The organism is Haloactinomyces albus, assembly GCF_031458135.1.
Lineage (GTDB): Bacteria > Actinomycetota > Actinomycetes > Mycobacteriales > Pseudonocardiaceae > Haloactinomyces > Haloactinomyces albus.
Window position 1 is genome coordinate 2467808 of the sequence record NZ_JAVDXW010000001.1, and the last position, 111559, is coordinate 2579366.

At 66.8% G+C, this 111559-nt stretch carries 121 protein-coding genes and 1 tRNA gene (1 of these 122 only partly in view); 41 read left to right on the forward strand and 81 right to left on the reverse strand.

What is annotated here, in order from left to right; translation table 11 throughout:
* The 3 genes from JOF55_RS11545 to JOF55_RS11555 all read right to left on the reverse strand — a co-directional run.
* Nucleotides 1–544 carry the start of a M20/M25/M40 family metallo-hydrolase gene (locus JOF55_RS11545; protein WP_374727460.1) on the reverse strand. 881 nt of this gene lie to the left of the window's left edge, so only the first 544 of its 1425 coding nucleotides appear in the window; the start codon lies at nucleotides 542–544; its stop codon lies beyond the left edge, outside the window.
* Entirely contained in the window at nucleotides 517–879 is a 363-nt protein-coding gene (locus tag JOF55_RS11550; RefSeq protein ID WP_310273414.1) for a hypothetical protein, read from the reverse strand. The genes JOF55_RS11545 and JOF55_RS11550 overlap by 28 nt, the downstream gene beginning before the upstream one ends.
* 188 nt (nucleotides 880–1067) lie before the next feature.
* On the reverse strand, nucleotides 1068–1784 hold the full coding sequence (locus tag JOF55_RS11555) for a GOLPH3/VPS74 family protein (RefSeq protein ID WP_310273416.1): 717 nt from the start codon (nucleotides 1782–1784) through the stop codon (nucleotides 1068–1070).
* A 372-nt stretch (nucleotides 1785–2156) separates the two neighbouring features.
* Between JOF55_RS11555 and pdhA the strand changes: the two genes are divergently transcribed.
* Genes pdhA through JOF55_RS11570 form a run of 3 tightly spaced genes read left to right on the forward strand, consistent with a single transcriptional unit; the run spans nucleotide 2157 to nucleotide 5959 of the window.
* On the forward strand, nucleotides 2157–3422 hold the full coding sequence (pdhA, locus tag JOF55_RS11560) for a pyruvate dehydrogenase (acetyl-transferring) E1 component subunit alpha (protein WP_374727269.1): 1266 nt from the start codon (nucleotides 2157–2159) through the stop codon (nucleotides 3420–3422).
* Nucleotides 3422–4441 (forward strand): alpha-ketoacid dehydrogenase subunit beta, encoded by a 1020-nt coding sequence (locus JOF55_RS11565; protein ID WP_310273419.1) that lies wholly within the window; start codon nucleotides 3422–3424, stop codon nucleotides 4439–4441. The genes pdhA and JOF55_RS11565 overlap by 1 nt, the downstream gene beginning before the upstream one ends.
* A 12-nt stretch (nucleotides 4442–4453) precedes the next feature.
* Nucleotides 4454–5959 (forward strand): dihydrolipoamide acetyltransferase family protein, encoded by a 1506-nt coding sequence (locus JOF55_RS11570; RefSeq protein WP_310273421.1) that lies wholly within the window; start codon nucleotides 4454–4456, stop codon nucleotides 5957–5959.
* A 148-nt stretch (nucleotides 5960–6107) separates the two neighbouring features.
* Here the strand turns inward: JOF55_RS11570 and JOF55_RS11575 are convergent, their stop codons facing one another.
* From JOF55_RS11575 to JOF55_RS11590, 4 genes are all read right to left on the reverse strand, one after another.
* Nucleotides 6108–6578, reverse strand: a complete 471-nt coding sequence (locus JOF55_RS11575; protein ID WP_310273423.1) for a pyridoxamine 5'-phosphate oxidase family protein — start codon at nucleotides 6576–6578, stop codon at nucleotides 6108–6110.
* Nucleotides 6579–6626: 48 nt separating this feature from the next.
* A complete protein-coding gene (locus JOF55_RS11580; RefSeq protein ID WP_310273425.1) occupies nucleotides 6627–6968 on the reverse strand; it encodes a hypothetical protein in 342 nt (113 codons plus the stop codon).
* A gap of 356 nt (nucleotides 6969–7324) precedes the next feature.
* Nucleotides 7325–8536: an acyl-CoA dehydrogenase family protein gene (locus JOF55_RS11585; protein WP_310273427.1), complete on the reverse strand. Its 1212-nt coding sequence runs from the start codon at nucleotides 8534–8536 to the stop codon at nucleotides 7325–7327.
* Between the two features lie 47 nt (nucleotides 8537–8583).
* Complete coding sequence (locus JOF55_RS11590; protein ID WP_310273429.1) at nucleotides 8584–9135, reverse strand: SCP2 sterol-binding domain-containing protein; 552 nt, start codon at nucleotides 9133–9135, stop codon at nucleotides 8584–8586.
* A gap of 190 nt (nucleotides 9136–9325) precedes the next feature.
* Between JOF55_RS11590 and JOF55_RS11595 the strand changes: the two genes are divergently transcribed.
* Together JOF55_RS11595 and JOF55_RS11600 are read left to right on the forward strand one after the other, a co-directional pair.
* Nucleotides 9326–9925, forward strand: a complete 600-nt coding sequence (locus JOF55_RS11595; protein WP_310273431.1) for a TetR/AcrR family transcriptional regulator — start codon at nucleotides 9326–9328, stop codon at nucleotides 9923–9925.
* A 111-nt stretch (nucleotides 9926–10036) separates the two neighbouring features.
* On the forward strand, nucleotides 10037–10672 hold the full coding sequence (locus tag JOF55_RS11600) for an MBL fold metallo-hydrolase (protein ID WP_310273433.1): 636 nt from the start codon (nucleotides 10037–10039) through the stop codon (nucleotides 10670–10672).
* Nucleotides 10673–10814: 142 nt separating this feature from the next.
* Here the strand turns inward: JOF55_RS11600 and JOF55_RS11605 are convergent, their stop codons facing one another.
* The 8 genes from JOF55_RS11605 to JOF55_RS11640 form a co-directional block, all read right to left on the reverse strand.
* Entirely contained in the window at nucleotides 10815–11708 is an 894-nt protein-coding gene (locus JOF55_RS11605; protein WP_310273435.1) for a phosphoribosylaminoimidazolesuccinocarboxamide synthase, read from the reverse strand.
* 60 nt (nucleotides 11709–11768) lie between these two features.
* Nucleotides 11769–13202 carry an adenylosuccinate lyase gene (gene purB, locus JOF55_RS11610; protein WP_310273437.1) on the reverse strand — a complete coding sequence of 478 codons (1434 nt, stop codon included), beginning with the start codon at nucleotides 13200–13202 and terminating at the stop codon, nucleotides 11769–11771.
* Nucleotides 13203–13284: 82 nt separating this feature from the next.
* Nucleotides 13285–14145 carry a hypothetical protein gene (locus JOF55_RS11615; RefSeq protein WP_310273439.1) on the reverse strand — a complete coding sequence of 287 codons (861 nt, stop codon included), beginning with the start codon at nucleotides 14143–14145 and terminating at the stop codon, nucleotides 13285–13287.
* Complete coding sequence (locus JOF55_RS11620) at nucleotides 14145–14687, reverse strand: RNA polymerase sigma factor (protein WP_310273441.1); 543 nt, start codon at nucleotides 14685–14687, stop codon at nucleotides 14145–14147. Before JOF55_RS11620 ends, JOF55_RS11615 begins: the two co-directional genes overlap by 1 nt.
* Before the next feature lie 111 nt (nucleotides 14688–14798).
* Nucleotides 14799–15377 carry a TetR/AcrR family transcriptional regulator gene (locus JOF55_RS11625; protein WP_310273443.1) on the reverse strand — a complete coding sequence of 193 codons (579 nt, stop codon included), beginning with the start codon at nucleotides 15375–15377 and terminating at the stop codon, nucleotides 14799–14801.
* 38 nt (nucleotides 15378–15415) lie between these two features.
* Nucleotides 15416–15739, reverse strand: coding sequence for a DMT family transporter (locus tag JOF55_RS11630; RefSeq protein WP_310273446.1), 324 nt, complete (start codon nucleotides 15737–15739; stop codon nucleotides 15416–15418).
* A gap of 258 nt (nucleotides 15740–15997) precedes the next feature.
* Nucleotides 15998–16717, reverse strand: coding sequence for a hypothetical protein (locus JOF55_RS11635; RefSeq protein WP_310273448.1), 720 nt, complete (start codon nucleotides 16715–16717; stop codon nucleotides 15998–16000).
* On the reverse strand, nucleotides 16714–17250 hold the full coding sequence (locus JOF55_RS11640; protein ID WP_310273450.1) for a SigE family RNA polymerase sigma factor: 537 nt from the start codon (nucleotides 17248–17250) through the stop codon (nucleotides 16714–16716). The genes JOF55_RS11635 and JOF55_RS11640 overlap by 4 nt, the downstream gene beginning before the upstream one ends.
* 167 nt (nucleotides 17251–17417) lie before the next feature.
* Between JOF55_RS11640 and JOF55_RS11645 the strand changes: the two genes are divergently transcribed.
* Complete coding sequence (locus JOF55_RS11645; protein ID WP_310278342.1) at nucleotides 17418–18422, forward strand: threonine aldolase family protein; 1005 nt, start codon at nucleotides 17418–17420, stop codon at nucleotides 18420–18422.
* A 31-nt stretch (nucleotides 18423–18453) separates the two neighbouring features.
* Here JOF55_RS11645 and purD read toward each other — a convergent pair whose 3' ends face one another.
* Both purD and JOF55_RS11655 read right to left on the reverse strand, forming a co-directional pair.
* Nucleotides 18454–19716: a phosphoribosylamine--glycine ligase gene (gene purD / locus JOF55_RS11650; protein WP_310273451.1), complete on the reverse strand. Its 1263-nt coding sequence runs from the start codon at nucleotides 19714–19716 to the stop codon at nucleotides 18454–18456.
* Nucleotides 19717–19887: 171 nt separating this feature from the next.
* On the reverse strand, nucleotides 19888–21174 hold the full coding sequence (locus tag JOF55_RS11655) for an adenylosuccinate synthase (protein ID WP_310273453.1): 1287 nt from the start codon (nucleotides 21172–21174) through the stop codon (nucleotides 19888–19890).
* Between the two features lie 173 nt (nucleotides 21175–21347).
* On the opposite strand from JOF55_RS11655, the gene JOF55_RS11660 reads away from it, so the two are divergent.
* Complete coding sequence (locus tag JOF55_RS11660; protein WP_310273455.1) at nucleotides 21348–22052, forward strand: hypothetical protein; 705 nt, start codon at nucleotides 21348–21350, stop codon at nucleotides 22050–22052.
* 47 nt (nucleotides 22053–22099) lie between these two features.
* Here JOF55_RS11660 and JOF55_RS11665 read toward each other — a convergent pair whose 3' ends face one another.
* The 4 genes from JOF55_RS11665 to JOF55_RS11680 all read right to left on the reverse strand — a co-directional run bounded on the left by JOF55_RS11665 (nucleotide 22100) and on the right by JOF55_RS11680 (nucleotide 25433).
* A complete protein-coding gene (locus tag JOF55_RS11665) occupies nucleotides 22100–23209 on the reverse strand; it encodes an FUSC family protein (protein ID WP_310273457.1) in 1110 nt (369 codons plus the stop codon).
* Between the two features lie 138 nt (nucleotides 23210–23347).
* The gene (locus JOF55_RS11670) at nucleotides 23348–23764 is read right to left on the reverse strand and encodes a DUF3151 domain-containing protein (RefSeq protein ID WP_310273459.1); all 417 of its coding nucleotides are present in this window, start codon (nucleotides 23762–23764) and stop codon (nucleotides 23348–23350) included.
* Nucleotides 23765–23827: 63 nt separating this feature from the next.
* On the reverse strand, nucleotides 23828–24862 hold the full coding sequence (gene fbaA / locus JOF55_RS11675; protein WP_310273461.1) for a class II fructose-bisphosphate aldolase: 1035 nt from the start codon (nucleotides 24860–24862) through the stop codon (nucleotides 23828–23830).
* 289 nt (nucleotides 24863–25151) lie between these two features.
* A complete protein-coding gene (locus tag JOF55_RS11680) occupies nucleotides 25152–25433 on the reverse strand; it encodes a YciI family protein (RefSeq protein ID WP_310273463.1) in 282 nt (93 codons plus the stop codon).
* A gap of 137 nt (nucleotides 25434–25570) precedes the next feature.
* Here JOF55_RS11680 and JOF55_RS11685 point away from each other — a divergent pair, with 137 nt between their 5' ends.
* Genes JOF55_RS11685 through JOF55_RS11695 form a run of 3 tightly spaced genes read left to right on the forward strand, consistent with a single transcriptional unit; the run spans nucleotide 25571 to nucleotide 27722 of the window.
* Nucleotides 25571–26149 carry a SigE family RNA polymerase sigma factor gene (locus tag JOF55_RS11685; RefSeq protein ID WP_310273465.1) on the forward strand — a complete coding sequence of 193 codons (579 nt, stop codon included), beginning with the start codon at nucleotides 25571–25573 and terminating at the stop codon, nucleotides 26147–26149.
* Between the two features lie 30 nt (nucleotides 26150–26179).
* Nucleotides 26180–27385 (forward strand): N-acetylglucosamine-6-phosphate deacetylase, encoded by a 1206-nt coding sequence (gene nagA, locus JOF55_RS11690; RefSeq protein WP_310273467.1) that lies wholly within the window; start codon nucleotides 26180–26182, stop codon nucleotides 27383–27385.
* A 55-nt stretch (nucleotides 27386–27440) separates the two neighbouring features.
* Nucleotides 27441–27722, forward strand: a complete 282-nt coding sequence (locus JOF55_RS11695; protein WP_310273469.1) for a hypothetical protein — start codon at nucleotides 27441–27443, stop codon at nucleotides 27720–27722.
* Between the two features lie 63 nt (nucleotides 27723–27785).
* On the opposite strand, the gene JOF55_RS11700 is transcribed toward JOF55_RS11695, so the two are convergent.
* From JOF55_RS11700 to JOF55_RS11720, 5 genes are all read right to left on the reverse strand, one after another.
* On the reverse strand, nucleotides 27786–28727 hold the full coding sequence (locus tag JOF55_RS11700; RefSeq protein WP_374727461.1) for a DUF368 domain-containing protein: 942 nt from the start codon (nucleotides 28725–28727) through the stop codon (nucleotides 27786–27788).
* Nucleotides 28728–28987: 260 nt separating this feature from the next.
* Complete coding sequence (locus JOF55_RS11705) at nucleotides 28988–29632, reverse strand: TrmH family RNA methyltransferase (RefSeq protein ID WP_310273472.1); 645 nt, start codon at nucleotides 29630–29632, stop codon at nucleotides 28988–28990.
* A gap of 8 nt (nucleotides 29633–29640) precedes the next feature.
* Entirely contained in the window at nucleotides 29641–30180 is a 540-nt protein-coding gene (gene pyrE / locus JOF55_RS11710; RefSeq protein WP_374727462.1) for an orotate phosphoribosyltransferase, read from the reverse strand.
* Between the two features lie 126 nt (nucleotides 30181–30306).
* Entirely contained in the window at nucleotides 30307–31524 is a 1218-nt protein-coding gene (locus JOF55_RS11715) for an MFS transporter (RefSeq protein WP_310273476.1), read from the reverse strand.
* A gap of 250 nt (nucleotides 31525–31774) precedes the next feature.
* Nucleotides 31775–32671, reverse strand: coding sequence for a sporulation protein (locus JOF55_RS11720; protein ID WP_310273478.1), 897 nt, complete (start codon nucleotides 32669–32671; stop codon nucleotides 31775–31777).
* A gap of 28 nt (nucleotides 32672–32699) precedes the next feature.
* Here JOF55_RS11720 and JOF55_RS11725 point away from each other — a divergent pair, with 28 nt between their 5' ends.
* On the forward strand, nucleotides 32700–33377 hold the full coding sequence (locus JOF55_RS11725; protein WP_310273480.1) for an HAD family hydrolase: 678 nt from the start codon (nucleotides 32700–32702) through the stop codon (nucleotides 33375–33377).
* A 170-nt stretch (nucleotides 33378–33547) separates the two neighbouring features.
* Here JOF55_RS11725 and JOF55_RS11730 read toward each other — a convergent pair whose 3' ends face one another.
* Complete coding sequence (locus tag JOF55_RS11730; protein WP_310273482.1) at nucleotides 33548–35446, reverse strand: hypothetical protein; 1899 nt, start codon at nucleotides 35444–35446, stop codon at nucleotides 33548–33550.
* A gap of 292 nt (nucleotides 35447–35738) precedes the next feature.
* Between JOF55_RS11730 and JOF55_RS11735 the strand changes: the two genes are divergently transcribed.
* Nucleotides 35739–36413, forward strand: a complete 675-nt coding sequence (locus JOF55_RS11735) for a formylglycine-generating enzyme family protein (RefSeq protein WP_310273484.1) — start codon at nucleotides 35739–35741, stop codon at nucleotides 36411–36413.
* A gap of 137 nt (nucleotides 36414–36550) precedes the next feature.
* Here JOF55_RS11735 and JOF55_RS11740 read toward each other — a convergent pair whose 3' ends face one another.
* From JOF55_RS11740 to JOF55_RS11765, 6 genes are all read right to left on the reverse strand, one after another.
* A complete protein-coding gene (locus JOF55_RS11740) occupies nucleotides 36551–40207 on the reverse strand; it encodes a replicative DNA helicase (RefSeq protein ID WP_310273486.1) in 3657 nt (1218 codons plus the stop codon).
* 549 nt (nucleotides 40208–40756) lie between these two features.
* On the reverse strand, nucleotides 40757–41209 hold the full coding sequence (gene rplI / locus JOF55_RS11745; protein ID WP_310273487.1) for a 50S ribosomal protein L9: 453 nt from the start codon (nucleotides 41207–41209) through the stop codon (nucleotides 40757–40759).
* Nucleotides 41210–41233: 24 nt separating this feature from the next.
* A complete protein-coding gene (gene rpsR / locus JOF55_RS11750; RefSeq protein ID WP_310273488.1) occupies nucleotides 41234–41473 on the reverse strand; it encodes a 30S ribosomal protein S18 in 240 nt (79 codons plus the stop codon).
* Nucleotides 41474–41530: 57 nt separating this feature from the next.
* Nucleotides 41531–41998: a single-stranded DNA-binding protein gene (locus JOF55_RS11755; RefSeq protein WP_310273489.1), complete on the reverse strand. Its 468-nt coding sequence runs from the start codon at nucleotides 41996–41998 to the stop codon at nucleotides 41531–41533.
* A gap of 78 nt (nucleotides 41999–42076) precedes the next feature.
* Nucleotides 42077–42430, reverse strand: coding sequence for a 30S ribosomal protein S6 (rpsF, locus tag JOF55_RS11760; protein WP_374727270.1), 354 nt, complete (start codon nucleotides 42428–42430; stop codon nucleotides 42077–42079).
* Nucleotides 42431–42558: 128 nt separating this feature from the next.
* Nucleotides 42559–43632, reverse strand: coding sequence for a hypothetical protein (locus JOF55_RS11765; protein WP_310273491.1), 1074 nt, complete (start codon nucleotides 43630–43632; stop codon nucleotides 42559–42561).
* A gap of 190 nt (nucleotides 43633–43822) precedes the next feature.
* Between JOF55_RS11765 and JOF55_RS11770 the strand changes: the two genes are divergently transcribed.
* Together JOF55_RS11770 and JOF55_RS11775 are read left to right on the forward strand one after the other, a co-directional pair.
* Nucleotides 43823–44593 carry a deoxyribonuclease IV gene (locus tag JOF55_RS11770; RefSeq protein ID WP_310273493.1) on the forward strand — a complete coding sequence of 257 codons (771 nt, stop codon included), beginning with the start codon at nucleotides 43823–43825 and terminating at the stop codon, nucleotides 44591–44593.
* A 104-nt stretch (nucleotides 44594–44697) separates the two neighbouring features.
* A complete protein-coding gene (locus JOF55_RS11775) occupies nucleotides 44698–46050 on the forward strand; it encodes a glycosyltransferase family 87 protein (protein WP_374727463.1) in 1353 nt (450 codons plus the stop codon).
* Between the two features lie 97 nt (nucleotides 46051–46147).
* On the opposite strand, the gene JOF55_RS11780 is transcribed toward JOF55_RS11775, so the two are convergent.
* The 4 genes from JOF55_RS11780 to JOF55_RS11795 all read right to left on the reverse strand — a co-directional run bounded on the left by JOF55_RS11780 (nucleotide 46148) and on the right by JOF55_RS11795 (nucleotide 52529).
* On the reverse strand, nucleotides 46148–46594 hold the full coding sequence (locus JOF55_RS11780; RefSeq protein WP_310273496.1) for a hypothetical protein: 447 nt from the start codon (nucleotides 46592–46594) through the stop codon (nucleotides 46148–46150).
* Nucleotides 46595–46651: 57 nt separating this feature from the next.
* The gene (locus JOF55_RS11785; protein WP_374727464.1) at nucleotides 46652–48196 is read right to left on the reverse strand and encodes a glycosyltransferase family 87 protein; all 1545 of its coding nucleotides are present in this window, start codon (nucleotides 48194–48196) and stop codon (nucleotides 46652–46654) included.
* Nucleotides 48197–48418: 222 nt separating this feature from the next.
* Complete coding sequence (locus tag JOF55_RS11790) at nucleotides 48419–50992, reverse strand: transglycosylase domain-containing protein (protein ID WP_310273499.1); 2574 nt, start codon at nucleotides 50990–50992, stop codon at nucleotides 48419–48421.
* A gap of 1126 nt (nucleotides 50993–52118) precedes the next feature.
* The gene (locus JOF55_RS11795; RefSeq protein WP_374727271.1) at nucleotides 52119–52529 is read right to left on the reverse strand and encodes a DUF5318 domain-containing protein; all 411 of its coding nucleotides are present in this window, start codon (nucleotides 52527–52529) and stop codon (nucleotides 52119–52121) included.
* A 221-nt stretch (nucleotides 52530–52750) separates the two neighbouring features.
* Between JOF55_RS11795 and JOF55_RS11800 the strand changes: the two genes are divergently transcribed.
* A complete protein-coding gene (locus JOF55_RS11800; protein WP_310273503.1) occupies nucleotides 52751–53338 on the forward strand; it encodes a PadR family transcriptional regulator in 588 nt (195 codons plus the stop codon).
* A 51-nt stretch (nucleotides 53339–53389) separates the two neighbouring features.
* The gene (locus tag JOF55_RS11805) at nucleotides 53390–54493 is read left to right on the forward strand and encodes an inositol-3-phosphate synthase (RefSeq protein WP_310273505.1); all 1104 of its coding nucleotides are present in this window, start codon (nucleotides 53390–53392) and stop codon (nucleotides 54491–54493) included.
* Nucleotides 54494–54604: 111 nt separating this feature from the next.
* Here JOF55_RS11805 and JOF55_RS11810 read toward each other — a convergent pair whose 3' ends face one another.
* Together JOF55_RS11810 and JOF55_RS11815 are read right to left on the reverse strand one after the other, a co-directional pair.
* On the reverse strand, nucleotides 54605–54808 hold the full coding sequence (locus tag JOF55_RS11810; RefSeq protein WP_310273507.1) for a cold-shock protein: 204 nt from the start codon (nucleotides 54806–54808) through the stop codon (nucleotides 54605–54607).
* Nucleotides 54809–55081: 273 nt separating this feature from the next.
* A complete protein-coding gene (locus JOF55_RS11815) occupies nucleotides 55082–55624 on the reverse strand; it encodes a DUF1360 domain-containing protein (protein WP_310273509.1) in 543 nt (180 codons plus the stop codon).
* Between the two features lie 393 nt (nucleotides 55625–56017).
* On the opposite strand from JOF55_RS11815, the gene JOF55_RS11820 reads away from it, so the two are divergent.
* Together JOF55_RS11820 and JOF55_RS11825 are read left to right on the forward strand one after the other, a co-directional pair.
* Nucleotides 56018–56287: a hypothetical protein gene (locus JOF55_RS11820; RefSeq protein WP_310273511.1), complete on the forward strand. Its 270-nt coding sequence runs from the start codon at nucleotides 56018–56020 to the stop codon at nucleotides 56285–56287.
* A gap of 10 nt (nucleotides 56288–56297) precedes the next feature.
* Entirely contained in the window at nucleotides 56298–56543 is a 246-nt protein-coding gene (locus tag JOF55_RS11825) for a hypothetical protein (RefSeq protein WP_310273513.1), read from the forward strand.
* A gap of 121 nt (nucleotides 56544–56664) precedes the next feature.
* Here JOF55_RS11825 and JOF55_RS11830 read toward each other — a convergent pair whose 3' ends face one another.
* The 3 genes from JOF55_RS11830 to JOF55_RS11840 form a co-directional block, all read right to left on the reverse strand.
* Nucleotides 56665–57708 (reverse strand): glucose 1-dehydrogenase, encoded by a 1044-nt coding sequence (locus JOF55_RS11830; protein WP_310273515.1) that lies wholly within the window; start codon nucleotides 57706–57708, stop codon nucleotides 56665–56667.
* Complete coding sequence (locus JOF55_RS11835; RefSeq protein WP_310273517.1) at nucleotides 57705–59582, reverse strand: glycoside hydrolase family 15 protein; 1878 nt, start codon at nucleotides 59580–59582, stop codon at nucleotides 57705–57707. The genes JOF55_RS11830 and JOF55_RS11835 overlap by 4 nt, the downstream gene beginning before the upstream one ends.
* 84 nt (nucleotides 59583–59666) lie before the next feature.
* Nucleotides 59667–60251: a type VII secretion system-associated protein gene (locus tag JOF55_RS11840; RefSeq protein WP_310273519.1), complete on the reverse strand. Its 585-nt coding sequence runs from the start codon at nucleotides 60249–60251 to the stop codon at nucleotides 59667–59669.
* Between the two features lie 191 nt (nucleotides 60252–60442).
* On the opposite strand from JOF55_RS11840, the gene JOF55_RS11845 reads away from it, so the two are divergent.
* From JOF55_RS11845 to purM, 5 genes are all read left to right on the forward strand, one after another.
* Nucleotides 60443–60853 carry a PRC-barrel domain-containing protein gene (locus JOF55_RS11845; RefSeq protein ID WP_310273521.1) on the forward strand — a complete coding sequence of 137 codons (411 nt, stop codon included), beginning with the start codon at nucleotides 60443–60445 and terminating at the stop codon, nucleotides 60851–60853.
* A gap of 314 nt (nucleotides 60854–61167) precedes the next feature.
* Entirely contained in the window at nucleotides 61168–61929 is a 762-nt protein-coding gene (locus tag JOF55_RS11850) for a helix-turn-helix transcriptional regulator (RefSeq protein ID WP_310273522.1), read from the forward strand.
* An 80-nt stretch (nucleotides 61930–62009) separates the two neighbouring features.
* Nucleotides 62010–62396, forward strand: a complete 387-nt coding sequence (locus JOF55_RS11855; RefSeq protein ID WP_310273524.1) for a sterol carrier family protein — start codon at nucleotides 62010–62012, stop codon at nucleotides 62394–62396.
* A gap of 162 nt (nucleotides 62397–62558) precedes the next feature.
* Nucleotides 62559–64151, forward strand: coding sequence for an amidophosphoribosyltransferase (gene purF, locus JOF55_RS11860; RefSeq protein WP_310273526.1), 1593 nt, complete (start codon nucleotides 62559–62561; stop codon nucleotides 64149–64151).
* Between the two features lie 147 nt (nucleotides 64152–64298).
* Nucleotides 64299–65423: a phosphoribosylformylglycinamidine cyclo-ligase gene (gene purM, locus JOF55_RS11865; RefSeq protein WP_310273528.1), complete on the forward strand. Its 1125-nt coding sequence runs from the start codon at nucleotides 64299–64301 to the stop codon at nucleotides 65421–65423.
* A gap of 278 nt (nucleotides 65424–65701) precedes the next feature.
* Here purM and JOF55_RS11870 read toward each other — a convergent pair whose 3' ends face one another.
* Nucleotides 65702–65884, reverse strand: a complete 183-nt coding sequence (locus JOF55_RS11870) for a DUF3073 domain-containing protein (protein ID WP_310273530.1) — start codon at nucleotides 65882–65884, stop codon at nucleotides 65702–65704.
* Between the two features lie 259 nt (nucleotides 65885–66143).
* Between JOF55_RS11870 and JOF55_RS11875 the strand changes: the two genes are divergently transcribed.
* On the forward strand, nucleotides 66144–67028 hold the full coding sequence (locus JOF55_RS11875) for a DUF8083 family protein (protein ID WP_374727465.1): 885 nt from the start codon (nucleotides 66144–66146) through the stop codon (nucleotides 67026–67028).
* A gap of 175 nt (nucleotides 67029–67203) precedes the next feature.
* Here JOF55_RS11875 and JOF55_RS11880 read toward each other — a convergent pair whose 3' ends face one another.
* The 5 genes from JOF55_RS11880 to JOF55_RS11900 form a co-directional block, all read right to left on the reverse strand.
* Complete coding sequence (locus JOF55_RS11880; protein WP_310273534.1) at nucleotides 67204–68214, reverse strand: asparaginase; 1011 nt, start codon at nucleotides 68212–68214, stop codon at nucleotides 67204–67206.
* Nucleotides 68211–68771: an RsiG family protein gene (locus tag JOF55_RS11885; protein ID WP_310273535.1), complete on the reverse strand. Its 561-nt coding sequence runs from the start codon at nucleotides 68769–68771 to the stop codon at nucleotides 68211–68213. The genes JOF55_RS11880 and JOF55_RS11885 overlap by 4 nt, the downstream gene beginning before the upstream one ends.
* 134 nt (nucleotides 68772–68905) lie before the next feature.
* A complete protein-coding gene (locus JOF55_RS11890) occupies nucleotides 68906–69697 on the reverse strand; it encodes a 3-keto-5-aminohexanoate cleavage protein (RefSeq protein WP_310273537.1) in 792 nt (263 codons plus the stop codon).
* A gap of 150 nt (nucleotides 69698–69847) precedes the next feature.
* Nucleotides 69848–70993 (reverse strand): CAF17-like 4Fe-4S cluster assembly/insertion protein YgfZ, encoded by a 1146-nt coding sequence (gene ygfZ, locus JOF55_RS11895; protein WP_310273539.1) that lies wholly within the window; start codon nucleotides 70991–70993, stop codon nucleotides 69848–69850.
* A complete protein-coding gene (locus JOF55_RS11900) occupies nucleotides 70990–71412 on the reverse strand; it encodes a Fur family transcriptional regulator (RefSeq protein ID WP_374727466.1) in 423 nt (140 codons plus the stop codon). Before JOF55_RS11900 ends, ygfZ begins: the two co-directional genes overlap by 4 nt.
* Nucleotides 71413–71634: 222 nt before the next feature.
* Between JOF55_RS11900 and JOF55_RS11905 the strand changes: the two genes are divergently transcribed.
* Nucleotides 71635–72483, forward strand: coding sequence for an aminodeoxychorismate lyase (locus JOF55_RS11905; protein WP_310273543.1), 849 nt, complete (start codon nucleotides 71635–71637; stop codon nucleotides 72481–72483).
* Between the two features lie 110 nt (nucleotides 72484–72593).
* Here the strand turns inward: JOF55_RS11905 and JOF55_RS11910 are convergent, their stop codons facing one another.
* The 7 genes from JOF55_RS11910 to JOF55_RS11935 form a co-directional block, all read right to left on the reverse strand.
* The gene (locus JOF55_RS11910; RefSeq protein WP_310273545.1) at nucleotides 72594–73247 is read right to left on the reverse strand and encodes a heme-binding beta-barrel domain-containing protein; all 654 of its coding nucleotides are present in this window, start codon (nucleotides 73245–73247) and stop codon (nucleotides 72594–72596) included.
* A 424-nt stretch (nucleotides 73248–73671) separates the two neighbouring features.
* Nucleotides 73672–73974, reverse strand: coding sequence for a DUF1416 domain-containing protein (locus tag JOF55_RS11915; RefSeq protein ID WP_310273547.1), 303 nt, complete (start codon nucleotides 73972–73974; stop codon nucleotides 73672–73674).
* Nucleotides 73975–73976: 2 nt separating this feature from the next.
* Nucleotides 73977–74825 (reverse strand): sulfurtransferase, encoded by an 849-nt coding sequence (locus tag JOF55_RS11920; RefSeq protein ID WP_310273549.1) that lies wholly within the window; start codon nucleotides 74823–74825, stop codon nucleotides 73977–73979.
* A 28-nt stretch (nucleotides 74826–74853) separates the two neighbouring features.
* Nucleotides 74854–75294: a DUF4395 domain-containing protein gene (locus JOF55_RS11925; RefSeq protein WP_310273551.1), complete on the reverse strand. Its 441-nt coding sequence runs from the start codon at nucleotides 75292–75294 to the stop codon at nucleotides 74854–74856.
* A 124-nt stretch (nucleotides 75295–75418) separates the two neighbouring features.
* Nucleotides 75419–75493: a putative leader peptide gene (locus tag JOF55_RS24460; RefSeq protein ID WP_374727467.1), complete on the reverse strand. Its 75-nt coding sequence runs from the start codon at nucleotides 75491–75493 to the stop codon at nucleotides 75419–75421.
* An 88-nt stretch (nucleotides 75494–75581) separates the two neighbouring features.
* The gene (locus JOF55_RS11930) at nucleotides 75582–76040 is read right to left on the reverse strand and encodes a TlpA family protein disulfide reductase (protein ID WP_310273553.1); all 459 of its coding nucleotides are present in this window, start codon (nucleotides 76038–76040) and stop codon (nucleotides 75582–75584) included.
* Nucleotides 76037–76900, reverse strand: a complete 864-nt coding sequence (locus tag JOF55_RS11935; RefSeq protein ID WP_310273555.1) for an LmeA family phospholipid-binding protein — start codon at nucleotides 76898–76900, stop codon at nucleotides 76037–76039. Before JOF55_RS11935 ends, JOF55_RS11930 begins: the two co-directional genes overlap by 4 nt.
* A 343-nt stretch (nucleotides 76901–77243) precedes the next feature.
* Here JOF55_RS11935 and JOF55_RS11940 point away from each other — a divergent pair, with 343 nt between their 5' ends.
* The 6 genes from JOF55_RS11940 (at nucleotide 77244) to pstB (ending at nucleotide 83256) form a co-directional block, all read left to right on the forward strand.
* Entirely contained in the window at nucleotides 77244–77999 is a 756-nt protein-coding gene (locus JOF55_RS11940; RefSeq protein ID WP_310273557.1) for a winged helix-turn-helix transcriptional regulator, read from the forward strand.
* 102 nt (nucleotides 78000–78101) lie between these two features.
* Nucleotides 78102–79043, forward strand: coding sequence for a mycothiol synthase (gene mshD / locus JOF55_RS11945; protein WP_374727468.1), 942 nt, complete (start codon nucleotides 78102–78104; stop codon nucleotides 79041–79043).
* A gap of 206 nt (nucleotides 79044–79249) precedes the next feature.
* Nucleotides 79250–80371 (forward strand): phosphate ABC transporter substrate-binding protein PstS, encoded by a 1122-nt coding sequence (pstS, locus tag JOF55_RS11950; protein WP_310273561.1) that lies wholly within the window; start codon nucleotides 79250–79252, stop codon nucleotides 80369–80371.
* A gap of 123 nt (nucleotides 80372–80494) precedes the next feature.
* Complete coding sequence (gene pstC, locus JOF55_RS11955; RefSeq protein WP_310273563.1) at nucleotides 80495–81556, forward strand: phosphate ABC transporter permease subunit PstC; 1062 nt, start codon at nucleotides 80495–80497, stop codon at nucleotides 81554–81556.
* Entirely contained in the window at nucleotides 81553–82467 is a 915-nt protein-coding gene (pstA, locus tag JOF55_RS11960) for a phosphate ABC transporter permease PstA (protein ID WP_310273566.1), read from the forward strand. Before pstC ends, pstA begins: the two co-directional genes overlap by 4 nt.
* Before the next feature lie 12 nt (nucleotides 82468–82479).
* The gene (pstB, locus tag JOF55_RS11965) at nucleotides 82480–83256 is read left to right on the forward strand and encodes a phosphate ABC transporter ATP-binding protein PstB (RefSeq protein WP_310273568.1); all 777 of its coding nucleotides are present in this window, start codon (nucleotides 82480–82482) and stop codon (nucleotides 83254–83256) included.
* Between the two features lie 106 nt (nucleotides 83257–83362).
* Here the strand turns inward: pstB and JOF55_RS11970 are convergent, their stop codons facing one another.
* The 7 genes from JOF55_RS11970 to JOF55_RS12000 all read right to left on the reverse strand — a co-directional run bounded on the left by JOF55_RS11970 (nucleotide 83363) and on the right by JOF55_RS12000 (nucleotide 92420).
* Nucleotides 83363–84220 (reverse strand): helix-turn-helix domain-containing protein, encoded by an 858-nt coding sequence (locus JOF55_RS11970; protein WP_310273570.1) that lies wholly within the window; start codon nucleotides 84218–84220, stop codon nucleotides 83363–83365.
* A 158-nt stretch (nucleotides 84221–84378) separates the two neighbouring features.
* Nucleotides 84379–85029: a phosphate signaling complex protein PhoU gene (gene phoU, locus JOF55_RS11975; RefSeq protein WP_310273572.1), complete on the reverse strand. Its 651-nt coding sequence runs from the start codon at nucleotides 85027–85029 to the stop codon at nucleotides 84379–84381.
* 96 nt (nucleotides 85030–85125) lie between these two features.
* Nucleotides 85126–88371 (reverse strand): LCP family protein, encoded by a 3246-nt coding sequence (locus JOF55_RS11980; RefSeq protein WP_310273574.1) that lies wholly within the window; start codon nucleotides 88369–88371, stop codon nucleotides 85126–85128.
* A gap of 249 nt (nucleotides 88372–88620) precedes the next feature.
* On the reverse strand, nucleotides 88621–89625 hold the full coding sequence (locus JOF55_RS11985) for a GGDEF domain-containing protein (RefSeq protein ID WP_310273577.1): 1005 nt from the start codon (nucleotides 89623–89625) through the stop codon (nucleotides 88621–88623).
* Nucleotides 89626–90050: 425 nt separating this feature from the next.
* Nucleotides 90051–90515, reverse strand: a complete 465-nt coding sequence (locus tag JOF55_RS11990; protein WP_310273579.1) for a hypothetical protein — start codon at nucleotides 90513–90515, stop codon at nucleotides 90051–90053.
* Nucleotides 90516–90526: 11 nt separating this feature from the next.
* Nucleotides 90527–91711, reverse strand: a complete 1185-nt coding sequence (dusB, locus tag JOF55_RS11995) for a tRNA dihydrouridine synthase DusB (RefSeq protein ID WP_310273581.1) — start codon at nucleotides 91709–91711, stop codon at nucleotides 90527–90529.
* A gap of 139 nt (nucleotides 91712–91850) precedes the next feature.
* Nucleotides 91851–92420, reverse strand: a complete 570-nt coding sequence (locus tag JOF55_RS12000) for a superoxide dismutase family protein (RefSeq protein WP_310273583.1) — start codon at nucleotides 92418–92420, stop codon at nucleotides 91851–91853.
* A 182-nt stretch (nucleotides 92421–92602) separates the two neighbouring features.
* Here JOF55_RS12000 and JOF55_RS12005 point away from each other — a divergent pair, with 182 nt between their 5' ends.
* Nucleotides 92603–93553, forward strand: a complete 951-nt coding sequence (locus JOF55_RS12005; RefSeq protein ID WP_310273586.1) for a DMT family transporter — start codon at nucleotides 92603–92605, stop codon at nucleotides 93551–93553.
* Between the two features lie 11 nt (nucleotides 93554–93564).
* A tRNA-Lys gene (locus JOF55_RS12010) sits at nucleotides 93565–93640 on the forward strand.
* Between the two features lie 147 nt (nucleotides 93641–93787).
* Here the strand turns inward: JOF55_RS12010 and JOF55_RS12015 are convergent.
* The 5 genes from JOF55_RS12015 to JOF55_RS12035 form a co-directional block, all read right to left on the reverse strand.
* The gene (locus tag JOF55_RS12015) at nucleotides 93788–93919 is read right to left on the reverse strand and encodes a hypothetical protein (protein WP_310273588.1); all 132 of its coding nucleotides are present in this window, start codon (nucleotides 93917–93919) and stop codon (nucleotides 93788–93790) included.
* Nucleotides 93920–94219: 300 nt separating this feature from the next.
* Nucleotides 94220–95101, reverse strand: coding sequence for a phosphotransferase family protein (locus JOF55_RS12020; RefSeq protein WP_310273590.1), 882 nt, complete (start codon nucleotides 95099–95101; stop codon nucleotides 94220–94222).
* A 13-nt stretch (nucleotides 95102–95114) separates the two neighbouring features.
* Entirely contained in the window at nucleotides 95115–95606 is a 492-nt protein-coding gene (locus JOF55_RS12025) for a glycine-rich domain-containing protein (protein ID WP_310273593.1), read from the reverse strand.
* Nucleotides 95607–95943: 337 nt separating this feature from the next.
* Nucleotides 95944–96123, reverse strand: a complete 180-nt coding sequence (locus JOF55_RS12030) for a hypothetical protein (RefSeq protein WP_310273596.1) — start codon at nucleotides 96121–96123, stop codon at nucleotides 95944–95946.
* Nucleotides 96124–96334: 211 nt separating this feature from the next.
* The gene (locus JOF55_RS12035) at nucleotides 96335–96523 is read right to left on the reverse strand and encodes a hypothetical protein (RefSeq protein WP_310273598.1); all 189 of its coding nucleotides are present in this window, start codon (nucleotides 96521–96523) and stop codon (nucleotides 96335–96337) included.
* A 165-nt stretch (nucleotides 96524–96688) separates the two neighbouring features.
* Here JOF55_RS12035 and JOF55_RS12040 point away from each other — a divergent pair, with 165 nt between their 5' ends.
* The 4 genes from JOF55_RS12040 to JOF55_RS12055 all read left to right on the forward strand — a co-directional run bounded on the left by JOF55_RS12040 (nucleotide 96689) and on the right by JOF55_RS12055 (nucleotide 98845).
* Nucleotides 96689–96895, forward strand: a complete 207-nt coding sequence (locus JOF55_RS12040; protein WP_310273600.1) for a hypothetical protein — start codon at nucleotides 96689–96691, stop codon at nucleotides 96893–96895.
* Nucleotides 96895–97425: a DUF6879 family protein gene (locus tag JOF55_RS12045; protein ID WP_310273602.1), complete on the forward strand. Its 531-nt coding sequence runs from the start codon at nucleotides 96895–96897 to the stop codon at nucleotides 97423–97425. Before JOF55_RS12040 ends, JOF55_RS12045 begins: the two co-directional genes overlap by 1 nt.
* Nucleotides 97426–97438: 13 nt before the next feature.
* Nucleotides 97439–98284 carry a helix-turn-helix domain-containing protein gene (locus JOF55_RS12050; protein WP_310273604.1) on the forward strand — a complete coding sequence of 282 codons (846 nt, stop codon included), beginning with the start codon at nucleotides 97439–97441 and terminating at the stop codon, nucleotides 98282–98284.
* Between the two features lie 390 nt (nucleotides 98285–98674).
* Entirely contained in the window at nucleotides 98675–98845 is a 171-nt protein-coding gene (locus JOF55_RS12055) for a hypothetical protein (RefSeq protein WP_310273606.1), read from the forward strand.
* Nucleotides 98846–99245: 400 nt separating this feature from the next.
* Here the strand turns inward: JOF55_RS12055 and JOF55_RS12060 are convergent, their stop codons facing one another.
* From JOF55_RS12060 to JOF55_RS12070, 3 genes are all read right to left on the reverse strand, one after another.
* Complete coding sequence (locus JOF55_RS12060) at nucleotides 99246–99503, reverse strand: hypothetical protein (RefSeq protein ID WP_310273608.1); 258 nt, start codon at nucleotides 99501–99503, stop codon at nucleotides 99246–99248.
* Nucleotides 99504–99739: 236 nt separating this feature from the next.
* Nucleotides 99740–99961, reverse strand: a complete 222-nt coding sequence (locus JOF55_RS12065) for a helix-turn-helix domain-containing protein (RefSeq protein ID WP_310273610.1) — start codon at nucleotides 99959–99961, stop codon at nucleotides 99740–99742.
* Nucleotides 99961–100476, reverse strand: a complete 516-nt coding sequence (locus tag JOF55_RS12070) for a DUF2975 domain-containing protein (protein WP_310273612.1) — start codon at nucleotides 100474–100476, stop codon at nucleotides 99961–99963. Before JOF55_RS12070 ends, JOF55_RS12065 begins: the two co-directional genes overlap by 1 nt.
* A gap of 156 nt (nucleotides 100477–100632) precedes the next feature.
* On the opposite strand from JOF55_RS12070, the gene JOF55_RS12075 reads away from it, so the two are divergent.
* Nucleotides 100633–101058, forward strand: a complete 426-nt coding sequence (locus JOF55_RS12075) for a pyridoxamine 5'-phosphate oxidase family protein (RefSeq protein WP_310273614.1) — start codon at nucleotides 100633–100635, stop codon at nucleotides 101056–101058.
* A gap of 114 nt (nucleotides 101059–101172) precedes the next feature.
* Here the strand turns inward: JOF55_RS12075 and JOF55_RS12080 are convergent, their stop codons facing one another.
* Entirely contained in the window at nucleotides 101173–102366 is a 1194-nt protein-coding gene (locus JOF55_RS12080) for a DUF418 domain-containing protein (protein ID WP_310273615.1), read from the reverse strand.
* Between the two features lie 135 nt (nucleotides 102367–102501).
* Here JOF55_RS12080 and JOF55_RS12085 point away from each other — a divergent pair, with 135 nt between their 5' ends.
* Complete coding sequence (locus tag JOF55_RS12085; protein ID WP_310273617.1) at nucleotides 102502–103674, forward strand: sensor histidine kinase; 1173 nt, start codon at nucleotides 102502–102504, stop codon at nucleotides 103672–103674.
* A complete protein-coding gene (locus JOF55_RS12090; protein ID WP_310273618.1) occupies nucleotides 103671–104330 on the forward strand; it encodes a response regulator in 660 nt (219 codons plus the stop codon). The genes JOF55_RS12085 and JOF55_RS12090 overlap by 4 nt, the downstream gene beginning before the upstream one ends.
* 231 nt (nucleotides 104331–104561) lie before the next feature.
* On the opposite strand, the gene JOF55_RS12095 is transcribed toward JOF55_RS12090, so the two are convergent.
* From JOF55_RS12095 to JOF55_RS12135, 9 genes are all read right to left on the reverse strand, one after another.
* Complete coding sequence (locus JOF55_RS12095) at nucleotides 104562–104747, reverse strand: hypothetical protein (protein ID WP_310273619.1); 186 nt, start codon at nucleotides 104745–104747, stop codon at nucleotides 104562–104564.
* A complete protein-coding gene (locus JOF55_RS12100) occupies nucleotides 104744–104971 on the reverse strand; it encodes a hypothetical protein (RefSeq protein WP_310273620.1) in 228 nt (75 codons plus the stop codon). Before JOF55_RS12100 ends, JOF55_RS12095 begins: the two co-directional genes overlap by 4 nt.
* Nucleotides 104968–105186 (reverse strand): hypothetical protein, encoded by a 219-nt coding sequence (locus tag JOF55_RS12105; protein WP_310273621.1) that lies wholly within the window; start codon nucleotides 105184–105186, stop codon nucleotides 104968–104970. The genes JOF55_RS12100 and JOF55_RS12105 overlap by 4 nt, the downstream gene beginning before the upstream one ends.
* A gap of 55 nt (nucleotides 105187–105241) precedes the next feature.
* On the reverse strand, nucleotides 105242–106459 hold the full coding sequence (locus JOF55_RS12110; protein WP_310273622.1) for a helix-turn-helix domain-containing protein: 1218 nt from the start codon (nucleotides 106457–106459) through the stop codon (nucleotides 105242–105244).
* Nucleotides 106460–106595: 136 nt separating this feature from the next.
* Nucleotides 106596–107102, reverse strand: a complete 507-nt coding sequence (locus JOF55_RS12115) for an SRPBCC family protein (RefSeq protein WP_310273623.1) — start codon at nucleotides 107100–107102, stop codon at nucleotides 106596–106598.
* Nucleotides 107103–107154: 52 nt separating this feature from the next.
* Nucleotides 107155–107688, reverse strand: coding sequence for a sugar O-acetyltransferase (locus JOF55_RS12120; RefSeq protein ID WP_374727469.1), 534 nt, complete (start codon nucleotides 107686–107688; stop codon nucleotides 107155–107157).
* Between the two features lie 94 nt (nucleotides 107689–107782).
* Complete coding sequence (locus JOF55_RS12125; RefSeq protein ID WP_310273625.1) at nucleotides 107783–108079, reverse strand: YiaA/YiaB family inner membrane protein; 297 nt, start codon at nucleotides 108077–108079, stop codon at nucleotides 107783–107785.
* A 102-nt stretch (nucleotides 108080–108181) separates the two neighbouring features.
* On the reverse strand, nucleotides 108182–109015 hold the full coding sequence (locus JOF55_RS12130) for an MBL fold metallo-hydrolase (protein ID WP_310273626.1): 834 nt from the start codon (nucleotides 109013–109015) through the stop codon (nucleotides 108182–108184).
* Nucleotides 109016–109090: 75 nt separating this feature from the next.
* Complete coding sequence (locus JOF55_RS12135) at nucleotides 109091–109495, reverse strand: VOC family protein (RefSeq protein ID WP_310273628.1); 405 nt, start codon at nucleotides 109493–109495, stop codon at nucleotides 109091–109093.
* A 152-nt stretch (nucleotides 109496–109647) separates the two neighbouring features.
* Between JOF55_RS12135 and JOF55_RS12140 the strand changes: the two genes are divergently transcribed.
* Nucleotides 109648–110373 (forward strand): VIT1/CCC1 transporter family protein, encoded by a 726-nt coding sequence (locus tag JOF55_RS12140; RefSeq protein ID WP_310273630.1) that lies wholly within the window; start codon nucleotides 109648–109650, stop codon nucleotides 110371–110373.
* Nucleotides 110374–110464: 91 nt separating this feature from the next.
* On the opposite strand, the gene JOF55_RS12145 is transcribed toward JOF55_RS12140, so the two are convergent.
* On the reverse strand, nucleotides 110465–111403 hold the full coding sequence (locus JOF55_RS12145) for an NADP-dependent oxidoreductase (RefSeq protein WP_310273632.1): 939 nt from the start codon (nucleotides 111401–111403) through the stop codon (nucleotides 110465–110467).
* Nucleotides 111404–111559: the final 156 nt, after the last annotated feature.

A 111559-nucleotide genomic window follows, 5' to 3' on the forward strand; every position in this document is an offset into this window, starting at 1 on the left:
CGAGATGATCCAGGTAAGTGGGCAGATCGGGACTGCCGGACTCCTCACCGGTCTCCAGCAGCACCACGCAGCGCGCGTGGGCACCGCCATGGGAACGGACCGCTTCCAGGGCGGTGATCGCCGCGTACCCGGCGTAGCCGTCATCGACCGCACCGCGCCCGTACAGGCGACCGTCCCGGATCACCGGAGTCCACGGGTCGAGTCCTTCGGACCAGCCACCGACCGGGGGCTGTTTGTCGAGGTGCCCGTACAGCAGCACGGTCTCGTCCGGTGCACCTGCACTCGCGGGGATATCGACCAGCAGCAGTGGTGTGCACCCCGGTAGGCGCATCACCTCGACGTCCGCTCCGGTGATGCCTCGTGTCGAGATCCACTGGCGGAGATGAGCGATGGCCGCGTCCAGATGCCCGCTTGCAGCCCAGTCGGCATCGAAAGCCGGGGACATCGCCGGGATCTCGACCAGCTCGCACAAGCTCGGCAGGACGGCGTCGTCCCACACTCGTTCCACGGTCTTGTTCACTGCTGCACGATCCACACCCACGATCGTATTCCCACGTTCCGGGACGGCGCGACGGAGGCGGTGGTCACGCAGGTGGAGCTTCCCCGGATGAGGTCAGCCCCATTCGCCGCACGGTTGAACCCCGCCGCCAGCAGGGCGGCCAGGAGCACGCCGAACACCAGCCCGAGCAGCGCGGAGAGCAAGGAGTGGATCACCATGCCGATCCAGACGGTCGCCTGGGATGGAGGCGGACCCTGTGCCAGCGTCGCGATGACCCTGAACGGTGCCAGCGCGGGTTTACCCGTCGTGGTCGCGAACCAGGAGTTCAATGCGGCGAACGCGACCCCGGCGAGGACCCCGGAAGCGAATCCCCGGCCCAACCAGGCTCCGATGCCACTGGATGCACTCCGTTGATGAGATACCGCGTCGGCTGACCTGCTTATACTGCTCCATCTCCAACCGGAACCGCTTTGTGAAGCCCCCGGGAAGTGAGCTCGTGTGTCCGGAGGAATAGGCCCAGTCCCGCGGAGACGCCCCCTTCCGCAGTACAGCGCAGGTGCAAGCCGGTTCAGCCGCCTCCACCGCCGTCGCCGCCACCGTCCCCACCCCCACCGCCACCGGCGCCTGCGGCAGCCGCTCCGGCGGCGATGGCAGCACCGGCCTCCGCGATGGCGGCCTCGACGGCACCGCCGAGGTGCTCGCCCTTGGCGATCGACTTCGCCATCCTGCGTTCGGTCCGGTCGAAGCCGAAGGCGTGCACGAGGTTGCTCGCGTGCACGAGAGCGATGAGCAGGGCGAGCCGGTTGTCGATCGGACGTTCGACCCGTAGCACCTGCCGAAGCTCGGAGATCAGGGAATCGCGCACCAGGTTGTCGGGCACGTGGCGGTCGTGCGGAATGAAGCCGAGGAACTTGTGCTCGTGCCGGGTGAGCAGCCCGTGCCCGGTGAGCCGGCGTCGGTGCTCCTTGAACGCCGAGGTTCGCCTGGACAGCCAGGAGGAGAGCTCGAGCGGCTTGCCCTGTGGCCCGGACTTTGTCACCAGGTGTTCCAACAGGGAATCCGTCCAGGAAACACCGGACGGCCTCGGGTCGAGAATGTGCAGCTTGACGCGCTTCCACTTGGTGCGCTCGGCCATGACGCGGTGTTGCAGCGCGAGCTCGCCGATCTCGGCGGCTGCCGTCGTGACACTCGGATTGGCGTTGAGGTGGTGGGAGCCGTTCCGTTTGTGCAGCAACAGCACGACCTCACCGGGGAGCGGAACCGCGCGCTGTGAGTACTCGTTCACGCAGCACAGTCTGCCTTCTCGGACTTCCGAGTGGGGCACTTTTCGACCTGGCGAAATCTTGCCAACCGATCATCGGTGGTACAACCGTCCCAGGGGCATCAGTCGGACCTCCATCCCTTGGATGACCTGGGATTTCGTCCCCTCGGAGAGCGGACTACGGTGATCGGGGACGGTGTTCGCACGCGGCCGGTGAGCGCCGATTCCTGTGTCAGGGCTCACGGAAGCGGAGGTTTTCATGCCAGGATGTCGGAGAGCGATCCAACCGCCCCGCCCTGATGTCCGAACGACTCACCAGGTTGATCGGGCACCGGACGGGGCTGCCGGGCCGTGCCGTCACAAGCGGCCGGACCGGTGCGAGACGAGGAGATCCACATGTCCGCCGAACACTGGACGCGACCGAGCCGACCGGAAGGGCAAGCTCAGAACGGAACCGCACCCGGTCACCCTGCCGCCACTTCGGCAGCACCCACGAGGGAACAGGTGATCGCCGGTTTGCGCGCGACGAGCGAGGGCGGGGCTGACCTTGTTCAGCTCCTCACACCAGAGGGTCAGCGGGTGTCGCACCCGAACTTCGACATCGACATCACCGACGAGCAGTTGCGCGGCATGTACCGCGACATGGTGCTGGTAAGGCGAGCCGACCGGGAAGGCAACGCACTACAGCGGCAGGGCCAGCTCGGCATCTGGGTACCGCTGCTCGGCCAGGAAGCCGCGCAGATCGGTGCGGGCCGGGCCATGCGACCGCAGGACATGGCTTTCCCCAGCTACCGCGAACACGGAGTGGCCTGGTGCCGCGGGGTGGACCCCACCGAACTCCTGGGTATCTTCCGAGGGACCGACCACGGCAGTTGGGACCCGAACACCACGGGCATGGGGCTCTACACCATCGTCATCGGCAACCAGTGCCTCAACGCCGCCGGCTACGCGATGGGCCAGCGCTTCGAGGGCCGGGTGGGCAATGCAGGCGGGGATGCCGCCGAGAACGAAGCCACCATCGCCTTCTTCGGCGACGGCGCCACCAGCCAGGGCGACGTGCACGAAGGGATGGTCTGGGGCGCGGTCTACGACGCCCCGGTGGTGTTTTTCTGCCAGAACAACCAGTGGGCGATCTCCGAGCCGACCGAGCGCCAGACGCGGGTTCCGCTCTACGAACGTGCCCGCGGCTACGGCTTTCCCGGTATCCGCGTCGACGGCAACGACGTACTGGCCAGTCTTGCGGTCACCCAATGGGCGCTCGACGAATGCCGCCACGGTAACGGCCCGGTGCTCATCGAGGCGTTCACCTATCGGATGGACGCCCACACCACCTCCGATGACGCGACCCGCTACCGTCTCGATGACGACATCGAGGCGTGGAAGCTCAAAGATCCGATCGAGCGGCTGCGTGTGCACCTGGTGCGCGAACAGCTCGCCGACCAGGAGTTCCTCGACGGTGTGGACGCCGAGGCCGACGAACTGGCCCAGCGCTTCCGCGACTTCTGCATCAACATGCCCGAGCCGCCGCCGGAACGGATGTTCTCCCAGGTCTATGCCCAGGAGAGTCCGGTCGTGGCCGCCCAACGAGACGACTACCTGCAGTACCTCGATGGCTTCGCCGACTCCGTAGCCGGCCACAACGCAGAGGGGAGCGTTCGCTGATGGCCGCGCCCACGATGGAAACCTCCACCGCCACGCCGACCCCGACGCAGACGATCACGATCGCCAAAGGCCTGAACATGGCCCTGCGCTCCGCGATGGAGCGTGACCCGAAGGTCATCATGATGGGTGAGGACGTCGGCAAGCTCGGCGGCGTGTTCCGCGTGACCGATGGTCTGCAGAAGGATTTCGGTGAGAATCGGGTGCTGGACACCCCGCTGGCCGAGTCCGGGATTATCGGCACCGCGATCGGCCTGGCCATGCGCGGTTTCCGGCCGGTGTGCGAGATCCAGTTCGACGGGTTCATCTTCCCCGGCTTCGACCAGATCGTCTCGCAGCTGTCGAAGATGCACTTCCGTAGCCAGGGCAAGGTGAAGCTGCCCGTGGTGATCCGGGTTCCCTTCGGCGGTGGCATCGGGGCGGTCGAACACCACTCGGAATCTCCCGAGTCACTGTTCGCGCACGTCAGCGGGTTGAAGGTGGTTTCATGCTCGAATCCTGTGGATGCCTACTGGATGCTGCAGCAGGCCATCGACAGTGACGATCCGGTGCTGTTTTTCGAGCCGAAGCGCCGGTACTGGGAAAAGGCGGAGCTGGATCCGACGGCCGAACCTGCCTCCTTGTTCACCTCCAAGGTGCAGCGTCCCGGGGCCGCGGCCACGCTGGTCACCTACGGCCCGATGGTGCGTACCTGTCTGGACGCGGCCAAGGCAGCCGAGGAGGAGGGCCGGGACCTGGAGGTCATCGACCTGCGGTCACTCTCCCCGCTGGATCTCGATCCGGTGTTCGACTCCGTACGTCGCACGGGGCGGCTCGTCGCCGTCAGCGAGTCGGCGCCGGAGTCCTCGGTCACTTCCGAAGTGGCGACACGGGTGCAGCAGGAGTGCTTCTACTCGCTGGAGGCGCCGGTGCTGCGGGTGAACGGATTCGACACTCCCTACCCGCCGAGCAGGCTCGAGGACGGGTTCCTCCCGGATCTCGATCGGGTGCTCGACGCGGTCGACCGCTCACTGGCGTACTAAAGGGAGACGTTGATGTCACAACTCAAGCACTTCCCCCTGCCGGATGTCGGTGAGGGGCTGACCGAGGCCGAGGTCCTCAACTGGCGTGTGCAGCCGGGCGACACGGTGACGCTGAATCAGACCATCGTGGAGATCGAGACCGCCAAGGCCTCCGTGGAGCTGCCCTGCCCGTATGCGGGCACGATCAGTGAACTGCTCGCCGAGCCGGGACAAACCGTGGAGGTCGGCACGCCGATCGTGGCGATCGACCTCGATTCCGAGGGGGCCGCGGTGGCCGCCGCCGAGGAACCGGCCCAGCAGGCTGCTTCGGCCGGTGGCAGCACGGAAGAGGGGACGGCGGGAGAAGTCGCCAACCTGGTCGGCTACGGTCCGCGCTCATCGAGTTCGAAGCGCCGCCCCCGCAAGGCAACGACACCGGCCGCGCCGAGCACTGCGTCGAATGGCGTCCCCGCTCAGCAGTCCGCGCGGGGCGCGCAGGGAGCGCAGGGCGCGGGAATCCCTGCGGCACCGGCCGGTGCGCAGTCCGGTACGTCGTCCGGTGACCAGACATCGATGCAGCTGCCGGTTGCCGAACCCGCTGCGGTGAACGGCTCCGCACCGCAGAGCAACGGGACCGCTGCTTCCGGCGGCTCCGTACCCCTGGCCAAGCCGCCGGTGCGCAAGCTCGCCAAGGACCTCGGTGTCGACCTGCGGTCGCTGGCCGGGTCCGGGGCGGAGGGGATCATCACGCGTACGGACGTCGAGCGTGCCGCCACCGGCGGTGCTGCCGGTGGCGAGTCACTCGGCGGTGCAGCGTCCGCGGGCAGTGTGGACGAGACCGCTCGTGAACGGCGGGTGCCGATCAAGGGAGTACGCAAGGCGACCGCGCAGGCGATGGTGGACAGCGCGTTCACCGCACCCCACGTCACCGAGTTCCTGACGGTCGATGTCACGCCGATGATGGAGTTCCGCGAGCGGCTGAAGTCGCACCCCGAGTTCCAGGGGGTGAAGGTGACGCCGCTGGCCGTGCTGGCCAAGGCACTGTGCCTGGCGGTGCGGCGCACGCCCGATGTCAATGCGACGTGGGACGAGCAGGCCGGAGAGATCGTCTACAAGGACTACGTGCACCTGGGCATCGCGGCAGCCACGCCGCGCGGTCTGGTGGTGCCCAAGGTTCGCGATGCCGAGCAGCTCTCGTTGCGGGAACTCGCCGAGTCGCTGGAAACGTTGACGGCCGCCGCGCGGGACGGCAGGACCGCCCCGGCCGATATGGTCAACGGGAGCATCACCATCACCAACGTCGGTGTGTTCGGCGTGGACACCGGGACACCGATTCTCAATCCCGGTGAGTCGGCGATCCTGGCCTTCGGCGCGATTCGCGATATGCCGTGGGTGGTCGACGGCCAGGTGGTACCGCGCAAGGTCTGCCAGCTCGCGTTGAGCTTCGATCACCGCGTGGTCGATGGTCAGCAGGGTTCGCAGTTCCTGGCCGATGTCGGTGCCCTCCTGGCCGATCCCGGCATGGCCATGACCTACTGAGAATGCGGTACACGTGGGCCCCCGTCGGTAGCGGAGGGCCCACGTGTCTGCCGGGCCCGGCACGAGATCCGGAGATCATTGCCGCACCGATCCGCGCCCCGTGGGGGTAGCGATCATCGCGTGGTCGATGGACTGTATCGGTGGTCCCTCACCTGCGGAACTCGTTGATTCCCCTGCCGGGGCGCCACAGCCGGATCAGCAGGTGATCCCCGGTATCGGCAACAGCGGTGTGCACCACCTCGTCGAGTGCGAGCCGGAACAGGTGGAAGTCACCGGGCGGCGGTCCGGCGGCCTCGCGGAACGCGTCGAGCTCGTCGGCGTCGGTCACTTCGACGGCACGAGCGGTGACCTTCACGTCACCACCTTCCATGGAGGCCTCCGTGGGATGCGCGTGCACCGCGCACCGCGCATCCCGCTGCAGGTCGCGTGCCTTGAGCGCGCCCAGCATCGAGCCGACGGTGATGTCGCCCCCGTGGAACTGCACCTCGGTGCCGCTGACTCGGGGCGATCCATCATTGCGCAGCGTCGCCAGCACATGATGCGGATGGGATTCGAAGCGCTCCCGCACCGACGCTGCGAACTCGGGGACTTCGTCGGTGAGCTGCCGCCATGTCGTCATGGCAGCAGACTGACATCCACCCCTGACAAAAGTCGCCGACCGGCGACGTCAGTCCTCTTTGCGGCGACGCCCCCCGCGCGAGCTGCTCTGTGCCCTGGCGAGTGCTTCTTCGCCGGACTCCGCCTCCTTCGAGGAGGCTTCGGACGAAGCCGTGGACGCCACTGCGTCGCCGCCGATGCCGTCTCCGTCTGTGCTGCTTCCGGCAGTGCTGCTCGCGTCGGCGCTCGGAGCCTCGGCGTCCTCCGTCTCGACACCTTCAACGGCGGACGGGTCCGTCGGGAACCCGAAGTCGTGTGCTTCGAAGTCGTGCACGTCGATCTCGGGGAGCTCCAGCTCCTCGTACAGTTCGCCGAAGATCGGAGTATCGGGATCGGTTGTGGTCTTGCTCACCGCTTCGCCCTCCCTTTCGCTCTCGAAGCCGTGTCCGGGCCACCGGTTCCACTTGCTCGTCCGGCGTCCCTGACGCATGTACCCGCACACTCCACGCCTGAACCTCCCCCGCGCGGGCTCATACGGTACGGGCGGTTCGGGGGGACCGCAGCACCGATGAGACGTGTCGGAACATTGTCATCAACAGGACAGACTTTACGATTTCACCCGTTCGGATGATGTTCATCCGAACGTCGGCAGCCTGTGCACTCGGCACAATGCTTCATTTCGACATAACGTGGAAACCCTTCGGGTGATTCCGTGGCAAACGCCACTTACTGTCCGAAGGGCGCCCGAACGGGTGGGAGTGGGCTGTCTCAGTCGATGTGCTGCCCGGAGATGCTCCTGGCCACCACCAACTGCTGGATCTGCTCGGTGCCCTCGAAGATGTCGTAGATCTTGGCGTCGCGGTGCATCCGCTCGACCGGAAACTCCCTGGTGTAGCCGTTACCACCGAGGATCTGAATGGCTCGCTCGGTGGCCCAGGTCGCCACTCGGCCCGCCTTGAGCTTCGACATCGAGCCCTCACCTGCGGTGAACGGCACCGCATTGCGGCCCATCCATGCCGCTCGCCACACCAGCAACCGTGCGGCGTCGATCTCCGTCCGCATGTCGGCGAGGGTGAACGCGATCGACTGATTGTCGATGATCGGCCGCCCGAAGGTCTTCCGCTGCCTGGCGTAGTCCAGAGCCTCCTCGTAAGCCGCCTGTGCGATCCCGATGGCTTGTGCTCCGACAGTCGGGCGGGAGAGCTCGAAGGTGCGCATCGCGGCCTGGCCACTTGCCTTCGCGCCCTCACGGGCCCGGGCCAGCCGCTCGTCGAGCTTGTCCTTGCCACCCAGCAGGCACCGGCCGGGAACCCGGACGTCATCGAGAAAAACATCGGCGGTGTGCGAGGCGCGGAGCCCGTGTTTGTGAATCCTGCCCGGTGCCGACAGCCCCGGCGTATCGGGCGGGACGACGAACGCGGCCTGCCCGCGCGAGCCGAGCTCGGGATCCACGACGGCCTGCACCACGTGGATGTTGGCGATACCGCCGTTGGTCGCCCATGCCTTCTGGCCGCTCAGAACCCACTCGTCGGTGGCTTCGTCGTAGACCGCGCGAGTGCGCATGGCCGAGACATCGGAGCCGGCCTCCGGTTCCGAGGAGCAGAACGCGGCGACCTTCGGATCGTCGACATCGCCGTAACATTCGGGCACCCACTCGGCGAGCTGATCGGGCGTGCCTGCGGAGAAGATCCCGGCGACTGCGAGAGTGGTGCCGAAGATCGACATCCCGATGCCGCCGTCTCCGCGGAAGAGCTCTTCGTTGGCGATCGGCAGGGACAGGCCGGTTTCATCGGCCCAGAAGGTGGCCACCGTCTCGAAACCGTAGAGACCGATCCTGGCCGCTTCCTGAATGATCGGCCATGGTGTCTCCTCACGTTCGTCCCATTCGCGGGCGGCGGGGCGGATGACCTTGTCGGCGAAGCCGCGCACCCAGTCCCGCAGATCGCGCTGCTCCTCGTTCAGCTCCAGGGAGAAACTCATCGGCATCCTTCGCGAGTTCGTTGCGGTGCTGGGCCGGGGTGGGGTGCTCAGGCCTTCGGGATCCGGAAGAGTTTGGTCAGTCCGGCGGCGAAGCCGACATCTCCGGCGACCTTGAGCTTGCCGGTCATGAACAGTGTCGGTGCGGAAGCATTGCCGGAAGCGAGTTCGAGGAACTTCACCGGCTCCAGAGTGATCGTGACGCGCGGCTCGTGCTCGGGGTGTTTGCCGACCGTGCAGGTGCCCCCGGAGAGTACGCACTCATAGCGAAGGTGATCGTGCTCGCCGGTACCGATGCGCCAGCGCACCACGGCTTCGGTCGAGCCCGCTTTCTCGGCTTCGTAGTGTTCGCCCATACGTCGGAACACCTCGTCGAGGATGCGCTCGCGCAGTTGCGGCCGCGCCATCACGGTTTCGATCTGCGCGGTCGAGGCGCGGGAGATCATCCGGGCGAACCGTTCCGCGTCGAGTGAGCTCAGGTCGGCTTCGTCTCCGTTGGCGGCCGAGGCGGAAGCGGCTTCGAGCAGGGTGACGAACTCCTCCCGGCTCACTTTCTTCGGGTCGGTGTTGCCGAGTGTGGTGATCGGGTCGGAATTCGTCATGACCTTCCTTGTCATCCATTGCCTACCAGTTGGTGAGGCTACTTTCCAGTAGGTAATGGCGACAAGGCGCGCGCATGATCTTCTCTGTTCTACCGTGCCGGATGTGCACCATGCGAGAGGCGAACGAGCACAAGCCGGGCAATCCGGCAGCTCGACCCCGAAACCCAGGTCCAGGCGGCTCCCCCGCTCGGTGCGGGAGCGGCAGATCCTGGACGCTGCCGTGCAGGTCTTCGCCGAGCACGGATTCCATCAGGCGTCGATGGACGAGATTTCCGATGCAGCGGGGATCTCCAAGCCGATGATCTACACATACCTCGGTGCGAAGGACGAATTGTTCGTCGCCTGTATCCGGCGGGAGGCGGGGCGCCTCATCGAGGCCATCGGCGAGGCGGTGGACGAGAACCTCCGTACGGATGAGCAGCTGTGGCGCGGTCTGCGGGCGTTCTTCGAGTACGTCAACGACAACCGGGCGAGCTGGACGGTACTGCACCGACAGGCGAACATTCAGGGAGAGCCCTTCTCCGGCGAACTCGCCGAGTGGCGCGACCGCGCCGTGGCCCTGATCGCAGCACTGCTCACGCGAGCCACCGCGGCCACCGAGCAACCGGTGCAGACCGAGCAGATGGAGCCGTTCGCCGCCGCGCTGGTCGGTGCGGGGGAATCGATGCTGGACTGGTGGATCGACCATCCCGAGCACACCGCCGACGGTCTGTCGAGGCGATTGATGAATCTGATGTGGCTGGGCTTCGGGGACATGGTGCAGGGGAACCGCTGGAAACCCCCATCCTAGACAGAGGCACTGTCGGGCTTGGCCCGATGCTGCTCCAGCTGCCGGAGAGCCCGAGCGCCCGAGAGTCACCGCCCGAGGCGCAACACCTTCCGAGATACCGAGGAGACGACATTGCACATCACCCACTTCGGACATGCCTGCGTCCTGCTCGAGACCGGTTCGGCCCGCCTGCTGATCGATCCGGGAACCTTCTCCGCCGACTTCGAGGGGCTCCGGGAGCTGGACGCAGTGCTGATCACCCATCAGCACCTCGATCACCTGGACACCCAGCGGCTTCCGGGACTGCTCGGCAACAACCCGCAGGCGCGCCTTGTTGCCGACCCCGCTTCGGCGGCAACTCTGATCGAGTCGGACCTGACCGCCGAGACGGTCCGGCCGGGGGACGCGCTGGAAGCGGGAGGCGTGGCGGTCAATGTCGTCGGTGGTGAACACGCGGTCATCCACCCGGACATCCCGACCGTGGCCAACGCAGGTTACGTGGTCGACCACGGTGCCTTCTACCACCCGGGTGATGCCTTCCACGTGCCCGAACAGCGAATCGACGTGCTGGGGCTGCCGACCGGAGCCCCGTGGCTGAAGCTGTCCGAGGCGGTGGACTTCCTGCGCGCGGTGAGCCCCCGAGTCACCGTTCCGATCCATGAAGCGGTGCTGGCGAGGCCGGAAATGCACTACCGCATGTTCGAGCAGCTCGGTCCGCAGGGCACGGCGGTCAACGTGCTCACCAGAGGTGAGCCCACCCTCGTCTGAGGGCGGTGGTGCTTCCCACCAGCGGTGCCCGGCCTGCCCGTGGTACCGGGGGCGACCAGCCTGCCCGGCGCGGCCTCGGGCGACCGAGGCCGCGCCGGAAACAGCCGGTTCGCTGGTCCCGGATACGCCGGAGATCCTGTGCTCAGGTGGTCGGAGTGGGCCAGTCGGCGAGGTCACGTCCGGTGATGCGCGTGTAGGCCTCGATGTAGCGGGCGCGGGTGGCGTCCACCACATCCCCGGGAAGTTCCGGCGGTGGCAGGTCGGAAGACCGGTCCCAGCCGGACGCGGGTGAGGTCAGCCAGTCGCGCACGTACTGCTTGTCGAAAGAGCTCTGCGCGCGCCCGACCTCGTGGTCGTCGGCGGGCCAGTACCGCGAGGAATCCGGCGTGAGCACCTCGTCACCGAGCACCAGGGCGCCCTCGGCGGAGATCCCGAACTCGAACTTCGTGTCGGCGAGGACCACTCCGCGGCTCTCGGCGTGCTCGGCCGCTCGCCGGTAGAGCCGCAGGGTCTTCTCGCGCAACTGCTCCGCACGCTGCCTGCCCACGGTATGGGCCACGGCCTCGAAACTCACGTTCTCGTCGTGATCTCCCAGCTCCGCTTTCGTGGCGGGAGTGAAGATCGGCTCCGGCAGCCGTGACGCCTCGGTGAGTCCGTCGGGCAGCGATACCTCGCACACCGTGCCGGTGCGGCGGTACTCGAGCAGACCGGAGCCGGTGAGGTAACCGCGGGCCACACACTCGACCGGCAGCATGCTCAGCCTGCGTACCAGTAGAGCCCGTCCGCGCACCTCGTTCGGGATGCGCGGATCGTCGGCGGAGACCAGGTGAGTGCCGATCTCGTCGCGGAGCAGCTCGAACCAGAACACGCTCATCGCCGTCAGCACCCTGCCCTTGTCCGGGATCGGAGTGCTCAGCACGTGGTCGTAGGCGGAGATCCGATCGGAGGCGACCATCAGCAGATGCTCGTCGTCCACGGCGTACAACTGCCGGATCTTGCCCGCGGCGATTCGCGGGTATTCCTCGAGCGCGACCACGCCCCGAGTATCCCTCACCCGGTGCACCCGTCCGCCACCCGGGATCCGGATGGCTTTCGGTCACAGGATGGGTGAGGGGGTGTAGGCGGCGGCTTTCGGATGCCGCGCTGTGACATGGGAAATCTCGGTGACGACATTGCGGATCTGATCGGCGGCCGCGCCGGTGAAATCGAGCCGGTCGGCCAGCAGTTCCCCGAGTTGCTCGCGGTCCAGCGGCAGCCGCTCGTCGACGGCGAGACGATCGAGCAGATCGTTGCGCTCGATGCCTTGCTCCCGCATGTCCAGGGCGACCGCGACGGCGTTCTCCTTGATCGCCTCGTGCGCCGTCTCGCGTCCGACCCCCGCTCGCACGGCGGCCATCAGCACCTTCGTCGTCGCCAGGAACGGCAGGTAGCGGTCGAGTTCGCGGGCTACGACCGCGGGGAACGCCCCGAACTCGTCGAGCACCGTCAGGAAGGTCTCCAGCAGCCCGTCGAAGGCGAAGAACGCGTCCGGCAGTGCGACCCGGCGTACCACCGAGCACGACACGTCCCCCTCGTTCCACTGGTCCCCGGCGAGCTCGCCGGTCATGGACACGTAGCCACGCAGCACGACCGCGAGGCCGTTGACGCGCTCGCAGGAGCGGGTGTTCATCTTGTGCGGCATCGCGCTGGATCCCACCTGACCGGGCTTGAAACCTTCGGTGACCAGCTCCTGCCCGGCCATCAGCCGGATGGTCTTGGCCATGCTGGACGGCGCGGCGGCAAGCTGGGACAGCGTGGTGAGCACCTCGAAGTCCAGCGAGCGCGGATACACCTGGCCGACGCTGGCCAGCGTCCTGCCGAAGCCGAGGTGGCCTGCGACGCGGCGTTCGAGTTCGGCGAGCTTGGCAGGGTCGCCGTCGAGCAGGTCGAGCGCGTCCTGCGCGGTGCCGACCGGGCCCTTGATACCCCGCAGGGGATAGCGGGTGAGCAGCTCCTCCAACCGGTGGAAGGCCACGAGCAGTTCGTCGGCGGCGGTGGCGAAACGTTTGCCCAGGGTGGTGGCCTGCGCCGCGACGTTGTGGGAGCGCCCGGCCATGACGAGTTCGCCGTGCTCGGTGGCCAGTTGCCCGAGGCGCGCGAGCACGGCAACCGTGCGGTCGCGCACGTGCTCCAGGCTGCGGCGCACCTGCAGCTGTTCGACGTTTTCGGTCAGGTCGCGTGAGGTCATGCCCTTGTGCACGTGCTCGTGCCCGGCGAGTGCGTTGAACTCCTCGATGCGTGCCTTCACGTCGTGCCGGGTCTGGCGCTCGCGTTCGGCGATGGAGTCGAGGTCGACCTGCTCCAGCACGCGCTCGTAGTCGGCCAGGGCCTGCTCGGGCACCTCGACGCCGAGGTCGGACTGGGCGCGCAGCACAGCCAGCCACAGCCGGCGTTCCAGGGTGATCTTGTGCTGGGGGGACCACAGTTCGACCAGCTCGGGCGAGGCGTAGCGGGCGGCGAGGGCGTCGGGAATGCTGGGCTTGACCGTCACGAGCAGCCAGGATACTTGCGTGACCGAACGCACGACGAGCCGCGCTCGATACGAACGCGGCTCGTCGTCCCAGGGGTGGTGCTCACTTGGTCAGGGTGAGACTCGGATCGGTGACCAGCTCGGTGAGCTGCTTCTCGCTGAGGACGGTTTCCGCACGCAGACTGTTCGGATCGAGTTCCTGCGTGTTGAAGTTGTTGGCAGAGGCCTGCACGACGGTGCCGTCGGCACGGAAGTGGCGTACCGTCCGCACGCGTGCCTCCTTCGGGCCCTCCTTCGGGTCGGCCAGTGAACTCACCAGCGTCGATCCGTCCCGCTGCGGAACGACCCGGCACTGCACCCTCGTGAGCTCGTCCCCGCGATCGGGCTCGCAGATCTGGGACGGGGTCTCCGAGACCGTGCCCGGCGCGTGGATGCTCACCGCGGTCGAGCTCGGGCCGACCTCATCGGTGAATCGCACGAAGATCTGCAGCCTGCGGGTTTTGTCCGTTTCCGACTTTCCGCTGACCGGGATGGCGGAGCGGATCACGCGCACGTCGTCCAAGTTCGGGGCGATCTCGGCCACGGTCTTTTCGGTGTACCGGACGAGTGACTTCTCGTGCTTGCCGAGCTTCTTCTCCGGGTAGTTGATCTCGGCGCCCGACTCCTTCTCCGGCCTGGGCGGGACCACGCCGGGGAGGGGAAGTTCCCCATTCTGTGCCGGGGACTTCTCGACCACCGATGGTGCGGCGGGCGTGACCGTACGTTGGTCGTAGACGCCCAGTACTCCGGGTATCGTGGTGGCTCCGGCGAGGACCACCAGCGTCGCCAGGCCGGTGCCGACCATCGCGCGCCGCTTGCGCTGGTTCCGGCCCGCCCTCTCGGCTACCTGGTCGGGGTCGAATCCCAACGGTGGTTCGCTACCGACGGCATCCCGCATGCCATCGCGCAGTGTCTGCTCGTCCATCACGCTGTCCCTTCCGCACCGATCCCGACGTAGTCGGGATCGTGCTGTGCGATCACACCTCGCAGGCTCTGCAGCCCGCGTGAGGCCTGGCTTTTGACCGTGCCTTCGGAGCACCTCAGCGCCGCCGCGACTTCGGCGATCGGGAGGTCTTCCCAGTAGCGCAGTACGAGCACCGCCCGCTGCCGTGGCGGGACCTCGGCCAGCGCACGCAGAACGAGGTCCCGTGTCCGCGCGCGCTGGCCTGCTACGGCAGGGTCGGATTCGGAGTCACCGGAGTCCGGGACCACTCCGTCACGGCTCTCCACCCGGCGCCAAGGTTTGCGCCGTTCGTCGAGCCACGTCCGCATCAGGGTCTTGCGTGCATAGGCTTCCTGCGTTTTCCCGTCCACACGCTTCCAAGCTCGGTAGAGCTTGGTGAGCGTGGTCTGGACGAGGTCCTCGGCCAGATGCCAGTCGCCGCACAGCAGATACGCCGAACGGCGCAATGCCGCAGCCTGGTCTCTCGCGAACACACGGAATGATTCCTCGTGTTGAACCCGCATCGATGGGTGCTCCTTTCCGCGCTACCACCCCTACTACGCGGCACCCGATCGACGAGGTTGCACGGTTCGGTGGCTGCGCGGAGACATTTCTGCGCGGTTCGCACAGCTCGATCAGAGAAGTTGTGCACGCAGGACCCGGCGGGCCGTGGCACGCGGATCGGGATCGCTTTCGATCAGTGCGTTGACCACCGCCCCGTCGACCAGCATGATCAGTTCGAGCAGGTGCTTCCTGTCCAGGTCCCTGCCGCAGCGTGCGAGAACCTCCGCGAGCAGGTCGTGCAGTTGGGCGGAGAGTTCCCGCATCAGCGGTGCCAGATGCGGGCGGCGCGGGGAGCCCACCAGCCGTTCGTAACGCAGCAGGACCTGCTCGGCTCCGCCGTTTCCGGACCGGGGGCCCAGCAGCAGGTCCAGCATCAGTTCGATCATCGTGTCGGCGTGCGCGTCGGTGAGTTCGGTGAGGCGTCTGCGCCCCTCCTCGAGCTCCTCCTGCGCCTCGTGCTCGACGGCTGCGGCGATCAGATCGTCGAGGGAGTCGAAGTAGTAGGTGGTGGAGGCGAGGGGTAACTCCGCACGTTCGGCCACCGCCCGGTGGCGGATCGACTCGAATCCCCCTTCGGCCAGCAGCCGTGCGGCGGCCACCACGAGTGCCTGCCGCCGCCGCTCGCCCTTCGGGGTACTGGCCGCCGTCATGGTTGCCGATCCTATGCGTGGTTCGTCGCCTGCGAGTCTCAGTGGCCGGCACCGGTCAGGTTCAGACCGATGACTCCGGCCACGATGAGCACCAGCGAGACGAGCTTGAGCACGGAGACGCTCTCACCGAGCCAGAACATGCCGATCACCGCCGTCAGAGCGGCACCGATACCGGTCCACACGGCGTAGGCCGGCCCCACGGGCAGGGTGCGCATCGCCCACGCCAGCCCGCTGAAGCTCGCCGCCGCGAGCACGAGGAACCACAGACTGGGCACGAGCTTGCTGAATCCCTCGGAGAGCTTCAGCGAAATGGCCCATCCCGCTTCCAGCACACCGGAGACCATCAACACGACCCATGCCATGTGCGATGCCGCCTTCCGACGAGTTCCCGGTGAGGCTGCCGGTGCACCTCCCGCTCACCTTACTAGTACGAGCGTACCAATACGGTGGCACAAAACATCGGAGCGTGCGGGCGCCCAACGGCGTGCTCCGATCGTGGCCGAACGTGCTGCTCGGCCGGGCCGCAGAAGCGCACCCGGCAGCATGCCGGGAAAGCCGGATGAATCGGCGCGGGCGAATGCCTTCGGCGCGGGCGAATGCCTTCGGCAGCGGAATGCCCTTCAGAAGCGACCGGTGAGGCGATCCGCGATCGCGGGCAGTCGCTCGGCGTAGGGAGCGGCCGGTGAGCCCGAGTCGGGATTACTGCGCACCATCAGGATGTGGCCGCTGTCCGCCCGCTCGGTGACCTGTCTGGTGCCGTCGGGCTGCTGCTGTTCGCCGGGCCCGCGCTGCTCGGAGGGCACGGATCCGGCAGGGCTCAGGACCACGGTGACGTTTCCTGCGGCCGCCCCCTGTCGCACCTGGAAGGAGGCCGTTCGTGAACCCCGGGGGCAGCTGTCGGCGGCCACCGGCGTCGTCGCCTGGGTCGCTTCGGGCAGTTGCTGCGCCAGCGCAGCCGCCAGGTCCCGGTCCGGAGGTCCGCAGTGATCCTGCCCCGATTGCCCCTGCCCCGCTCGGGGGACGCCGAGCACGGTCGGTCCACTGTGGGGATCGCTCGTGCGGGGTGCCCGATTTGTCGGGGACTGCTCGGTCCCGCCCTGCGGTGGTCCGCCCTGTGCCGGTCCGGCCTGGGGATTCACCTCGGAGGTGAACACTCCCGTACCCGCTCCGAGGCCACCTGCCAGAACCGCGACGACGGCCAGGGAACCACCGGCGGCGACCATGCGTCTGCGGGCCGTCACGCGACGTGCGCCCTTGGCGATGTCCTGCTCGTCGAACGACGCAGGAGGGGCGGCATGTGCCGCATCGCGGAACAGCTCTTCGAGCTTCCGCTCGTTCACTGACCTGCACCTCCTCCCGACATCGGCCGCAAATCACCGAGCTCGTCACCGAGTGCTTCCCGCAGTGTTTCCAGCCCGCGAGCGGACTGGCTTTTCACGTTGCCCTCGCTGCACTTCATGACCTCGGCAACCCCCGCCACGTCGAGTCCCTCCAGATATCGCAGCACCAGCACGGCCCGCTGCTTGCGCGGTACCTTCTGCAGGCCCGCCATCAGCGTGCGCCGCGTGGCCACGGAATTCGCCACATCATCGGAGTCGGAGGGAGTATCCGGCAGCGCCTCGACGGCACGCTCACGTCGCCACGGCCTGCGGGACTCGTCGATGGCCGCCCGCGTCAGGGTGCGGCGGACGTAGGCGTCCAGCGACCCCTTGTCCCGCACCTTGCGCCATCGGCGATGCAAGGCGATGAACGCCGTCTGGGCGAGATCGTCCGCACGGTGCCAGTCACCGCACATCATGTACGCCATCCGACGCACCGCCTCCCGCCGAGCCGCGAAGTACTCCGCGAACTCCTGCTCCTCGCGCTGGTCCACGCGGAACTCTCCGCTCCTTGTGTGCTTGCATCGACTTGGACGGGACGTGTGACTCCTACGGTTGCACGTTCGAGACCGGAAATTCACCTGCCCCCGGTATATGCCAGGAGAACACCTGCTTTCCCGAAACCGGAGTGATGTGATGTGATCCAATTGTGACCAAACCGGTGCCCGTCGACCTTCGTTCCGACACGGTCACGCGTCCCGATGATCAGATGGTAGCGGCCATGTCCGCTGCCGAAGTCGGTGATGACGTGCTGGACCGTGATCCCACCATGCGTGCGCTGGAAGCCAGAACAGCGCATCTGCTCGGTACCGCCGATGCTCTGTGGGTGCCCAGCGGCACGATGGGAAACCTGATCGCGATGGCACTGCACCTCCAGCGCGGCGACCGGTTCCTGGCTCCTCGCGGCGCGCATGTGCTGACCCACGAGCTCGGTTCCGCCGCATGGTTGGCTGGAGGCATGCCCGAGGCGTTGCCCTGGGATGCGGGCCCCGGCAGACCTCCCGCCGACACCGTACGAGCACACACCGGCGCGGGAACGCGCTTCGACGCTCTGCGCACGACACTGCTGTGCCTGGAAAACACCCACAACGGTGCAGGCGGTGTGGTCATCCCACCGCACGAGCACGCACAACTCGCCGCAGCAGCCCGGGACGGTGGGCTGCGGGTACATCTCGACGGCGCCCGGATCTGGAACGCCGCCATCGCGCTTGGTGTTCCCCCCGCCGCGTTGACCGTGGGAGTGGACACCGTGCAGGCCTGTCTGAGCAAGGGCCTCGGGGCGCCGGTCGGCTCGGTTGTCGCGGGCAGTACCGAATTCATCGCCGAAGCCCGGCGAACGCGCAAGATGCTCGGTGGAGGTGTTCGCCAGGGCGGTGTGCTGGCGGCGGCGGGGATCGTCGCGCTCGACCGCATCGACGAGCTGGCGGAGGACCACGACAAGGCAACCCGGTTGGCCGAAGGACTCGCCGAACTCGGCTGGGACGTGACTCCGCCCCAGACGAACATCGTCCTGGTAACGGTACCGGACGTGCGGTTGGCACTGGCACGTCTGGAGGACTCCGGAGTGCTCGCGGTGCCGATGGAGGGGCGACTGCGCTTCGTGACGCACCGCAATGTCAGCAAGTCCGACGTCGAGGAGGTCCTACACCGACTCGGCAGGTCGTAGGGGGTGGCATGACCTCTCGCCGCGGCGACGATCAGCCCACGGGCAGGGCGACCTCGCCGCGAGCGGCACGCAGCGCGATGTCGGTGCGGTAGTGCGCGCCGGGCAGGTTCACCTCCGCGACCCGTCGGTAGACCTCCTCGCGCGCCGACTCCAGATCCGCACCGTTGGCCACGACCGACAGCACGCGCCCGCCCGCCGAGAGCACGGCGCCGTCCTCACGTCGCCGGGTGCCGGAATGCAGGACGCCCCGCTTGTCGCTGCCCGTGATCACCTCGTCGAGTCGTGGCCGCCCCGGATACCCCTCGGCGGCCAGAACCACGGTCACCGCCGAGCCGGAGTCCCATTCCGGGGCCGGGTGGTCGGCGAGTTCCCCGCGGGCGACCGCATTGAGCAGTGCAGCCAGCGGTGTGTGCAGCAGCGACAGCACCGCCTGGGTTTCCGGATCACCGAATCGGCAGTTGAACTCGATCACCTGCGGGCCACTGGAGGTCAGCGCCAGTCCCGCATAGAGCAGACCGGAGAACGGCGTGCCGCGCCGGGTCATCTCCTCGGCGGTCGGTTGCACGATCGTGCGCACGACGTCCTCGGCCAGCGTCTCCGGTGCCCAGGGCAGCGGAGCGTAGGCGCCCATGCCACCGGTGTTCGGTCCGGCATCACCGTCCCCGACGCGCTTGAAGTCCTGCGCGGGCACCAGCGGCACCACGGTGTTGCCGTCGACCAGGCAGAACAGCGAAGCCTCCGGCCCGTCCAGGAAGCTCTCGAGCAGTACCGGGTGACCGTCTTCGAGCAGCTTGAGGGCGTGTGCCCTGGCTTGATCGAAGTCGCCGGTGACCAGCACACCCTTACCGCCTGCCAGGCCATCGTCCTTGACCACCCAGGTCGGGCCGAACCGCACCAGGGCCGCGTCCAACTTCGCCGGGTTGTCGACCGTCTCGCTGTGCGCGGTGGGCACACCGGCCGTGGTCATCACGTCCTTGGCGAACGCCTTGGAACCCTCGATGCACGCCGCGGCTTTCGAGGGACCGAAGCAGGCGATGCCCGCGGCGCGGACAGCGTCGGCGGCGCCGGTGACCAACGGTGCCTCGGGGCCGAGGACCACCAGGTCGGCACGCCATGTCGTGGCCAGTTCGGCCACCTCGTCGGGGTCGGATGCGTTCACACCGTAGGACTCGGAAAGAGCTGCGGTGCCCGCGTTGCCAGGGGCGCAGGCCAGCGCGGTCACCGACGGATCGTGGGACAGCGCCAGCACGATCGCGTGTTCCCTGCCACCGGCACCAATCACGAGGATTCGCACGGGTTGCAGCGTAAGACCCGGCTGACGACGATACGGCCCCGCCCCCACCGCGGTGTGGCCCGCGGGACACTCCCGGGGCCGGTGCGGCCTTCGGCATTATCGGCGAAGGCCGCGCCTACGGCGGCGTGGTGCCCACGGAGGGGCCACGTGAGGTCAGCCGCGACCGGAGCCTCATGCCATGGTGTGGCGGACGATGGTCTGATCCCGGCCGGGGCCGACACCGATCGCCGACATCCGGGCCTCGGCCAGCTCCTCCAGGCGCTCGATGTAGGCGCGCGCGTTCGGAGGGAGATCGGAGAATGTGCGGGCGCCGCTGATGTCCTCCTGCCACCCCGGCAGCTCCTCGTACACCGGGACGGCATGGTGCACACCGGTCTGCGTCATCGGCATGTCCGACACGCGCATCCCGTCGATGTCGTAGGCGACACAGACCGGGATGGTCTCCAACCCGGACAGCACGTCCAGCTTGGTCAGGAAGTAGTCGGTGATGCCGTTGACGTGGGTCGCGTACCGGGCGATCACCGCGTCGAACCAGCCGGTGCGGCGATTCCGTCCGGTGTTGACGCCGACCTCACCGCCTACCTGGCGCAGGTTTTCCCCCGCCGCGTCGGTCAGCTCGGTCGGGAACGGCCCCGCTCCCACCCTGGTGGTGTAGGCCTTGAGAATCCCGATCACCGAACTGATGCGCGTCGGGCCGATTCCCGAGCCGGAGCACGCCCCGCCCGATGTCGGATTCGAGGAGGTCACAAAGGGGTAGGTGCCGTGGTCGACATCGAGCAGCGTGCCCTGCGACCCCTCCAGCAGCACCGTTTCCTCACGGGCCAGTGCCTGATTGAGCATGTTCTTGGTCTCGGCGATCCGCCCGGCGAACTTCTCGCTCTGGGTCAGCACCGTGTCCACGACCTCGTCGGGATCCATCGCCCGGCGGTTGTAGACCTTGACCAGCACCTGGTTCTTGAACTCCAGGGCGGCCTCGACCTTCTGCCGCAGGATCTTCTCGTCGAGCAGGTCCTGCGCGCGAACACCGACACGCGCGACCTTGTCCTGATAGCACGGGCCGATTCCGCGCCCGGTGGTGCCGATCTGCTTTTTGCCCAGGTAACGCTCGGTCACCCGGTCGATCGCCACGTGGTACGGCATGACGAGGTGCGCGTCGGCGGACACGGAAAGTTTGCTGGTGTCGACTCCGCGGCTTTCGAGGCCGTCGAGTTCCTCGATCAGCGACTCGGGATTGACCACCACCCCGTTGCCGATGACGTTGTGCACCTCCGGGCTGAGAATGCCGGAAGGAATCAGCTTCAGCGCGAAGTCCTGCCCGTTCGGCAGCACCACGGTGTGGCCTGCGTTGTTGCCGCCCTGGTAGCGCACGACCCATCGGGCCTGTTCGCCGAGTAGATCGGTCGCCTTACCCTTGCCCTCGTCGCCCCACTGGGCTCCGATCAGCACGATCGCCGGCATGTGAAACTCCAACCTGTCACTGGAGGTGGTCGGTGTCTGGGGTCGGGGGTGGAAGGTCGGTGGGAGCAGGGCGCTGTGGCGGCCGCGTGCTCCGCCGCATCCGCCATGAGCCCGGAATCCGCACTTCCACGCGACACCTACGCCGATCGAACAGGGTAAACCAGGAGCCGAACGTGACGACGATCGCACTGTCCTGCGGAAACATCGACCACGCAACACGTCCTGCTGCTGACGGTGTGCGGTGGATCGATGTACCCGCCACACCGGGCCGCGCGGACGTCGACCCGGTCCTGGCCGAGGCGACCGGACGAGTGGTGGTGCACGGCACCGATGCCGACCTGGCCTCCGTGGTGCTACGCCTGCTGCGCAAGAACCGGCTCCAGGAGCTCACCGTGGGATATGTCCCGGTCACCGCCTCGGCGGCAAGTCGGCTGTGGGAGATCCCGGTGGGTGCCTTCGCCTTCGCGCTGCAGGGGCAAGCCCGCCCTGCTCCGCTGATCCGCGACGACAACGGCGGAGTCCTCATCGCCACCGGGACGATCGCACCGATCACAGGCCAAGCATACTGCGATGACCAGCGAATTCTACACGGTTCCGCGCTCGGCCTGGAGGTTTCGCCGGACCCGGACGCCGAAGCGCTCCCGGAACCCACAGCCGATCCGATCGCGACCGAACCGGCGCCCGTGATGGACGGGCTCCGAGCCACTGTCGTGCGCCGCCGGCTCCTGCGCCGACGTCGTGCGACGGCGTACGGCCGTGCGACCCAGGCGAGTTTTCAGCAAGCTCGCGTGCTGTGCGACGGAGTTGCCCACCCACGTCCGATGCGGAAGTGGGCGTGGTATCGCCATACGGAGGACCTGTTGCTCGTGCGGCCGTGACCGCCGTCGGAGCCGGTTGAGCACTCACCACGGCTGCCCGCGCCGCATCACCCGTCGTTCTCGTCGTCCTCATCGGCGTGGGAGTGCAACGGAGGCAGATCGGCAGTGGCCTCGGAACGACTCAATCCCGTCGCCTGCAGCAGATCGACCGCGATCGAACGTACCTGCAGCACCACCACCTGCATGGAGAAGTCGGACTCGCCGAGCATCTCCACAGTGGATCTGCGAGCAACGGAGCGTGCTGCTTCTCGGGTTTGCAGCGCATCCTGCCCACTGGCGAGTTCGTCGCGCAGCAACGTCACCGCTCCCGCCAGCTCCTCCAGCAGCATCGGCAGTGGTTCCGGAACCGGCTCGCCATCGCGCAGCGCCGCCAGTGCCCGACGGGCCAGCACGCGGGTATTGCGCAACGCTCGGTCGGCCGGTGTCGCCGCGGTCTGATAGCGCTGCAGATCATAGCGCCGGTGCCTGCGGATCGGGGCGAACCGGGCAATCTCCAGCCCGGTTTGCAGCGCCGATCGGAACTCCTCCACCGAGCGGTGGCTCTGCCGTGCCCGGGCCAGCACGTCCGAGGCCATGTCCACGTCCTCGCGGGAGACCGCACCTGCCACGCCCCGCAGCGCGTCGGCCAGCGCACCCAGCACGACACGACCGTGCCGATGTGCCACGGCCAGCGGATTCTGCGGCAGCAGCATCGCGACGACGAAACCGACCAGACCACCGACCGCCGCGTCGACCATTCGATTGAACCCGCCCGCCGTGGTCGGTGGCAGCAGCGTCGCCACGAGCACCGCCGACGAGGCGGCCTGCATGACGATCACACCGCCGCTGTCCAGCAGCACGGCGGTGCTCATCGCCAGCGACACGACCAGCGCGATCTGCCAGGGCCCGGTACCGATGACCGAGACCAGCACATCACCGACACCGACGCCGATGCTGACACCGACCACCAGTTCCAGCGAGCGGCGCATCCGCTGCCCCAGGGACACGCCGAGCGCGATGACTCCGGCGATCGGAGCGAAGAACGGCTGCGGATGCCCGATCACATGCCGGGCCAGCGCCCAGGCGATCCCCGCGGACACGGCGCACTGAACGATCGGGATACCGGTCCGCATCAGGCGGCGCAAGCGGCGGGCGAGCTCCTGGCGCAATCGGTGCACGCCGCTATTGTCCTTCAGGGGGTGGCGGCCAACGGGGTGGAGGCCGGACCGCTGTGGGCGACGGTTTCGCGCGAAACCGCAGTTTTATATTTTTGCGGTTTCGCGCGAAACTGCATTTCCCGATGCGGTGGCCGCTCCTCAGGTGAGGTCGTTGGCATCGACCGCGACGGGATCGCTGTCCGCCAGCAACTGGCGGCAGCGCTCGTACTCCTCGTTCTCGCCGATGGCGAGAGCGGCCTTGGCCAGCACCGCGACGGCTCGCAGCACGCCCTGGTTCGGACGGTGACTCCACGGCACCGGCCCGAAGCCCTTCCAACCGGACTTGCGGAGTGCGTCGAGGCCACGGTGATACCCGGTGCGGGCATAGGCATAGGCGGCGACAACCTCGCCCGAATCCAGCGCCAGTGCACCGAGCTGAGCCCATGCGGCACTGAACGTGGGATGACGGGCGGCGACCTCGGTCGCGTTGGTGCCCGCGTCGAGTTCGGCCTGTGCCTCGGTGTCCTCCGGAAGCCGGGTTTCGGGGGGTTCGAGCAGGTTGTTCCCGTGGGTCATGGCCCCATCCTGCCAGGGGATCACCGCCCGATCGCGCAGGAGGCGCCGCGTGGCAAGCCGCGGTCAGCCTGCGAGCATTCTCCCGGCCGACTTCAGGGTCTCGCAGCCGTGGGCGACACGGGCCGCCATGGACTGCTCGGCGGCCTTGAGATAGCTGCGCGGGTCGTAGACCTTCTTGTTGCCGACCTCCTCGTCGACCTTGAGTACGCCGTCGTAGTTTTTGAACATGTGATCGGCGATCGGCCGGGTGAAGGCGTACTGCGTGTCGGTGTCGATGTTCATCTTGATGACACCGTAGGAGACCGCCTCGTGGATCTCCTCCAGCAGCGAGCCGGAACCACCGTGGAAGACGAGGTCGAAGGGCTTGGAACCGGCGGGTAGGCCGAGCTTCTCGGCCGCGACGTCCTGGCCCTGCTTGAGGATTTCCGGGCGGAGCTTGACATTGCCCGGCTTGTACACGCCGTGCACGTTCCCGAACGTCGCGGCCAGCATGTACCGGCCCTTCTCGCCGCCGCCGAGTGCTTCGACGGTGTGCTCGTAGTCACCGGGTGCGGTGTAGAGCTTCTCGTTGATGTCGTTGGCCACGCCGTCCTCCTCGCCGCCGACGACACCGACCTCCAGTTCCAGGATCTGCTTGGCCTTGGCGGTGGCCTCCAGCAGCTCGGTGGCGATCTGCAGGTTCTCGTGCAGCTCGACCGCCGAGCCGTCCCACATGTGCGACTGGAACAGCGGGTTCTCGCCGCGGTTGACGCGCTCGCGGCTGATCTCGATCAACGGACGGACGAAGCCGTCGAGTTTGTCCTTGGGGCAGTGGTCGGTGTGCAGCGCGATGTTGACCGGGTACTTGGCGGCGACAACGTGGGCGTACTCGGCCAGCGCGGCCGCACCGGTGACCATGTCCTTGACCTTGGTTCCGGAGGCGAATTCCGAACCACCGGTCGAGACCTGGATGATGCCGTCACTCTCGGCCTCGGCGAAGCCACGCAGCGCCGCGTTGAGCGTCTCCGACGAGGTCACGTTGATGGCCGGGTAGGCGAACTCGCCTGCCTTGGCCGTGTCGAGCATCTCCGTGTAGACCTCGGGGCTCGCAATGGGCATCGGTCGTCCTCCTCGGGGTGGAGTCGTAGGGCGGTGATGAGGGAAGTGCGCGGAATCCCGTGACCCCACGCGCGTGCGCCCAATGGGTCTTCGAATTCCACTGCGCGACACGTGCTGCACAGTGAAGGGCACTGGATCGTTGCGGATGCCAGCCGTTGTCATCATCCTCACAGGGAGGAGACAGGCGGACCCAAGCCGCACACGTGTGGATCGGGAAATCCCGCTTGCGGGGATCCATCCGTGCCGGGGTGCCCGCTCCGGACAACCCGGTGGGCGAGTCGGCCACCGCTCAGGTGAGCCAACTTCCGGTCACGGGATTCCACTCACGGACGGTGGTCTCCGCGACGACCTCCGCCTCCGCGTAGGGGTCCGCGGCGAGCACTTCGCGCAGCTCGACGGCATCGGCCACTTCGTAGATCAGCATCGCCCCCCGGTCGTCGGTGTAGGGCCCCGCAGCCAACAGCACCCCACGGTCGGCCAGCGCCTTCGAATACTCCCGGTGAGCGGGCCGAACCTCCATCCGCCGCTCCCGGTTGTCGCTGTAGACCAGATCGACCACGAACCTCGCCATCGTCAAGGACCTCCGCCCTCGCGCCGACCGGATCGCAGCGGAAGCGAACCGACCGACCAAATTGATCAATTACAGTGTGATTCCGGACGCTACCCGCTACGGCGACACGGGACGCCACAGCCGGTACCTTGCATGCCGTGGGCGGGAAAGGAACAACCGGAGTCGAGCGCTCGGTCGAACAGACACTCGGGCACCTGCGTGCTCTCGACTCCTCGATCGCCGAAACGACGAACCAGCCGCTGACACTGGAGGACATCTACCGCGACCAGCGCATGCGCATGGTGCGCCTGGCGATCCTGCTGGTGGACGAACCGGCAACCGCCGAGGATGTCGTGCAGGAGGCGTTCACGGGTCTCTATCGCAACTGGTCCGGGTTGCGGGATGCCAAGGCCGCAGTCGGATACCTGCGCACGGCCGTGGTCAACGGCAGCCGTTCGGTGCTGCGACGACGCAAAACCGCCCGCGATTACCAGCCCCCGCATCAACCCGATGCCCGGTCGGCGGAGTCGCTGGCGATGCTCACCGCCGAACACCAGGCCATCGTGGCGGCATTGGGAAAGTTGCCACCTCGACAGCGGGAGGTCCTGGTGCTGCGGTATTACGGTGACCTGTCGGAAGGAGAGATCGCCGAAGCCACCGGTATCTCGAAAGGCACCGTGAAATCCACTGCAAGCCGTGCGCTGGAGGCACTCCAGAAAGTCATGGGCCACAGCTGAATGGGATGGTTCTGCGAAGGCGTGGGCACCATGGACTCTCCGCCGACCGGTCTACCGTTGTCCGCCACCCGGGAGACCGCCACCTCGAGTGACATCGACACGCTCACCCTCACGGGAGGACACCTCGTCACGCCCGAAGGTCCCGTCGACGGGTGGGTGCGGATATCGGACGGGATCATCAGCGAGTTCGGCACCGGGCCCCCGCCCGCGACCCCCTTGGTCGACGTCGGTGGCCACTGGATCGTTCCGGGGTTCGTCGACATCCACTGCCACGGCGGCGGAGGCGGCTCGTTCACCAGCCTCGATGTGGACCAGGCACGAACCGCAGTGGCCACGCACCGTTCGCACGGCACCACGACACTGCTGGCCAGCCTCGTCACCGCCCCGCCCGCGGAGCTGGCGGAGCAGATCAGCTCGTTGAGCGACCTGGTCACCGAGGGAGCACTCGCCGGGATCCACCTGGAAGGTCCCTTCCTGTCCGCCGCACACTGCGGTGCTCACGACCCCGCTCTGCTGCGGCCACCGGACCTCCGGGTCATCGACCGGCTCCTGGCCGCCGGTCGGGGAGCGGTCCGGATGATGACGCTGGCTCCCGAGTTGGAAAACTCGGTACCGGCCATCAGCCTGCTCGCCGAGCACGGTGTCCTCGCCGCCATCGGGCACACGGGTGCCTCGATCGATCAGGTGCTCGCCGCGGTCGAGGCAGGAGCGACGGTGGCGACCCACCTGTTCAACGGGATGCCGCCGCTGCATCATCGTGCACCCGGACCCGTCGGGGCGTTGCTGACCGACGAACGCATCACGGTCGAGTTGATCTGCGATCTCGTGCACCTGCACCCGGCCACCGTGGAACTGGCCGCCAAGCACGTGGGAGCAAGCCGCACGGTGGCGGTCACCGACTCGATCAGCGCCACCGCAGCCGGCGACGGAACCTACGAGCTCGGTACCCGCACCGTCACGGTCAGCGAAGGTGAACCGAGGTCGGCCGACGGCGCGCTGGCGGGCAGCACACTGACGATGGATACGGCGCTGCGCAACCTCGTGACCCGATGCGGGATGACGATCACCGAGGCGGTTCTCGCCTGTTCGACGACACCGGCCACTCTGCTCGGGCTGTCCGGGAGCGTCGGCGCACTGCGGCCCGGCCTGGCTGCCGACCTGGTGGTCCTGGACGCGGAGCTGCGGCCGCGGCGCATCATGAAGGACGGCAGCTGGATTCCCGGCGTGGGTGGGTAGGTCAATTTCTCGCGAAATTGACCGGCACCAGGACACCGCTGCCTAGTCTGGAGACATGAGCACCCCTACCGGTGACGATCCCGAACGGCAGTTGTCCTCGGCGCTGCGCGCGCAGGCGGCGAGCAATGCGAGCCCGGACACCGGCACGGGAGCGGGAACAGGAGCGGGAACAGGAGCGGGAACGGGAGCGGGCACGGGAGCGCTTGCCTCGGGCAACATCGCCCGCGCGTCCGCGCTTTCGAGACCGAACCGGTTACCGGTCCTGCGGGTACTGCTGTTCGCTCTTGTGCTCGGCCTGGTGGCGGGCGCGATCGGAGGTGTCGTCACCATCCTGTGACGAACAGCACGGCCGTGCGAGGAGTGCCCGCGTGCGAAGCGAGCACTCCCGCGGAACGGCTCATCACCGGGACTGGGGGATCCGTACGGTGTCGGAGTCACTTCCGGTTTGGTGACCTCGCCCGGTCAGGCGCTCCAGCAGGAGCAACCCCGCCACCACGGCCACACCGAGGAGGAAGAACAGCACCGAACTCGGCACGTTCTCGGTCGGGGCGAGCAGTGTGCGGTCACTGCCCTGCCACGGCCACAACGCGCGCAGACAGCCCGCCATCACCCCGGTCATCACCACGAGCGTCATCCGGCGGCGGTGCTCCAGCAGCCACTGCAGCACCTTGACGAACAGGGCGAGACCGATCACGGCACCGAGACCGAACGTCGCGATGTAGCCGAGGTCCCTGTCGTTCAGCGCGGAGATCGTCGGCTCGTACAACCCGAGCGTCAACAGGAAGAAGGAACCGGAAACCCCGGGCAGCACCAGGGCACAGACCGCCACCGCGGCCGCGAGCGCCACCACCACCGGGTTCGGGGACACCGAGGTCGGTGGCAGGCTGGTGAGCACGAACGCCACCGCGGCCATCACCACCGCGACGATCACGTCGAACAGCCGCCACGGCCACTCGATCATCGAGATGGGCACCCACAGCGAAGCCAACACGAGACCGAAGAACATCGCACGTGACTGCGTCGGGTAGTGATGCAGCACCGGCTCCAGCAGCTTGGCCGCCAACAATGCCGCACACACCAGCCCGATCAGCACCGGCAGGACCACGCCCCAGTGCGCCCGGCGCAACTCCGCTGCGGACCGGGAGAACCCGGCACCGCGAGGTACATCGGTCGCGGCCAACTTCACCGCGCTGACCAGGTGCCCGGCGGAGTTGATCAGTGACTCGTAAACCCCGGTGACGAGGGCGATGGTGCCGCCACTCACGCCGGGGATGGTCTCGGCGGTACCGATGAGACCACCACGGACCGCGTTCGCCGCATACGTGCGTACTGATTTGCTCATGACCTGCATTTCGTTGTGGGGCACACGGACTTCGCTCACCGGCTGCAGTCGTGCGGCGTCCCCGTACCACGCATCGCCACGGCGGTTGACGTGTACGAGGGCGGACACGGCCGCTTTCCCCGGAGCACCGCACGAGCCGCCTGCCGTGCCGACGGCATGGACACCGGTATGGATCCGCCGACGCTGGACAACTTCATGATGCCATCGCGATCAGACGGCAGGGCGGGCACATCGTCCATCCGAACGCACCGGATTCGTGCTCACCACGCGTCGTCGAGCCGGGCATGCTGGGCGACCCAGGTGTGCATCACGATCCCGGCGGCCACACCGGCATTGATGGACCGAGTCGATCCGAACTGGGCGATGGAGATCACGAGATCCGCGATACGGCGAGAGTCGTCGCCCAGCCCCGGACCCTCCTGACCGAACAACAGCACGCAGTCCCGGGGCAGCGCGCTCCGCTCGATCGGCTGCGAGCCCGGTGTGTTGTCGACCCCGACGACCGTCAGACCGTGCTCGACGGCGTAGGCGCGGAGACCGTCGAGGTCGGGATGGTGATGCACGTGCTGGTAACGATCGGTCACCATCGCCCCGCGCCGATTCCACCGCCGCCGACCCACGATGTGCACGGCACTGGCCGCGAACGCATTCGCCGTACGCACCACCGTGCCGATGTTGTGATCGTGCTGGAAGTTCTCGATCGCCACGTGAAAACCGTGCCGCCGTGTATCCAGGTCGGCCACGATCGCGCTGCGCCGCCAGTACCGATACTGATCGACGACGTTGCGCCGATCACCGTGTTCGAGCAGCTCGGGATCGTAGCGCTCGTCCTCCGGCCACGGCCCCTCCCACGGACCGACGCCCACACTCGTCCCCCACTCCGTGGGGCCGGGCTCCTCGGCCATCACCCGGCTCAGGCCAAGCCGAGGTCGGCCAGGCCGAGCAGGGAACGATACGGCAACCCGGCCGCTTCGATCGCCTCTCGGGCACCGGTGTCGCGATCGACGACGGTCGCCACTCCGGCGACCTCCACTCCTTCGGCATGCAGGGCTTCCACAGCGGTCAGCACACTGCCACCGGTCGTCGAGGTGTCCTCCACGGCCAGCACCCGTCGACCGGCCACGCTCGGGCCCTCGATACGGCGTTGCATGCCGTGCGTCTTGGCATCCTTGCGGACGACGAACACATCCAGCGGAGCTCCGGAGGCATGCAACATCGCCGCCGCGACCGGATCCGCCCCCAGCGTCAATCCGCCGACAGCGCTGTAGTCCCAATCCGCCGTGAGTTGTCGGAGCAGACCGCCGATCAGCGGTGCGGCCGCATGGTGCAACGTCGCTCGGCGCAGGTCGACGTAGTAGTCGGCTTCCCGACCGGACGAGAGCGTTACCCGCCCGTGCACCACGGTGAGTTCCTGCACCAAGCGCGCCAGTTCCCTGCGCTGTGCTTCATCGATCCGGGATTCATCGCTTCGGGCGTCGTCACTCCGGGCTTTGTCGACCTGGTCCACGAGCGGCCAGCATACCGCTTGCCGACGACGCCGACCCCAACCCTCGGCGTCGTACGGTGCGGTCCTTCGCATTCAGACCTCGTCGCCGACCACGGCAGCCTCGGCAGGAACCGTGTGTGGGTCCGGCCTGCACCGCCCGGACAGCAACAGCCCCGCCGCCAGGACACACGCCACGGCACCGACTGCGAACGGCGCATGCGGTGAATCGAACCACTCCGCCACATGACCGACCAGCGTCGCCGCCAGGGCACCACCGAACCAGCGACAGAAGTTGTATCCCGCGCTGGCGACCGGGCGCGGCGCCGAACTCGCGCTCATCGCAGCCCCGGTGAACAGGGTGTTCAACAGTCCCGAAGCCAATCCGCTCAGGATCACGCCGACGACGACCACCACCTTGGAGTCGATGGTCATCACACCGAGCAGCGCCGCGTAGGCCAGCACCGCGAACACCGTTGCGCCCACCTCGCCGAAACGAGCGGCCAGCTTCGGCGCCAACGTCACCCCCGCCACGGCCACGCACAAGCCCCAGCCGAAAAACACCAGACCGACCGCAATCGCCCCGAACTCCAGCACAAAGGGAGACCATGCCAGCACCGTGAAGAAGGCCGCCGTGTACAACGCCGAACCGAGCGAGGTGCGCAGCAAACCCCCGTGCCGCAACGCGCGCAACGGATCGAGCAACGTCACCCGCTGCCTGCGCTCACCGCTGTCCGACGGAAGGAAACCGACCGCGAGGACCAGCGCGACGGCCATCAGCACCGCCGTCCCGGCGAACGGACCGCGCCAGGACAGGTGCCCCAGCAGCGCGCCCAGCAGTGGCCCGGTCGACAGGCCGATCCCCAGCGCCGCCTCGTACAGCAGGATTGCCGCCTGCTGGCCACCACTGGCAGCCCCCACGATCACCGACAGCGCCGTGGCGATGAAGAAGGCATTGCCGAGCCCCCACACCGCACGCAGAGCGATCAGCTGGCCGATGGAACTCGCCAGCGCACACGCCACGGTCGCCAGCACGATCAGCACGAGCCCGGTCACCACGGTGCGTTTGGCACCGAACCGGGAGCTGAACGCACCGGTGATCAGCATCGCCACGACCTGCACGCCGAGGTAGGACGAGAACAGCAGGGTCACCTGCGAGGGCGCGGCATTCAGGGAATCCGCGATGGACAGCAGGATCGGATCGACCAGGCCGATTCCCATGAAGGCGATCACCGCGGCGAACGCGGTGATCCACACGGCTTTCGGCTGACCCTGGAACACGTCCAGCAGCCGGGGACTGCCTGCGGTACTCATCGGTGGCCACCCCTCATCTCACATGCGCACTGTTTCGTTAGCAAGGCTAATGGAGTGCGGACATGCAGCCAACCCCGATGAGCAGCCAACCCCGATGAGCAGCCAACCCCGATGAGCAGCCAACCCCGATGAGCAGCCAACCCCGATGAGCAGGCTCACCGTTCCCGCGAAAACGCGCGCACGGTGAGCCATTCGTCATCCGGCGGAACGCGCTCGGCGAATCAACCCCCCGACACGCTGCCCAACACCGTCAGAGCCGACCGCTGCTCATGGACTCCAACAGCGGATGCAACTCGGCCGCCCAATCAAGGTTGTGCACCGTGCCGTAATCCACCCGCACCACGTTGATCAGGTCGCGGCCGCTGCTGAGCAGACCCGCCTTCTTGTCGGCCTCCAGTACCACGTCCATCCCGTGCTCGTCGGCCACGAAACTCACCTCGAGCTGGTTCAGCCGCGGATAACGCGAGGAACCGGCGAACTCGATCTCCTGGTAAAACGGCAACCGCTGCCGGGTTCCCCCCAGCCGCCCGGCTTCCACATCCGCCCTGTGCAGCCGGAACCCGAGGCGCTCGATCCCTTCCAGCAAAACGTGCTGGGCAGGCAACGCCCCCACACCGATCGGATCCGTGTCGGTCGCGTCGACCGCCGACTTGATCTCCAACGTCGTACGCACCGAAACCACCGGACCAGGCAGGGGACGGTCCCGGTAATGCGTCACCGGCGTCTCCAACGGCACCGGCAGGCTGAACGGCGACTCGACGACCTGCCCCGGTGGCAAAGCGACATCGCGCGCCACCTGCACCTTGTGGAAGCCGCGCATCGCCTCGACCTCGTCATCACCGGCCTCGTGCTCCACCCGCGTCACCAGTTCGGCGAACAACCCGGGAATCTCCTGAGCGACCTCCCCACCACGCAACCGGATCACGCCCTGCACCACGCCACCGGGCTGCACACCAGGAGTGTGCAGTTCCGTCTCGACCTCGGCGCCACCCACACCGACCGCTGCCAGCAACTTTTTGAACATGCCGCCCAGTCTTGCGCCCACCGAGCCCGGCAATGCCCGCAGCCCCCAAAACCGAAACACGATCGTGAGCACACCGACGTGCGGCAAGCACGACGAGCACACGCTGCTGTCGTGCCGAGCCACACCACCACACAACTCCTACGATGGCCTCGTGGGACAGCAACCTGTGCGAGTACGAGCCGTGATCTTCGACCTCGACGGCGTTCTCGTCGACTCCGAACATCTCTGGGACCGGATGCGCCGCGAAGTCGTCGCCGAAAACGGCGGCGAATGGGCCGAGGGAGCCACCGAGGCCATGATGGGCATGAGCACCCCCGAATGGGCCCAATACCTCGTCGACAAGCTCGGCGTCCAACTCACCCCCGAACGCACCGCCGAGGCCGTCATCGACCGCATGGCCCAGCTCTACACCGACCAACCACCGGTACTGCCCCACGCCACCGACACCGTCCGCGCCGTCGCCGCCGACTTCCCCACTGCCATCGCCAGCTCGGCACCACCCCGCATCATCCGCACCTTCCTCGACATCACCGAACTCGGCGACACCGTGCGATACACCGTTTCCAGTGAGGAAGTCGGCGCGGGCAAACCCGCTCCCGACGTCTACCAGCAGGCCGCTCACGGCCTCGGCATCCCCGCACAGGAGTGCGCAGCCGTCGAAGACTCCGCCAGCGGCCTACGTGCCGCAGCCGCAGCGGAGACCACTGTCATCGCCGTACCCAACCCGCACTTCCCACCGAACGAACAAGCCCGGCAACAAGCACACCGCGTGCTCGACGACATCGGCGAACTGCCCGCCGCACTCCGCGAACTCACCCACCGCGAATAAGAGGCTCCGGCAGTGGGGCGTTGGATCAGGGAGCGGTGGCCAGGTGGATGCCTCGCAAGACGGAGGAAGGAGGCGTGGCGGAGCCACGTTGACTCCACGACAACGCCGCGAGGCGCCGCCTGGACGCCGCGAGCCCGACAGTTCTTACTGCCGGAGCCTCTCAAACACGCTCAGGTGCCACGGGCCTTCTCGAGCGACCGCCGCGCCACGCTCGCCACCCTGGAATCCGGATGCCCCTCGGCAACCACCTCCAGGACACCGCCCGAGCGGGAGTGCGGCACCCGCGCGATCTGCTCGACCAGCGCGATCTGATCCGTCGTCGGCGTTGCCTGCAACTCCGACAGAAACGCCGCCACATCCTCGTCCACAACCACCGACATGCTGTCCAGCATGGCCGCCACCTCGTCTCCGGGCCGAATGGTCACCTCGACCTCCGGAACCCGGTCTCGCAGCCACATCCGCGCGGCGGGACCCGCCACCGCGTCGTCCCGAACACCCCGGACCGCATCGACTCCCTCGGGCCCCAGATGGTCCAGCACCGACAACGCCCCCAACCGCACCAGCGGGTCGTCCACCCGCGCCAACAGCGAGGCCAGCTCGGCACCGGCCGACTGCCGTCCGCGCACCTCGATCCACGCCGACAGCACGACTTCACCGGCCTCCGGCGGACAATCCCGAATCGCCAAGGTCAGAACCTCGGCCGGATACTGCGCCAACTCCTCCACCGCGGGCACCACGAACCCCATGGCCACCAGCGAGTCCCGGACAGCCGCCACACCGAGCGGCAACAACTCCACCAACGTGCTGTCGTCCGGCTCCACACCCTCCGGCACCGCGGAGCGAACCAGCTCGACCTGCTCCTCGTCCTCGCAGACACAGGTACGCACCACCCCCATCAGCTCCCACTGCTCGAGCACGCGCCGCAGTATCCCCCGCACGGCAGTCCGCTCCTCCGGAGCGAGCTCATCCTGCTCCGCGCTCTCTCCCACCAGAGAACTCGCCGTGAGCGAAACCAGCAGTTCCAACGGAAGCAGCTCGGACTGCGACGCCAACATGCGCAGCGTGTTCTGCACCAGATGCACGAACACGGCCTCGCCATCGGCGAACCGGTCGAGGCCCCCGAACTCCTCGGCGAAAACATCATCGAGCAGGACGAAGGAATCCCAGAGACGGTTCCACAGCAACTCCGGCTGTCCCAACAGGGGCTCGCTGATCCGAGTGCGAACCAACCGGTCACCCGCCGCCCGGATGAGATGCGTGTGCTTGGCCCACTCGAGCAGCACCACGACCCGGAACCGGTCCTCCCGCAGATCGAGCGCGCTCGACAGATCCTCGAAATCCGAGGTCGCAACCTCGCCCGTGGACGTGAGCTTCCGCCCCTGGCCGACCCATTCGAGCAGGGCACGGACTCCGGAAAGCAACGCGGTAGCCGAAACATCGGCCTCGGCCCCCTCTTGGACCGGCATGGGCGGCAGCCAGTACGCGGGCTGGGGAGCCGGTTCGAGCCGCTCCCGCGCCTCGATGGCATCGACGGTCTCCTCGTCGATCTCCACCGCACCATCGTCGACGGCATCGAAGAATCGCTTCACCGCGGTGTCATCCTCGGAGTCGACGCCGTGCTCGGCCATCGTTGTCGACCAGAACTTCGCAGGGCCCCACTCGGCAGGCTCCGCCATCGACTCCAGGTATGCGGGAGCCGCTTTGTCGATGGCGCGGTGCAGATCGGGCACCGAACTCCCACCGGACATCAGCAGCTCGGTCCCGTCCAGGAAATCAACCCACCGATGCAGAAACCGGGGGACCACCGACCAGTCGCTCGCGGACATCAACCGGCGAGGCGCCACCTCCACCAGGAACCGGTCCAATTCGTGCCCGGACCAGTACGCGAGCAGACCGTCCCGGACGAACTTGTCGTCCAGGAGCGCAGTGAGCAGCCCCGCATCCTCGGCGGGAGCACCGTCGTCATCACCGCTGTTGCCCTCGACGGACCAGGCGCCGAAGCGCTCGATCAGCGTTTCCTTCGCCTCGGCGTACTGCTCGACCTCACCGTGGATGAAAACGGTACGCATGGGGCTTGCCTCCCTCGGGCCGGACTGCTGGACACGGCTAGAGCCTAGGCACACCACCCGGCAACAGCCGGGAACCAGCCCTTCCCGCCGCGCGTGTCGGACAGTGCTCGACCGAGGCAAGGAAGCCGCGTCGGGCCGACCCGGAAATGCCGCGGTGGACAGCGATCAGCCTCCGGACTCACCGGGAGAACACACCGCCGTGGGGCCTCCCTGCCAAGAGATCTCTCGGCAGTACCTGCGGAGAGCCGGCTGCGCGGTCCTCGAGGACGGGCATCGGTAGGCTCGCCTGCCCATGGACGTGGGAATGGGAAACGAGATGATCGCCATCCAGCCGGGTCAGGTGACGCTGTCGGATCGGCGAACGCAGCACAGGTGGTCGGTGGAGCTCGAGCCGTACCAACTCGCCACATTCCCGACCACCCGGGCGCGATACGCACAGGTCACCGGCCAGTGGCCGAGCACCGCACACGGCAACCGGTCGCCCGTCGAGGGCGTTTCCTGGTGGGATGCGGTCCGGTTCTGCAACGCCCTGTCCGAGCGCGAGGGTCTGGCGCCCGTGTATCGGCTGGATGTCGATGGCGAGGACGCCGAGTGGGACACCTCCGCCGACGGGTACCGGCTACCGACCGAGGCCGAGTGGGAGCACGCCTGCCGTGCCGGTACGACCGGCGCGCGGTACGGACCGCTCGACGAGATCGCTTGGCACCGCCGCAACTCGTACGAGCGGATTCACGACGTGGGCGGCAAGCAGCCCAACGCGTGGGGCCTGTACGACATGCTGGGCAACGTGTGGGAGTGGTGCTGGGACATCTACGATGCCGAGGTCTACGGCACGTATCGGGTACTGCGCGGCGGCGGGTGGTTCGACGAGCACTGGAGCTGCCGGGCCTCGGTGCGCCGCCGCAGCCACCCGACCTTCCGGACCGACGACGTGGGATTCCGCCTCGCGCGTTTCCCCTCGCGCTGATGCGCGGCGGTCTCGACCGTCTGCAAGCGACACACCGGACTCGAAGTGAACGACCTCTTCCGGGAGGGCGGATCCACCACGCTCCCGCCATCACGGAAGAGAGCTCGCCATCGGATCCGAGACCCTACACTCGGCGGTTACTCCCTGGCCATGTCGACGAAGCGGCTGTAGTGCAACTGGTGAGCCACGGTCACCGTGCCCGTCGGTCCGGCACGATGCTTGGCCAGAATGAGATCCGCCTCGCCCATGCGCGGATCGTCCTGCTCGAATGCATCCGGCCGATGAATCAGGAAAACCATATCGGCATCTTGCTCGAGACTATTGTGCATAACAATACCGTTGGCTGTAAAGTTATGCGTCTCGTCGACGGTGGCATCATAGACCGGCTGCTCACCGAGTGAGGTGATCTCCACGATCTCGTCCCAGAAGACATCGCTGTTCGCCAAGGCGGACAGGTGGTCGTTGTCGAATAGCGGCGCCATCTTGGCGAATCGAACTCGCGTGGGGGAGTATTCGAGATCAAGATCGCCTCTGCTTGCGCCTGCCGCTGCTTGAACACTCGCAAGTGACACATTGCTTCGCTTCATCGCGATCTGTACGTGGTTCCAGACTGCGGATGGAATCGTGTCGAAGCGGCCTTGGTAAGTCATCTCCGCGAGTCGTACTTTTGCGGATTGAGCTTTCGCATTGCGAGCACCGTGCACGCCGATCTTATCGAGGAACCTCGACTGGCTCTCGACACCGTACACCTGCACATGCCACATATCACGGTAACCGGACTTCTTCGCACGGTAGATCCTGGTGTGGATGGAGAAGCGCAGCAGCAGCTGCTGAACATTGTCCGCAAGCCTTTTGCTCCTGGTGGCGTAGTAGACGTTCACTGCGTTGCTGCTGCGTACGAAGATTGATCCGTCCGTGGCCCAGAGGTGGCGGAGGAACAGGGCGATCTGCTCGCGGGGCAGGGAGAACACCCGCTCCGGGATGAATTTCTCGTGGCTGCGCAGCCCGAACAGACCCATTTCGTCGAGCCATGCCGCGATCGGGTTCCGCTTGCCGTGGGTAAGCCGGTAGGGCGCGGGCAGGCGCAGCGTGGTGACCTTGGCGGCAGCGTGTTCGTCCCGGATCGGTGTGATCCCGAAGTGCTTCGCCGCTTCGGTGACGGCTTCGAGATTGGCCTCGTCGATGCTGGCGTAGCGGATCGGCTGGCGTTTCACGAACGATCCGTCCCCGATGAGATGCGCCAGCATGATGATCTCGGATTCCGGCAGCGGCTCGGCACCGAGCGGTTCCGGGACACTGCGCGGTACGGCGACACGATCGCCCACAACAAGCTCGCCCAGGGGCAGCCAATCGTGGATGGTCAGCATCGGATGATTTGCGGTCGCCTCGATCTCACGGCCGGAGGCCAGCCGGACCTTGAAGACCTCCTTGACCCCGCTGGAGAAGACATTGGTGATGGGCCGGGGAACCATGCGCATCCGGTCGTCCAAGGACCACACGATCGGACGCTCCCCGGTTTCCATGAGTTCACCGAAGGTGACCTCGGCGCCGGTGTCCGCCCGCAGCAGACGGGTTCCGCTGGTCAGACAGCCCGATTCACGCAGGTCGGAGAGTTGGGGGCGGCGGTCGTTGCGCTGTTCCGGACCTCGGTTGAGCTGGGAGATCGCCACGACCGGTACTTCGAGTTCCTTGGCCAGCAGCTTGAGGTTCCGGGAGAATTCGGAGACTTCCTGCTGGCGGGATTCGACCTTCTTACCGGAGGTCATCAGCTGCATGTAGTCGACGACGATGAGGCCGATGTCGTTGCGCTGTTTGAGGCGCCGGGCCTTCGCGCGGATCTCCATCATCGTGAGATTCGGCGAGTCGTCCACGAACAGTGGTGCCTCGCTGATCTCGCTCATGCGCCGGGCGAGCCGGGTCCAGTCGTCGTCGGTCATGCGACCGCCGCGCATATCGCCCAGCCGAATGCGGGCCTCGGCCGACAGCATGCGCATGACGATCTCGGTGCGGCCCATCTCCAGCGAGAAGATGACGCTGCCCAGTCCCTGCTTGATCGAGGCGGCACGAGCGAAGTCCAGCCCGAGGGTGGAATTGTGGGTGGGGATCATCGACCGGCTCGCTAGATACAACCGGTCGCGGGCGTCCACCTCGACGCACCGCACGGGGATGCTGTCCACGTGTCGGATGTGGTCGATGGTGCGTGTGGACGGCCGAGCCTCGGCCGGACGATGCTGCTTGTGCAGCTCGTTTTTGCGGGCGAGCCGGAAAACTTCGTCGGTACCGCTGTCGAAGACCAGCACCGAGGTGTCGAAGGACCGGGTCGGCCCACTCGTGCCGCTGTCCCCGGTGTCGTCCGTGCCGGTGTTGCCCGGAGTGGTCTCACCAGGGACGCTGTCCCAGTCGGGGGTGGCGGTGCAGACGTAGCCGAGACCGAGTATCAGTTCCCGCACGCGTACGGAGATGGGCTCGCTGACGCTCAGCCGGACCGTGCCGTCGTCGGCGACCGTGCCGCAGGCGTCCAGCAGACCCGCGAGCAGCGCGCGGCGCTGGTCGGAGCTGCCGCGCAGGTATTCGTCGGGCAGGTGATGATCCTGCCAGGCGCCCAGTTCGGTGAGCTGGTCGGCGATTGCGCCGTGGAACAGTGGTTCGCCCTCGGTGGGGTCGAGTCCGGCGACTTCGAGGTTCACCGCGAGGTCGGTGTGCTTGATACGCAGGTTCCCGTCCACCGGGTCTCCCGCCGCCAGCCAGACACCGAGCGCGTAGGGCTGCACGGGGTATTGCCGCTCCGGGAGCCGGAGTTCACCGTGACCGGGGACCGCGGGGTGCGTCCGGGGCTCGGAGGCGAGTTGTTCGGTGGTTCGGATGCGACCGTCGGCGAGCTGCCACTGATGCTCGGCGTCGGCGGCGACGAGGGTGCCGTCGGAGAACTCGATCTCGTAGCAGGGCCGGTCGTGCAGAACCTCGGTCGTCGAGACCACGGTGGTGGGGGTGCCGTCCGCGCCGAGCAGTTGATCGCCTGCTGTGACCTCGCCCATCGTGGTCCAGCCGTGCGGCGTGGGTAGCGGAGTGTCCAGCGCCAGTGCCTTGCCGACACCGGGGCGGGCGGCGACGATGACCATCTGACCCGGATGCAGACCATTGGTGATCGCGTCCAGGTCGTTGAAGCCGGTGGCGATTCCCTGGGACTCTCCTCCGCGCGAGGCGATGGCGTCGATCTCGTCCATCGTCGGCTGTAGGAGGTCTTCGAGGGCCGCGTAGTCCTCGTTGGTGCGGCGTTCGGTGACGTCGTAGATGGCTGCCTGGGCACGGTCCACGACTTCCTCGATCGCCGAGCCCTCGGCGCCGTTGTAGCCGAACTGCACGATCCGGGTGCCCGCTTCGACGAGACGTCGGAGAACGGCTTTCTCCGCGACGATCTCGGCGTAGTACCCGGCGTTGGCCGCGGTGGGCACGGTGGCGATGAGGGTGTGCATGTAGGGCGCGCCACCGACACGTGCCAGTTCGTTGCGGCGTTCCAGTTCCGCGGAGACGGTGACCGGGTCGGCGGGCTCGCCGCGTCCGTAGAGATCGAGGATGCAGTCGTAGATGGCGTGGTGCGCGGGCCGGTAGAAGTCGTGTGGGCGCACCACTTCGACCACGTCGGCGATCGCGTCCTTGCTCAGCATCATGCCGCCGAGAACCGACTGTTCGGCGGCCAGGTCCTGTGGTGGCTGCCGGTCGAAGGTTCCGTTGTGGCTCGAATGCCCGTCGCCGTTCGGCGAGGGCTCGGCACCGCGTTCGTCGGTCAGCGCCACTGGTTGTTGCCACCTCCTGGACGCAGTGATTGCGAGCCGCCTCGGATCTGCGGGCTCGCACCCTTGCGCAACGACGTCTCGCCCGCGTCTGCTGCCACGGTGTTCACCGGAATGGCTCGCCGGACGCGGGGCCGCGCGGTGAAGCTAGACCACCCGTATGGAGCAAGCAAACACGGCTGTGGACAGCTTGGGATCAACCTGTGGACAACCTGTGGACAGCTTGGGGAAATCGTCCACCGATGACGGCACAGGTTGGGGACAACCTGGGGATAATGATCGAAGCTTCACTCAACAGCGCAGGTCAGGTCCTGTGGACAGGCTGTGGAAGAAATTCGTGGACACATCCCGGCGTGTCCCGCCGTGCTGCTTGTTCGGCGTGTCGGACATTGCGAGTGGTCCGGTGACACCGAGAAGTGGCGTGGGCGACGAATGAGTGAGGACGCGTCTGCCCGGACCTCACACGAATGGCCGTGAAGCAGTGACGGTTCCGCGCGAAACCACACCATGATGGAAAGGTGCGGTTTCGCGCGAAACCATCAACAGGCCGTCTCAGCCGGCGGGCGTGACCTCGACATCGAGCGAGGCGTCCACGTCCGGGTGCAGACGCACCGACACCGCGTGCTTGCCCAGCGACTTGATGTGCCCCTGGAGATTCACGGTTCGCTTGTCCAGGGACGGACCGCCTGCCTTGCGCACGGCGGCGACCACATCGGACTCGGTGATGGAACCGAACAGCTTGCCCTTCTTGGAGACCTTCTTGGGCAGCGCCACGGAACCGATGCCCTGCAGTTGCTCCTTGAGCTCGCGGGCGTGCTCCAGGTCGCGGACCCGGCGATTTTCCTGGGCACGGCGGATCGCGTGCACCTGCTTCTCGGCACCCTTCGTGGCGGCGATCGCCAAACCACGGGGAAACAGCAGATTTCGAGCGTGGCCGTCCCGAACCTCGACAATGTCACCCGAGGAGCCGAGACCGCTCACGTCCGCAGTCAGAATGATCTTCACGGCGTGTTCCTTTCCGACGGTCGATCAGCGGGCGGTCGAGGTGTAGGGCAGCAGCGCCATCTCACGAGCGTTCTTGACCGCGATGGCCACGTCACGCTGGTGCTGGCTGCAGTTGCCCGTCACGCGACGGGCACGGATCTTGCCACGGTCGGAGATGTACTTCCGCAGCAGCGTGGTGTCCTTGAAATCGATGCTCTGCGCGGCCTTGTCCTTGCAGAACGCGCAGACCTTCTTCTTCGGCTTGCGCACGGGCGCCTTGGCCATCTTCCTTGCTCCTCCTGAGCGAAAACTTCGTCTGATCCGTATCCAGGGCCGTCGCCGTCAGAACGGTGGCTCGTCGCTGAAGCCTTCGCCGGAACCGGCGGGCGGAGCGGAGCCCCACGGGTCGTTGGCCGGGGCTGCGGCACCGCCGGAGCCACCACCGCGGCTGACCTTGTTCACCTTGGCGGTCGCGTAACGCAGGGAGGGGCCGATCTCGTCGGCCTCCATCTCGACAACGGTGCGCTTCTCGCCTTCCTTCGTCTCGAAGGAACGCTGACGCAGCCGCCCCTGTACGACCACCCGCATGCCGCGCGTGAGGGTCTCGGCCACGTTCTCCGCAGCCTGCCGCCAGATGCTGCAGCGCAGGAACAGTGCCTCGCCGTCCTTCCACTCGCCGGACTGGCGGTCGAAGGTTCGGGGCGTGGAGGCGACCGTGAAGTTCGCCACTGCGGCCCCGGAGGGGGTGAAGCGCAGTTCCGGGTCGGCGGTCAGGTTGCCGACCACTGTGATTACCGTTTCACCAGCCATCGCCTGCGGACTCCCTGTCGTTGGTACGGGTTTTCCGGATGCGCCGATCGGACCCTGAGTCGATCGCCTCTCAGGCGATCAGGCAGGTGCCTGGCTGCGGTTGGTCTTGGCAGCGGCGCGGGCCACGCGAGCTTCCTTGCGGGGCTCGTGGAGCTTGCGCAGGACCTTGGTCCGCAGAACCGTCTCGTTGATGTTGAGCTGGCGGTCCATTTCCTGCACGGAGGCCGACTCGCTGTTGATGTCCAGCACGACGTAGATACCCTCGGTGTGCTTGTCGATCTCGTAGGCCAGCCGACGCCGGCCCCAGACGTCGACCTGCTCGATGCTGCCACCGTCGTTGCGGATGACCTTGAGGAAGTTTTCCAGGGACGAAGCGACGTTGCGCTCGTCCAGGCTCGGGTCGAGGATGACCATGAGCTCGTAATGACGCATGAAGACCACTCACCTCCTGTGGACTCACGGCCACGGACTCTCCGTGGCAGGAGGGTCGTCGCATTGACGAACCGGTTCAGACTAGCAAGGGGGCTACCAGCGCCCGTCACGTGGGGTGACGATGGTGGTTACCCGCGTCGTAGGACCCAGGTGCGTACGAGGGCCGAGGTCACACCGGCCAGGGAGATCGCGGCGAGGAGAACGGGCAGGGCGATCCGCGCACGCTTGCCGGTGGGCAGTGCTTCGGCGTTGCCCACCGCCCGGATCCGCTCCCGTCGGGTTTGCCTCTTCGGTTCCTCACCCGTGGGTTCGGGGGGGAGCAGGCTCCCGACCTCGGGGGACAGACCGGGAGCCCGGCCGAATCGGGTCTGCGACCAGGGCGGTAGTGAGCCGGGGACGTAGGCGTAGTCCGACGGGACCATGCTGCGTGCATCCGGGGGCGCAGCGGTGCCCGACAGCGGCGTCGGGGCGGCCGCACCGTCCGCGGGAGCCTTTGAAGTGGGGGTTCCCGACCGGGCCGTGGGCTGCTTCTGCGAGGTGGTTCGTGGCTGCGCGGACGTCGTCGCCGATTCGGAACCGTGCTCGGGTTCCGGCTTCGGTGATGGCGAGGGTGAAGGATCGGGCTTGTCCTGTCCGGGCACGTCGGCGCCGCTGATGCAGCCCAGGGCAGCCAGGTTGCGCACGTGCCGGTTGACCTCGTCGGCCTTGTCGTCGAGCGTGGACAGGTTCGCCACTCGGGGTGCGAGTGCGTCGGCCAGTTGTGCACCCGAAAAGCTCTGGTCCTTTTCGGTAACAGAGCCCAGCGAGACGGGTGCGGCGTCCAGGAATTCCTTTTTGGCCTGCTCCGCGCGGTCGAACTGCAGCGGGAACACCAGCAGCGTTGCTTGCTCGACCTTTGCGTCGAGCGCTTCGGGACTCGCGACGATGGACTGGCCGAACGAATCACTCGCTGCTTGCCCGGTGCACGTGTCCACGGCCACGGGGTCCACGGCCACGGGGTCGGCGGCTTCGGGGTCGGCGGCTGCGGCTTGGCCTGCTCCGGCGAGGCCGCCTGCGGTGATCGCCGCGCCCACCACGCCGGCTGCGGTGGCTCGCCGGAGTGCGCCCGGCCGGCTCGGTGCATTCCGTTGTGCTCGTTCGTGGTTGTGCCGTGCGGAGATTGTCTTCGGCTCGGCGGTTTCACCGTCGGTGTGCCGGTTCATCCGTGTGCCCTCCCCTCGTGCGTGTGAACTCCTCCCACCGGTGAACACACGCTGTTCGCACAAGTACAACGCGAGACTCCTGCGAAGGTGACGCCACTCACCGAAACAGGGGTGGCTCGGTGTGATCGGTGTGGTGGGCTCGGGCAGTGTGGCGGAACGCTCGAGGGGAGGTGCTTTAGGGTTGACCCTCATGCGTATCGGAGCCCATGTGCGCGATGACGATCCGCTCTCGGCTGCCGCCGAGCGTGGCGCGGAAGTCGTGCAGTTCTTCCTGTCCGATCCACAGGGGTGGAAGGCTCCGCAGCCGCATCCGCAGGCCGCGCAGTTGCGCGACTCGGACCTCACGGTGTTCGTGCACTCGCCGTATGTCATCAACGTGGCATCGTTGAACAATCGAATCAGGATTCCGTCCCGCAAGTCCGTGATGCAGCAGACGGCGGCTGCGGCGGCGGTCGGAGCCGAGGGAGTGGTCGTGCACGGCGGGCACGTCACCAAGAACGACGATCCTGCCGATGGTGTCGCGAACTGGCGCAAGCTGTTCGAGCGCCAGGCTGCCGAAGGCGGGTTCGAGGTGCCGGTGTTGATCGAGAACACGGCGGGCGGTGCGAACGCCATGGCCCGCAGTTTCGAGGATCTGGCTCGGCTGTGGGACTCGGTCGGTGAGTTCGGGGCGGGGTTCTGTCTGGACACCTGCCATGCCCATGCGGCGGGGGAGGACCTGCTCGATGTCGTCGATCGGGTCCGGGCGATCACCGGACGGATCGATCTGGTGCACCTCAACGATTCACGCGACGCCTTCGGTTCGTCGCGTGATCGGCACGCCAACATCGGTGCAGGCCACATCGATCCGCAGTTGCTGCGCGCCGTGTGCGAGAACGCGGGCGCGCCGGTGGTCGTCGAGACACCCGGGGACGGGCAAGCCGCCGATATCGCCTTTCTGCGCGGACGATCCCCTGCATGACCGGGCCGATCGAGGAGCGCGGCCGGACGGGGAAGGATGCGGCCGGAGTGATCCGGGGACCCTCCGGAATGCGTCGGCCGGAAGGTGCCGGGCGCCGCTGGACGATGGCGGGCTTGGTGCTGTTGTGCCTGCTGACCGGTGTGACCCTGCTGGCCGGATATGCGAACAAGGCTCGCTGCACGGGCCCCGAGTTCAACGAGTGGGGGCGGTCGGTTCCGGCCTTCCAGGAACGTGCCTACGGCCAGGCCTGCTACTCCGATATCCAGAAGTTGTGGATCGGTCGGGAGATCGATCGGCACATGTTCCCGTACGTGCACGGGGGAATCACCGAGGAGGGTGATCTCTACGGCGGGGTCGTGGAGTATCCGGTACTGACCGGGATGCTGATGTGGGCCGGGGCGATGTTCGTCGACACCGACGCCGGTTTCCTGGCGGCGTCGGCGTTGTTGCTGGCGCCGTTCGGGATGGCGACCGCGTGGTGGTTGGGCCGGTTGAGCGGTCGGCGGGCGTTGTTGTGGGCGTTGGGGCCTCCGCTGGTGTTGTACGCCTTCCACAACTGGGACCTGGCCGTGGTCGCGTGTGCGACGGCGGCGGTGTTCACGGTTCACCGCCGCGCCGGTGGGTCCCTGCGCGGACGATCGGTCTTCGCTGCTGTCCTGCTGGGACTGGGGGCTGCCTTCAAGGTCTACCCGGGCATGTTCGTGCTGCCGCTGTTGCTGTACGTGCTCACCGGTGGGCGTGGTGGTGCGGAGTTGCCCGCCGGGGTGCGGCGGTTCGATGTCCGGGGTGCGGCGGGAGTGGCCGGTGCCTCGATGGCCACGGTCGCGGCGGTGAATCTGCCGTTCGCTCTGGTCGGGTTCGAGGGATGGCGCGCCTCGTTCGAATTCCAGGCGCAGCGCCGGGTGGATCTGAGCACGAACTCGATCTGGTACTGGGGTTTCCGGCCCTACAGCGACACCGAGGCGTTCCAGCAGATCGTGGGCGTGGTCTCGCCGCTGTTGGTGCTCGCCTCGTTCGCATTGGCGTGCCTGCTGGGATGGCGGCGCCGTGCGCGGACCGGAACGTTCCCGTGGATCCAGGTGTCTGCGGCGATGCTGTGCGGTTTCCTGTTGCTGCACAAGGTGCATTCGCCGCAGTACACGCTGTGGCTGCTGCCGTTCTTCGCGCTGGTATCGGTGCGCTGGGGCTGGATCGTGGCGTATCTGGTCGCCGACGCGATGATGGGTATCGGTATTTTCCGCTGGATGTATCTGATCACGACCGGTCAGGCAACCGGGATCCACGACGGTTTCACGGCGCAGGCGGTGATGATCGGTGTATGGGGACGGGCGGCGCTGCTGGTGGGGCTGTTCGTCGCGTTCCTCGCCACGCGATCCTCGGTGGACGACGACGAGGAGTTGTCCACGCCTCATGACCGCCGCCTTGTCGGTGGCCGCCCCGCGGTGCCATCCGGCTAGGCGTGTCCGAAAGAAGCTGTGGTGAACGCGTCATTCCGGCAGGCGAGCCGCCTGTTGAGCCGCCAAAATGACGCGTTCACCGGGTATGTGCCGCGTCTCAGCAGTTCGTCATGACCGTGCGGTCGAGGACGACGGTGTTGTCGGAGGTGATGAGAATGCGGACATCGGTGTTGTTGGGCAGTTCGATGCCGCTGCTGACGATCCCGCCGGATCCGACGATGCCGGTGCTCTTGCGCTCACCGTTGGCGGTCACCGTGTAGGGCACGCTCTCGGCATCTCGGGTTCCTCGGATGGTGAACTGCACCGTCGGGACCCTGCTCCCATCCTGGCCGATCTGCGTGTCCAGCCACGGGAGGGTGGCCACGATTCCCGAGAGGTCCTGGCACCGGACTTCGCCCAGCTCGATGCTGAGGGGAACCGGGTCGGCGGCAGTTCCGCCGGACGGTGGCGCACCGGAACCGGCCGAAGCGGCTTGTGCGGCCGGGACGGCGGCCAGCGCTGCCAGAGTCGTGATCGCCACCGCTGCGGTACGGCGAAGGCCCATCGTTACCTCCCAAAGATCCATCGCGATCTCACCAAGAGATCCGTGTCCTTGGTGAAGCTAAGGTGCTGATCGTGTTCCCGCCGGTTGAGCCACGGTGCCAACCCTCCAACGGGCGAGGCCCGGTAACCTGAACCGGTCGGGTGCGCCATCGAGGAACCCGCCGTGTGGATCGCCGTCGACAGTGGTGCGGACCTTGTCCCGTTCCGGACGCAGAATCTCCCGGACGATGAGCACGCACAGCGCGATCACCATGAGGTCGCGGACGACCACGGCGCCGAGGAACCAGCCTTCCGGCAAGCCCTTGTTGGCCGTGCCCAGGTAGTAGTACATGCGTGGGGCCCACACGGCCGCGTCGATGATCATCCAGGACACCAGCAGCCGCCACCTCGGCAGTGCCAGCACGGCCAGCGGTACCAGCCACAGCGAGTACTGCGGACTCCACACCTTGTTGGTCAGCAGGAACATCGCCACGATCAGGAAGCACAGCTGTGCCAGCCGGGGGCGCCGTGGCGCGGCCAGCGCCAGCCACCCGATCGCGGCGCAGGTCAGCAGGAACAGCGCGAGGCTGACCGCGTTGAGTACAGTGGGCGCCTCCTGTGGACCGAGCGGACCGTCGAAGCCCGCCCAGCCGGTGAAGTACGAGAGCACGTTGTACAGCGAGTCCGGGTCGGCCGGGCGTTCGCTGTTGAGCCGGAAGAACTCCCACCAGCCCCGGGGGTACAGCAGCAGGATCGGCAGATTCACCGCCAGCCAGGTACCCAGTGCGGCGAGGAGAGTGCGGAGTCCTTCGGCGAGCCTGTTGGACCGCAGGCACAGGACGAGGAGAGGCCCGAGCAGGAGCAGCGGATAGAGCTTCGCCGCGCCGCCGAGGCCGAGGAGTACACCGGCAGGCACGGGTCTGCGTCCGGCCCATGCGAGCAGTCCGGCGGTGGCGAACGCCGTCGCCAGTGCGTCGAAGTTGGTGAAGACGTGTACGAAAGCCAATGGCGATACCGCCGCCAGCGCGGCGTCCCACGTGCGTCTGCGGGACAGTCGGACCAGCGCCCAGACCGTGGTCAGCCACGCGGCGGTGAGCCAGAAGGCCGTGATGTCGAAGTAGACGACGGCGCTGACCTCACCCGGTAGCCATCCCAGGTTGGCCAGGGTCATCCAGCCGTCGGCGATCTTGGCGTTGACCCACTGGAACAGCCCCGTGAACACGGGGTATTCCATGTACCGCACCTGCGCATCAGGGGTGCCCGCGTCCTGCATCCAGGAGGTTTTGTAGGGGAAGACCCCGTCGGCAGCGAGATCGCCCATCCCGTAGCGGGGGATGATGTCGGTGTAGCACATCGTCGTGTACTGGCGGCTGTTGCTCCAGTCGATCCGCTCGCCCTGGGAGGTCTCGTAGGTCTGCAGGCACGGTGCCTTGAACAGCCAGCCGGCCGCGAGCGTGAGCATCGCCAGGGCGAGGATGACGCGCAGGGGTGTCCAGAACCACTGGCGTCCCACCTGCGCATGCCGCCCCAGACGGCCGCCGAAGGGGCGGCTCAGGCGCTGGACGAGAGGTTCCGTCCAGGTCGGCACGACTCGGTCGGCAGGACCGAGTGAGCCGCTGTCCACCGCGGCCGCTTTCGGCTCGGCACGGTCGGAGCGATCCGGGGCGGTGGTGCTGGAGGCGGAGACCCCGTCCCCGGGTGTCTCGTGCTCGTACGGTTCCGGCGAGGAGGACACGAGGCGGATGGTACGGCGCGGTGGTGACCGGCTGATGGCAGGCCGTACGTCTTGTGTACCCGCCAAGGGCGGTCACGAGACGTACGGTGCTTGGTCGGAATTCGCCTCGGTTCAGCGCTCCTCCGAGCGTGCCTGCGTGGGGGTGGGCCGTACCGCTTGCTGCTCGGGCCTGTTGTCCTCGTCCTGCTGCGGGACCGGTTCCTCGGGACGTTGTTCCGGCTCGTTGCCATCGGGTCGTTGTCCCGGCTCGTTGCCGTCGGGCCGCTGCTCCGGGTCGCCCGCGCCGGGACGCTCGTCGGGGCAGGGCTGGTCGAAGATGCCGCCACAGGGCTCTCCCGGGTCGTAGCCGGGTGGGTAGGGGCTTGCCGATTCCGACCCGGTCGGTATGTCGCTGCGGGTCGGCGGGAGCGAGAACGTCGGGGACTCCGGCGAGGTGGGCGGTTGGGACGAGGTCGAGGGCTGCGTCGGTGTCGGCGGTGGTGTCCGGAATTGCCCGATTGGGTCGGGTTTCGGGAACTGCTTGACCGGCAAGCCCTCGTGATAGGAGTTCATGAACTCCTCCCAGACAGCACCCGGCAACTCCGAACCGAAGACGTCGCTGCCGTTGCTGGACAGCAGCGGGGCCTGAGCACCCCCTTTGTTGTTGGCGCCCATGGCCACGGCCGTGGACAGCTGCGGGGTGTAGCCCACCATCCACGCCTTGGAGTTGTGCCCGGTGTCACCGAGCTGGTGCGTGCCGGTCTTGGAGGCGACCGGGCGGTCTCCGGCCAAGGCGCGGCCGGAGTGCTGGGCGACTCCGAGCATGCTCTCGGTGACGTTGGCCGCCAGGTTCTTGCTCCGCTGTGCACTGTCGGCGAAGGCGGGCTCCGGGCTCGAGCCGAACTTCTGGACGAGTTCCCCCTCTCCATTGAGGATTTTGGCGACGAATCGCGGCTCGACGCGTTTGCCGTCGGCCAACGCTCCGTAGGCGTTGGCCATGTTGAGCGGGGTGACTCGGTAGGCACCGAGTGCGATTTTGGCTTGGACAGTGCCGTCGCTCGACTGCAGCGTCGCCTTGCCGTCGCGTTTGCGCGGGACGCCTGCCTCGTGAGCGGCCTCGGCGACCTTGTCCGTCCCGAACTTGAGGGCCATGTTGACGAAGGCGGTGTTGACCGACTTCGTCGTGGCTTCCCGGACACCGCAGTGTTTCGGCCTGTCGCACCGCACGCCACCGGCATTGACGTACTTGATGCCCGCGATCGTCTGGGGCGAGGAGCCGTCGTAGGTCTTGCCGATCCCCTGGCCCTTCTTGAGACCCGCCAATGTGACGAACGGTTTGAACGACGAGCCCGGCTCCTGCGGAGTGTTCGCCCAGTCGAGACCGACGACGTCGCTGCCGTAATACGCCCGGACCGCGCCACTACTCGGGTCGGTGGCCACCAGCGAGGGATGGATGTTGTCCGGCTGGTCCTGCATCACCGTGTTGACCGCCTTGATCGCCGCCTGCTGTGCCTCCGGATCGAGGGTGGTCACCACCTGCAGGCCCTGGCTGCTCAGTTCGCTGCGGGTGTAGCCCGCTTTCTCCAGTTCGAGCAATACCCGCTTCTTGATGAGGAGCTGATTCGCGGTGATCCCTTCACCCTGCCAGGCGAAGCGCGGCTCGGTGGTCGGTATCTGCAGGGTTTTCTCCTGCTGTTTGGTGATCCAGCCGTTGTCGGCCATCTCGCGGATGACGTATTCCCACCGGGCCTTGCCCTGCTCCGGGTTGACGCGAGGATCGTTGCCGGTCGGCAACTGCACCATGCCCGCCAGCACGGCGGACTCGGCCGCGTTGAGTTCCTTCGGCAGCTTGTTGAAGTACGCGTCGGCGGCGTTGTGAATCCCGTAGGCGTCGCGTCCGTAGTAGGCGGTGTTCAGGTACGCCTTGAGGATCGTGTCCTTGCTGTACTGGTTGGTCAGCTTGAAGGCGCGGACGATCTCGGTGAACTTGCGCTGCAGCGTGTGCGCGTCGTTGCCGGTGCTGCGCTTGACGTACTGCTGGGTGATGGTGGAACCGCCACCCTGTCCACCGGTGAGTTGTTTCCACGCCGCGCGCGCGATTCCCGTGGGGGAAAAGCCCGGATTGCTGTAGAAGTTCGCGGACTCGGCGGCCAGAATGGCATGTTGCATGTCCTTCGAGACCTCGCTGAGGTCCTTGATCAGGACGCGAGTCGTACCGTCCGACTCCGAGAACTTGTTGATCAGGGAACCGTCGTTGTACTTGAGCGCGATGCTCGTGTTGTACTCGCGCGCGACCTTCGCCGGGGGCTTGACGTCGAGCTTGAAGTAGAGGACGGCGAACGCCACAGCGGGCACGAGGAACATCAAAGCGGCGCCGACGTAGCAGGTGCGGCGGATTCGACGCCAGATCTTCTTGCGCCGGGCCTTGCGTGCACGCGCAGCGCTCATTTCGTCGTCCGCGGAGTCGCCGAAGTCATCGTCGCCCGGGTCCTCGTCATCGTCCGGGTAGTCGTATTCGTCGTAGTGATCCGGCTCCTCGGGATCATCATCGGCGTAGTAGTTGTAGGCGCCCTGATTCGCACGGTGGGTGAGCAGTTCGGGTTCGCGCGCGGCCGAGTCCGGTCCGTTCGTGGAGGCAGCCGCACTCGCCGCGACTCCACCGACGGCCGCGCCCTGCCCGTGGGACGTGGTGGCATCGGGCCCCATCGAGGGGAGATGGTCGGTCGGTCGCTCACCCGGGGCGTCCGGTTGCCGGCCCCCCGGGTACCGGGTCGTGGGTGGCTGGCCCGGTGGCTGCTGCGGTGGGGAACCCTGTGGGAAGCCCGGAGGTGGGCCGCCCGCGTAGGGCGGTTGCGGAGGTGGCTGACCGGCTGGGGGAGGCGAAGCGAACGTGGTCGGTGGTTCGGGGTGGTTTCCACCACGTCCGGAGCCACTATCTCCGGCGCCACCTGCGGTGTCTCGTCCTGCCAGGCGATCCCCGAGTGAAGGGGAGTCGTCCTCGTCGTCGAACGACGGAACCCAGGCCCCCGTTTGCTCCTGGGGCGTCTCCGATTCCGGCCGCGCAGCTCCCCCCGTACCGGAGTGTGCAGGCGGGACGGCCTGATGCTGGGTGGTCTCCCGGTTCGCCTCGTCGGAGTCGGGGAAGCCACGGTGGTTCGGCGAGGGCGTGCCGGGCGGTGGTGCGGATGCGGACGGCCACTGCGGGGCCGGATCGGATGCGGGCCAGCCCGGCTGACCATGCGTCCCGTTCGACGGGTGGGGTGGGCCGGCTGAGCCTGCGCCGGGCTCCGCACCTGGCCACTGCGGTCCACCCGCGGATCCCTGCGGGGGTTGTGGTGGCCGCGGTGGCGGTTGGCCCTGCGGTGGGGGCGGGGGGGCCTGCGGAGATCCCTGCGGTGGCTGGGGTGGCCGCTGTGGCGGTCCTTGCGGTGGCCGACTCTGTGGCTGCTGGGGAGCCTGCTGCGGCGGTTGCTGCGGTGGCTGCGCCCGCGGTGGCTGCTGGGGAACCTGCTGCGGCGGTTGTGCCTGCGGTGGAGGAGGTCCCTGTGGTGCTTGTCCCTCCGGCTGCTGCGGGGGGTGCTGCGGCCGGCCCCGCATACCGGAGTGCGGATTCTGCGGGGGCCCGTGTGGAGGGGGCGGGGGTGATGCGGGACGCTCGCTGGGGTGATCGACTTCCCTGTTGTCTCCGGTGGATTGCCACGAGGGGCGGCCGTCGGACCGGTCGTCACGCTCGTCGTTCACGAGTAGTCCTCCAGGACAGGCGTCAACGGACGCCGTGCGGTGCGCTTACGTCGGCCGGGTGCCTGCATCCGGTGCCGTCGAGCGTGCTGATTCACTCGGCCGCGGTCCTGCGCCCGGGGCGTCGGCCATCACGGCCGCCGGTTCCCAGGACGTATGACAGCACCAGATGGTTCCAATTACATGTTCGGCACACCTCGACGACGAAAACGTTGAACTCTTTGAACATGGTGGCCATGCGCTCGAGTTCCTCGGGGCTACGGGCCGAGTTCGACGCGTGCTTGAGCTCGTCCCCGAAGACCCAGGAGACCTGAGTCAGCTGCTCCTTGCGGCAGACCGGGCAGGTCACATCGCTGGGCTCACCATGGAACTTTGCCGCCTGTAGCAGGTACGGGTCGGCATCGCAGACCTCCATCACCCCGACTCGGCCAGCATGAACCTGCGCGAGCAGCGACCTGCGCCGCAACGCGTAATCCACTACCTGCCGTTGGGTCCGCACGACCACAGGGTACGTGCCGAATCCGAATGCTCCAGGCCCCGTTCAGGTCACAGTCACCTTCGGGCCCCGGAATTGTTGCGTCGAACACGCTGGTGGACCCGAAATTGAGTTGTCGATATATCGGGGCGATATAATGCCGCGTCGGATGCGGTTACGCCCGAGACGGCCAAGCCGACCCGGGACAACCGGACACAGTGTGACCGCGCAGGCGGCCGGAGGAGGCGCGCATGTTGGAGCTTGCCGTGCTCGGCTTCCTGCAGGAAGCGCCGATGCATGGCTACGAACTGCGCAAAAGGTTGCACGAAACGCTCGGAACGGTCCGTGCTTTCTCCTGTGGCACCCTCTACCCGACGCTGCGCAGGATGCTGCGTGCCGGACTGATCGCGGAAGAAGCAGAGGAGCCGGGAAAGCGGAGCCGGGGACGGCGGACCCGACGTGTGTACCGGATCACGTCCGACGGTCGGGACCGGTTCCGTGCACTGGTGGAGGACTGCGGGCCGCAGGTGTGCCAGGACGATTCGTTCGGGGTGCGACTGGCTTTCTTCGCCCGAACCCCGGGGGATATCCGCCTGCGGATCCTGGAGAGCCGCAGGCGGCGGGTCGAGCAGCGACGCGAGGGACTGCGTGCGGCGCTGTCCGGTACGAGCGAGCAACTGGACTGCTACACGCGGGCGTTGCATCGCCTGGGGTTGGACAACAGTGAACGCGAAGTCGCCTGGCTGGATGCCCTGATCGAATACGAACGAACCGAGCAGGCTGCTTCGTGTGGTCGAACCCGGGAGGTCCGCCCCTGGGAGGACGGACGGTTCCACTGAATGCATACACCAGACTCAACCAAGGCAGGATCACAAAGGAGGCTTGCGGTGATGGGCGGAGATCGTCGCGGTGAGAAGGCCACATCGGACGCGGTCCGGGTGGCGGTCGTCGGTGTGGGCAACTGTGCCGCCTCGCTGGTGCAGGGCGTGCAGTACTACGCCGATGCAGACCCGGACAGCCGAGTGCCGGGGCTGATGCACGTCGACTTCGGCGGTTACCACGTCGGCGCCCTGCAGTTCGTCGCCGCGTTCGACGTGGATGCCAAAAAGGTCGGGCGTGATCTGTCCGAAGCCGTCGTGGCCAGTGAGAACAACACCACCAAGATCGCGGACGTCCCTCCGCTGGGAGTTACCGTGCAGCGTGGCCACACTCTGGACGGGCTCGGCCAGTACTACCGGGAGACCATCGAGGAGTCCGATGAGCATCCGGTCGACGTGGCTCGTGCGCTGCAGGAGTCCGAAGCCGATGTCCTGGTGTCCTACCTTCCGGTGGGCTCGGAGGGTGCGGACAAGTTCTATGCACAGGCCGCGATCGACGCCGGAGTGGCGTTCGTCAACGCGCTGCCGGTGTTCATCGCCTCCGACCCGGAATGGGCACGCAAGTTCACCGACGCCGGGGTGCCGATCATCGGGGATGACATCAAATCGCAGATCGGTGCCACGATCACGCACCGGGTGCTGGCCAAACTGTTCGAGGACCGTGGGGTGCACCTGGATCGCACGATGCAGCTCAACGTGGGCGGGAACATGGACTTCCTGAACATGAAGGAGCCCGAGCGGCTGGACTCGAAGAAGACGTCCAAGACCCAGTCGGTGACCTCTCAGGTGGACCGGGAGCTGGGCAGGCGCAATGTGCACATCGGGCCGTCGGACTACGTACCGTGGCTGGACGACCGGAAGTGGGCCTACATCCGGCTGGAGGGACGCGCGTTCGGTGATGTCCCGCTGAACCTGGAGTACAAGCTGGAGGTGTGGGACTCGCCGAATTCGGCGGGCATCATCATCGATGCGATCCGCGCTGCGAAGATCGCCAAGGACCGCGGACTCGGTGGCCCGATCCTGTCGGCGTCGTCGTACTTCATGAAGTCCCCGCCGGAGCAGTACTCCGACTCCGAGGCTTACCAGGCCGTCGAGGACTTCATCACGGGGGGCTGAACCGCGGGTGGCTGAGCGGCGAACCGGTGGAGTGAACGGAACTTTCATCTCCATGAACGAGACGAGAGTTCCGTTCACTCACATCGGGAATCGCTCACTCACATCGAGTGATCACAGAGTGCGCACGCCACTCGCCTGCGGGCCCTTGGGGCCCTGGGTGACCTCGTAGGTCACCTGCTGGTCCTCGTCGAGGCTGCGGAAGCCGTCGGCATCGATCGCCGAGTAGTGCACGAACACGTCGCCGCCGCCCTCATCCGGGGCGATGAATCCGTAGCCCTTTTCGTCGTTGAACCACTTCACGGTTCCCTGTGCCATGTCTGTCTCCTGTTCAGGCTGGGATACGGGCGGCCACCCGGTGTGGCGGCCCGGGCCGATGGGTTGAAGACGGCAACTACTCCAGCGTGACCAAAGACAGCAGCGCGCCCGCACCGACTTCCTGCGAGCGTGCACGAACACGAACCCAGAAACTGCAACGACCATCCCTTACAACGGGGACGAGTCTACCGGGTATTCCCTCGCGGGGCGTTGCCCCACCGGCAGACACGCCGGGCTCACCGGGTCGTGCCGAAGAGGCGACCCGGTTTCGCCTCACCGCTTCTCCGGCGGGGTGGAGCGCTGCTGCAGCGCGGCATACGCGTATTGCAGGAAGTCCGCACCGGCCACGGAGGCATAGATGGTGCCCACCGCACGGGTGGCGCCGGGAGCGAAGGTGTGGCCCGCGAACAGTCCGGAAGCCACCCACGGGGCCAGGCAGAACGGGCACGAGACCAGCTCTCCGATGGCGTGCTCCGCTCCCGGGGCCCGGACTTCCTCGTGCAGTTCCGAGGGTGCCGAGGCACCCTCGAATCTGGTGAACGGCATCCGCAGCGGACTGGTGATCGGATCCTTGGCGAGTGACCGGCTGATCTTGTGCGTGGCCAGTGTCATGAGCGCCAGGTCGCCCACCCCGAGCCGTGGTGACGGCCTGCCCGTGGCTCGGGCGGCTCCCGCCGCGCCGGAAGCACCGACCAGGTAGGTCGCAAGGCTGATCGAATAGCCCGTGATCGGCCGTGGCGCCTCTCCGCTGTACTCGGCGCGCTGCCTGGCGAACCATTCGCGAAAAGCCTGTGCCCCTCGGCGCAGTAGCTTCACCGTGTGTCTCCCCCCGGTCTTCGACGGCACGGCACCTACCGGTCTGTGGTTTCTCTGTTTCCACGCACGAGGGCTGCCAAACGGCCGCACCGGGTATCTCGCCGCGCACGCCGTTGTCATGGTGCGCACCACGGGAAAGCCGTGCCTGCCCTGCCGTGGCGGTCGTTCGAGGTGCGTGACCTTTCCGGGCGTGGGATTGTGAGAGGCGGCAGGCCCGAGCGAGTCCTCCCTTCACATTTTTGCGGCTCGCTCGATTTTTCCGGTCGCCAGTCACGCTGTTTTCGGTGGTGGGGTCGCACGACCAGTGCCGTTCGTGTCACCGGTGCGCCCGGTTCCGCTGACCGGGGCATCGAAGCCTCCGCTGCCTGCGATCCGTCGAGAGGAGTTGCCCGCATGGCCGACGATTACCAGGATCTGATCAAAGTCCGTGAGGTGACCGATATCCACTCCAACTGGAGTGATCACGGTAGTGGTGAGCCGGGCAAGTTCTCGTTCCAGCTCATCCTCGACGATGGTGCCGAGGAAGCGGTCATCCGGCCGACGCCCGAGGACAGCGACGTCATGCTGGCCATGTTGGAGGCGTCCCGGTCGATTTTCTTCGATGAGGACCGCAGAGTCGTCGTGTTCGGCAGTCTCGCGCTCGGTGGCGCAGCGAAGTCCTGAGGAGGCGGACATGGCAGACAAATCGGATCTGATTCACATTCGCAAGGTCACCGACCTGCATGCCAACTGGAGCGAGCAGGGTAGTGGTGAGCCGGGCAAGTTCTCGTTCCAGCTCGTCCTCGATGACGGTGCCGAGGAAGCGGTCATCCGGCCGACGGCGAAATCCGCCAAGGTTCTTGTCGGTGAATTCGTGGCCGGGAAGAGTTTCTACTACGACACCAGCCGCGGAGTGCTACTTCTCCGCGGATTGGACTAGGTTCCGCCTGGTGGATCATGTGCGGTGGGGTTGGTCAATTTCTCGAGAAATTGACCAACCCCACCCAGGGGCAGGATCAGCCGGGCACGCCCGCTGAGTCCTCCCTGGCGGAACTTGCGTTTCATACCTGCAGATCGACGGTGACCTTGATGTCCTCGGAGCCCTGCTCCAGGGCTTCGGTCCAGCGTTCCAGCGGAACCCGCCGCGAAAGCAACCGGCGCAGCCAAGCACTGTCGGCGGCGACCAGCGTCTGCACGGCTTGGCGGTAGTGCCGGAGGTTGGCGTTGACGCTGCCCACGACCACGTCGTTGTCCATGACCAGCTCGTCGTTGATGGCGCCCGCGGGTACGGGCAGCGTCCGGTTCTGCCCGGAAATCCCGGTCAGCACGGTGATCGCGTTGCGTGCGGTGCGCCGCAGCACGTCGAACACGACCCCGCCTGCTCCCGTTGCCTCGATCACGAGGTCCGGTTCGAAGTCCAGCTCATCCAGCGAGACGTGGTATCGCGCGCCCAGGTCGCGGACGAGATCCGGCTTGGGGCCCTCGGTCACCCGATCCAGCACGTGCACTTCCAGCCCTCGCTGTACACCGACCAGCGCGGCCAGCAAACCGATCGCACCTGCCCCCGTGACCAGGACCTGCCGGGGCGAGAAGTAGGCGCGCTTGCCGATCACCTCGGCTTGCTCCCATGCCTTGGTCACGACCGAGGTGGGCTCGGTCAGCACTCCCAGCTCGCCGAGGCCTGCTTCGATCGGGATGGCGAATCGTGGTTCGATGGTCCAACGCTGCGAGCCGAACCCGTCGAGCTCCTTGATGCCGCGCTCGGTGAACCGGCCGTTGAGGCAGAAGTCCCACTGGCCTGCAGCACAGGCGGGGCAGGGTTCCGGGTCGGGCCGGCGCACCACTCCCACCACATAGTCGCCCTCGTGGAAACCGCTGATCGCGGGAGCGTGCAGGACACGTCCCAGCGATTCGTGGAACAGCACCATGCGGTCCTGGCCGGGCGGGAGCACGCTGTGCGACTGCTCGACGACGTCTCGGTCGGTTCCGCATACCCCGGCGAGCAGCCCCTCGACGAGCAACTCGCCCGGCTGGGGCGTCGGGTCGGGCAACTCGGTAACGGTCGAGAGCTCGGGTTTGCCGGGAACGACGGTTGCGGCTTTCACGTCAGCCCCCTTTCGTTGCGGTGGCTGTGCTCGGTCCGAGTGTGCCCGCCGTAAAGTATCGCCGCCGAGTTGACCAGGGCGAGATGGGTGAAAGCCTGTGGGAAATTACCCGTGAAATGTCCATTGTGGACGTCGTATTCCTCGGCGTAGAGACCCACGTCGTTGGCCAGCCCGAGCAGCTTGTCGAACATCTGTTCGGCTTCCTGGTACCGGCCACACAGCGCCAGCGCGTCGACCATCCAGAACGAGCAGGCGAGGAAGGAGTTCTCGCGGCCGGTGAGCCCGTCGACCGAGTGAGTCTTCTCACTGGACGTATATCGCTCGACGAGTACGCCCTGCTGGAGTTGCCGCCCCACTGCGCGAACGGTGTTTTGGACCCGTTCGTCGTCACCGGGCAGAAAACCCACCACCGGAATCTGCAGTGTCGCCGCATCCAGCGTGGTCCCGCCGTAGTACTGGGTGAATGCTCCGAGCTGCTCGTTGTAGCCGTGCTCCAGCACCTCGGCGTGCACGGTGTCGCGCAGTTCCCGCCAGCGCTCGACCGGACCCGGCAGGTCGTGTTCCTCGACGGCGCGTACGGCGCGGTCGAAAGCGACCCAGATCATCACGCGTGAGTGGGTGAAATGCCGGCTCGGTCCGCGCACCTCCCACAAGCCCTTGTCCGGCTGCTGCCAGATCGTTTCCAGGAAGTCGATCATTTTGTGCTGCATTTCCCAGGAAGCGTGGCTTTCGGCCATTCCGTGTTCCCGTGCGATGTGCAGCGCGTCCATGGTCTCGCCGTACATGTCGAGCTGGCGCTGGCTGAAGGCCGCGTTACCGACCCGGACCGGTTTCGCACCCCGGTAACCCGGCAGCCAGTCCGGTTCCCACTCCAGCAGGTGCCGCTCCCCCCGAACGCCGTACATGATCTGCACGTCGGCCGGATCACCTGCCACCGCCCTGATCAGCCAACGCCGCCAGGCCACGGCCTCGTCGTTGCAGCCGAAGTTGTCCAGCGCCAACAGCACGAGAGTCGCGTCGCGGAGCCAGCAATAGCGGTAGTCCCAGTTGCGGTTGCCTTCCAGCGACTCCGGCAGGGATGTCGTCGGGGCCGCGATGATACCGCCGCTCGGTCCGTAGGTCAGAGCCTTGAGCGTGGCCAGCGAGCGGAAGAGTGTCTTCTTGTGCGGTCCGTTATAGGTGATGTGCTTGGACCAGTCGTGCCAGAAGTCCTCGCTGTCCTGGGTCTCCTGCACCGGGTCCATGGGAGGGGGCAGCTTCTCGTGGTCGGACGACCACTGCAGTACCCAGGAGAACTGTTCCCCCTCCCGAACCGTGAGCACCGATTCGTGGGCTCGCTCGTCCTCCTTGCCCCGGGGCAGTACGTCGCCCCGGAACACCACCGTGTGCGGCCCGGCCACGGCGAGCAGATACTCGTCCAGGACGGGACGCTCCTCCCGGATATGGCGTATCCAGGGAACCGAGTGGCCGTAGGCGAACCGCATGACCCAGCGCATGCGGACCTCGACCTCCCCGGAAACTCCCTCGAGCATCCGGACCACGCAGGGTTCGTCCTCTCGGTTCTTCTCGTGCGGCGGCATGCTGTCGACCAGCCGTACGACACCGTCGTCGGTGTGGAACTCGGTTTCCAAAACCAGCGAGTTCTCCCGGTACTGCCGTTGCACATGCCTGATCGGTGAGGTCGGGATGATCTGCCAGTGCCCGTGGTGGTCGTTGCCGAGCAGCCGGGTGAAGCAGGAGGGCGAGTCGAACCGCGGCAGACACAGCCAGTCGATCGAGCCGTCCTTGCCGACGAGTGCGCTGGTGCGCAGATCCGACAGCAGTGCATAGTCCTCGATCGGTCCTGGTCCGGTGCGCTCGTGATCGTCGTTCACGCCGCCGAGGCTAAGCACTCACCGTCGGTGCAGCCACCTGGTCGAGTGAGGAGGTGACTGGTTTCGCGTGAAACATTGCCGAGTTCAGCCGCGGGAGGCGGCCGTTTCGACGAGTACGTTGTGCGGGATCACGGCACGCAGTCCCTCGTCGAGGTTCAGGCCGAGATCGAGCCCGTTGAGCAATTCCGGCAGTGCACTCCCGGGCACCGTGCGGTATCCCGGCCAGTTTTCCGGTACTCGGGACACCGAGGTACAGGCAGGCACGAGCTGGCTTCCGTCGGTCATCTCCGCCGCGTAGATCGCGTCGTCGTCGGTTTCCGGTGCGTACAGCAGCAGGTCGGCATCCAGCACGGCCGGAGGAAGGTCCGTGTCCGGTGCTTCACCGGTGGCGATGCGCTGCAGCACCTGCTCCAGCTCGTTGGTCGGCTCCGGCATCTCGATCGACTGTTCCGAGGGCTGGTACTCGTCGTTGTGGTGGAATTCCTCGTCGATTTCGCCCTCGGAATCGATACGGTAGGCACCGACGACGCCCTCGGGTGGGACGTTCTCCCCCGCTTCCTGATAGCCGGGGTCGACGATGTAGAGCCAGCTGTCCGGGGTTTGCCGGGCCTGCTCCCGCATCTCGTCGGTGATCGGCGGCCCCGGCGGTTGTTCCGGTTGCTGTGACATGAGAGGGGCACTCCGTCCGGTGTTGACGTCGGCTTACCTCCTCAGGGTGCCAGTTCCTGCTCTGTTTCGAGTGGACGGTCTCGATGCGGCAACGGCTTGGTGCCGGTTGTCGCTCTGCGGATGCCGGCCCCGGACCGGTGAGGGCAGACTGGGGATTCGGGGACAACCGGTGGGCGGGGAGGTGACTGAGCATGATCGGTCAGCGAGAGGCCTTGCGCCTGTTGGGATGTGAGGCTTTCGATCCGCGGGGTCAGCGGATCGGCATCATCGGGCAGATTTTTCTGGACGCCGATACCGAGCAGCCTGTGTGGATCATGGTGCAGACCGGACTGTTCGGTACGAACGAGAGTTTCGTACCGCTGGAGGGCGCGGCATTCGACGGGGACACGCTGACCGTCGCGGTGCACCGGGAAGTCGTGCGCCAGGCTCCGCACGTGCCGCTCGACCAGGGTGACCTGCCGCTGGAGGAAGAGCAGGCGTTGTACCGGCACTACGGTATCGAGTTCCGGAGCGGTCCTGCCGAGAGCCGCGACAAGGGTTCCGAGGTGGAACCCGCCGATTCGATCCGACTGCGTCTGCGCCGGTGGGTGGCGGCGACGTGAGGCGCCCTGGCGCCCTGGGGTGAGCCGGACGTGCAGGTTACCCCTGGCGCGGGCGTGGAAGTGTCCACGGTCGGCGAACGGGCCCGGCAAAAGCACCAGAGTCCTCTTCCGTCGAAAGTGGGTTCCGAAAACGAACCCGAATTGGCTACTTTCCTCCCTCGAAGGGGCGCCCGGAGTCCGCTCGCGGGTCCGTCAGGGAAGGGTGTGCCACGTTGTCCGCTTACACGGAAGCGTCCGAAGTGATCCGGTCGGTAGGGACTGAGCCGTCGGAAGTTCAGCGGGCAGGAGCCCGGTCCACGCCTACGGGAACCGCGGTGTCCGAGCAGGCCGGCTCGGCCGGGCAGACCAGGCAGACCAGGCGGGAGCAGGACGGGGCACGGCAGGCAGTCGCCTCCGTTGCCCGCGCTGCACGGGCACAGGCAGGTGAAGATGGTGTGCTGCAGGTCGTGCAGGGCGCCAAACGTGTGGGTCGTGTCGCGTACAAGCTGCAACGCAACGCCTCGGCCATGGTGCGCGGGGTGGTCAAACCTCCGTATGCCGCCACCGACTCGCTGGACTCTCTCGAGTACCTCAAGCTCTCCGAAGGAGTCGGTTACCGGGTGCTCTACGACCGGTCGGCGCTGGCCCGGCCGCCGCAACTCGACATCACCTCCCGGCTGGTCTCGTTCGGGGAGCAGGCGCGAGTGGTTCATCCGGCACCCACCAAGCTGCTGGTGGTCGACGACGAGGTCGCACTGCTGCCGCTGACCACGAGTGAGCAGTCCGTGGACAGTGCCGTGGTGATCCGCAGTTCGGCGATGCTGTCCGCCGTACTGCGGATCTTCGACGATCTGTGGCGGTTCGCGGCGCCGTTCGGCCCGGCGTCGGAAGCCGCCAGGAGCGGTGACCACCCCTCGGAGGAGGAACGCTGGATCCTGTCATTACTGGCCTCGGGAGCGACCGACGACTCGATCGGCCGGTTGATGGGCTTCAGTTCCCGCACCGCACACCGCCGGGTTCGGGAACTGATCGCGCGCCTGGGGGTGGAAACCCGCTTCCAGGCCGGTATGCAGGCGGTCAAGCTCGGTTGGCTGTGAACCCGTACTCCGAATCAACGAGTGACTCCGTGCACGGGCCGCCCGAGCAAACCGCTCCCAACAGGACCTAGGCTGCGGCCATGCCTGCTTCCCGTCGGTCCGTCGACCCGCGTGAGCTCCGTGAGTCCATCGCGGAGCTGCTGCCGTGGCTGGACGGTGCGGCCGAGGCACCATCGCGTAGCCGGCTTGCCGTCGCCGTGCGAACGAGCCTGCGAACCTTGGAACAGCTCGCTCCGGGACGCAGTGTCGAGGTGCGGGTACCCCCGTTCGCGGCCGTGCAGTGCGTCGGTGGGCCACAGCACACACGAGGGACACCGCCGAATGTCGTCGAGACCGACCCGCGCACCTGGTTGCTGCTGGTCACCGAGCGACTGAGCTGGGCCGAGGCTCTGGAGGAGGGGCGAGTCGAAGCCTCGGGGAGCCGTGCGGACCTGTCCTCCTGGCTGCCTCTGCTCAGGTTTTCCTGATCGACCGGCGCGGCGGCCGTGGTGTGGCGCCTCCTCGTTTCCGGTGGCCGGGTGGCACAGCGCGGAGCGTGAGCCGTCCCACCCCTCCAGGTGGACGGGATACCCAGGGCTGCCGTTTATACTGAGGTGTAACTTGAGACTCCGTCCTCAGGGAGTTTTTCGGTGGTCACCGACCCGCCAGAACCGGGAAATACCGGCACGGCCGCTGCGGCCGATCCGACCGAGCAGGACACGCCACGCGAGGAATGCGGCGTTTTCGGGGTGTGGGCCCCCGGCGAGGAAGTCGCGAAAATGACTTTCTACGGCCTGTTCGCCCTGCAACACCGCGGCCAGGAAGCCGCGGGCATCTCCGTCGGCGACGGTTCGCAGGTACTGGTCTACAAGGACCTCGGCCTGGTCAGCCAGGTCTTCGACGAGCAGGTGCTGAACTCGCTGCGCGGTAGCGTCGCCGTCGGCCACGCCCGCTACTCCACCACCGGGGGAGGCACCTGGGAGAACGCCCAGCCGACCTTCCGCCCCACGGCATCGGGTGGCGGCTTGGCGCTCGGCCACAACGGCAACCTGGTCAACACCGCCGAGCTACAGGAGCGTGTGCTGGCCGAAGGCGCCGACGCCGTGTCGCAGAACACCTCCTCGCCCGCCAATGGCTGCGACCGAGCCACCACCGACTCCGACCTGGTGTGCGGGCTGCTGGCCAAGCACGCCGCCGACAAGGGCATCGAGCAGGCGGCGCTGGAGCTGCTGCCCACCGTGCAAGGCGCGTACTCGATGGTTTTCTCCGATGAGTCCACCCTCTACGCCGCACGGGATCCGCACGGAGTGCGGCCACTGGTGCTCGGCCGTCTCGAACGCGGTTGGGTGGTGGCCAGCGAGACCGCCGCACTGGACATCGTCGGTGCGTCCTTCGTTCGGGAAGTCGAGCCGGGTGAGCTCCTCGCCATCGACTCCGGCGGGCTGCGCTCGTCGCGTTTCGCGCACCCGAACCCGAAGGGCTGCATCTTCGAGTACGTCTATCTCGCTCGTCCCGACACCACCATCGCCGGCCGTTCGGTGCACAGCACGCGAGTGGACATCGGCCGCAGGCTGGCCGGTGAATACCCCGCCGAGGCCGACCTGGTGATCCCGGTGCCGGAGTCGGGCACTCCCGCGGCGATCGGCTATGCCCAGGAATCCGGGATTCCCTATGGCAACGGTCTGATGAAGAACGCCTACGTGGGGCGCACCTTCATCGAGCCCTCCCAAACCATTCGCCAGCTCGGTATCCGGCTGAAGCTGAACCCGCTGCGCGAGGTCATCCGGGGCAAACGCCTGGTCGTGGTCGATGACTCCATCGTGCGCGGCAACACCCAGCGCGCACTGGTGCGGATGCTGCGCGAGGCGGGGGCGCTGGAGGTGCACGTGCGGATCGCTTCACCGCCGGTGCGTTGGCCGTGTTACTACGGGATCGACTTCGCCTTCCGGGCGGAGCTGATCGCCAATGGCCTCGACATGGACGGGGTGCGGCATTCGATCGGCGCGGACTCGCTCGGCTACATCTCGCTCGACAGCCTGATCGCCGCGTCCGAGCAACCTCGCAACAGGGTGTGCGCAGCCTGTTTCGACGGGCGGTATCCGATTCCGGTCCCCGGTGAGGAGCAGCTCGGCAAGTACCTGCTCGAAAACCCGGGCGAGGACGTCGAGAGCGGTGCCTCCGGTCCCGCCGAACCTGTTTCCCCCAGCGGATACGGTGCCGAGGATGCCGTCCGCCGTCCCTGAGGCCCGGCCGTGTCGCCTCTCCGGAGGAGACCGGTCACCGGCCTTGCTCGTAACCCCAAGGATCCCTCCTCGAGCGTAGTGTGGTCCGTGCCACACGAGCACAAAGGAGTACGGATCGCCATCCTCGCATCAGATGTGGAGCCAGTCGTGTCCGAAGACCTGCTTGCAGGGTCGAGTGCCAACGCCGACCAGACCGAGCAGTCACCGTCGACCTATGCCGAGACCGGGGTCAGTATCGAGGCGGGCGACGAAGCCGTGGACCGGATGCGCCCGTGGGCGCAGCGGGCCACCCGACCCGAGGTGCTCGGTTCGCTGGGAGGGTTCGCCGGATTGTTCCAGCTCAAGCTGGACCGGTGGTCGGAACCGGTGCTCGCCTCGTCCACCGATGGGGTGGGTACCAAGATCGCGGTTGCACAGGCACTCGATGTGCACGACACGGTGGGCATCGACCTGGTTGCCATGGTGGTCGACGATCTCGTCGTCTGTGGCGCCGAGCCGCTGTTCCTGCAGGACTACATCGCTACCGGCCAGGTCGTGCCGGAGCGCATCTCCAGCCTGGTCAAAGGGGTTTCCGATGGGTGTGTCCAGGCGGGTTGTGCACTGCTGGGCGGAGAGACCGCCGAACATCCGGGCATGATGGCCGAGGGAGAGTACGACATCTCGGCCACCGGGGTCGGTGTGGTCGAGGCGGACGCGATGCTCGGCCCGGACAAGGTTCGCCCCGGCGACATCGTGATCGGCATGGGATCCACGGGTCTGCACTCCAACGGCTACTCACTTGCGCGGCACGTACTGCTCGATGTCGCGAAGATGCCGCTGTCCGGGCACGTCGAGGAATTCGGCCGCACGCTCGGTGAGGAAATGCTGGAGCCCACGCGCATCTACGCCAAGGACTGTCTGGCGCTGGCCGCCGAAGCCGAGGTGCGCACGTTCGCGCACGTCACCGGTGGCGGGTTGGCGGGCAACCTGGAACGCGTCATCCCGCAAGGCCTCACGGCCGTGCTCGACCGCGCGACCTGGACACCGGAACCGGTGTTTCAGTTGATCGCCCAGCGCGGCCGGGTCGCGACCGCCGAGATGGAACGCACCTTCAACATGGGTGTCGGTATGGTCGCGGTGGTCACGGCCGAGGATGTCGACCGTGCCCTCGCGGTGCTCACGGCCCGCCACGTTCCCGCGTGGGTGTTGGGTGAAGTCGCCAAGCAGCCCACGGTGGAGGACGCCGAGGAGGACCAGCGCGTCGTTCTCCGCGGAAACCACCCGAGGTTCTGAGAGTGGGGATCTTCTCCCACTGACCGCATCCGGGTAGAGCAGCATGCACGGGTGGCGCCTCCGGCTTTTCCGGAAGCGCCACCCGCACGTTGATCGGATATCGCTGTATGTGCGGCCCGGAGACGCGCGCTATTGCCGCACGCCTTCCCGGGCCGTCACGGTGACCATTCAGCTCGTCAACTCACCCGCTGACTCCGCCGGGTTTGGCCACGGCGACATCCGGCAGCACAGATGACCGAGTGAGCGTTTCTCGTGCGCTCACTCGGCCCACTGTTCGTTCACTGCCGGTGGTCGTCGTACCCGTCGTCGTCGTATGGGTCGTCGCGGTCCTGTTCATACCACTCGCCCTTGACGTCCGAGGAGAGCTCGCGCTCCAGTGCCTCGACGTCCATGTTGGGGGAGTTGTACTTAAGCTCGCGGGCCACCTTCGTCTGCTTGGCCTTAGCCCGGCCGCGCCCCATGGCTCGACCCCCTCGCGCAGGGTTGCGGGGCGGCCAGGGGAACGGCGGCCCCGCATGATCTCGACAACTTTTCCTATAACCACCGTACCGTGCCGATGCGGTTCTATGCGACGTGGTATCGATAGCGACTGCGTGTCGTGGGGTGACGTTGGCCCCACATCATGTCGCGCGGCCGCGGGAGGGTGCACACACCATGCTGTCGGGGGGCTGTGTACGGGTAGCGCGGCCCACGTCCCGAGAACATGGCACCATGCTCGCTGTGCCTGAGCCGTTCGTCGCCTACATGAGGGTGTACGAGCCCTTGTCGTCTTTCGAATCCCCCACACGTGAGCAACTGGCCGAGGCATTGGACCGCGGTCCGGTCGATCCGGTCGAAGTGGGAAACCGTGAGCAGGGCTTGTGGTTGCGTACACAGGTGTCCACCCGTCCGCGTCTGTTTCCCGGCGAGGCAGTCGGTGAAGACAGCCCGGAGCAGGAAGGAGTGCTCGTCCTGAACCCGGAGGACGTTCCCACCGGCCCGGCTGCCTCCGTCGGACCGGGGCCGCTCGTGTGCCCGCTCGATCTGCGCGGCAGATCGGCGGCGGCACTGGTCGGCTTCATCGGGGCTGCCGAGGTGCCGTTGCGGGCGGCTGCCCTGACCGTTCCGGAGGAGACCGCGAAGTCGCAGGCTTCGGCGGTGGTCAGCGAACTCTCGGACAGCGCGGTGCATGTGCTCTCGTCGACCTGGACCGTGCCGCTGCCATGGTTCGTCGTGATCGACCCGGAGCAGCGCCGGATTCGGTCGAACTCCACGGGGCGCATCGAGCGTGTGTCCTGGCAGGCTCCGATGGCCGACGCGCGCCGTCGCGTGGCCCGCGCGCACACGGTCACGCGGGAGACGCTCGGCGAGGAGGGCCCGCCCAAGATTCTCCGGGAGACGGGACGCTGGCTGGAGCGGTTCCATCCGCATTCGGCGGTGGAACTCGACTACGGCGGCCTGGTGCAGATGATGGACAACGATGATCTGGAAGCCGACACTTCGGCCGACGACGTGCACGCGATCGTGGACGCGATGGAGGAAGGTCGAACGACCGAGGTCGGTGAGCGGTATGAGGCCCTGCGGGATTTCTGGTCCGAGTGTGCCGCCCACGAGCGCTACAACTGAGCGCCCACGGCTGCTGAACTCGAGCATCGGAGCGGACACACCGCGTTGTACCCATCCGAGTGCTGACTCTCCGATGCGAACACACGATGGGGTGAGGATTTGTGCAGTTTCGCGCGAAACTGCACATCACCCGCTACCTAGGGTGGTGTGGGAACCACTCCATGGTGTAGTCGGCTCAGCCGAAGACCCCTGACAGCAGGCGCACCGTGCCGACGGGCTTGCCGCCGCCGAACAGTGGCTCCTCGGCGAGTGCGGCGAGTTCCTCGCTGTCCACCTCCCCGGCGTCGGCCCGACCGAGGGCCCGGAGAGCACCGATCGCGACCGGCACGCGTGCCCGCGCCGCACCATCGGAGATTTTCATCGCGATCGCGTGCCCATCCGGCAACGCCATCGCGAGAACCCCTTCCGCCCCCGACTTCGACAGCAGTCCCGGTACCGCCTGCATCAGGCGGGTGTCCTCCCGTCCGGTGCCTGCGACCAGCCACGGGTGCGTGCGCATGGCATCGGCCACCCGCCGCTGTGGGTGTCCGGCCGTCACGAGATTCGTGAACGACCGTGCGAGGCCGGTCAGCGACATCGCGAGCAGCGGAGCGCCGCAGCCGTCGACGCTGGTGGCCGCGATCGGCTCGCCCGCGAGCCCGGCGATCGTACCGTGCAGAGTGACCTGCAGCGGGTGTTTCGCGTCGAGGTAGTCCTCGGTGGTCCAGCCGCGTTGTACACAGGTTGCCAGCATCGCCGCATGCTTGCCGGAGCAATTCATCGTGATGCGCTGCTTGCCGGACCGCTCGGCGGCTCGTTCGTCCCGGTCGGCCTCCCGAAGCGGCCAGTCCGCCGGGCATTGCAGAGCGTCCTCGGCAAGATCGTGGCGATCGAGGAGCTCGCGGATCCGGAACAGATGTGCCGGTTCCCCGTTGTGGGAGGCGGCCGCCATCGCCAGATCCGCATCATCCGGCAGGTCGAGGCCCGCCCGTAGCATCCCGGCGACCTGCGCCGGCTTGTTCGACGAGCGTGGAAACATCGGGGTGGTCACGTCACCGGCGGAGTGCAGGACCGATCCATCCGGCCCGAGCACGACCACGGAGCCGTGGTGCACACCCTCACGAAGATCTCCCCGGATCAGCTCCACGAGGGGAACCGAACCTGCGGAGGCCGAACCTGCGGGACCCGGGTCCGTCGGAGCGGTCACTGCCGGTCCCGTTCTGCCGCCAGCAACTCGTCCACCGAAGCCGCTCCTTCCCGGTACCGGCGTGCGATCTCCGCATCGAGCCGATCCATCACCGCCTGCACCTCACGACGTCGCTGCGAGACCGAATCCTCTTCGGCGGTGTAGGCGCGCAGCGCTTCGTCCAGTTTGTCGGCCGACAACGACATCACATCGGAGAGGTCGACGTCGGACACGAGTGCCTCCGCATGTCTGCGGTGCGCTTCGGCGCGGGAGGGCTCGGTCGTCTGATATCGGCCGGAACCGGTCGCGGGACCGACAGCATTGTCGGACAGGATCGCCACCAGCTCCTCCACGACCGTCGCGGAGCCGTCCTCGGTGCGTCTGCGCTGCTCGGCGCGGACGATGTCGATGCGGGCGTGCAGTATCCTGCGTAAGTACGACAGGTCGGTTTCTTCCTGCCTTGCCTCGTCCCGCAGTCCTCGCACCTCGTCGAGTTCGTAGCGCTCGATTTCACTGGTGTAATCCGGGGACAGGACCCTGTCGATGCGGCGGCGTCCACCCGGACGGACTTCGATCACACCTCCATCTTCAAGCACGTGGGGTGCCTTCGCCAAGTATTTCACCTCTTTCGGCGAAACCGCGTGTTCCTGTGCCTGGGGAGAAGGCTGGTGTTTCGAGGAATTTCACACCCACCAGCACCAACCAACACGCCTCAAGTGAGTCCGAGAGCTTCGCGTGCCTGCGTGGGCGGCAGTGGTGGCCGCTGCGCTATCTTGGCCACACCCGTTGCCCGCGCGACCAACTGGGTGTTGTCCCGCACCTCGGCACCCTCGGAGTACGCCAGCGTATCGGCCATACCGACCCGGATATGCCCCCCGGCGGCGATCGTGGCGAGCAGGACCGGAAGGCTCGCCGACTCCACACCGACCGTCGAGAACGTCGCGCCCTCGGGAAGCTCGGCCAGTGCCGCTGCCAGAGTACCGACGTCGCCGGGCATCCCCTTCGAGCCGCCGAAGACGAGCACCGCGTGCACGGGAGCATCCCCGTGCAGATGTCGCAGTGTGGCCAACTGTCCGATTTCGGAGGCTTCGTAATGCACCGCCACACCGCGGAGGCGAGCTCCCTCACGCAGCGTGGCGACGAAGTCCTCCGGAGCGTTCAGCGGACAGATCAGCACGTCGGCACCGGAATCCAGCAGTGTCTCCGGAGTCTCCGATCGGGCGTGTGCGGCGATCCGCACGATCAGGCCGGTACGGGCCCGCACAGCGGCCACGACATCCGGCAGGGAGACGTCGTGGCGTGGTTCCAGGTCGATCACGGAGGCACCGACACGCTCACAGTCCGCCGCCGCACCGGCCACTTCCGCACTACTCACCGGCAGCTGTGCCACATCGGCCTTGGCATGTGCACCGGTCGGGGCGACCACGATGACGGTGCCTGTCCGAGCGTCGGACGATGCTGCGGGAGTGTTGGACGGCCCTGGGGTGCTCGACGGCGCTGCCATGCCCCGAATCCTGGCACACCCGAGAGTGTTCCCGAGAAGTGTCTGCACGGTGGCTACTCGATGTGGTCCGCAATAGCCGCAAGACATCAACGGGGCGGCTGAAGCAACCACCGCGCAACCGGCCGGAACACTCCGCCAATGCCCGCTCCGCTAACGCCCGCGCACGCGCTGAGCGGCGATCCTGCCCGGCGGCTCACCGGTGTCCGGCGGCACCGAATCGGGATCCACCGCCGCCGCGACGGCGCGCTCCTGCTCGGAATCCCCCGCCATGAGCTCCACGTCGACCGGCGCGCTGCGCTTGAGCAGAGCCAATGCCACCGGACCCAGTTCGTGGTGCAGCACGACACTGCCCACACGCCCGACCTTGCGATCCCCGTGCCATACCGGGTCGCCGGCCTCCGGTCGGATCTCGACCGATCCGTCCAGGTGCAGCAGCAACAACCGGCGCGGGGGTTGGCCTACGTTGTGCACCTTGGCCACGGTTTCCTGACCCCGGTAGCAGCCCTTGGCCACGTGTGCGGCGACATGAATCCAGCCGAGCTCGTGCGGAATGGCACGCTCGTCGGTGTCGAACCCGACCCGGGGCCGCAGTGCTTCCACTCGCAGTGCCTCGTAGGCCAGCGTGCCCGCGGGACGCGCGCCGGAGTCGGTCAGCAGTGTCCACCAGTCGACCAGTGAGGTGCGTGGTATCAGCAGGTCGGCGGTGAACAGGCCGCGGAACGGCAGGTATCGGATGATGCCGCCGCCGGGCAGGCCCGCCACCCCGTAAGGTTCCGACGGAACGGCGGACACGCCGGCCTTCTCCAGGATCGTCACGGCCTCGGGGCCGATGACGGTGAGTACGGCGAGATCGGTGGCCTCCCGTACTTCCACCTTCGACCAGAAGCGCATGGCATCGAGGTATTCCACCAGCGACTGCCTGCCGTCGACGCCCATGCTCGGCAGGGCACTACTGGCCTGCGCACCCGCGTCGGTGTCCAGGTAGACGGCACCATCGTGCTGAGCCACGAGCATGTGACTGTCGATGCGGCCCTGACTGTCCAGTACCAGCGCTTCGGTGCCGTGATCCTCGTCGAGTTCGGTCAGGTGCTGCGACAGCACGAGGTGCAGCCAGCTCAGCCGCTCTTCACCTGTTACCGTGATCACTTCGCGGTGTGACCGATCCATGACCACCGCCGACCGGGTCGCCGAGCGCTGCTCGGAGAACGGATCACCGAAGTGCCACGGCACTCCGGAGTCCACGGAATCCTCCGGGGCGGCGACCGCGCCCGGTAGTTCGAGCAGTGGTGAATTCATCTCGGCTCCTTGCCGTTTGCGCTGGCAGAGGGGTTGGCGACGGTGTCGGCATCGCGACAGTTCCGGCAGGTACCGGACAATGCGAGGTGGGTGGCGTCGAGTGTGAAGCCGCACTGCTCGAGGAGGTCTCCGGCGAGTCCGTCGAGCATGTCGCACGCGACCTCGTCGATCCTGCCGCAGCGGTGGCACACGAGGTGTACGTGCTCGTGTTCCTCCACGGAGTACGTCGGAGCACCGTGCCCGAGGTGGGTGTGGCGGACCAGACCCAGTTCCTCCAGCAGGTCCAAGGCTCGGTACACGGTCGTGATGTTGACCGTGGGGGTCGTGTGCTGAATTTGGCGGCACACCTGCTCCGGCGTCGCGTGCTCCAGTTCCCGTACCGCATCCAGCACCAGTTGTCGTTGCGGAGTCATTCGCATGCCGCGTCTGTGCAGGGTGCTGCGCAGCGCTGTTCGGTCGGTCCGCGCCGGATCGGTCACTGCCTGCTCCTGTGCTCACTCAATTCCACGGGCACCATCTCGGATGGGATGCCTATCGGGGATGCCCCTTCGATCGTAGGACGCTGTGCGGCGTGCGGGCTTCCGTGGTCGCGCACTCGGAGGCTGCGGCAGTGCGTGACACCACGCTCTAGGCTGCGGGGTATGCGCGTACTGGCTCTGCTCGACGGGACCCTGGTCGATCCGGAAGTGCCGTTGCTGTATGCCGATGATCCGGGTGTTCAGCGAGGCGACGGGATCTTCGAGACCATCCTGGTGGTCGAACGGCATCCTCGTGAACTCGGCCCGCATCTCGACCGCCTCGAACGGTCCGCCCGCCTGATGGATCTGCCCTTGCCCGAGCGGGCGGGCTGGCAGCGCGCGGTGCAGGCGGTGATCGATGCCTGGCCGTGGCACACCGCCCCCGAAATGGTGCTCAAACTCGTCTGCACGCGTGGTGCGGACGACAGTGAGCAGGCCCCGACCGGTTTCGCAATGGGGAGTGAGGTTTCGGCCGGAATACTGCGCAAGCGTGCCGAGGGAGTTTCGGCGGTCACGCTCGAACGCGGTTACGATCCGCAGTTGAAGGATCGTGCTCCCTGGCTGCTGTTGTCGGCGAAGACGCTGTCGTACGCGGTGAACATGGCTGCCCTGCGGGAAGCCGACAGACGTGGGGCGGACGAGGTCGTCTTCACCGCTACCGATGGTTCGGTGCTGGAGGGGCCGACCTCCAACGTCGTTCTCGCCCGGGGACGCACCCTGCTGACCACGCCGCCCGATTCGGGCATCCTGGCGGGCACCACCCAGGCAGCGTTGTTCCGTGCGGCCGAGCAGGCGGGTTGGCAGGCCCGGGTGGAATCGTTCCCGGCTACCGAGCTGTTCCATGCCGACGGCGTGTGGCTGGTCTCCAGCATCCGGTTGATCAGCCAGGTGCACACGCTGGACGGAATCCGGTTGAAGGCGGACGCCGACCTGCACACCGAGCTCACCGGGCTCTACGAGTCGCAGTACTGAGCTCCGCGAGTCCGGCGATCCCGAGCCCCGACCGCGAGTGGTTTTTGCAGTTTCGCGCGAAACTGCAAAAACCCGCGCCGAAAGGATGATCCCTCGTGTGGGGTCGGCCCTCAGCCGACCACGCGCTCCAGCTTCGCCGACAACCGCGGCTGCATCTCGTGCTCGGAGGTCGCACGCTCCTCGACGTAAGCCAGCGAGCCTTCCACGACACCGTAGAGACGGCTCGCGGCGGTCACATCCTCGGCGGTGGGTGTGCGCAGCACGGCATCGGTCGACAGTTCCCAGGTGGTCTGGTTCTTCGGCCTGCCGAAGAACATCTCGGCGACCCCCGTGGAATGCGTGAGCAGCAGCTCGATGGTGTCGTCCGGCTGGGGGCGCCACCAACCGGCTTCGCGGAAGGCCGGCTCCACGATATTGCCGCCCTCGCCGTCGAGCTTCCACGCACGGCTCTCGTAGAACAGGAACGGCCGACCGTCGTGGGCGAAGGTGACCTGTTGCAGAAAGCGGTACGACTCGCTCAGCGAAGGGTGCTTGGCCTCGCCCTCACCTCGCCACACACCGACCAGCGGCAGTAACGCGAGGCAGGCGTCGTTGAGCTCCGGGCCGAGCCGCAGATTGGCGGTGTCGCCGACACCGGGCAGGTCGTCGAACGTGGGGATATTGCGTCCCCGGGTCTTCTCGGCGCGTTCGGCGGCGGCGCGCACCGCCGCGTCACCGCTACCGGGCTCGGGTCCGCCTTCCGGCTGGTTGGGCGTCGCAGTCATCGCAGTTGAGATTACCTTCCGGTTCCGCAGCGCCGTTGCACAGCGTCAGTCCTGACGGAGGCGGTAAATCACATAGAAGGCGAACCAGAGGGTGGCCAGGGCTGCGATTCCGACCAGACTGACAAGGCCGTAATGCAAGAAGTCGATGAGTTCCACGCGCCAAGGATAACGACCGAGGGCGCCGCGTGGGGTGTGGCATCGGACATGCTCCGGCCCCACCGGCATGGGGTAGGCAGGGAAACCGGTGGGAGAAACCGGCGGGAGAAAGCGTCACCGGAAAAGTCCGGCCTCCGGTGGACTCACGGCGCCGAGATGAGTATCACAGGGTCGGCGGTTCGCTGACGAGTGCCGCCCACCGAATGCGCGAAGGGGCGCCGATGCAGCGCGTGCATCGACGCCCCGCTACGCGTGTGCTCTCGCTTGGTCAGGCGACAGCGATATCCACCGGATGTACGCCCGGCCCGGAGGCGGACACGTCGGACTGGCCGCTGCCGTCACGGTGCAGCGCGCGTACGGTCCACGCTCCCTCACCGGCATAGAACCGGAAGTCGCCCTCGGTGGAGGAGACCACCTCGGCGGTGAACTCCCCGGACGAATCCAGCAGTCGGACGAATGCGCTGCCGATCGGCTGCTCACCGGAACGCACCTTGCCCGCGAGGATCACCTGGTCGGTGCTCTCCGAGTGGTCGGTCGCCGTCTGCGCGGGTGCTCCGCATCCATTGCTCATGCTCAGGCTCCTTGCTGCTCACTCGGGTTTTCGATCGGCACGCCCACGAGCGAGCCGTACTCGGTCCACGAGCCGTCGTAGTTCTTCACGTTGCTGTGGCCGAGCAGCTCGCGCAGCACGAACCAGGTGTGCGAGGAACGCTCGCCGATCCGGCAATAGGCGATGGTGTCCTTCGAGTCGTCCAGCCCGGCCTCGCCGTAGATCTTGCGCAGCTCGTCGTCGGACTTGAAGGTGCCGTCCTCGTTGGCGGCCTTGCTCCACGGCACGTTGATCGCCGAGGGGATGTGGCCCGCCCGCTGCGCGGCCTCCTGCGGCAGGTGCGCCGGGGCCACCAGCTTGCCGGAGAACTCGTCGGGTGAGCGGACGTCGACGAGGTTCTGGCTGTTGATCGCGTCGACGACCTCGTCCCGGAAGGCACGGATCGATTGGTCCGGCTCCTGGGCCACGTACTTCGTCGCCGGGCGGTTCGGCTCGTCCTTGGTCAGTTCCCGGCCGTCGAGTTCCCACTTCTTGCGGCCGCCGTTGAGCAGCCGCACGTCGGAGTGGCCGTAGAGCTTGAAGTACCAGTAGGCGTAGGCGGCGAACCAGTTGTTGTTACCGCCGTAGAGGATCACGGTGTCGTCGTTGCCGATGCCCTTGGCCGACAGCAGTTCGCCGAACCCGACCCGGTCGACGAAGTCACGGCGCACGTGGTCCTGCAGCTCGTTGCGCCAGTCCAGCTTGACGGCGCCCGGAATGTGGCCGTTGTCGTAGGCGGTGGTGTCCTCGTCCACCTCGGCGAACACCACACCGTCGGTGTTCAGATTCTGCTCGGCCCAGTCGGTGGAGACCAGGACCTCGTCACGGCTCATCGAGCGACTCCTTCTTGTTCTTGTCGTGTCATCGAACGTCGGATGCGGCGGGGGCAAACCGCCGGATCACCAGGTACATCTGGCAGCCCAGGCAATAGCCGAACGCGGCATTGAGCAGGGCGGCGATCAGCGCGAGCGCATTGGCCACGACCCCGAGCGTGGTCCACCCGGCTGCGTATCCGGCCGTGGCCACCAGCGCGAAGACGAACCCGACCCCTTGCGAGAAACGCACCGGAGCGGGCGCTTCCCGTTCCGCTTCGGGGGCGGCCCCCAGACGCGGCTCCACTGTCTGCCGGTAGAGGTACCCCCACGGGTTCAACTTCAACCCGATGAAGGCGCACAGAGCGAACAGTGCGGTCTGCGCGGCCAGGACGCGCCAGCTGCCCGTGACCAGTCCCAGAGCGAGAATCCCGCTGGTTATCCATGCGGTGAAGCGAATACCACGGGGGTCGAGTGTTTCGGCGGGCATCGGGCTCTCCTGACCATCAGCTCAAGCGGATTGGGCTGCCGGATCCGTCAGGCGGTGAGGTGCGAGCCTCGCGAGGGCACAACCGTGCGCGTGGCCGATATCACGAGGTACTACCGCCCGGTGGTCAGTGCCTGCAACACAGGCTGCTACCCACGCGGCACAGATCCACCGCGCGCCTTCGGGTCAGCAGTACATGCACACGGAGAAGGATAACGCCCGAACCCGATCATCGGGAAGATTGTTCACTGGGTGGGATGAGATCACTGGGTGGGATGAGAGCGGACTGCTCACCCCAGGTGGGAACGCAGCGTCCGGGTCAGTTCGTCACGGCGTGGGACACCGCCGACACGGAAGAGTTCCCGGCCGCTGTCGTCGAACGCCAGCGTGGTGGGGGTGGTGTGCACGCCCAGCGGCGTGGCCCACTCGGGGTGGTGCGTGAGATCCACTTCGACATGTCGGACCCCCTCGGTGCGTTCGGCGAAATGTGCCAGCAGGACCCGCGTGTGGCGGCACGGAGCACAGAAGGTGGTGGACAGCTGCAGTAGCGTTACCCGCGCGTCGCCGTCGGCTGCCTCGGTGAGGTGTCTGCGAAGTCCTTCGGGAAGCTGGTCGAACACGGATTCCTCAACATCGGCGGGAGTGCTCTTGTTCCGCACCCGGATCCTGCCCTGCCGAGCGCGCCACATCAGGCCGAGGCACAGCGCGATGGCCACGGCTGCCAGTAAGGCCCACAAGCCGGGCGTCACGAGGTACTCAACCCTGTGGCATCGATCGTGACATTTCTCGTGGTGCCCTCGACGATGAGCGCCCCCCGCTCGGCACGGACGGCCGTGGGGGTCACGGTGAATGGCAGCTTGCCGGGGTCGAGGGTGGTGGTGAACCGCTTGAGCACCGACTTCTCGAAGACGTCCGGGAGCGGGATCGGACCGAAAGCGCTGTTGTCGAGTTCCAGCTTCCGTGGGGCGATACGCAGTTTCTCGTCCACCAGGGACAGGATCGCGATCACCTGCACGTGGTTGTCGGTGCCTGCGATGTTGACCGTGCCGTCCAGTTTGATGACGGCTTTGCGCCGACCATCGGAATCGCCGGACGAATCACCGGATTCTCCCGAGCCCGCTCCCCGGCCCGAATCTCCGGAGGTGCCTCCGGAGGAGTCCCGGCCGGCTTCGTCGAGCGCGTTCTTCGGTGCCGGGGTGATGTTCAGGTCGTTGACACCGATGAATCGACCGATGTCGGAAGCCTTCAACCGGATCCGACCGACGATCTTGTCGACGGTGATTCGTTCGGCGGTGCCCGCCAGGACCTTGGACGTGGCGACTTCGGCGTGATGCAGGTTGGCCTGTACACCGACCTCGCTGAACTCGCCGACCTGAACTCCCTTCGCGCGGATCCGCACGTTACGGAAGTCGCCTGCGATGGCCTGAGTGAGAAACGGGAACCCGTTGATCCGTACGGCGGGGGATTTGTCCAGGTCGAGCCGAGTGCGCATTTTCTGCGACACCTGATACTCGGCGACGGCCGCGGTGCCGAAGTCGGCCGCGATCAGGAGGCCGAACACGACCACGAGGGTGATGGCGAGCTTCTTCACCGGGAAGGTCCGTTTCACGGAGGGTTCCGTTCTCCTCGGGGCTGGCCGGGTCGCCGTGGGTCTCGGTGGGGCACCGCAGTATGGGCACCTCGGGGCGAGACGTGATCGGGCTCTTTCACTGTAACGATCGTCCCGGCGGGACATGCGTGCGTCACATCCGGTTTACCGCGCTTTACGAATGTGACACCGACGGCTTTACCGGGGAGTGTCCGCTGCGTTTCCGCTATCCTGTCCTGTATTCACCAGGCAACGGAGCCGAACCGTTCGGGTGCTGCACACAGCTCACGAACGCCCAGAACACCCGCACGTCCCGCAGGTGCGCGTGACCGTTTCGGCCCGTGCTCCGCTATGGAGGCCTTCCATGAGCTCCGAGCTGCTGTTTTTGACCACCGACGAGGACTGCACCGCCGGGCTGCCCGCATTGGCCCTGCTGCCGCACCGGGTGCGTGTGCTCCAGCCGGATCCGTCGGCGATGCTCGGCGCGGGCCCGCACGATGCGGTCTTCGTCGACGCCCGCACCGACCTGGCCGGGGCCCGTGATCTGTGCCGCCTGCTGTCGGCGAGTGACTCCAGCGCACCGGTGGTTGCGATCGTCAACGAAGGCGGTCTCGTCGCGGTGAACACGCAATGGGGTGTGGACGACATCCTGCTGCCCACGGCCGGTCCCGCCGAGGTGGACGCCAGGCTGCGGCTGCTGCTGTCGCGCAACCGCTCCGAGGGGGCGACCGACGGTGGCTCCCTGACCGTGGGTGATCTCGCGATCGAGGAGGCGACCTACACCGCCCGGCTGAAGGGGCGTGCGCTGGAACTCACCTACAAGGAGTTCGAGCTGCTGAAGTACCTCGCGCAGCATGCGGGGCGGGTGTTCACCCGCGTGCAGTTGCTTCAGGAGGTGTGGGGCTACGACTTCTTCGGTGGCACTCGCACGGTCGACGTGCACATCCGTCGCCTGCGCGCCAAGCTCGGTCCGGAGTACGACGCCATGATCGGAACCGTGCGCAATGTCGGCTACAAGTTCGTGGCCCCCGCACGCGGTGGGCAGCCGCGCTCCTCGTTGAAGGCCCCCGCCGACGAAGCCGCCCCGCGGACGAATACGGACAATTTCGCGCGGAATTGACGTTCACCGGGCGGTCCACGGGAGAGGTCCCCCGGTAACGTCGATGGCGTGACGCAGCTGACATGGCGCAATGGGTTGGACGGGAACGAGACGGCCGAGGTGATGGGGCTGCTGTCCGAGGTGGAGGACGCCGATGGCGTGGCCCCTGCGGGCGAGCACGTGATCCTGCGGCTGCAGGCGCATCGGGGAATTGTCGAGCAGATCGAACCGGTGCAGGCCGATGTGGGCGGCTCGGAGCACTTCGTGGTGCGCGGCGCCGATGGTGTGCTGGCCGGTTACGCACATCTGGACACCGCCGAGGAAGCAGACGGCGGCGCGCTGGTCGCCGAGTTGGCGGTGCATCCGCAGCACCGTGAGCAGGGCATCGGAGCGAAGCTGATCGAGGCGCTGCTGGAGCGTGCGAACCTGCCCACCCTGCCGGATGTGCAGGTTCGGCCCACGGAGGACGGCCCTGCCGGGACGGTGACCGGCAGACTGCGGATCTGGTCGCACGGTGAGCACCCGGGCGCGCTGCGGTTGGCCGAGCGGTTCGGTTTCACGCGCTTTCGCGAACTGTGGCGTATGGGGCGGGAACTGGCCGGGAACGAACTGCCGCAGGCGGAGCTTCCCGACGGGGTCACCATCCGTGCGTTCACGGCGGGTCAGGACGAGGCTGCCGTGGTACGGGTCAACCATCGTGCGTTCTGGTGGCATCCGGAGCAGGGCGGCATGACCGAGCAGGATCTTCTCGACAAGCAGCAGCAGGACTGGTTCGACCCGGCGGGTTTCCTGCTCGCGCTGGACGACTCGGGGGAACTTCTGGGGTTTCACTGGACCAAGGTCCACCCGGACGGCATCGGAGAGGTGTATGTCATCGGGGTGGATCCGGAGGCGCGGGGCAGTGGACTGGGCCGATCACTCACGGTGGCCGGATTGCGTCACCTGCAGGAAGTCGGGTGCGGGCAGGTCATGCTGTACGTGGAGGGGGACAACGGTCCGGCGATCCGCGTGTACGAACGCCTGAGTTTCCGGCGTTGGGATATCGACGTGCAGTTCGGTCGCTGACCGGGCGGCCAGGGAAGCACAGCACGTAAGCAGGAAGGCTGCGTTCGGGCGATCGATCACTCGACGGATGTGTTCCTGCTTACTTAGCGTGCCGTGTTCATGTGCTGTTCACCTGAATGCGGGTGTCCGTCAACCAGAACGCCTTAGCGTTTCGGGCCAGTGGCAAGTACTTCGATTCCCCCTGCCGGCCCTCCTGGAGGAACGACGTGAGGATCAAGCGGCACAGAGCTGCGCTCGGCTTCCTCGCTGCGGGCATGCTTCTGCTCTCCGCGTGCGGGACGGACAAGAACATTCCCAAGGGCTGGGAGATGAATCCCGAGCTGAAGAGCCTGCAAGTCGAGTGCGGGACCGAGCCCGTGGTCGCCGAAGGGTCCTCCGCCCAGAAGAACGCCATGGACATCTTCGCCCGCGCCTACGGGATCAAGTGCGAGGGGCAGAAGCTCACCTACACTGCTTCGGGGTCCGGTAAGGGAGTGGCTGCGTTCACCGCAGGCCATGTCGACTTCGCGGGCTCGGACGAGCCGTTGAACAAGGAGGCGGGTGAGGTCGCCGCGGCGGCGAAGCGCTGCGATGGCAACCCCGCCTGGAACATTCCGATGGTGTTCGGGCCTCTCGCGATCACCTACAATGTCCCCGGCGTCGACGATCTCGTGCTCAGCCCCGAGGTGATCGCCAAGATCTACCAGGGCGAGATCACCCGGTGGAACGACCCGGCGATTCGGAAACTGAACCCGGACGCCCAGCTTCCCGCCATCGATGTTGTGCCGTTCTACCGCTCCGACGAGTCCGGCACCTCGGCCAACTTTCAGAAGTACCTGGCCACCGCCACCGAAGGCCTGTGGACCGGCGAGGGCAAGACGTTCCGCCCGGGGGCCGGGGTCGGCCAGGGCCGGTCGGGCAGTGATCAGGTAACCGCCTCGGTCAAGCAGTCCGAGGGCGGCATCACCTATGCCTCGTGGGCCTACCCGAAGAACGCGGGTTTGGACATCGCCAGAATCGACAGCGGGAATGGTCCCGTCGCGCTGACCGGCGAGGCGGTCAGCAAGGCCATCGATAGCGCCAAGATCTCCGGGCAGGGCCATGACCTGCGCCTGAATCTGAGGTCGATCTACGGTAACGACAAGCCCGGGGTGTATCCGCTCGTGCTGGCCACCTACGAGATCGTGTGCTCGAAGGGTTATTCGCCGGAGACGGCCCAGGGCGTCAAGGCAGCCCTGAAGGTCGCGGCCAACGTGAATCCGGAGACACTGGAGCAGGCGGGTTTCGTCGCACTGCCCCCGAAATTCAAGCGCGAGGTTCTCGACGCGATCAGCGCCATCCAGCCGTGACGGCGACGCAGTGGGACTCGCCTCCGGGTGACAGGCCCCGGATCCGGGCGGGAGCCCCCGACTCCGGACAGCGGCAAGCACAGCGTCCCAGCACGGCGATGAAGTGAGAGGCTGCCAGCAGTAGTGACCGACTCCACGAAGCCCGAGCAGTATCTCGAGGGCACCGGCGATGCCGACGCCTCTCGAGGTGCTCCGGAGGAAAATCCTGGCCCTGAGGCTCCCATCCCCGCTCGCGAATCCCGTTCGGACAAATCCGTGGTGCGGCTCGGCGACCGCGTTTTCCGCTCGGTGGCCACCGGATCCGGTGCCTTCGTCGTCGCGACGATCGCCGCGATCGGGATCTTCCTGCTGATTCGTGCGATCCCCGCACTGCAGGCCAATGAGGTCAACTTCCTGTTCAGCCGGGAATGGCGGACAGGGGACCCGGACAACCTGCGGTTCGGCATCATCGACCTTGCCTGGATCACCGTGGCCAGTTCGTTGGTCGCGCTGCTCCTGGCGATGCCGATTGCCTGCGGTATCGCCCTGTTTCTCACCCAGTACGCGCCGCGGATACTGGCCCGGCCGTTCGCCTACATCGTGGATCTGCTCGCCGCGGTTCCCTCGGTGATCTACGGGTTGTGGGGTGCGCTGGTGCTGGCTCCCGTGATCAACCCGTTCGCCGTCTGGCTGAACAACAACCTCGGTTGGATCCCGATCTTCGCCGACGGCAACATCCCCGCGGGCAGCGGCAGGAACGTGTTCACCGCCGGTGTCGTGCTCGCGGTGATGATCCTGCCCATCATCACCGGTGTGACCCGTGAGGTCTTCGAGCGCACCCCCACCACACAGATCGAGGGCGCGCTCGCACTCGGCGCCACCAAGTGGGAAGTCATCCGCACCACCGTGTGGCCGTTCGGCCGTAACGGCTTCATCGGCGGCTCCATGCTGGGCCTCGGCCGCGCACTCGGTGAGACCGTGGCGCTGACCATCATCCTCAGCACCACCTTCGAGGCTCCGAGCTACAGCATCTTCGACGCAGGCGCCACGTTCGCCTCGAAGATCGCGCTGGGTTCCGCGGAGTTCAACCACAACCTGACGGTCGGCGCTTACATCTCCGCCGGTCTCGTGCTGTTCGTCATCACGTTCGCCGTGAACGCGCTCGCCCGCTGGATCGAGAGCAGCAGCGGTAAGGGGAAAGAATGAGAACGGATACCGCTGACGTCGAACGCCCCGCCACCGCACCGGCGTTCCAGCAGATCGGTCTCGGGCGGAGACTGAAGAACAACCTGGCGACCACGGTCTTTCTCATCGCTTTCGGCGTGGCCGTCGTCCCACTGCTGTGGGTGCTGATCACGCTGCTGCGTGAAGGCCTCGTTCCGTTGCTGGACCCGGACTGGTGGTACCACTCGTTCTACGGGCTGCTGCCCAACGACTTCGGTGGCGGTATCTACCACGCGCTGGTGGGCACCATCCTGCAGACACTGGTGTGCGCGGTCATCTCGGTTCCGTTGGGTGTGGCCGTCGGGGTCTTCCTCATCGAATACGGGCAGAACTCCCGGTTGGCCCGGACCGCCACGTTCATGGTCGACATCCTCAGCGGACTGCCGTCGATCGTGGCCGGGTTGTTCATCTACGCGCTGTGGATCACCACCTTCGGATTCCCCAAGAGCGGCTTCGCGGTGTCGCTGTCCCTGGTGCTGCTGATGTTGCCGGTGGTCGTGCGCACCACCGAGACGATGCTGCGGATCGTGCCGGACGAACTCCGGGAGGCTTCCTACGCGCTGGGGGTGCCGAAGTGGAAGACGATCCTCAAGGTCGTGCTGCCGACCGCGCTGTCCGGGATCCTGACCGGCATCATGCTCGGTCTTGCCAGGGTCATGGGTGAGACCGCGCCGCTGCTGATCCTCGTCGGCTACGCGCGGTCGATCAATTTCAACCTGTTCCAGGGCAACATGGCCTCACTGCCTCTGGCCATCTACACGGAACGCAAGACGCCCACCGATGCGGGTGACTACCGCATGTGGGGTGCGGCATTGACCCTGGTGCTGCTCATCATGCTGATCAATCTCCTGGCCACGCTGCTGTCCAGGCTGTTCGCGGTCAAAACCAAGTAGGGGGAGCGACTCATGGCCAAACGTCTCGACATCAAGGATCTGAACCTCTACTACGGCAAGTTCCATGCCGTGCAGGACGTCACCCTGCAGGTGCACGCTCGTGGTGTCACCGCCTTCATCGGACCTTCGGGGTGTGGCAAGTCCACCGTTCTGCGTGCCCTGAACCGCATGCACGAGGTCATCGCCGGTGCCCGCGTGGAGGGCAACGTGCTGCTCGACGGCGAGGACATCTACGCATCCAGCGTGGATCCGGTGCAGGTACGGCGCACCATCGGCATGGTCTTCCAGCGAGCCAACCCGTTCCCCACCATGTCCATCCGGGACAACGTGGTGGCCGGTCTCAAGCTCGCAGGTGAGAGGAACAAGAAGAAACTCGAGGAGATCACCGAGCAGTCCCTGCGCAGTGCGAACCTCTGGGAAGAGGTCAAGGACCGCCTGCACAAGCCCGGCGGTGGCCTCTCCGGGGGTCAACAGCAGCGGTTGTGCATCGCGCGGGCAATCGCGGTGCAACCCGACGTGCTGCTCATGGACGAGCCCTGCTCGGCCCTCGACCCGATCTCGACGCTGGCGATCGAGGACCTGATCGCCGAGCTGAAGAAGGACTACACGATCGTCATCGTCACGCACAACATGCAGCAGGCCGCGCGGGTGAGTGACCAGACGGCGTTTTTCAACCTGCGTGCGGTCGGTGAGCCGGGTCAGCTGGTCGAGATCGAGGAAACCGGCAAGATCTTCTCGAACCCGAATCAGAAGGCCACAGAGGACTACATCTCCGGCCGCTTCGGGTGAGCAGAGGTGCGGTCGGCTCCGGCGGTGCCGGTGGTCTCCCGGTTTTCCCCGAAACCGGGAGGTGTTCCGCCTCGCGGTGAGGGCCGACCTCAGGGAAAACCGCACCTCACCCGCTCCACTGGTCGGCGATGGCGGAGATGAGGGTGTTGGAGTCCCTGGGGGGCAGCGCCGTGGCGCACACGCTCTCGAAGGCCGACAGATACGGTCCGGTGTCCTCGGATTTGTTCAGGAACCGCGAGTTGGCGGAATCCCCGATGTGCACGACCTGCGGATCGGCGGTGTCCGGGAACGAGAAGACCACGACTCGGTCGCCCATCAGCGGGTGTCCGCCCGCTGTGAACGGCAACACCTGCAGCGTCACATTGCGCCGGTAGCCCATGCGCACGAGATGCTCCAGCTGCCCGCGCATCACCATCGGACCGCCTATCGCCCTGCGCAGCGCCGACTCGTCGAGCACCGCCCACAGTTCGAGCGGCTGCTCGCCGAGCAGCCGCTGCTGCCGTACCGAGGTCACGGTGAGGCGTTCGTCGATGGCGCTCTCGCCGCTCCCGAACTGCTCGGAGTCGAGCAGCGACCTGCTGTACTCGCCGGTTTGCAGCAGCTCCGGGATCGGGTCCCCACCGAAGCAGCTCACGGCCTTGGCAGCGGTTTCCAAGCCGAGATAGGTCTCGAATCCGACGCGTTGTGCGGTACTCGGATACTCCTGCCACCAACCGCGCTGCTTGGATCCTTGAGCCAGCTCGATCAATTCGGTCACCTGATCGGTGGTGGCCTCGTAGAATTGCGCCATCAGCCGCACGTCGGAAGTTCGGACGGGTACCCGGCCGAGCTCGATCTGACTGATCTTTCCCTGGGAGCAGTCCAGGTGCGCCGCGACCTCGCGGTGGGTGCGTCCGGCCACCTCCCGCATTCTGCGCAGCTCACCGCCGAGACGCCTGCGGTGCACTGTCGGGCTCTCAGACACCCGCACCCCCTCGGGGGAGGGCAGGGACCTGCCGGATACGCGGCTGCGGTGGCTCACCCGCCACAGCATTCCACGGGACCTCGCCGGCATCGAGTAGTGACACCGGCTATTAATGGTGCGTGCCGTGTCCGGCCGCGTGTCCGGCTGTGCTCGGCAACTCAGTTGTTGCTGGGCATGGATCCGGTGACGATGTAGACGACCCGGCGAGCCACGGACACGGCGTGATCGGCGAACCGCTCGTAGAAACGACCCAGCAGGGTGATGTCGACGGCCACGGAGACCCCGTGCTCCCACTCCGAGCCCATCACGACGCTGAACAGGTGACGGTGCAGATCGTCCATCTCGTCGTCATCGTCTTCGAGGCCGCGTGCTTCCTGCACGTCCTGCGTGCGCATGACGTGGTTGACGCGGTTGGACAGCTTGACCGCGACCTGTCCCATCCGGGAGAAGTACGATTTCACATCATCCGGCAGAACCGGTTGCGGGTGTCTGCGGCGGGCTGTCTTGGCGACGTGCAGTGCCAGGTCACCCATGCGTTCCAGGTCCTCGGCGGCGTGGATCGTCGAGATCACCGTGCGCAGGTCCCCGGCCACGGGTGCCTGCAATGCCAGCAGCCCGAAGGCGTGTTCTTCGCAGCGCGACCGAGCCTCGTCCACCTGCATGTCCTCGTCGATCACCTGCTCGGCCAGGGACAAGTCGGCTTCCAGCAGTGCTTGGGTGGCGTGCTCCATCGCGGTGCCGACCATCGTCGACATCGAGGCGAGTTCGTCCGCAAGCTTGTCGAGTTGTTCCTGGTAGACCTCACGCATGGGACCAAGCGTACTTCCCGGGGGAATACGTCAGGGTGCACCGTGGTGAACCCACGGTGAACGCCCGTGGTCACCGGTATGGGATAGGCCACGTGGTCAGCCGCATACGTCCTTGCCCGCGTTGACCGTCGCCAGGTTTTCCGGAACTTCCGGCGTGTCGGCGTCCGGTTCCTCGACAGTGCCCTCGAAGCCGGTACCCAGTTCGAGCCGGAGCACGTCGCCGGCTGCGGCGTCCTGGACGAGTGTGGCACCGGGGATCGAGGTGGCCAGTCGCTGCGCGGCCTCGGTGTTGGCAGCCGAATGGCGGATGACAGTGCGCTCGGCGGTCTGCTCGATGTTGCCGACGCCCTGCACCGTGTAGCCGACCTCACGCAGCTTCTCGCTGGTGCGCCCGGCCAGTCCGGCTCGGTCGGTCGTGTTGAACACCTTGATCGCAACCTCCGGGGGCTGTTCGGCCTGCGCCGGGACCATCCGGGCCGGTTCCGAGCGAGCGGGGCCGACCGTCATTGCCCCGCCGTTCGCGGTGGCCTGCTGTGCCATGGGATCGGTGCCTGCGGCCTGTTCGGGCGCGTCCTCGGACGTGTCCGCTCCGGAACCCTGCCGGGACGGTGCGATCGGGACACCCTCGATGATCGCCTGGAAGAGGGCATCGGCAGCGGACTCGCGGAGTACCTCGTTGCCGTTCTCGTTGGCCTCACCGGTCGTGGGAAGAGTGATGAACGTGACCTTGTTCGGGTCCAGCCCCTGGAGTGAGCGGCCGAGGCCGATGAGTTGGTCGGTGCCGATGTTGTCCCCGAAGGTGTTCGCGGTGACCGCGCTGATGAAACTGGTGAGCTTACCGGGGTCGAGCAGCACGTCGGCCGAGGTGACCTTGCGCAGCAGCGCGGACAGGAACAGTTGCTGGCGCTCCATCCGGCCGTAGTCGGCGGTCAGGTCACCCTGGACGTGCCGGGCGCGCACGTATCTGAGTGCTTGCTGCCCGTTCAGTTTGTAGCGTCCGGCTTCCGGCAGGACCGTTCCCAGGACATCGTCGATGATCGGCATCGTGCTGCAGATCCGCACGCCGTCCACTGCATTGACCATGGCCTGGAACCCCTGGAAGTTGATGCCCAGGAAGTGCGTGATGGACAGTCCGGAGATCTGCTGGACGACCTTGGTCGTGCACTTCGGTCCGCCGACGGCGTAGGCGGTGTTGAACTTGACGTTGTTCGCCGCAGGCGCCCACTGGTCGGAGTACTCACCGGCCTTGGGACTCCACGCCCGGCACTTCGGTCGATCGATTTCGAGGTCGCGCGGGAAGGACACGATCAGTACTCGGCTACGGTCGGCCGGGATGTGCGCGACCATCGTCGTGTCCGAACGTGCGCCCGGGTGCTCCTTCACGGTGCCGACCATGTCGCTCGCATCGGCGCCCGCACGCGTGTCCGACCCGATCAGCAGGAAGTTCAGGTCGCCGGTTTGCATCTGCGCGTTGCGGATCGCGTTCGAGTTCGGGTCCAGCGCCGAGACCTCACGGAACTGCGCATCCACCCAGGTCTTCGCGCTCCAACCGATTCCGGTGGCCACGAACACCGCCACGGCCGCCATGACCGCAAGTGCCTTGCCGAACCGGAGTGTGCGTTTTCGACGCTGCTGCTGCTTCCATTCCACCCGAGAAGAGTCCCCGTTCCGGCCACCCTCGACGAAGTCGAAGGGCATGTCCTGCCCGAGTTCGGGCTCCTTGTGCTTGCCGAGAAGCCAGCCGAAGCGCTTCCGACGCTGGGCTTCCTCCTCGGCGATCTGGTCGTGGACGGCGGAGAACCGGGCCAGGGTGGCGTCGATCGCTTGCGTGTAGGGATCCGGGTTCTCGGTATCGGGCCGGTGCTCGTCGCCTTCGCTGCCGTCCTTGCTGTCGTCGTCACGACCATCGGCCACGCCACGGTCGCGTTCTTGCCGCTCATCGTCGTGCCGATGGCTTTCCGCGCCGGTTCCGCCGGGATCATCCTCCGTGGTGGCACTGTCCGGAACTCGACCTGCGGAGTTCGCAGCGCCTTCGGGAGGCACAGCGCCTTCGGGAGGCGAACTGTGCGGCGCGGTATTCCCGGGAGTGTTGATCGCCGCACTCACTGCTCCCACCGGGGGGACCGATCCGGGCGGCTTGGCGAAATCATCCCGTCCGCCGGGTACCTGCGGCCTTCCGGGGCTTGGCGCGTTCGCAGGCGGCCCGGAAGGGATCGGGGGCTGCCGCGCCGTGACTTCGGTGTCGTTCTCCTGCGGGGTGGGCGCTGCGGTCCCGGGGGCTGCCGCAGGATCGGGTCGCTGCTGCCACCGAGGGGGCTCCTCGGCCGCGCTTTGCTTCGTCGAGGTGCTGCCTGCCGTACCACTCGTATCGTGCTGACCCGACAGTGCTGCGGTGATCCGGGTTTGCTCGGCCCCGTTGCCGGAAGGTGCTTCGGGTGCGGCATTGCCGGATACGGCGGGTCCCGGTGGTTTCGGTGTTCCCGGTGTTCCCGGTGTTCCCGGTGTCGTCACCGTAGCGGAGGGAACGGCAGGAGCGGGACCGCTGCCGTCCTGCGGTGACGGCTGCGGTGTTCGGGGCGATGCGGGCTGATCGGCCCGGTTGCCCGGCGGTGGGCCATTCGGTCTTCGGGGTGCGCTCCGGTATTCCGGTGGCGGTGGCGGGGCGCCGTTTCCGCTCTGCGGGGCGGGTGGGGGAGCAACCTGACCTTCCACCGGTGGGGCCCATGCGTTGCGCGGTGCCGCATGCTGTGCTGCGGCCGGTGGCGGTTCCTGGTGAGCTGCCTGCTCGTGCGGAGCCTGTACGGATGGACCGCTCCGGGGTGGGTGTGCCCCGTTCGCCGGTGGAGTTGCCGAAGGCTGCTGTGCGGGTTGCTGACCGGGTGGCTGCTGGCCGGGTGGCTGCTGGCCGGGTTGTTGTTGTGCGGGCTGCGGGCGGGAAGGCCGTTGCGGTGTCGGTGGCTGCTGCGGTGCCTGCGGCTGTTGTGCTGCCGGTGGTTGCTGCGGCGTCGGCTGCTGGACACCCGGCGAGTGCCCCGGAGACTGCTGGGCGCCCGACTGTTGTGGAGGAGTCGGTTGCTGGGAGGGCTGCTCGACGGGCTGCTGGGCCGGTGCCTGATCGTCCTCGGATGGTTCCGGTTGTCGGCGCCGGTGGGATGCGGAGCCCTGGCCGGAGGTTTTGCCGTGTTTGGACAGCAGGTCGAAGACTCGAGTACCACCCGTGCCGTCGTCACCCAGGGCGCGCCTGCGGCGCCCGGAGGCCGAAGAGTCCTCAGCGGACTGGTCGGCGTCGTTCGGCTGGGAACTCCGGTGCCCGAAATTGCCTTGCCGGGGATTCTGCGGCACCCGTGTTCCCTCCTCGCTGTCGATGCATGCACTCGGACGGTGGTTGATCCCATCCCCGCATGGGATCGCTCGTCTCTGCCGAGATGGTACGGCTGATCGCCCGAACTGACGATAGTGCGGGCAAGTTCCTCACAGTCGGTACATGGCTTCCTCGATGGATATCGTCCAATTTGCTGATGCGCGTTACTCCGGTTGACCGCGAGAGCTGCTGATTGTCACAGCACCGAGTCCTGTTCCCGTTGCGTTGAGTTACCAGGTACGGGCGGCTCCGAATGTGTTCGACTCCGCTGCATACCCGGCCAGCCGTACCTCACTGGCGGAACGGTAGGCCACGGTGTTGCGTCCCGACTGCTTTGCCGTATACAGCAGCAGATCCGCGTTGAGGATCTTCTGCTCCGGCGTCGAATCCGCATCGGTGGGCCGGCTCTCGTGGCTCAGACCGATGCTGACCGTCACACGCAGACCCGACGCCATCCGCGGCCACGGGAAGCGTTCGATGCGGGCGCGGGCGGATTCGCAGATCGCCACGGCGGTGGTGGCATCGATCGCAGGCAGAACGAGTACGAATTCCTCGCCACCGTAGCGAGCGCAGAACCCGTCCGAGGGCAGTGCCTCCTGCAGCAGTTCGACGACCCGCTGCAGCACCTGATCACCGAGGACATGGCCGTAGGTGTCGTTGACGCTCTTGAACCAGTCCAGGTCCACCAGGGCCACCCCGAGTCCGCCACCTGCGCCGTTGGTGAGCAGTTCCGCCAACTGCTCGTCGAGGTAGCGCCGGTTGTAACTCGCGGTGAGACTGTCGCGCAGACTTTGCTCGCGGGCGTGGGCATGCTCCTTGCGCAGTCGGTCGACCTCGTGGCGCAACTGCTCGGGGATGTGTGGCGTCCCATGCTCCGACCGCAGGTCGAACGCCGAGCGCAGGTGTCGATACGCCTGTTGCCACTGACCACGCGAGGCCAGCAGTTCGGCGATCGTTTCGTGCAGCTCGACCAGCCCGTTTCTTCCGGATCCGTCGTTGCTCGGCGCACTGATGCCCTGCTCGCCGCCATCCTGCTCGCCGTCACCTTGCTCACCGGTGGCCGGTTCGGCTGCCGCAGGATGCGGATCGCGGGGGCCGCGCTCGTCCGGGCCCGCCGTGCGTGGCATCGGTGTCGCCGCGGGTTCGGAAGGCGGAGCGAGGGCTGGGCAACGCTCCCACGCGACGTCTGCGCGCTGAGGTTCGGAATCGGTGGTTTCGTTGCGCAATCCGTTCATCGCACTCACCTCCCGTCCGTGGTGTCGTCGGGTGAGACGGATCGCTTGAGCAGGTTGTACTCGGGGACGCCCGAATTCGCTCGACCGGTTGACCCCGTACCCCGCTCCCAGTGAGTCCGTCGCTTTCCGTAATCAAGCAGTGCTGATGCGAGCTCCTTGTGAATCGACTCGAATTTGTCGAAACTGCCTGGTTGTTTACCGGGGCGACGGGTCTGTGCGGAAGTGAAATACCATGGCCCCACCCACACGGACGAATCCAAAGTGTGTGTTTTGCTGCATCGGACAAGCAAACGCGAAGGAAACCACCGCTCTTCCGCCATGGACGCAGCGTAGCCGGAAGAGCCCGTATCGAGTGCCCGCTGTCCGGTGCAAGCAGCATTGTGGTCCTCGCCGGGGTGCAATGACGGATTCCCCGCTGCCGCCCCTCAGACGGGGCAAGGAGTGAAGCCGTGGGCCTGCCCGTTCAGAAACACGATGTGCTGAGAGCCGACCTGTTTGCCGATGATCACGCCGTGGCGGCGGACAGTAACCTCCACGGCCACCACCCAGGAGCGGCCACGCGGTGAGACACCATCAGGTGAGAATTCTGAATCCGGGCGCAGTGTCGACATGGCCGGGTCCAGCTCGACCGTCATCGCGCCGAGATCGCAGCTCTTCCCGCGGAAGTCCGGATGCTGCGTGCGCCGCAGAAACTTCCGCTGAGCCGCCGGTCCCTTTCGAGCCGCCGCATTGTTGTCACGGAAGTACTCCCGCACGAGCCGATGCTCCCCGGCGTCCGAAGGTGGCTTCGGGGTGGGTGAGCAGCCCGTGCCGACGAGGAGGGCCGCCAGGCAGCCGAGTGTCACCCGATACGGGGGCTGCGCACGGCGGTGCTGCGGGCGGTGGGACATCCGGGTGCTGTTCAGCCGCCGTTGTGATCGACCTCGGCGCCCACCGGAACACTCGCGTCTTCCGGATCGTCGAGCCAACCCTCGGGCAGTACCACCTTCCCGGCCGAGCCCTGGCGCCCTCGGGGACCCTCCGCATCGGCGGGGAACGGAACCTCGGGATCGAGCGCGCCCAGCAGATCGTCGAGTTCGGCGAGTCCGGAAACCAGCCCGAAGCGGTGCCGCAGGTCCGAGCCGACCGGAAAACCTCGCAGGTACTGCGCCATGTGTTTGCGCAGGTCCCGCAGGCCCCTCTCCTCGCCCATGTGGTCGGCGAGGAGCTCGGCGTGACGCCGCATGACCCGCGCGACCTCACCGAGTTTGGGCCCTTCGGGAACGGGTTCTCCGGCGAAGGCGGCCTGCAGATCTCGGAACAACCACGGTCTGCCCAGGCAACCACGGCCGACGACGACACCGTCACAGCCGGTCTCGGCGACCATCCGCAGTGCATCATCGGCGCTGAAAATGTCACCGTTGCCCAGCACCGGGATGCTGCGCACCGTTTCCTTGAGCCGGGAGATCGCCGACCAATCGGCCTGCCCCGAATAGCGCTGCGACGCCGTGCGACCGTGTAGCGCCACTGCGGCCGCTCCGCGTTCCTCGGCGATGCGGCCCGCGTCGAGATGCGTGATGTGCTCGTCGTCGATGCCGATGCGGAACTTCACCGTGACCGGCACACCCGCGGGTTCGGCGGCCCGTACCGCTGCCTCGACGATGTCACCGAAGAGCTTGCGCTTGTAGGGCAGTGCGGAACCTCCACCCTTACGTGTGACTTTCGGCACAGGGCATCCGAAATTCATGTCGATGTGGTCGGCGAGGTTCTCGTCGACGATCATCTGCACGGCGTCGCGCATGGTGGCCGGGTCGACTCCGTAGAGCTGCATGGAGCGCGGGTGCTCGTCGGCGTCGAAGGTGACCATCTGCAGCGTGGTCGGGTGCCGCTCCACCAGCGCGCGGCTGGTGATCATCTCGCAGACGTAGAGGCCTGCGCCGTACTCCCGGCACAGGCGGCGAAACGCCACGTTGGTGATCCCGGCCATCGGAGCCAGCACCACCGGGGGGTCGACCTCGTACGGGCCGATCCGCAGGGCCGTTGCCCGTTCCGGGGCGACTGCGGAGGTGGACGTGGTCTCCGGAGAAGCAGAAATGGTCGCGGTCATCGCCGTCCATTGTCCCCGATGCACCTCGGAGACGTCGGTGACCTGGCTTTCCCGCTGCCGTGCGGCAGGTGACGGTCGGGTGGCGGCGAGGACGACGAGCCGTCGCCCGACCGTCGAAAGCCGCGGCGACAGGAAGGCTTCAGAATCGGACGTTGATGCAGGCTAGGCGTGTTCCGGCCTCCCCTGCGACACCGGGGGCGGTCTTGGTGGGGTTCTTGTGGATCACGATCGAATCGGGGTCCCGCTCCCGCAGATCCCAGTCGCCGAAGGCGGTGGTGACGGCGTCGCCGTCGGAGTCGGTGCGGAAGTCCAGCCACACCTCGTTGTTCGGATTGGCGTAGGTGGGATCGCCCGAGACACCTTCCGGAGCTTGAATCTGCTGGAAGTGCGGTCCCGCATCCGCGCCGCTCGGTCCGCACGGTTGCGCGTGCACGTGCGCGCCGTAGCTGCTGTTCGGCTTCAGGTCATGCAGTGCCATGATGACCTGAGTGTGGTCCCCTGGCAGTGGAGTCGAGATCACGCGGGCCGTTGCTCCGACGGGGACCTGATCGGTGTTGTAGGTGACGGCGACGGCCTCCTCGCTGTACGGGCCGAATGTGCCGTACGTCACCCGAGGTGAGTAGTCGTCGTTCTGTGCGGAGGCAACGGGAGCTGTCACGGTCATCGCGGCGAAGGCAGCGGCGATCGCGGCGGTCGAGATTCGAGGCATGGCGCCAGATCTACCCAAGGAGGGCGGTGCTCGCACTCGCTGTCACCGGATGAGGTGGATCCCGACGTGGTGGATGACGGCATTCCATCGCGTCGGCCCGGCCATTTTCGTAGCGGTGTGATCATCGGCCCAACATCCGGACACTATTCGGAAACGGCGGCCACCGGCGTTAGGTTGTTCGAATGGCCGAGACTGGACGGGACCGGACGTGGCTGGTGGCGCTGGCGACAGCGATGTGGGGCACCGACGCGCTGTGGCGGATGCCGCTGGCCACCACGCTCCCGGCGGGCAGCGTGGTGTTCTGGGAGCACCTGATCATCGTGCTGCTGCTGTCGCCGTTCCTGGTACGGGCATGGCGGGCGTTCGCGGCCTGCGACCTGCGTGAACGGATGGCGGTACTGGTCATCGGAGGTGGTTCCTCCGCACTGGCGACCGCACTGTTCACCGCCGCCTTCCAGGCGGGTGATCCGGTCACGCCGCTGGTGCTGCAGAAACTGCAGCCGATCTTCGCGGCGCTCGCCTCACTCGTATTGTTGGGTGAACGGATTCGTGGCCGCTACTTCGCCTTCGCGGTGCCCGCGCTGATCGGCGCGTGGATGCTGGCTTTCCCCGAGCCGTTGGATATCCGGGTGTCGCAGGTGAAACCGGCTCTGCTGGCGGTGGGTGCCGCCGTGCTGTGGGCGGCCGGGACCGTGCTCGGGCGGATGCTCAGTCGTCGTATGTCCACAATGGAAGTCACGACGCTGCGCTTTTCCGTCGGGCTGCCCACGGCCGCGGTGATCCTGCTGGCAAAGGGGGACCCGATCACCGTGGGATGGGGAAACCTGCCCGGATTGCTGCTGCTCGCCCTGATTCCCGGTCTGATCGCGCTGAGTCTGTACTACCTCGGCCTGCAGACCACCCCGGCCGCGCGCGCCACCCTCGCCGAGCTGTCGTTCCCGGCGACGGCGGCGATCATCGGGGTCGGTGTGCTCGGTGAGGATCTGACCGCGACCCAGTGGATCGGTTTCCTGCTCGTCGTCGCCATGGTCGCCGGGATGAGCTGGCACGAACGCACCACCCGTAGCAAGATGGTCACCGCTCCGCCCGTTTCACCCCGCCCGGCGGAACACACGATCACACGGTCCTTGTAGTCTGTACCCGAGGGCCGTTAGCTCAACCGGCAGAGCAGTGGACTTTTAATCCACGGGTTCGGGGTTCGATCCCCCGGCGGCCCACCATCACTACTAACCGGTTGACTTGCGCCGGGGCGTCAAATCAACAACCTCGGCCGCACTCTCGGAGCCGCTGCCCTGGGGCAAATCTGGGGCAGAATCCGTGGCCCCTCGCGCAGCGTCGGCCTCGACGGACATCGATTCCTGTTTCTCCTAGGCCTGCTTGCCGTCCCCAGACAGGGCTGCTCGGACGCTGTCCCACTGAGTGCTCGCCAGATGCGCGTACCGCTGTGTCGTCAACACCGAGGCGTGCCCCAGCAACTTCGGCAGCTGCTCGATCGACACCCCCGCCTGGATCAACCGCCTGTGCGACCGGAGCGAGAACCAGGCCAGGTCTCTGGGCAGCAGCCCTCCCGATCACTGCCTCACCTGAGTGTCGCGCCACGACGCGGAGTGTGCGCGGTCTCGACGCCGATTGAGCGGCAGTCCTGCGCGTCTCGACACGTCCTGTGTTGATCATTAGCCTGTCTGTCGTCTGCCCGCCCCCAGGGGTGGACATGCGCCCCGCACTCCGGTCGTTCTCTCCCCCTGTCTGATCCCGAGTGCGGGGTGCCTTGCCACGTTGATGACTACACTGCGGCGTGCTCACGCGCCTACCGGTGTCGGTTGCAGTGTCAGACGCCGTGCGGCGTAGGTGCGGGCGAGCCGTGCCCGACCGTGTGCGCCGGAGCTGTCGCCGGTGGCTGCCCAGTAGCTCCACAGCCCGGCGATGTGCGCGGCGAACGCGGTCAGCCGTTCACCGTCCGGGCAGTGCGTGAGGTGGGCGTGTGCCCATGCCTCCGCGTCGCTGACCCGGTGGCCAGCCTCGATGAGACGTAGCACCATGAACGCGGCGTCGACCCACGCGGCCCCGCAGCCGGGGAACCCCCAGTCGATCACGCGGGCCGTATTGCCGGTGATGAGGATCTGGTCGCCGTGCAGGTCGGTATGGGCGAGCCGGTCACCGTCGGCCAGCTCGGGAAACAGTGCCGCCCACCGGTCCAGCTCGTCGATGTCCCAGTCCCGCACCGTGCCGGGGGCTTCGTCGGTGAGTTTGTGCCACCAGTCGGCGGCGCCCCACCGCTCACGCAGAGACCGCAGCCCCGGACCGGGAAGCGCGCCGATGCGGTTCACCGCGTGCGCAACGAGTGGCAGGTCCGCCGATCCCGGTGCGAGGCTGGCAGCCCGCCCGGCCACGCACTCGAATCCGACAATCAGCCAGCCATCGACGTCCTCGGAAAACAGCACGGCAGGGGAGAGCCCTCGTGTGAGTGGTGCGGTGGTGGCCTCGTTGCGCAGCCACCGCATCTGCCGGGACACACCGCATACGCCCTTGACGAATACCGGCTGCCCGTGCTGAGCGTGGAGCACGGCAGTGAGGTCGTTGTTCTGCCCATCGGTGATGGGGGTGGCCTCGGTGATGGGGCCGGTGTGCCGCTGGACGGCGGCCCGGACCGGCCCGGGGAGATCGTTCCAGGTCGCCGTCACAGCAGACTCCTCATCACTTGGTGCGCTTGTCGGTGTTCTCGTTGCCGTCCTTACCACTGGCGGCGCAGTTGCCCTCTTCGTGGCAGGGGCCGCAGCTGCCGTCGGTCAGCGGCCACAGCTCAGGGTCGATGGCATACCCGGCATGCTCGATGGCCACCAGAGTAGGAGACCGGCCCTCGTCGTGCGCGGAGACGCGGTCGGCCGTGTCGGACTCGTCGTCGGGTACGTGGTGGATGAACCGGCCCGCGATGCGCTGGCAGAACTCTGCGTACTCGCGGGTGTAGAGGATGAAGGTGTGCCAGCCGATGTCCACCATCGGACTCGGGGAGATCGGTGCGCAGCGGTTGGTGGCCGCGGCGGCGAGGAACGCCAGCGCCTGGTCCATGATGCGTTCGGCCATGTCGTGGTCCATGCCGTGGTCGATGGTGATGCGGGTGGCCAGTCGGCTGAACAGGGTCTCGTCGATGAGGGTCCGGGCTGCCGTGTGTTCCATGACGGCGGTCATGTGCTCCTCCTGGTGAGGTTGATCTGTGGTGTGCGGTCAATCGGTGTTGTGGATCGTGGTTACCTCCCGTCGTTCGTGGTGGATACCGCCGACCGGTGTGTCGGGGACTGCACACCGGTCGGTGGTGCGGACCGACGCGATATATCGGCGGTCACGGCGCCGGGCCGGGTCATAGGGCGTGTAGCCCGGCAAGGACGCGCCGGAGGATGTGCGGATTCGTGTTGAACCGTGGCGTAATCTGGCCGCTGGCCCCCGGCAGATAGCTCCTGCCGGGGGCCTTTGCGTCCCGGGTCGACGGTCGGTCAGGTGATCGGCACGTCCGGCTGGTCCGGCGGGATCATCGGTATCCGCTCGGTGCGCTCCTGTTCCATCCGGATTGCTCGATCAGGGTGGCCACGGTCGACGCACCGGCACCGGCCCCAGCGTGCTGGGGGCGCGGTGCGTAGGTCCACTCCACGGTCAGGACGAGGATGGTCAGGGCAATGCCCACGGCTGCGGTACCCACGGCAGGAGTCATGACTGCCTCCCTGCTGCCGGCGCGCACTCGGCACGCAGGCTGACGATCGCCTCATCCAACGCGGCCCGCAGCGCGCAGGCTTGTGCCAGGTTGAGGATCGTTGCCTCTCCGGCGGGGGGTGCGCATGGTGATGCCGCGGCGGATGCGGCCGATGCCGAGGTCGCGGTCTCGGTGTGCCCAGTCTCGGCAGGGCACGGTGGTCCAGGGCTGGTCAGGCATGATCGTCGGTCCTTTCTGCGGTTGCGGTGATGACGATGGGCTGGTCGGTGACGCTGCGGTCCGGCCCGGCCGGACGGTGACCGACGGCGGCGTACCAATCGGCCAGCTCGTACGGGTTGATCCCGGCAGCCTGCTCGTAGGTGGTGATGCGGTCGTCGGTCTCAGCCCGTGTCTGGTTCATGCCCGAGAGCATGGCCTCATATTGAGAACCACACAAGAAACATTCGAGAAGGTTCTAGGTATATTCACTCCAATGGAGCAAGCGAAGGCGTAGCAACGTGGGATTGAGTGGTGTTGCGCGAAAGATGCGCACTTGGTTCACTTGCCAACCAACATGGAGACACCAATGAAGCTCACCCACCTGGGCACTGCCAGCGGTGGCGGCGGCTGCCCCGAGCTATACCTGACCGACCGCGACACCTACGTTGTGCAAGGTTCGAAAGTCACCGACCCGGAAGCGCTTGCCGCCCTCGAGGAACGCGGCCTTCCCGACCACGAAACGGCCGTCGAGATCCCCCGTGCCCTGCTGACGTTCGCCCCGAAGGACACCTGATGAGCGATCTCGTCGCCGGAGAAGACTTCCAGCAACTCTTCCGCGAGTTCACCTTCACGGCCTTCCGCCTGGAAAACCAAGGCATCTACCGCGAACCCCACGAAGCAGAGCCCCTGCGACAGTTCCTCGCCGGTGAACAACCGGACGATCGTTGGCTTCAACCGTGGGTCGACAACGTGCGCAAAGCCACCAGTGAGGGCAGGCAGTTCCAGCGGGTACGAGTGCTTACCGAACCACTGACCGACTATCTGCGGTTCGAGATGGACCTTGCGCTGCGGCAGAATATTCCCGCTGGGGAGGACATCCGCGCTGTATCGCAACCGGAAGCTGTCGGACTCGGCCTGCCCGAGAACACCGACTTCTGGATGTTCGATGACGAGCGGGTCGCTCTCATGCATTTCGGTGACCACGGCATGCTCGGAGCCGAGATGCTTACCGATCCGGACACGGTCGCGCAGTATCGGGAATGGTGCGACCGCGCCTGGGACGTTGCGGTGCCGCACGAGCAATGGGCGAAACTGCTTCCATGAGAAAGAGGGAGATGTGACCAGCTTCGACAAGAGGCGGCAAGACTTCGGCGAGCGACTGCGCCGGCTTCGCGACGAGGCCGGGCTGACAGGTCGCGATCTCGCTGCGTCCCTGGGCTGGCCACACTCGAAAATCAGCAAGCTGGAAAACGGTAAGCAGACCGCCGAAGACGCCGACGTCATCGCGTGGGTCGGCGCGATCGGCCAACCTGAATCGGTCGAACGCGAATTGCTGGAAGAGCTGGCTGAGGTTCGGGTCAGCAAAGCAGCCTGGCGGGCACAGCTGCGTGCCGGCCACCGGGCGCGGCAGCAACACAGCTTGGATATCGAAGCCGCCGCGACTCGGATCCGCAACGCCGAGTTCGGTGTGGTGCCCGGCTACCTGCAGACCGCCGACTACGCCCGTCACGTGTTCAAGACCCAGGCCGAATTACTCGAGGTTCCGGCCGGGGATATCGAGGAATCAGTGCGGGTGCGGATGCAGCGTCAGCAGGTGCTGTACCAGGGCAAGAGCATTGAGATCATTGTCAGCGAGCACGCACTGCGACACCCCGTGGCGCCACCGGAAGCGATGGTTGCGCAACTGGACCGCCTCGTCTCTGCGGTAGGCCTACCGGGCTTGCGGTTCGGTGTGCTGCCGCAGTTTCGGCGGTTGCCGAATATCACCATGAACGGGTTCATCATGCTCGACGACATGGTGATGGTCGAGCAGGTCTCCAACGAACTCACCATCGACGATCCGGAACAAGTTGCCATCTATCACCGGCTCACCGATCGATTGTGGAAGACCGCCGCCGAGGACGACGAAGCCCGATCGCTGCTGCAGCGAATCAGCGCCGAGTACGTCTCCCAGCAGCACTGAGCAGAGCTGGGTGTGTGAGGTAGTCAGGCCACTGAGGCGCGTACTGCCTCACCAAGCCGAGCACTGAGTTGGTTTTCGTTGCCTACCCCACGGGCCTCCACAGTGAGGTCTTCTTGACCATCCACTGTGGTCTTATCATGGGGCAACGTGGGGCACGTTGAACTATGGGACGCTATGTCGCGCTACCCCAGGAGGGATGGAAAGGTGCCCTGCGCTGCTTATACTTCCCTCTCGCTATAGGTCGCTATGCGACGCTATGGAAGGATAACGGACTTTTAAATCCACGGGTTCGGGGTTCGATCCCCCGGCGGCCCACCAAAGGACCAGGGCACAGGATCGACGGTCGATCAAGCCGAGGTCGCGAGTGCACTTAACCCACACAAAACTGGTGTGGCTCTGTATCGAAGCACAGCAGTGGGAATCGATCACGACCTGCCGGAACGGCGCACGTACCGTCAACGCCTTGCCGCAGGCAGCGGCTACGGCGACGAGCACCGCATCCTCCTGCACGAGCTGCTGAACCGTCAGGCCGAGCAACGCAATCGCGACGGGGCGGACTGAATCGCCGAAGCAGATGCCGCAGCACTCCGTGAGCCCGAACCGGCATTACTCATCGACGTTGTGGTGTCCGTGTGGCTACCGCTTACTGAGGAGTTTCACCGAATCGTCTGTCCGGGGCGCCGCGGGTCATGGACACGGTTGTGGAGGGCAGGACAAGCGGTGCCGTACGGAGGGGGTCGTTACCGGACTCCGGTTTTGAGGACGACCGATGATTTTTGCGGCTGGTCGCTGTCTGCCTTCTCGACATGAGATGTCGCGTGCGGCGGCTCCCGTTCACCGCACTGACGACAGCCTCCCGGAGCAACCGAGGAGTACACCAATGTCCCCTTTGATCGCCACCGCGTTCGTCTCGCTCGACGGAGTTCGCCGTACCGCGCCGACCTGAACAGTGAACCTGTAATCACCGGTCGCGGCTCTGCGACCACATGTAGGGCCACATGAATGCACTTGTCAGCACAGTGCTCAACACGGCCGCGGCGGGCTTCTGAACGAGGACGAGTTGAAGCACGAGCACCAGCATCCCAAAGGTGGCCGCTTGCAGGGTGGCGAGCCGAGCGGGATATCCCTCCGCCCATGAGCGGGCGCGCGTCGAGAAGGCGAATACGCCGAATCGCGTCCAGTCCCGCAACCATTTACCCACCAGCCCATCCTGGCTCAAATCGACGAGTGGATGGGCCGGTTTCGCAGATCTGTCCCAGCTCTTCCTGCCGACCCCGTGTACGTCCGGAGTTCCCTTTCTTCATCAAGAGCGACCCCTGCCGGGGCCGCCGACCCGACCGAGCGGCAGGTCCGCGTGACGGTCCACGGGGTGAGGTCGCGCATCGACCTGCCGGGGCCTGTGAGCACCGAGGCCTGTGAGGCATCGGCCCTGGCCACTGTCGCCGACGGCGGACGTCACTCGTCCGCGGTGTCCTTGGGCTCCCAGACCAGCAGGTCTCCCGGCTGGCACTCGAGTGCCTCGCAGAGCGCGGCGAGCGTCGCGAAGCGCACCGCCTTGGCACGGCCGTTCTTGAGCACTGCCAGGTTGGCGGGTGTGATCCCGACGCGGTCCGCGAGCTCGCCCACGGACATCTTCCGCTTGGCCAGCATCACGTCGATGTCGACGGTGATCGGCATCAGATCACCTCTTCCAGCTCGGCCTGCATCTGCGCCGCCTCGACGCCGCGCGCGACGGCCTGAGCGAGCAGCATCCGCAGCACGAGCACGATGAGCGCGACCCCCAGGACTGCCACGACAGCCCCGCACATCAGCAGGACCACGCCCGGGGCGACGACGTCACCCAGCACCACGTGGTTCGCCGAGGCCAGCAGGACCGCGAGCGCGAACACCAGGAGGGCGGCCGCCACGATCGCGCCGATCACGACGTGCACGTACCGGAACGCGGCGTGGGAGAACACGGTTCCGCGTCGCACCATCGTCACCAGCCGCCACACGCAGACCAGGACGACCTGGACCGTCACGACGCCCAGGAGCGTGATCACGAGGAACGGGATGCGCAGGTACGCGAGGTTCGCGTCGAGCTCCTCCAGGTCGATGGCCAGCAGCGGCACCATCACTGTCTGTACGAACATCGAGCCGGCGAGCAGCACCACGAGCACGACGCGCAGCGCAAGCACTGTCAGCTTTCCCATCGTCTCCCCTTCGATCGAGTCACGATGGAAACCTATCGATATTCGATAGGTATGGCAAGAGGTCGGGGCAGCCGGCATCGAACGCGGTCTCCGCAGCGTCCGCCTTGCTCCACCATTCGGCCCGGGATTGTCGGTGCCTCCGCCTGAGCTCGCCGCATGCCGTTGTCCGTACACGAGCGCGAGCAGTTCCTGGCCGAGCCACATGTCGCGGCGCTGTCCGTCTCGGCCGGTCAAAGCCGTGGGCCGTTGACCGTGCCGATCTGGTACCAGTACGCGTCGGGTGGCGAGGTGTGGGTGCTGACCTCGGCCGACTCCCGGAAAGCTCGGCTCATCGAGGCGGCCGGGCGCTTCAGCCTGATGGTCGACCGGACCGAACCGACCGTCCGATACGTCTCCGTGGAAGGGCCGGTCACGCGAACGGTGCCGGGGACCGACGAACTGCTGTGGGAGATGAGCGAGCGCTACCTGCCGCCGGAGAAGGTCCCGTCCTACATCGAGTTCGCCAAGGCCGAGCTCGGCGAGCAGGTCGCCATCCACCTGCGGCCCGAGCGGTGGCTCTCGGCGGACCTCGGCGCGAGCTGAACCTACGCCGCACCATACGTGTCGACCCGCATTCCCGGTCCGGGCATCGACCGTCACCACGAACAGTCCACCCGTCGGATGCTCGTCATCGGGGCCTCTCCCCGTGTGCGCCGTTCATGACCGGACCGGTCGATTCTCGTGGTCAGCGGTGCGGGCACGCTGTGGTGCTGTGTAGGCCCAGTGCCAAGCCAGCTCCACCGGACCGCGGGAAAAGTAGCGCAGCCACCACCGGCAAAAGAGTACGAGGATGGCGCAGATCCCCGCCCACGCACCGACGACCCACCACGGCCGTGCGCCCGCGAGCTGATCGGCCAATCCGAATCCCCAGCCGTAGCACAGGATGCTTGCCAGCAGGTTTTGCAGTACGTAGCAGGACAGTGCGGCTCGCCCGACCTCCGAGAGGGCACGACGTACCGGACCCACCTGCCTGCGCATCCGCATGGTCGTTTCGGTGACCAGACCGAGGATCCCCACGGCGACCACCGGAGGCAGCAGGTAGCGGCCGACGAGAGCCCAGTCCGCTCCGGCGAAGCTGACCACCAGGTTGCACGGAACTCCCACACCCAGGCCGATGCGCATCAGCCGCTGCCGCAGCAGCAGTCCCCGGCGGGAATTCTCGAAGGCTCCCGCTCGCAACAGCCGTGCACCGAGCAGGAACAGCACGATGCCGGAGGGAACGATCAGGAGCAGTTCCAGGCGGTAGACCGGTGCCTGGAGGAGACGTTGCCCGACCTGGTCGAGCCAGCTGCCCTCGGTGTACAGCTCGGTGCCCCCGGCCGTGGGGGTGGTGCTGTCCGGTGCTGTCACCAGCACGGCGGTCAGGGACAGCAGCACCAGCACGGAGACCGTGCCGACCGTCCACATCCACGCGCGTATCGCGCGTTCGGTGCGGGCAAGGAGGTAGGCGACCCGGAAGGAGACCAGCGCATAGCCCATCAGGACATCGAATTCGAAGATGAGCATGTAGTGCAGGGTGCCTTCGACGAACAGCAGCGCCGTGCGCCACAGGTACCACCCCGGCCACGAGCGGCCATGCCGCAGCGCCGAACGGTACTGCAGTTCCATGCCGATCCCGAACAGGATGGTCAGCAGCGCCAGGAACTTCCCGTTCGCGGTGAAGCGCAGCACGGTTTCGACCACGCCGGGGATCGAATCCGTGGACGGGAGGTTGGTGAGCACTCCGGCCGGTCCCCGCGGATCGGTGAAGATCCAGATGTTGGAGGCCAGGGTGCCGAGGATGGCCACGCCGCGCAGCAGGTCCAGTGCGGCGATGCGCCCGGTATTCGCCGTGGCAGTAGAAGCTTGCATACCGAGTGATCCTGGTCGTCGGAGCACCGTCGAGACGTCGGCGAGTCGAACGATCATTCCTCATCGGTTCGGATGACTCCGGCGGGGTTCTTTGGTCGGATACCGAGGAATCCGCCGATGTGCTGGGATCGATGCATGGTTCACCCATCTGCCCTGCCCACACCCCGGGATGCGGCGTTCGCAGTGGGCTTCTTTCTGGGTGGCTCCGCGCTGTACTGGCTCGATGGCGGCGCGTTGGTGCCCTACGGAAACCACGGGAGCATCGGTTGGCGACCAGCCTTGCTGGCCGCGATCTGCCTGGCGCAGTTGTGGAGGAGCCGCCGACCGCTGACGGCGTTGACGGTCGGACTGGTGGTCACCGCTGTCGACGGGGTGTGGGGTTTCAGTCTGCCGGTGCTGTTGGTGCTCGGGGAGTTGCTGCACGCTGTCGTGCTGTACGGTTCCGCTCGTGCGCAGCGTTGGACCGTGCGTGTGCTGGTTACGGGCACGGCCCTGTTGATGCTGGTCGTCGCAGTGCTCACCCGCGACATGCGGTGGGTCGTCCTGGTTCCGCTGTTGTCCGGGGCCTTGTTCTTCACGCCGGTGTGGTGGGCGCGGGATGTGCGCAGCCAGAGCGAGTTGGCCGAGCTGGAGCGGATGCGTTCCGACGAGCTCGCCCGGATCGCCGAGCTGGACCGGCGGGAGGCGGTCGCGGCCGAGCGCGCGAGGATGGCTCGTGATCTCCACGATGTTGTCGCCAGCCACCTTTCGGCGATAGCGCTGCAGTCATCGGCGCTGTTGACCACGGCCCACCGCGATCAGGCGCAGGTGCACACGGTGGCGGGCTCGGTACGGGAGAACAGCGTGGCGGCCTTGGACGAGATGCGCGCGATGATCGGACTGCTGCGTGGTTCGGAGAACTTCTCGTATGCCGACTCGCATGCGGCACCGCATCGACTGGCCGATCTGGAGACATTGCTGGACTCCGCACGGGCGGGTGGCTTGCGTGTCGACCGGCGCATTTCCGGCGTCGACGGGATACCGGCCGCCCCCGCGCTGGCGGCTTACCGGATCACCCAGCAGGCACTGGCCAACGCCACGCAGCATGCACCGGGAGCCCGAGTGTCGGTACGGCTGCACGGTGACGGTGAGCGGTTGGTGGCCGAGGTCGAGAACGAGTTGACGACCGATCCGCGACCGGGCAACGGTCTGGGATTGGAAACCATGCGCGAGCGCGCCGAAATGCTCGGTGGGTCGTTCCATGCGGAACAGGTGGCTCGGAGCTGGCGCGTGCGAGCCGTGCTCCCGCTGGAAAGGTCCCGGACATGACGATCAGGGTGCTCATCGCCGACGACCATGCGGCGGTCCGGACCGGGTTGGCGATGGTGCTGGAGGGCGGCGGCGACATCGAGGTGGTGGGGGAGGCCGACGACGGCGGGTCGGCGGTGCGCAGGGTGCACGAGCTGGCTCCGGATGTGGTCCTGATGGATGTCCGGATGCCCGGCATGGACGGAATCGAGGCGACCAGGGCACTGGTCACCGGACGCGTGTGCGAGATTCTCGTGCTGACCACTTTCGACATGGACGAGTACGTGTACGGGGCACTGCGGGCAGGAGCCGCCGGGTTCCTGCTCAAATCCGTCGAAGCGCCTCGGCTGATCGAAGCGGTCCGGCAGGTCGCCGCCGGGGACGGAGTCCTGGACCCGGGGGTCACCCGCCGGATGCTCACCGCGTTCGCGGCGTCGGGGCCCGCCTGTTCACCACCCCCTGCCACGTTGGACGGGCTCACCGAGCGTGAGCACGAGGTGCTCGCCTGCCTCGGCCTCGGACTGTCCAACCAGCGGATCGCCACCACACTGGTGATCAGCGAGACCACGGTGAAAACCCACGTGTCGAGGGTCCTGTTCAAACTCGGCCTGGACTCCCGGGTTCAGGCCGCCATCCTGGCGCAGGAGCACGGTTTGACGCTCGGATCCGCCGAATAGGACGTTTCCGGCTGCGGCGGCATTCGGGAAAGCCCACGGGTTGTTGGCGAGTTGCCCGGTGAGGTGTCGCCGTGCTGTCCGGGTTACATGCGTTCGGGGGCGCTGATGCCGAGCAGGTCGAGCCCGTGCTGGAGTGTGGTTGCCGCCGACCAGTGCGCCGGGGATTACACACCGGTCGGCAGCGCGGACCGGCGCCGGACGGTTTCGGGGGTCGACAGCCCCGGCCCGGATCTACAGGCGGCGCAGCCCATCGAGGACACGGGCGAGCATGCTCGTATCCGGTACCGCCCATTGTTGGGAGGGAATGTCCGGTAGTGGGTACCGGCGCTTGGTCGGTAGCTCGGCCAGTTCGCCGGAGAGATCACCGCGCAGGGCGGTGATGTAGCCGTTCGTCCGCCGTGGCGGGTACGTGCTCACTGCTCGGCGTTCACGATCGCCGATGGCCGGTCTTCCTGGCTGTGTTGCGAGTTCTGCTCGCCGGTGGATTCGCGGAGTGCCGTGGCGAGTTCGTTCAGTGCGGTTGCGAGGTCGCGGCGCTGCCGATTGCTGTAGCGCCCGCCGCCGACCTCGAAGGCGGCTTCGTCGAGTAGCCATTGCGCTTTGCGTAGGAGGACCGCAAGTACCGTGTCCGGCCTGCTCATCGGGCACCGTTACGGCCGTTCGTCGGCTGGTCGAGCAAATCGTTCAGCGTGTCCCGCAGGTGTATTGCCTCGGCACGAGTCCAGTGGGTGCGGGTGAGTGCGCCGGGTGTGTCGATCCGGATTCCGGAGTCCGACCGGTTCAGTGCGAACCATTCCCGGCCACCCTGCTCGTTGGCACACCGCATCCGGTGGTGGGAGCGATACTGCGTGTTCATGCCCCCAGCATCGGACACGGATGATCTCCGGAAAGGTACAAACCGTACCTTCGACCTATCGGGCGAGTAGCCTCAACCGGTCGGCCAAATCGCGGGCTGCGGCACTCCGGCCGCTCGGTGGCGAGTGCACCAGGTCGGCTGCCATCTCGCGAGCGAAGCCGTTGTATCGGGCCGTTTCCGGTGCCGTGCGCTCCGCACATTCCAGCGTGCCCAGTGATGCGGCACGGTCCCCACGCTTGTGGTGGGCCCGCGCTACTTCGATCAGATGACGGGACCGTCGCGGTACCGACGTGATCGCCTCCGGCCCGACCGTGTCCGCTGCTTGTAGTGCCTCGCCGGTGTGCTGTAGCTCCACACTGATGCTCACCGCGTGCGCACCCAGCACGGGCAGGCCGAACGAGGACTGTGTATGGCGGTAGGAGGGTCCGAGCTTGCGGGCAATGCCGTGAGCCCGCTCCCACTCCCGCCACGCTGACCCGTGCTTGCCGCTCCTGGCATGGGTCAGCGCCGACTCGGCCAACAGGGCTCCGTGGAGTCCGTGCCAGTCGTCGGCTGCTTCGTCGGTGAGGTACGGCTCCAACTGGCCGCATCCATTCTCGGCGACATGCAGTGCCTCGTCCCACCGGCCGGATTCCCGTAGCACCTGCACCAGGCCCCAGGCACCCGAGGCGATCGCGTACGGATCGTCCGCGTCCTGTGCTTCGTGCACCGACCGGTCGGCGACCAGCCAGACGAGTTCGGGCGTCGGCTGGTATGCGGTGTAGAACTGGGCCAGCCGATACACCCCGGCCAGGATGCGGCGTGCTTGTCGACGCTCGGTGCCGGTGCGTGCGCGTACGGCGTTCTGTGCGTCCCGGATGAGGTCGGGCAGCAGTGCCCCGACCTGTGTCCGGTGATTCGGCGCGGAGTGCCGCAGATGCCATGCGGCGGTGAGTCGTTCGGCCAGGTGTGCCAGGCTCACCGGCTGCGGATTCGGGGTGAGGCGGTATTCGGTGAGCGCGGCCTGTACCTCACTCAGGGCCGCGTGTTCGTCGCCACCGGCGAAGATCTGCACCGGGACCGCTTCACCGTTGCCGGTCAACTCGGCAAGGTCCGAGATACCGAGCGCACGCGCGAGCTTGACCAGCATCGGCAGGCGTGGCACCTGTAAGCGTCCGACCTCTATCGCCTTCAGCCATTCGGTGGACCGCCCCACCAGACCGGCCAGTACCGGACGGGACATGCCCGCTCGCTGCCGGGCCGTTTTGATCCGTTGCCCAACATCGGCACTCATGCCGAACCACCTCTTCGTGGAAGTTGTCCTCCTCGCGTGCCCTCGGTCTGTCGACCGGGGCATCCTTCCGCGAAGAGTGATCCCAGGTTAGCGAGAACGCGATCAGGTGGCGAGAGATCACCGCGATTCAGGACTCTCAGCGGTTTTCGACGGTTTTCCGGATGCCCTCGATTGTCTGTCGCAGCGCATCCTGAAGTTGGGCGCGACGGTCCTCCAGGAACGTTTCGGCTTTCTCCGGTGGCATTTGCTCCAGAAGGCTCCGGAGACCGTTGCGGAGCTCGCGCATGACGTAGCGCTGGGTCAGCAGAGATCCGTGGCCTGCGGGTTCGATGTCGAAGGACCATACCGAGGTGTCGGCATCGTCCACCGGGCTCAGGACGACCCAGGCGAAGCGGAACCCCGGATCGGCGGCCACGACCTCGCACTCCGTGGTCCACACCCGCTCGCCGTCCCGGTTACGACCGAGAAACCGGGAACCGACCGCACCCGGTTCTCCCCGAGTCCACTCACCACCGAGGTTCTCCGGGCTCCACTCGCCCATGCGCGTGATGTCGCTTGCGACCGCGTAAACCTTCTCGGGCGAGGCCTCGATCGCGACGGAGGCGTGTATGTCGTAGCTGATGTCGTCCTTGAGCTCGCTCATGGTGGCAGCCTTCCACACAGGACCGACAGAAACCCCGGAAGAGCGTGCGGGGTCAGATCTCGCGGACGACCCGGGCGGGGTTGCCGACCGCGACGACATTCGCGGGCAGGTCGCGAGTGACAACCGCTCCCGCGCCGACGACGGTGTTCTCCCCGATGGTCACTCCGGGACAGACGATGGCCCCGCCACTGAGCCAGACGTTGTCCCCGATCGTGATCGGCCGCGCCGCCTCCCACTTGGCCCGCCGCTGTTCGGGGTCGATCGGGTGCGTGGGGGTGAGCAGCTGGACATGGGGGCCGATCTGCACGTCGGCACCGATGTCGATCCTCCCGACATCGAGCAGGACGGCGCCGAAGTTGACGAACGTCCTCGGCCCGATGCTGATCCGGTAGCCGTAGTCCACCCGCAGCGGGGGCCGCACCTCCGTGCCCTCACCCAGCTCACCCAGCAGCTCGGCCAGGGCCGCGCGCCGGGTCTGCGGGTCGGCTGCGGGAGAAGTGTTGAACTTTTCGCTCAGCTCGGCCGCGTGCAGAGCGTCGGCAGCCAGCTCGGGGTCGTCGGCGATGTAGAACTCGCCTGCGAGCATACGATCTTTCTGGCTGGTCACGATGTCCTTCTCGAACGGCACGGTCAGGGCGGTTTCACCACCCAGTATGGGCGATCATCGATGCTCGTCCGAATCAGGAGGCTTCCACCTTGAACGGGTCGTGCTCGGCGAGCAGCTTGTCCAAGCGCGCCTGATCGACCCTGTTGACCAGCGTGGTGCCTTCCTGCCGGTCCCGGATGCACTTGGCCAGGGTGAACGTGGACGTCACCGTGTACAGGATGCCGAGAGCGAGAAATCCCCGAACCCAGCCGTTGACGGGCAGATACACGATTCCCACGCTGACGGCCAGCACCGCGATCCCGAAGGAAATGATGGCCTGCACGTAGAACGCGGTGGTCGTCGACGAGGAGGACGATGTCGGCGTGGTCATGTGCCATACGATCCGGTACCCATCCCGGAAAGTCTTGAGTACGGCTACTCAAACCGACATCGTGAACCGACCACGTGCGGTGACAGCAACGGAACTCGAAAACTACCCGGTGGCCTGATGCTCGCGAAGTGCCTCGGCATCGTGGGAGCAGAAGATGTCGACCTCGTGCGCATGGTCGCGGGCGAGGGCGCGCAGCCGCCGTTGATTGGACAGTCGCCGATCGCGGTCGGCCTGCACGAGCGTCTGGAACGCGCGGAGTCCCGGAGTGCAGCGCGGGCGGTCGGGATCGATTTCGGAGTGCAGGAAGAAGGCATCACCGGCGTGTAGCAGCCACCGGTTGCCGTCGTGGACCGCGACGCCGGTGTGCCCGCGACTGTGCCCGGCCAGCGGAATGAGCAGGATCTCCGAGGGCAGACCGGACAGGTCACGGACGGCGCCGAACCCGAACCAGGACTCGCCCGCTGTCTCCGGATAGGTCATCCAGTGAGGCCGGTGCCCCCACTGCGCCGGTCGATAGCGCATCCGTTCCTGCCGGGTGTGCTGCGACTTCGACGCCCGCAGCTCCTCCTGATGAACATGCACGGTGGCGTGCGGAAAGTCGCGCAGTCCTCCGGCATGGTCGACATCGAGGTGGGTCAGCACGATGTGCCGCACATCGTCGGGCTCGTAGCCGAGCGCGGTCACCTGGCTGACCGCGGTTTCCGCGCGGTCCAGCACCGGGTGGGTGATCAGTCGGAAGTCCGGCCCGAGCGTGCCGGAAGGATTGTCGATGTCGGGCAGGCCGATACCGGTGTCCACGAGGACCAGACCGCTGTTCGTTTCGATCAGCAGGCAGTGGCACACCATGGTCGCCCTGCTCAGGATGCTGCCGCTGCCTGCGATCAAGCTGCCTCCGAGAGGACGCATGGTGCCGCAGTTGAGGTGGTGTACGCGCACGCTTCCGGATCCTGTCCGAAAGCGGTGCGCGGATCAATCGTGCTTGCGGGTTGCCTCGCGCAGCGCGGAGCCCGCTTACTGCTGCACCGCGCTCGGGTCCATGTAGAGCACCTCCCACAGGTGACCGTCCAGGTCCTGGAAGCTCCGCCCGTACATGAATCCCTCGTCCATCGGGTCATTGGCGGGTTGCCCTCCCGCCGCGAGGGCCTTGTCGGCGAGCTCGTCGACCTGCTCCCTGCTGTCGAGCCCCAGGGCCAGAATCGCCTCCGTGCTCTTCGTGGTATCGACGATGCTCTTCTTGGTGAACGACTGGAAGAACGGCTCGACCAGCAGCATGGCGTAGATGTTCTCGTCGATGACCATGCAGGTCGCGTTCTCGTCCGTGAACTGCTGGTTGAACGAAAAGCCGAGTTCGGTGAAAAAGCCGACCGACTTGTCGAGGTCCTTGACCGGGAGGTTGACGAAGATCTGCGTGGACATGACTTTCCTCGTTTCTCTCGTTGCTCATCGAGCTCACCCGTGTAGACGGCGTGGCGGTCCGAAACTCATCGGTGCCGCCTGCGAGAAGTTCCTCCGCGGCCACGGCATGTCGGATACCTGCACCGTACTCCGGTCTCTCGTAGGGTGTTCGCGTGAACGAGGACCCAGCCCAGCACGCTGCTCACGCGGAGCCGCACGGCAACGTGCCGGGGTCTCTGCTGAACTGGCTGCGGGCGGGAGTGCTGGGAGCGAATGACGGAGTGGTGTCCACGGCAGGCCTCGTGGTGGGGGTGGCCGGTGCGACCACGTCGGTCTCGGCGATTCTCACCGCAGGGGTGGCCGGCCTGCTCTCCGGTGCCATCTCGATGGCCGCGGGAGAGTACGTCTCGGTGTCCAGTCAGCGTGATGCCGAGCGGGCGATGCTTTCCCAGGAACGCCGCGAGCTGGAGGAGGAACCTCAGGCGGAACTGGTCGAGCTGACCGAGCACTACCGGGCCAAAGGGCTCTCGGAACCGCTCGCCAGGGAAGTCGCCGAGCAGCTCACCCGCCACGACGCCCTGGGCACGCATGCCGAGACCGAACTGGGCATCGTCCCCGGTGAGTTGACCAATCCGTGGCACGCCGCGCTGGCCAGTTTCCTCGCCTTCACCGTCGGGGCCGCCCTGCCGCTGCTGGCGATCGTGCTGACGCCCGCGTCGGTGCGGGTTCCGGTGACGGCCGCCGCGGTCGTGCTGACGCTGACCGTGACCGGCTCGGTGAGCGCGCGTCTCGGCAGAGCGCCCGTGCCGCGAGCGGTCGTGCGCAACGTCGGCGGCGGCGTTCTCGCCATGGGAGTCACCTACGGCGTCGGGACGCTGGTCGGCCAGAGTCTCGTTTGATCACCGGCACGCCCGATCCTCGGCCCGGGAAACATCGGGGACCGCAGGATGAACACCTGCGGTCCCCGACCGGTCGGAAAGAGCTGTTTCGTCAGAACCTGAGCACGAGACGTCCCCGCGTGCCACCTGCTTCGAGGCGCCGGTGCGCTTCGGGTGCCTGCTCGGCGGGGAAGCTGTCCGCCACTCGGAGGGTGAGCTCGCCGTTTTCCGCCTGGGCACGCAGCCGATCGAGCTTGGCCTGCTCCTGGGCGTAGTCGACGACCCAGACGGGGTGGTAGGTGACGTCGCGTTCGGGTTCACCGGAAAAGCCCCGCACCGTGGCGATGCGGCCGCCGTCGCGCACCGCCCCGATCACCCGGTGATCGAGCACGGCACCGTCGGCGAGACCGTCGACTCCCTCGGGGACCGCCGCGCGAATGCGCTCGGCGACGTCCTCGCCCCGGTCGACGACGATGTCGGCTCCCAGCTTGCTGACGAGGTCCTTGTCGGCAGGCGAGGCGTCCGCGACCACGCGCAGCCCCTCGGACTTGGCCAACTGCACCACGTAACCACCGAAGCTACCGGCGGCGCCGGTGACCGCGATGGTTTGGCCCGCTCGCAGCTCCAGCACGTCGAGCGCCTTGCGGGCGGTCAGCCCGTTCATCGGCAAGGTGGAGGCGGTCACGTCGTCGGCTCCGGCGGGAACTCGCGCCACGGAACCGGCGGGGACGACGATCTGTTCGGCATACGCCCCGTGCGACCCCGTCGGCACGACGATCGCCATGACATGCTCATCCACCGCGAGATCGGTGTCCACGCCGTCCCCGATCTCCTCGAGGATTCCCGCCGCGTCCATCCCCGGTACGTACGGAGGCGGGTTCTTGCGTTGCGCGCGAGCCCGGTCGCCGTTGCGGGCCACGGTGTCGGTCGGATTGACCGTGGCGGCGTGCACCCGGATGCGCATCTCGCCCGGCCCGGCATGTCGTTCCGGTAGTTCGACTTCGTGCAGTGCCTCGGGCCCGCCGAATTCGGTCACTCCCACAGCCTTCATGCCAAGGTCAACAGCCCGGACCGCCGCGGTATTCCTCGGTGGGACGGTGGAGGGTGACTGCCACATCCGGTCGGTCACCGGGGCACTGTGGCGGCTACGTATTCCGCTTGTGACTGGGGACGATCTCGTGCTCCGGATCCCACCAGAGCGCGTAGA

Coding starts and splice junctions, on each gene's coding strand:
- pdhA (WP_374727269.1), top strand. CDS start 2,157: ATGTCCGCCGAACACTGGACGCGACCGAGCCGACCGGAAGGGCAAGCT.
- JOF55_RS11565 (WP_310273419.1), top strand. CDS start 3,422: ATGGCCGCGCCCACGATGGAAACCTCCACCGCCACGCCGACCCCGACG.
- JOF55_RS11570 (WP_310273421.1), top strand. CDS start 4,454: ATGTCACAACTCAAGCACTTCCCCCTGCCGGATGTCGGTGAGGGGCTG.
- JOF55_RS11575 (WP_310273423.1), bottom strand. CDS start 6,578: ATGACGACATGGCGGCAGCTCACCGACGAAGTCCCCGAGTTCGCAGCG.
- JOF55_RS11585 (WP_310273427.1), bottom strand. CDS start 8,536: ATGAGTTTCTCCCTGGAGCTGAACGAGGAGCAGCGCGATCTGCGGGAC.
- JOF55_RS11590 (WP_310273429.1), bottom strand. CDS start 9,135: ATGACGAATTCCGACCCGATCACCACACTCGGCAACACCGACCCGAAG.
- JOF55_RS11615 (WP_310273439.1), bottom strand. CDS start 14,145: ATGGACGAGCAGACACTGCGCGATGGCATGCGGGATGCCGTCGGTAGC.
- JOF55_RS11620 (WP_310273441.1), bottom strand. CDS start 14,687: ATGCGGGTTCAACACGAGGAATCATTCCGTGTGTTCGCGAGAGACCAG.
- JOF55_RS11625 (WP_310273443.1), bottom strand. CDS start 15,377: ATGACGGCGGCCAGTACCCCGAAGGGCGAGCGGCGGCGGCAGGCACTC.
- JOF55_RS11630 (WP_310273446.1), bottom strand. CDS start 15,739: ATGGCATGGGTCGTGTTGATGGTCTCCGGTGTGCTGGAAGCGGGATGG.
- JOF55_RS11655 (WP_310273453.1), bottom strand. CDS start 21,174: ATGCCGGCGATCGTGCTGATCGGAGCCCAGTGGGGCGACGAGGGCAAG.
- JOF55_RS11670 (WP_310273459.1), bottom strand. CDS start 23,764: ATGACCCACGGGAACAACCTGCTCGAACCCCCCGAAACCCGGCTTCCG.
- fbaA (WP_310273461.1), bottom strand. CDS start 24,862: ATGCCCATTGCGAGCCCCGAGGTCTACACGGAGATGCTCGACACGGCC.
- JOF55_RS11680 (WP_310273463.1), bottom strand. CDS start 25,433: ATGGCGAGGTTCGTGGTCGATCTGGTCTACAGCGACAACCGGGAGCGG.
- nagA (WP_310273467.1), top strand. CDS start 26,180: ATGGACTCTCCGCCGACCGGTCTACCGTTGTCCGCCACCCGGGAGACC.
- JOF55_RS11695 (WP_310273469.1), top strand. CDS start 27,441: ATGAGCACCCCTACCGGTGACGATCCCGAACGGCAGTTGTCCTCGGCG.
- JOF55_RS11700 (WP_374727461.1), bottom strand. CDS start 28,727: ATGAGCAAATCAGTACGCACGTATGCGGCGAACGCGGTCCGTGGTGGT.
- JOF55_RS11705 (WP_310273472.1), bottom strand. CDS start 29,632: ATGGCCGAGGAGCCCGGCCCCACGGAGTGGGGGACGAGTGTGGGCGTC.
- JOF55_RS11715 (WP_310273476.1), bottom strand. CDS start 31,524: ATGAGTACCGCAGGCAGTCCCCGGCTGCTGGACGTGTTCCAGGGTCAG.
- JOF55_RS11730 (WP_310273482.1), bottom strand. CDS start 35,446: ATGCGTACCGTTTTCATCCACGGTGAGGTCGAGCAGTACGCCGAGGCG.
- JOF55_RS11735 (WP_310273484.1), top strand. CDS start 35,739: ATGGACGTGGGAATGGGAAACGAGATGATCGCCATCCAGCCGGGTCAG.
- rpsR (WP_310273488.1), bottom strand. CDS start 41,473: ATGGCCAAGGCGCCCGTGCGCAAGCCGAAGAAGAAGGTCTGCGCGTTC.
- JOF55_RS11755 (WP_310273489.1), bottom strand. CDS start 41,998: ATGGCTGGTGAAACGGTAATCACAGTGGTCGGCAACCTGACCGCCGAC.
- rpsF (WP_374727270.1), bottom strand. CDS start 42,430: ATGCGTCATTACGAGCTCATGGTCATCCTCGACCCGAGCCTGGACGAG.
- JOF55_RS11765 (WP_310273491.1), bottom strand. CDS start 43,632: ATGAACCGGCACACCGACGGTGAAACCGCCGAGCCGAAGACAATCTCC.
- JOF55_RS11770 (WP_310273493.1), top strand. CDS start 43,823: ATGCGTATCGGAGCCCATGTGCGCGATGACGATCCGCTCTCGGCTGCC.
- JOF55_RS11775 (WP_374727463.1), top strand. CDS start 44,698: ATGGCGGGCTTGGTGCTGTTGTGCCTGCTGACCGGTGTGACCCTGCTG.
- JOF55_RS11780 (WP_310273496.1), bottom strand. CDS start 46,594: ATGGGCCTTCGCCGTACCGCAGCGGTGGCGATCACGACTCTGGCAGCG.
- JOF55_RS11790 (WP_310273499.1), bottom strand. CDS start 50,992: ATGGGGCCCGATGCCACCACGTCCCACGGGCAGGGCGCGGCCGTCGGT.
- JOF55_RS11800 (WP_310273503.1), top strand. CDS start 52,751: ATGTTGGAGCTTGCCGTGCTCGGCTTCCTGCAGGAAGCGCCGATGCAT.
- JOF55_RS11805 (WP_310273505.1), top strand. CDS start 53,390: ATGGGCGGAGATCGTCGCGGTGAGAAGGCCACATCGGACGCGGTCCGG.
- JOF55_RS11810 (WP_310273507.1), bottom strand. CDS start 54,808: ATGGCACAGGGAACCGTGAAGTGGTTCAACGACGAAAAGGGCTACGGA.
- JOF55_RS11820 (WP_310273511.1), top strand. CDS start 56,018: ATGGCCGACGATTACCAGGATCTGATCAAAGTCCGTGAGGTGACCGAT.
- JOF55_RS11825 (WP_310273513.1), top strand. CDS start 56,298: ATGGCAGACAAATCGGATCTGATTCACATTCGCAAGGTCACCGACCTG.
- JOF55_RS11840 (WP_310273519.1), bottom strand. CDS start 60,251: ATGTCACAGCAACCGGAACAACCGCCGGGGCCGCCGATCACCGACGAG.
- JOF55_RS11845 (WP_310273521.1), top strand. CDS start 60,443: ATGATCGGTCAGCGAGAGGCCTTGCGCCTGTTGGGATGTGAGGCTTTC.
- JOF55_RS11855 (WP_310273524.1), top strand. CDS start 62,010: ATGCCTGCTTCCCGTCGGTCCGTCGACCCGCGTGAGCTCCGTGAGTCC.
- JOF55_RS11870 (WP_310273530.1), bottom strand. CDS start 65,884: ATGGGGCGCGGCCGGGCTAAGGCCAAGCAGACGAAGGTGGCCCGCGAG.
- JOF55_RS11890 (WP_310273537.1), bottom strand. CDS start 69,697: ATGGCAGCGCCGTCGAGCACCCCAGGGCCGTCCAACACTCCCGCAGCA.
- ygfZ (WP_310273539.1), bottom strand. CDS start 70,993: ATGAATTCACCACTGCTCGAACTACCGGGCGCGGTCGCCGCCCCGGAG.
- JOF55_RS11900 (WP_374727466.1), bottom strand. CDS start 71,412: ATGCGAATGACTCCGCAACGACAACTGGTGCTGGATGCGGTACGGGAA.
- JOF55_RS11905 (WP_310273543.1), top strand. CDS start 71,635: ATGCGCGTACTGGCTCTGCTCGACGGGACCCTGGTCGATCCGGAAGTG.
- JOF55_RS11910 (WP_310273545.1), bottom strand. CDS start 73,247: ATGACTGCGACGCCCAACCAGCCGGAAGGCGGACCCGAGCCCGGTAGC.
- JOF55_RS11915 (WP_310273547.1), bottom strand. CDS start 73,974: ATGAGCAATGGATGCGGAGCACCCGCGCAGACGGCGACCGACCACTCG.
- JOF55_RS11920 (WP_310273549.1), bottom strand. CDS start 74,825: ATGAGCCGTGACGAGGTCCTGGTCTCCACCGACTGGGCCGAGCAGAAT.
- JOF55_RS11925 (WP_310273551.1), bottom strand. CDS start 75,294: ATGCCCGCCGAAACACTCGACCCCCGTGGTATTCGCTTCACCGCATGG.
- JOF55_RS11940 (WP_310273557.1), top strand. CDS start 77,244: ATGAGCTCCGAGCTGCTGTTTTTGACCACCGACGAGGACTGCACCGCC.
- mshD (WP_374727468.1), top strand. CDS start 78,102: ATGGGGCTGCTGTCCGAGGTGGAGGACGCCGATGGCGTGGCCCCTGCG.
- pstA (WP_310273566.1), top strand. CDS start 81,553: ATGAGAACGGATACCGCTGACGTCGAACGCCCCGCCACCGCACCGGCG.
- pstB (WP_310273568.1), top strand. CDS start 82,480: ATGGCCAAACGTCTCGACATCAAGGATCTGAACCTCTACTACGGCAAG.
- phoU (WP_310273572.1), bottom strand. CDS start 85,029: ATGCGTGAGGTCTACCAGGAACAACTCGACAAGCTTGCGGACGAACTC.
- JOF55_RS11985 (WP_310273577.1), bottom strand. CDS start 89,625: ATGAACGGATTGCGCAACGAAACCACCGATTCCGAACCTCAGCGCGCA.
- JOF55_RS11990 (WP_310273579.1), bottom strand. CDS start 90,515: ATGTCCCACCGCCCGCAGCACCGCCGTGCGCAGCCCCCGTATCGGGTG.
- dusB (WP_310273581.1), bottom strand. CDS start 91,711: ATGACCGCGACCATTTCTGCTTCTCCGGAGACCACGTCCACCTCCGCA.
- JOF55_RS12000 (WP_310273583.1), bottom strand. CDS start 92,420: ATGCCTCGAATCTCGACCGCCGCGATCGCCGCTGCCTTCGCCGCGATG.
- JOF55_RS12005 (WP_310273586.1), top strand. CDS start 92,603: ATGGCCGAGACTGGACGGGACCGGACGTGGCTGGTGGCGCTGGCGACA.
- JOF55_RS12025 (WP_310273593.1), bottom strand. CDS start 95,606: ATGACCGCCGTCATGGAACACACGGCAGCCCGGACCCTCATCGACGAG.
- JOF55_RS12030 (WP_310273596.1), bottom strand. CDS start 96,123: ATGACTCCTGCCGTGGGTACCGCAGCCGTGGGCATTGCCCTGACCATC.
- JOF55_RS12035 (WP_310273598.1), bottom strand. CDS start 96,523: ATGAACCAGACACGGGCTGAGACCGACGACCGCATCACCACCTACGAG.
- JOF55_RS12040 (WP_310273600.1), top strand. CDS start 96,689: ATGAAGCTCACCCACCTGGGCACTGCCAGCGGTGGCGGCGGCTGCCCC.
- JOF55_RS12045 (WP_310273602.1), top strand. CDS start 96,895: ATGAGCGATCTCGTCGCCGGAGAAGACTTCCAGCAACTCTTCCGCGAG.
- JOF55_RS12065 (WP_310273610.1), bottom strand. CDS start 99,961: ATGCCGATCACCGTCGACATCGACGTGATGCTGGCCAAGCGGAAGATG.
- JOF55_RS12070 (WP_310273612.1), bottom strand. CDS start 100,476: ATGGGAAAGCTGACAGTGCTTGCGCTGCGCGTCGTGCTCGTGGTGCTG.
- JOF55_RS12075 (WP_310273614.1), top strand. CDS start 100,633: ATGCCGTTGTCCGTACACGAGCGCGAGCAGTTCCTGGCCGAGCCACAT.
- JOF55_RS12080 (WP_310273615.1), bottom strand. CDS start 102,366: ATGCAAGCTTCTACTGCCACGGCGAATACCGGGCGCATCGCCGCACTG.
- JOF55_RS12085 (WP_310273617.1), top strand. CDS start 102,502: ATGGTTCACCCATCTGCCCTGCCCACACCCCGGGATGCGGCGTTCGCA.
- JOF55_RS12090 (WP_310273618.1), top strand. CDS start 103,671: ATGACGATCAGGGTGCTCATCGCCGACGACCATGCGGCGGTCCGGACC.
- JOF55_RS12100 (WP_310273620.1), bottom strand. CDS start 104,971: ATGAGCAGGCCGGACACGGTACTTGCGGTCCTCCTACGCAAAGCGCAA.
- JOF55_RS12105 (WP_310273621.1), bottom strand. CDS start 105,186: ATGAACACGCAGTATCGCTCCCACCACCGGATGCGGTGTGCCAACGAG.
- JOF55_RS12110 (WP_310273622.1), bottom strand. CDS start 106,459: ATGAGTGCCGATGTTGGGCAACGGATCAAAACGGCCCGGCAGCGAGCG.
- JOF55_RS12115 (WP_310273623.1), bottom strand. CDS start 107,102: ATGAGCGAGCTCAAGGACGACATCAGCTACGACATACACGCCTCCGTC.
- JOF55_RS12120 (WP_374727469.1), bottom strand. CDS start 107,688: ATGCTCGCAGGCGAGTTCTACATCGCCGACGACCCCGAGCTGGCTGCC.
- JOF55_RS12125 (WP_310273625.1), bottom strand. CDS start 108,079: ATGACCACGCCGACATCGTCCTCCTCGTCGACGACCACCGCGTTCTAC.
- JOF55_RS12135 (WP_310273628.1), bottom strand. CDS start 109,495: ATGTCCACGCAGATCTTCGTCAACCTCCCGGTCAAGGACCTCGACAAG.
- JOF55_RS12145 (WP_310273632.1), bottom strand. CDS start 111,403: ATGAAGGCTGTGGGAGTGACCGAATTCGGCGGGCCCGAGGCACTGCAC.